The sequence below is a fragment of the Paraburkholderia sp. GAS206C genome (genome assembly GCF_050435645.1).
Classification (GTDB): Bacteria; Pseudomonadota; Gammaproteobacteria; order Burkholderiales; family Burkholderiaceae; genus Paraburkholderia; species Paraburkholderia phenazinium_B.
Window position 1 is genome coordinate 115344 of the sequence record NZ_JBNDKR010000010.1, and the last position, 112494, is coordinate 227837.

Annotated in this window: 113 protein-coding genes (2 of these 113 running past the window's edge); 47 read left to right on the top strand and 66 right to left on the bottom strand. The window is 63.6% G+C overall.

Going from position 1 to position 112494, the window contains the following annotated elements; translation table 11 throughout:
• From otsA to mltG, 8 genes are all read right to left on the bottom strand, one after another.
• A protein-coding gene (gene otsA / locus P3T20_RS27230; RefSeq protein WP_074264654.1) for an alpha,alpha-trehalose-phosphate synthase (UDP-forming) crosses the window boundary here: on the bottom strand, positions 1-149 show its 5' portion. It extends 1264 nt beyond the left edge of the window; 149 of the gene's 1413 nt are visible here — the first part of the coding sequence; its start codon is at positions 147-149; the stop codon falls past the left edge of the window.
• Positions 150-354: 205 nt separating this feature from the next.
• Positions 355-711: a Rap1a/Tai family immunity protein gene (locus tag P3T20_RS27235; RefSeq protein WP_074264655.1), complete on the bottom strand. Its 357-nt coding sequence runs from the start codon at positions 709-711 to the stop codon at positions 355-357.
• A gap of 118 nt (positions 712-829) precedes the next feature.
• A complete protein-coding gene (locus P3T20_RS27240) occupies positions 830-1513 on the bottom strand; it encodes an ankyrin repeat domain-containing protein (protein WP_254368902.1) in 684 nt (227 codons plus the stop codon).
• Between the two features lie 124 nt (positions 1514-1637).
• Entirely contained in the window at positions 1638-2429 is a 792-nt protein-coding gene (locus tag P3T20_RS27245) for a TatD family hydrolase (protein ID WP_429288380.1), read from the bottom strand.
• A 48-nt stretch (positions 2430-2477) separates the two neighbouring features.
• Positions 2478-2984 (bottom strand): GNAT family N-acetyltransferase, encoded by a 507-nt coding sequence (locus tag P3T20_RS27250; RefSeq protein WP_074264658.1) that lies wholly within the window; start codon positions 2982-2984, stop codon positions 2478-2480.
• Positions 2985-3176: 192 nt separating this feature from the next.
• Positions 3177-4214, bottom strand: a complete 1038-nt coding sequence (locus P3T20_RS27255; RefSeq protein ID WP_429288381.1) for a DNA polymerase III subunit delta' — start codon at positions 4212-4214, stop codon at positions 3177-3179.
• Between the two features lie 93 nt (positions 4215-4307).
• Positions 4308-4928: a dTMP kinase gene (gene tmk, locus P3T20_RS27260; protein WP_429288499.1), complete on the bottom strand. Its 621-nt coding sequence runs from the start codon at positions 4926-4928 to the stop codon at positions 4308-4310.
• On the bottom strand, positions 4928-5938 hold the full coding sequence (gene mltG, locus P3T20_RS27265; protein WP_429288500.1) for an endolytic transglycosylase MltG: 1011 nt from the start codon (positions 5936-5938) through the stop codon (positions 4928-4930). The genes tmk and mltG overlap by 1 nt, the downstream gene beginning before the upstream one ends.
• A gap of 78 nt (positions 5939-6016) precedes the next feature.
• On the opposite strand from mltG, the gene P3T20_RS27270 reads away from it, so the two are divergent.
• Positions 6017-7066 (top strand): YgfZ/GcvT domain-containing protein, encoded by a 1050-nt coding sequence (locus P3T20_RS27270; protein ID WP_429288382.1) that lies wholly within the window; start codon positions 6017-6019, stop codon positions 7064-7066.
• A gap of 138 nt (positions 7067-7204) precedes the next feature.
• A complete protein-coding gene (locus P3T20_RS27275; protein ID WP_429288383.1) occupies positions 7205-8053 on the top strand; it encodes an NRDE family protein in 849 nt (282 codons plus the stop codon).
• Positions 8054-8089: 36 nt separating this feature from the next.
• Here P3T20_RS27275 and P3T20_RS27280 read toward each other — a convergent pair whose 3' ends face one another.
• The 20 genes from P3T20_RS27280 to P3T20_RS27375 form a co-directional block, all read right to left on the bottom strand.
• Entirely contained in the window at positions 8090-9058 is a 969-nt protein-coding gene (locus P3T20_RS27280) for an alpha/beta hydrolase (RefSeq protein WP_429288384.1), read from the bottom strand.
• A gap of 4 nt (positions 9059-9062) precedes the next feature.
• A complete protein-coding gene (locus P3T20_RS27285) occupies positions 9063-9929 on the bottom strand; it encodes an SDR family oxidoreductase (RefSeq protein WP_074264664.1) in 867 nt (288 codons plus the stop codon).
• A gap of 70 nt (positions 9930-9999) precedes the next feature.
• A complete protein-coding gene (locus P3T20_RS27290) occupies positions 10000-10998 on the bottom strand; it encodes an NADP-dependent oxidoreductase (RefSeq protein ID WP_429288385.1) in 999 nt (332 codons plus the stop codon).
• 88 nt (positions 10999-11086) lie between these two features.
• Complete coding sequence (locus P3T20_RS27295) at positions 11087-11533, bottom strand: PaaI family thioesterase (protein WP_074266081.1); 447 nt, start codon at positions 11531-11533, stop codon at positions 11087-11089.
• Positions 11534-11665: 132 nt separating this feature from the next.
• Positions 11666-11968, bottom strand: coding sequence for a Dabb family protein (locus P3T20_RS27300; protein ID WP_074264666.1), 303 nt, complete (start codon positions 11966-11968; stop codon positions 11666-11668).
• A gap of 89 nt (positions 11969-12057) precedes the next feature.
• The gene (locus P3T20_RS27305) at positions 12058-12729 is read right to left on the bottom strand and encodes an ankyrin repeat domain-containing protein (RefSeq protein ID WP_074264667.1); all 672 of its coding nucleotides are present in this window, start codon (positions 12727-12729) and stop codon (positions 12058-12060) included.
• A gap of 23 nt (positions 12730-12752) precedes the next feature.
• Positions 12753-13373, bottom strand: a complete 621-nt coding sequence (locus P3T20_RS27310) for a c-type cytochrome (protein WP_074264668.1) — start codon at positions 13371-13373, stop codon at positions 12753-12755.
• Entirely contained in the window at positions 13370-15103 is a 1734-nt protein-coding gene (locus P3T20_RS27315) for a pyrroloquinoline quinone-dependent dehydrogenase (protein ID WP_429288386.1), read from the bottom strand. The genes P3T20_RS27310 and P3T20_RS27315 overlap by 4 nt, the downstream gene beginning before the upstream one ends.
• Positions 15104-15363: 260 nt before the next feature.
• Complete coding sequence (locus P3T20_RS27320) at positions 15364-16284, bottom strand: MxaL protein (protein WP_429288501.1); 921 nt, start codon at positions 16282-16284, stop codon at positions 15364-15366.
• Positions 16285-16328: 44 nt separating this feature from the next.
• Entirely contained in the window at positions 16329-16922 is a 594-nt protein-coding gene (locus P3T20_RS27325; protein WP_429288387.1) for a tetratricopeptide repeat protein, read from the bottom strand.
• Entirely contained in the window at positions 16919-17905 is a 987-nt protein-coding gene (locus P3T20_RS27330) for a vWA domain-containing protein (protein ID WP_429288388.1), read from the bottom strand. The genes P3T20_RS27325 and P3T20_RS27330 overlap by 4 nt, the downstream gene beginning before the upstream one ends.
• Positions 17902-18738 (bottom strand): calcium incorporation protein MxaA, encoded by an 837-nt coding sequence (locus P3T20_RS27335; RefSeq protein WP_429288502.1) that lies wholly within the window; start codon positions 18736-18738, stop codon positions 17902-17904. Before P3T20_RS27335 ends, P3T20_RS27330 begins: the two co-directional genes overlap by 4 nt.
• 131 nt (positions 18739-18869) lie before the next feature.
• Positions 18870-19733, bottom strand: a complete 864-nt coding sequence (locus P3T20_RS27340) for a DUF58 domain-containing protein (RefSeq protein ID WP_429288389.1) — start codon at positions 19731-19733, stop codon at positions 18870-18872.
• A gap of 3 nt (positions 19734-19736) precedes the next feature.
• Positions 19737-20756 (bottom strand): AAA family ATPase, encoded by a 1020-nt coding sequence (locus P3T20_RS27345; protein ID WP_429288390.1) that lies wholly within the window; start codon positions 20754-20756, stop codon positions 19737-19739.
• A gap of 208 nt (positions 20757-20964) precedes the next feature.
• Entirely contained in the window at positions 20965-21540 is a 576-nt protein-coding gene (locus P3T20_RS27350) for a DUF3280 domain-containing protein (RefSeq protein WP_429288391.1), read from the bottom strand.
• Positions 21537-22499, bottom strand: a complete 963-nt coding sequence (locus P3T20_RS27355; RefSeq protein WP_429288392.1) for a LysR family transcriptional regulator — start codon at positions 22497-22499, stop codon at positions 21537-21539. Before P3T20_RS27355 ends, P3T20_RS27350 begins: the two co-directional genes overlap by 4 nt.
• Before the next feature lie 15 nt (positions 22500-22514).
• Positions 22515-23201, bottom strand: coding sequence for a hypothetical protein (locus P3T20_RS27360; RefSeq protein ID WP_429288503.1), 687 nt, complete (start codon positions 23199-23201; stop codon positions 22515-22517).
• Between the two features lie 74 nt (positions 23202-23275).
• Positions 23276-24187: a substrate-binding domain-containing protein gene (locus P3T20_RS27365; RefSeq protein ID WP_429288393.1), complete on the bottom strand. Its 912-nt coding sequence runs from the start codon at positions 24185-24187 to the stop codon at positions 23276-23278.
• Positions 24188-24217: 30 nt separating this feature from the next.
• A complete protein-coding gene (locus P3T20_RS27370) occupies positions 24218-24637 on the bottom strand; it encodes a c-type cytochrome (protein WP_074264679.1) in 420 nt (139 codons plus the stop codon).
• A gap of 218 nt (positions 24638-24855) precedes the next feature.
• Positions 24856-26673 (bottom strand): methanol/ethanol family PQQ-dependent dehydrogenase, encoded by a 1818-nt coding sequence (locus P3T20_RS27375; RefSeq protein ID WP_074264680.1) that lies wholly within the window; start codon positions 26671-26673, stop codon positions 24856-24858.
• Positions 26674-27152: 479 nt separating this feature from the next.
• On the opposite strand from P3T20_RS27375, the gene P3T20_RS27380 reads away from it, so the two are divergent.
• From P3T20_RS27380 to P3T20_RS27420, 9 genes are all read left to right on the top strand, one after another.
• Positions 27153-27551, top strand: a complete 399-nt coding sequence (locus tag P3T20_RS27380) for a 4a-hydroxytetrahydrobiopterin dehydratase (RefSeq protein ID WP_429288394.1) — start codon at positions 27153-27155, stop codon at positions 27549-27551.
• Positions 27552-27698: 147 nt separating this feature from the next.
• Positions 27699-28727 (top strand): beta-ribofuranosylaminobenzene 5'-phosphate synthase family protein, encoded by a 1029-nt coding sequence (locus P3T20_RS27385; protein ID WP_429288395.1) that lies wholly within the window; start codon positions 27699-27701, stop codon positions 28725-28727.
• Between the two features lie 125 nt (positions 28728-28852).
• Positions 28853-29794, top strand: a complete 942-nt coding sequence (locus tag P3T20_RS27390) for an NAD(P)-dependent methylenetetrahydromethanopterin dehydrogenase (RefSeq protein ID WP_074264684.1) — start codon at positions 28853-28855, stop codon at positions 29792-29794.
• Between the two features lie 52 nt (positions 29795-29846).
• Positions 29847-31109, top strand: a complete 1263-nt coding sequence (locus tag P3T20_RS27395) for an ATP-grasp domain-containing protein (RefSeq protein WP_429288396.1) — start codon at positions 29847-29849, stop codon at positions 31107-31109.
• Entirely contained in the window at positions 31084-32115 is a 1032-nt protein-coding gene (gene mch, locus P3T20_RS27400) for a methenyltetrahydromethanopterin cyclohydrolase (RefSeq protein WP_429288397.1), read from the top strand. The genes P3T20_RS27395 and mch overlap by 26 nt, the downstream gene beginning before the upstream one ends.
• On the top strand, positions 32112-33161 hold the full coding sequence (locus P3T20_RS27405; protein ID WP_429288398.1) for an ATP-grasp domain-containing protein: 1050 nt from the start codon (positions 32112-32114) through the stop codon (positions 33159-33161). The genes mch and P3T20_RS27405 overlap by 4 nt, the downstream gene beginning before the upstream one ends.
• Positions 33154-34092, top strand: a complete 939-nt coding sequence (locus P3T20_RS27410; RefSeq protein ID WP_429288504.1) for a triphosphoribosyl-dephospho-CoA synthase — start codon at positions 33154-33156, stop codon at positions 34090-34092. The genes P3T20_RS27405 and P3T20_RS27410 overlap by 8 nt, the downstream gene beginning before the upstream one ends.
• 104 nt (positions 34093-34196) lie before the next feature.
• The gene (gene fae / locus P3T20_RS27415) at positions 34197-34706 is read left to right on the top strand and encodes a formaldehyde-activating enzyme (protein WP_074264689.1); all 510 of its coding nucleotides are present in this window, start codon (positions 34197-34199) and stop codon (positions 34704-34706) included.
• Between the two features lie 85 nt (positions 34707-34791).
• Positions 34792-35196 carry a hypothetical protein gene (locus tag P3T20_RS27420; protein ID WP_074264690.1) on the top strand — a complete coding sequence of 135 codons (405 nt, stop codon included), beginning with the start codon at positions 34792-34794 and terminating at the stop codon, positions 35194-35196.
• Between the two features lie 80 nt (positions 35197-35276).
• Here the strand turns inward: P3T20_RS27420 and P3T20_RS27425 are convergent, their stop codons facing one another.
• Positions 35277-35801 (bottom strand): dihydroneopterin aldolase, encoded by a 525-nt coding sequence (locus P3T20_RS27425; RefSeq protein ID WP_429288399.1) that lies wholly within the window; start codon positions 35799-35801, stop codon positions 35277-35279.
• A gap of 445 nt (positions 35802-36246) precedes the next feature.
• On the opposite strand from P3T20_RS27425, the gene P3T20_RS27430 reads away from it, so the two are divergent.
• The 3 genes from P3T20_RS27430 to P3T20_RS27440 are packed head-to-tail and all read left to right on the top strand — an operon-like array spanning position 36247 to position 40340.
• Positions 36247-38340 carry a sigma-54-dependent Fis family transcriptional regulator gene (locus P3T20_RS27430; protein ID WP_429288400.1) on the top strand — a complete coding sequence of 698 codons (2094 nt, stop codon included), beginning with the start codon at positions 36247-36249 and terminating at the stop codon, positions 38338-38340.
• Positions 38337-38912: a flavoprotein gene (locus P3T20_RS27435; RefSeq protein WP_429288401.1), complete on the top strand. Its 576-nt coding sequence runs from the start codon at positions 38337-38339 to the stop codon at positions 38910-38912. Before P3T20_RS27430 ends, P3T20_RS27435 begins: the two co-directional genes overlap by 4 nt.
• A gap of 45 nt (positions 38913-38957) precedes the next feature.
• Complete coding sequence (locus P3T20_RS27440) at positions 38958-40340, top strand: DUF6513 domain-containing protein (protein ID WP_429288402.1); 1383 nt, start codon at positions 38958-38960, stop codon at positions 40338-40340.
• 30 nt (positions 40341-40370) lie between these two features.
• Here the strand turns inward: P3T20_RS27440 and fba are convergent, their stop codons facing one another.
• The 7 genes from fba to P3T20_RS27475 form a co-directional block, all read right to left on the bottom strand.
• Complete coding sequence (gene fba / locus P3T20_RS27445; protein ID WP_429288403.1) at positions 40371-41441, bottom strand: class II fructose-bisphosphate aldolase; 1071 nt, start codon at positions 41439-41441, stop codon at positions 40371-40373.
• 55 nt (positions 41442-41496) lie between these two features.
• Positions 41497-43590, bottom strand: a complete 2094-nt coding sequence (gene tkt, locus P3T20_RS27450) for a transketolase (RefSeq protein ID WP_429288404.1) — start codon at positions 43588-43590, stop codon at positions 41497-41499.
• Positions 43591-43636: 46 nt separating this feature from the next.
• A complete protein-coding gene (locus P3T20_RS27455; RefSeq protein WP_074264696.1) occupies positions 43637-44509 on the bottom strand; it encodes a phosphoribulokinase in 873 nt (290 codons plus the stop codon).
• A gap of 19 nt (positions 44510-44528) precedes the next feature.
• The gene (locus tag P3T20_RS27460; RefSeq protein WP_429288405.1) at positions 44529-45626 is read right to left on the bottom strand and encodes a class 1 fructose-bisphosphatase; all 1098 of its coding nucleotides are present in this window, start codon (positions 45624-45626) and stop codon (positions 44529-44531) included.
• 27 nt (positions 45627-45653) lie between these two features.
• Complete coding sequence (gene cbbX, locus P3T20_RS27465) at positions 45654-46613, bottom strand: CbbX protein (protein WP_429288406.1); 960 nt, start codon at positions 46611-46613, stop codon at positions 45654-45656.
• Between the two features lie 3 nt (positions 46614-46616).
• Complete coding sequence (locus tag P3T20_RS27470; protein ID WP_429288407.1) at positions 46617-47045, bottom strand: ribulose bisphosphate carboxylase small subunit; 429 nt, start codon at positions 47043-47045, stop codon at positions 46617-46619.
• A 130-nt stretch (positions 47046-47175) separates the two neighbouring features.
• Positions 47176-48675 carry a form I ribulose bisphosphate carboxylase large subunit gene (locus P3T20_RS27475; protein ID WP_429288408.1) on the bottom strand — a complete coding sequence of 500 codons (1500 nt, stop codon included), beginning with the start codon at positions 48673-48675 and terminating at the stop codon, positions 47176-47178.
• 471 nt (positions 48676-49146) lie between these two features.
• Here P3T20_RS27475 and pqqA point away from each other — a divergent pair, with 471 nt between their 5' ends.
• The 3 genes from pqqA to P3T20_RS27490 all read left to right on the top strand — a co-directional run bounded on the left by pqqA (position 49147) and on the right by P3T20_RS27490 (position 50691).
• On the top strand, positions 49147-49221 hold the full coding sequence (gene pqqA, locus P3T20_RS27480; protein ID WP_143787599.1) for a pyrroloquinoline quinone precursor peptide PqqA: 75 nt from the start codon (positions 49147-49149) through the stop codon (positions 49219-49221).
• A gap of 99 nt (positions 49222-49320) precedes the next feature.
• Positions 49321-49920: a DUF447 domain-containing protein gene (locus P3T20_RS27485; protein WP_429288409.1), complete on the top strand. Its 600-nt coding sequence runs from the start codon at positions 49321-49323 to the stop codon at positions 49918-49920.
• Between the two features lie 27 nt (positions 49921-49947).
• Positions 49948-50691 (top strand): (5-formylfuran-3-yl)methyl phosphate synthase, encoded by a 744-nt coding sequence (locus P3T20_RS27490; RefSeq protein ID WP_429288410.1) that lies wholly within the window; start codon positions 49948-49950, stop codon positions 50689-50691.
• 75 nt (positions 50692-50766) lie between these two features.
• Here the strand turns inward: P3T20_RS27490 and P3T20_RS27495 are convergent, their stop codons facing one another.
• The 3 genes from P3T20_RS27495 to P3T20_RS27505 are packed head-to-tail and all read right to left on the bottom strand — an operon-like array spanning position 50767 to position 53612.
• A complete protein-coding gene (locus P3T20_RS27495; protein WP_074264704.1) occupies positions 50767-51357 on the bottom strand; it encodes an aspartate kinase in 591 nt (196 codons plus the stop codon).
• A gap of 39 nt (positions 51358-51396) precedes the next feature.
• The gene (locus P3T20_RS27500) at positions 51397-52551 is read right to left on the bottom strand and encodes a hydantoinase/oxoprolinase family protein (RefSeq protein WP_429288411.1); all 1155 of its coding nucleotides are present in this window, start codon (positions 52549-52551) and stop codon (positions 51397-51399) included.
• Positions 52548-53612: an ATP-grasp domain-containing protein gene (locus P3T20_RS27505; protein ID WP_429288412.1), complete on the bottom strand. Its 1065-nt coding sequence runs from the start codon at positions 53610-53612 to the stop codon at positions 52548-52550. The genes P3T20_RS27500 and P3T20_RS27505 overlap by 4 nt, the downstream gene beginning before the upstream one ends.
• Before the next feature lie 14 nt (positions 53613-53626).
• On the opposite strand from P3T20_RS27505, the gene P3T20_RS27510 reads away from it, so the two are divergent.
• From P3T20_RS27510 to P3T20_RS27560, 11 genes are all read left to right on the top strand, one after another.
• On the top strand, positions 53627-54400 hold the full coding sequence (locus P3T20_RS27510; protein ID WP_429288413.1) for a HisA/HisF-related TIM barrel protein: 774 nt from the start codon (positions 53627-53629) through the stop codon (positions 54398-54400).
• A gap of 287 nt (positions 54401-54687) precedes the next feature.
• Positions 54688-56064 carry a formylmethanofuran dehydrogenase gene (locus P3T20_RS27515; RefSeq protein ID WP_429288505.1) on the top strand — a complete coding sequence of 459 codons (1377 nt, stop codon included), beginning with the start codon at positions 54688-54690 and terminating at the stop codon, positions 56062-56064.
• The gene (locus P3T20_RS27520; protein WP_429288414.1) at positions 56061-57761 is read left to right on the top strand and encodes a formylmethanofuran dehydrogenase subunit A; all 1701 of its coding nucleotides are present in this window, start codon (positions 56061-56063) and stop codon (positions 57759-57761) included. The genes P3T20_RS27515 and P3T20_RS27520 overlap by 4 nt, the downstream gene beginning before the upstream one ends.
• Positions 57762-57779: 18 nt before the next feature.
• Positions 57780-58751, top strand: a complete 972-nt coding sequence (fhcD, locus tag P3T20_RS27525) for a formylmethanofuran--tetrahydromethanopterin N-formyltransferase (RefSeq protein WP_429288415.1) — start codon at positions 57780-57782, stop codon at positions 58749-58751.
• The gene (locus P3T20_RS27530) at positions 58748-59593 is read left to right on the top strand and encodes a formylmethanofuran dehydrogenase subunit C (protein ID WP_429288416.1); all 846 of its coding nucleotides are present in this window, start codon (positions 58748-58750) and stop codon (positions 59591-59593) included. The genes fhcD and P3T20_RS27530 overlap by 4 nt, the downstream gene beginning before the upstream one ends.
• 76 nt (positions 59594-59669) lie before the next feature.
• A complete protein-coding gene (locus tag P3T20_RS27535) occupies positions 59670-60236 on the top strand; it encodes a cytochrome b (protein ID WP_429288417.1) in 567 nt (188 codons plus the stop codon).
• A 13-nt stretch (positions 60237-60249) separates the two neighbouring features.
• Positions 60250-61179: a pyrroloquinoline quinone biosynthesis protein PqqB gene (pqqB, locus tag P3T20_RS27540; protein ID WP_429288418.1), complete on the top strand. Its 930-nt coding sequence runs from the start codon at positions 60250-60252 to the stop codon at positions 61177-61179.
• A gap of 63 nt (positions 61180-61242) precedes the next feature.
• Positions 61243-61995 carry a pyrroloquinoline-quinone synthase PqqC gene (gene pqqC, locus P3T20_RS27545; protein ID WP_429288419.1) on the top strand — a complete coding sequence of 251 codons (753 nt, stop codon included), beginning with the start codon at positions 61243-61245 and terminating at the stop codon, positions 61993-61995.
• Complete coding sequence (gene pqqD, locus P3T20_RS27550; RefSeq protein WP_074264714.1) at positions 61992-62282, top strand: pyrroloquinoline quinone biosynthesis peptide chaperone PqqD; 291 nt, start codon at positions 61992-61994, stop codon at positions 62280-62282. The genes pqqC and pqqD overlap by 4 nt, the downstream gene beginning before the upstream one ends.
• Before the next feature lie 4 nt (positions 62283-62286).
• Complete coding sequence (gene pqqE, locus P3T20_RS27555; RefSeq protein WP_429288420.1) at positions 62287-63519, top strand: pyrroloquinoline quinone biosynthesis protein PqqE; 1233 nt, start codon at positions 62287-62289, stop codon at positions 63517-63519.
• Between the two features lie 2 nt (positions 63520-63521).
• Positions 63522-64184, top strand: a complete 663-nt coding sequence (locus tag P3T20_RS27560) for a response regulator (protein WP_074264716.1) — start codon at positions 63522-63524, stop codon at positions 64182-64184.
• Here P3T20_RS27560 and P3T20_RS27565 read toward each other — a convergent pair.
• On the bottom strand, positions 64154-65173 hold the full coding sequence (locus tag P3T20_RS27565; RefSeq protein WP_429288421.1) for a histidine kinase: 1020 nt from the start codon (positions 65171-65173) through the stop codon (positions 64154-64156). The two genes, P3T20_RS27560 and P3T20_RS27565, sit on opposite strands and share 31 nt — an antisense overlap.
• A 217-nt stretch (positions 65174-65390) precedes the next feature.
• On the opposite strand from P3T20_RS27565, the gene P3T20_RS27570 reads away from it, so the two are divergent.
• On the top strand, positions 65391-67751 hold the full coding sequence (locus P3T20_RS27570) for a TonB-dependent receptor (protein ID WP_429288422.1): 2361 nt from the start codon (positions 65391-65393) through the stop codon (positions 67749-67751).
• Here P3T20_RS27570 and P3T20_RS27575 read toward each other — a convergent pair.
• A complete protein-coding gene (locus tag P3T20_RS27575) occupies positions 67748-68905 on the bottom strand; it encodes a beta-propeller fold lactonase family protein (protein WP_429288423.1) in 1158 nt (385 codons plus the stop codon). The genes P3T20_RS27570 and P3T20_RS27575 overlap by 4 nt on opposite strands.
• 237 nt (positions 68906-69142) lie before the next feature.
• Here P3T20_RS27575 and P3T20_RS27580 point away from each other — a divergent pair, with 237 nt between their 5' ends.
• Both P3T20_RS27580 and gph read left to right on the top strand, forming a co-directional pair.
• On the top strand, positions 69143-69907 hold the full coding sequence (locus tag P3T20_RS27580) for an HAD family hydrolase (protein ID WP_429288424.1): 765 nt from the start codon (positions 69143-69145) through the stop codon (positions 69905-69907).
• Positions 69904-70626 (top strand): phosphoglycolate phosphatase, encoded by a 723-nt coding sequence (gph, locus tag P3T20_RS27585; protein WP_429288425.1) that lies wholly within the window; start codon positions 69904-69906, stop codon positions 70624-70626. The genes P3T20_RS27580 and gph overlap by 4 nt, the downstream gene beginning before the upstream one ends.
• A gap of 42 nt (positions 70627-70668) precedes the next feature.
• Here gph and P3T20_RS27590 read toward each other — a convergent pair whose 3' ends face one another.
• Positions 70669-71397 (bottom strand): FadR/GntR family transcriptional regulator, encoded by a 729-nt coding sequence (locus tag P3T20_RS27590; protein ID WP_429288426.1) that lies wholly within the window; start codon positions 71395-71397, stop codon positions 70669-70671.
• A 405-nt stretch (positions 71398-71802) separates the two neighbouring features.
• Here P3T20_RS27590 and P3T20_RS27595 point away from each other — a divergent pair, with 405 nt between their 5' ends.
• The 4 genes from P3T20_RS27595 to P3T20_RS27610 are packed head-to-tail and all read left to right on the top strand — an operon-like array spanning position 71803 to position 76509.
• Positions 71803-72930, top strand: a complete 1128-nt coding sequence (locus P3T20_RS27595) for a sugar ABC transporter substrate-binding protein (RefSeq protein WP_429288427.1) — start codon at positions 71803-71805, stop codon at positions 72928-72930.
• A 56-nt stretch (positions 72931-72986) separates the two neighbouring features.
• Entirely contained in the window at positions 72987-74549 is a 1563-nt protein-coding gene (locus P3T20_RS27600) for a sugar ABC transporter ATP-binding protein (protein ID WP_429288428.1), read from the top strand.
• Positions 74546-75526, top strand: a complete 981-nt coding sequence (locus tag P3T20_RS27605) for an ABC transporter permease (protein ID WP_429288429.1) — start codon at positions 74546-74548, stop codon at positions 75524-75526. Before P3T20_RS27600 ends, P3T20_RS27605 begins: the two co-directional genes overlap by 4 nt.
• Positions 75523-76509, top strand: a complete 987-nt coding sequence (locus P3T20_RS27610; RefSeq protein WP_429288430.1) for an ABC transporter permease — start codon at positions 75523-75525, stop codon at positions 76507-76509. The genes P3T20_RS27605 and P3T20_RS27610 overlap by 4 nt, the downstream gene beginning before the upstream one ends.
• 67 nt (positions 76510-76576) lie before the next feature.
• Here the strand turns inward: P3T20_RS27610 and P3T20_RS27615 are convergent, their stop codons facing one another.
• A complete protein-coding gene (locus tag P3T20_RS27615; protein WP_429288431.1) occupies positions 76577-77800 on the bottom strand; it encodes an MFS transporter in 1224 nt (407 codons plus the stop codon).
• Between the two features lie 118 nt (positions 77801-77918).
• Here P3T20_RS27615 and P3T20_RS27620 point away from each other — a divergent pair, with 118 nt between their 5' ends.
• The 3 genes from P3T20_RS27620 (at position 77919) to P3T20_RS27630 (ending at position 80663) form a co-directional block, all read left to right on the top strand.
• Positions 77919-78893 (top strand): LysR substrate-binding domain-containing protein, encoded by a 975-nt coding sequence (locus tag P3T20_RS27620; RefSeq protein ID WP_429288432.1) that lies wholly within the window; start codon positions 77919-77921, stop codon positions 78891-78893.
• 606 nt (positions 78894-79499) lie between these two features.
• The gene (locus P3T20_RS27625) at positions 79500-79919 is read left to right on the top strand and encodes an NUDIX hydrolase (RefSeq protein ID WP_429288506.1); all 420 of its coding nucleotides are present in this window, start codon (positions 79500-79502) and stop codon (positions 79917-79919) included.
• 102 nt (positions 79920-80021) lie between these two features.
• A complete protein-coding gene (locus P3T20_RS27630) occupies positions 80022-80663 on the top strand; it encodes an MgtC/SapB family protein (RefSeq protein ID WP_254368905.1) in 642 nt (213 codons plus the stop codon).
• Between the two features lie 352 nt (positions 80664-81015).
• Here P3T20_RS27630 and P3T20_RS27635 read toward each other — a convergent pair whose 3' ends face one another.
• From P3T20_RS27635 to P3T20_RS27695, 13 genes are all read right to left on the bottom strand, one after another.
• A complete protein-coding gene (locus tag P3T20_RS27635; RefSeq protein WP_429288433.1) occupies positions 81016-81321 on the bottom strand; it encodes a hypothetical protein in 306 nt (101 codons plus the stop codon).
• Between the two features lie 94 nt (positions 81322-81415).
• A complete protein-coding gene (locus tag P3T20_RS27640) occupies positions 81416-82198 on the bottom strand; it encodes a nitroreductase family protein (RefSeq protein ID WP_429288434.1) in 783 nt (260 codons plus the stop codon).
• Positions 82191-83489 (bottom strand): 4-aminobutyrate--2-oxoglutarate transaminase, encoded by a 1299-nt coding sequence (gene gabT / locus P3T20_RS27645; protein ID WP_429288435.1) that lies wholly within the window; start codon positions 83487-83489, stop codon positions 82191-82193. The genes P3T20_RS27640 and gabT overlap by 8 nt, the downstream gene beginning before the upstream one ends.
• Entirely contained in the window at positions 83486-85183 is a 1698-nt protein-coding gene (locus tag P3T20_RS27650) for an NAD(P)/FAD-dependent oxidoreductase (protein WP_429288436.1), read from the bottom strand. The genes gabT and P3T20_RS27650 overlap by 4 nt, the downstream gene beginning before the upstream one ends.
• 64 nt (positions 85184-85247) lie before the next feature.
• A complete protein-coding gene (locus P3T20_RS27655) occupies positions 85248-85784 on the bottom strand; it encodes a hypothetical protein (RefSeq protein WP_429288437.1) in 537 nt (178 codons plus the stop codon).
• Positions 85781-86893 (bottom strand): beta-ketoacyl synthase N-terminal-like domain-containing protein, encoded by a 1113-nt coding sequence (locus P3T20_RS27660; protein WP_429288438.1) that lies wholly within the window; start codon positions 86891-86893, stop codon positions 85781-85783. Before P3T20_RS27660 ends, P3T20_RS27655 begins: the two co-directional genes overlap by 4 nt.
• On the bottom strand, positions 86890-87651 hold the full coding sequence (locus tag P3T20_RS27665) for a hypothetical protein (RefSeq protein WP_429288439.1): 762 nt from the start codon (positions 87649-87651) through the stop codon (positions 86890-86892). Before P3T20_RS27665 ends, P3T20_RS27660 begins: the two co-directional genes overlap by 4 nt.
• An 11-nt stretch (positions 87652-87662) precedes the next feature.
• Positions 87663-89069 (bottom strand): class I adenylate-forming enzyme family protein, encoded by a 1407-nt coding sequence (locus tag P3T20_RS27670; RefSeq protein ID WP_429288440.1) that lies wholly within the window; start codon positions 89067-89069, stop codon positions 87663-87665.
• 38 nt (positions 89070-89107) lie between these two features.
• Positions 89108-89374 (bottom strand): acyl carrier protein, encoded by a 267-nt coding sequence (locus tag P3T20_RS27675; RefSeq protein ID WP_074264738.1) that lies wholly within the window; start codon positions 89372-89374, stop codon positions 89108-89110.
• A 46-nt stretch (positions 89375-89420) separates the two neighbouring features.
• Positions 89421-90665 carry a cation:proton antiporter gene (locus P3T20_RS27680; protein WP_429288441.1) on the bottom strand — a complete coding sequence of 415 codons (1245 nt, stop codon included), beginning with the start codon at positions 90663-90665 and terminating at the stop codon, positions 89421-89423.
• Positions 90666-90787: 122 nt separating this feature from the next.
• A complete protein-coding gene (locus P3T20_RS27685; RefSeq protein ID WP_429288442.1) occupies positions 90788-91504 on the bottom strand; it encodes an autoinducer binding domain-containing protein in 717 nt (238 codons plus the stop codon).
• Positions 91505-91987: 483 nt separating this feature from the next.
• Complete coding sequence (locus P3T20_RS27690) at positions 91988-93211, bottom strand: MFS transporter (RefSeq protein WP_429288443.1); 1224 nt, start codon at positions 93209-93211, stop codon at positions 91988-91990.
• A gap of 6 nt (positions 93212-93217) precedes the next feature.
• Positions 93218-93610, bottom strand: coding sequence for a RidA family protein (locus P3T20_RS27695; RefSeq protein ID WP_074264740.1), 393 nt, complete (start codon positions 93608-93610; stop codon positions 93218-93220).
• A 90-nt stretch (positions 93611-93700) separates the two neighbouring features.
• Here P3T20_RS27695 and P3T20_RS27700 point away from each other — a divergent pair, with 90 nt between their 5' ends.
• On the top strand, positions 93701-94615 hold the full coding sequence (locus P3T20_RS27700; RefSeq protein WP_074264741.1) for a TrmB family transcriptional regulator: 915 nt from the start codon (positions 93701-93703) through the stop codon (positions 94613-94615).
• 626 nt (positions 94616-95241) lie between these two features.
• Positions 95242-95709, top strand: a complete 468-nt coding sequence (locus P3T20_RS27705) for a GNAT family N-acetyltransferase (RefSeq protein ID WP_429288444.1) — start codon at positions 95242-95244, stop codon at positions 95707-95709.
• Between the two features lie 31 nt (positions 95710-95740).
• On the opposite strand, the gene P3T20_RS27710 is transcribed toward P3T20_RS27705, so the two are convergent.
• The 5 genes from P3T20_RS27710 to P3T20_RS27730 all read right to left on the bottom strand — a co-directional run bounded on the left by P3T20_RS27710 (position 95741) and on the right by P3T20_RS27730 (position 100258).
• Positions 95741-96721 carry an NAD-dependent epimerase/dehydratase family protein gene (locus tag P3T20_RS27710; protein WP_429288445.1) on the bottom strand — a complete coding sequence of 327 codons (981 nt, stop codon included), beginning with the start codon at positions 96719-96721 and terminating at the stop codon, positions 95741-95743.
• 80 nt (positions 96722-96801) lie between these two features.
• The gene (locus P3T20_RS27715) at positions 96802-97599 is read right to left on the bottom strand and encodes a BPSS1780 family membrane protein (protein WP_074264744.1); all 798 of its coding nucleotides are present in this window, start codon (positions 97597-97599) and stop codon (positions 96802-96804) included.
• 95 nt (positions 97600-97694) lie between these two features.
• Positions 97695-98858 carry a DUF1700 domain-containing protein gene (locus tag P3T20_RS27720; RefSeq protein WP_074264745.1) on the bottom strand — a complete coding sequence of 388 codons (1164 nt, stop codon included), beginning with the start codon at positions 98856-98858 and terminating at the stop codon, positions 97695-97697.
• Positions 98855-99196, bottom strand: a complete 342-nt coding sequence (locus tag P3T20_RS27725) for a PadR family transcriptional regulator (RefSeq protein ID WP_074264746.1) — start codon at positions 99194-99196, stop codon at positions 98855-98857. Before P3T20_RS27725 ends, P3T20_RS27720 begins: the two co-directional genes overlap by 4 nt.
• Before the next feature lie 168 nt (positions 99197-99364).
• Positions 99365-100258 carry a LysR family transcriptional regulator gene (locus P3T20_RS27730; protein WP_429288446.1) on the bottom strand — a complete coding sequence of 298 codons (894 nt, stop codon included), beginning with the start codon at positions 100256-100258 and terminating at the stop codon, positions 99365-99367.
• A gap of 100 nt (positions 100259-100358) precedes the next feature.
• Between P3T20_RS27730 and P3T20_RS27735 the strand changes: the two genes are divergently transcribed.
• Complete coding sequence (locus tag P3T20_RS27735; protein ID WP_429288447.1) at positions 100359-101345, top strand: zinc-dependent alcohol dehydrogenase family protein; 987 nt, start codon at positions 100359-100361, stop codon at positions 101343-101345.
• A 57-nt stretch (positions 101346-101402) separates the two neighbouring features.
• On the opposite strand, the gene P3T20_RS27740 is transcribed toward P3T20_RS27735, so the two are convergent.
• On the bottom strand, positions 101403-101993 hold the full coding sequence (locus P3T20_RS27740) for a BPSL1445 family SYLF domain-containing lipoprotein (protein ID WP_429288448.1): 591 nt from the start codon (positions 101991-101993) through the stop codon (positions 101403-101405).
• A gap of 261 nt (positions 101994-102254) precedes the next feature.
• Between P3T20_RS27740 and P3T20_RS27745 the strand changes: the two genes are divergently transcribed.
• Positions 102255-102773 carry an LEA type 2 family protein gene (locus P3T20_RS27745; protein ID WP_429288449.1) on the top strand — a complete coding sequence of 173 codons (519 nt, stop codon included), beginning with the start codon at positions 102255-102257 and terminating at the stop codon, positions 102771-102773.
• A gap of 98 nt (positions 102774-102871) precedes the next feature.
• Here P3T20_RS27745 and P3T20_RS27750 read toward each other — a convergent pair whose 3' ends face one another.
• The 4 genes from P3T20_RS27750 to P3T20_RS27765 all read right to left on the bottom strand — a co-directional run bounded on the left by P3T20_RS27750 (position 102872) and on the right by P3T20_RS27765 (position 108779).
• On the bottom strand, positions 102872-104050 hold the full coding sequence (locus P3T20_RS27750) for an acetyl-CoA C-acyltransferase (protein ID WP_429288450.1): 1179 nt from the start codon (positions 104048-104050) through the stop codon (positions 102872-102874).
• Positions 104051-104173: 123 nt separating this feature from the next.
• Positions 104174-104803: a bifunctional nicotinamidase/pyrazinamidase gene (pncA, locus tag P3T20_RS27755; protein WP_429288507.1), complete on the bottom strand. Its 630-nt coding sequence runs from the start codon at positions 104801-104803 to the stop codon at positions 104174-104176.
• Between the two features lie 92 nt (positions 104804-104895).
• The gene (locus tag P3T20_RS27760) at positions 104896-106980 is read right to left on the bottom strand and encodes a 3-hydroxyacyl-CoA dehydrogenase NAD-binding domain-containing protein (protein WP_429288451.1); all 2085 of its coding nucleotides are present in this window, start codon (positions 106978-106980) and stop codon (positions 104896-104898) included.
• Between the two features lie 152 nt (positions 106981-107132).
• Complete coding sequence (locus tag P3T20_RS27765) at positions 107133-108779, bottom strand: 3-(methylthio)propionyl-CoA ligase (RefSeq protein WP_429288452.1); 1647 nt, start codon at positions 108777-108779, stop codon at positions 107133-107135.
• A gap of 155 nt (positions 108780-108934) precedes the next feature.
• Here P3T20_RS27765 and P3T20_RS27770 point away from each other — a divergent pair, with 155 nt between their 5' ends.
• The 5 genes from P3T20_RS27770 to P3T20_RS27790 all read left to right on the top strand — a co-directional run.
• Positions 108935-110491 carry a protein adenylyltransferase SelO gene (locus P3T20_RS27770; protein WP_074264754.1) on the top strand — a complete coding sequence of 519 codons (1557 nt, stop codon included), beginning with the start codon at positions 108935-108937 and terminating at the stop codon, positions 110489-110491.
• A gap of 132 nt (positions 110492-110623) precedes the next feature.
• Positions 110624-111043, top strand: a complete 420-nt coding sequence (gene msrB / locus P3T20_RS27775; RefSeq protein ID WP_074264755.1) for a peptide-methionine (R)-S-oxide reductase MsrB — start codon at positions 110624-110626, stop codon at positions 111041-111043.
• Between the two features lie 188 nt (positions 111044-111231).
• Complete coding sequence (locus tag P3T20_RS27780) at positions 111232-111765, top strand: septation protein A (RefSeq protein WP_074264756.1); 534 nt, start codon at positions 111232-111234, stop codon at positions 111763-111765.
• 1 nt (position 111766) lies between these two features.
• Positions 111767-112081, top strand: coding sequence for a BolA family protein (locus P3T20_RS27785; RefSeq protein ID WP_074264757.1), 315 nt, complete (start codon positions 111767-111769; stop codon positions 112079-112081).
• 10 nt (positions 112082-112091) lie between these two features.
• Positions 112092-112494 carry the 5' portion of a peptidylprolyl isomerase gene (locus P3T20_RS27790; RefSeq protein WP_429288453.1) on the top strand. The gene runs 377 nt beyond the window's last position, so 403 of the gene's 780 nt are visible here — the first part of the coding sequence; it begins with the start codon at positions 112092-112094; its stop codon lies off the right edge, out of view.

Below are 112494 nucleotides of genomic sequence, written 5' to 3' on the forward strand. Positions count from 1 at the left end.
GTTTCGCTGACGACGTCGCCGCTCCACCCGAACCACACGCCCCCCGCGTCCTTCAACGCACCGAATACGCCGACCGCGAGTCCCCCTGCCGATCCTTTGGTTTCCGTCGGGGTTGCCACACGATTCGATACGACGATCAGCCTGCCCATGTCTATTGTCCTCCTGGTTCCGAGGGCCTCGCGCGCTGGCGCGGCACCCTGGTTCGCGGCTAAGAAATGACAGTTCGACCGGTCGCGAGGACGATCAGTTGCAAGCCCGGTCGGAGCCGGGCCTCATGCTGTGGCCGCAGACAGGGTTCAGGCACACCTCGGACTGGCTTCACGCAGCCGGTCCCCAGTGGATTCAGCCGGCGCGTTACTCGCCGCTTCGGCAGGGAAACGCCTTGCCGAGCCCCAGCGAAATTGCGGTGCTGGCGTTATAACCGACCGCGTTTGGATTCTCCGCAATGTACTTGCGCACCGCATCGGTCAGCTGTTGCGAGCGCGCGTCCGGCGGCAGGCAGAAATACTGGCCGACCCTTGGACCGGTGGTGCCGCCGATCGCGTCGATCGTGTTGAAGACGCCGTCGGCCGCGCCTTCGATATACGCAGCGCACGCGCTACGCGATGCCACATCCGTTTTCTCGCACAGCTTGTTGAGGTCGCCTCCCGTGAATGCGGCTGCCGTTAGCGGTACGGCAAGCGCACTGGCGCAAATCAAAGCCCGCAGCATGGTGATCCTTCCAGGGTGATTATCGAGCGGTCTGATGCCGCATAGAAACGGCGCGCCCCAAAGCGCGCCGTAGCCGTTATTCTGCACTGTTTTTCTGCATGCGAGGCATGCCGGCACGTTACTTCTGCTGCGTTTGCTGCATTCTCGCTGTCAGGCCCTCGACGACATCCGGTTCCTTGTACTGCTTGGCAAAGTCGAGCGCGTTCATGCCAATCTGGTTTTTCACATTCAGGTCGGCGCCGTTGTCGAGCAGCAGCTTTACCGTCGACACATGGCCACCGCGCGCAGCCATCATGAGCGGCGTGGTGCCGTTCGGCGAGCCGGCATCGACGTAAGCGGAGTGGTCGAGCAGCAGCTTGACGATGTCGTCGTGACCGTTGGCGGCCGCGTAGTGCAACGGCGCCCAGCCCTTCTTGTTGACCTCGGCGTCCTTCGCGATCAGCGTTTGCACGATGTTGATGTCGCCATTGAGCGAGGCCATCATCATGGCGTTTTCGCCGGCCTTGTCCGTGATCTCGATGTTGGTCTTCGGGTTGGCGATCAGTGCCGCGACAACCTTGTCGGACTTCTCGCGGGCAGCCAATACCAGCAGCGGGATGCCCTGGTCGTCGGTCAGATTCGGGTCCATGCCGTGCGAAAGCTGCTTGTTGACCTCGCTGACATCGTCGAATTTGACGGCCTTGATCATCGTATCGGCCGGGGCGGCGTGAGCCGGCAAAGCGGCGAGCGCCGCGCAGGCGAAGCCGCCGGCCAGCGCGACGCGCGACACGCGGGCAGCGCCTCGGCGCAGCGACGCGAGCATGCCGGTGCAGTTGGCGTTTACAACGGAGGACGAAGCGTTCTGGGCGTTGGCCTGGATCAGATATTTATTCATATATAGCTTTAGGAATCGTCCCTATCTTGTTGATAATATTCAATTTCCAGATTCACGCGGCGGCTGCTGCGGGAATCCTGAAGAGCCGGAAGAAGTTTTCGGTCGTTGCGGCGCCCAGCGCCGCATCCGGCATCTCGCGTTGTTGCGCGATGAAGCGTCCGACATAACTTACGTACGCAGGTTCATTCGGCTTGCCGCGATAAGGCACCGGAGCGAGGTACGGCGAGTCGGTTTCAATCAGCAAACGCTCGAGCGGCACGCGGCGAGCGACGTCCTGCACCTCCGTCGCGCTCTTGAACGTGACGATGCCCGACAGCGAGATGTAAAAATTCTGCGCCAGCGCCTGTTCGGCGACAGCCCACGGTTCCGTGAAGCAGTGCATCACGCCGCCCGGCTCGCCCGCGCGTTCTTCGGCCATGATCCGCAGCGTGTCTTCCGACGACGAGCGTGTGTGGATGATCAGCGGCTTGCCCGTGGCATGCGCGGCGCGGATATGAGTGCGAAAGCGCTCGCGCTGCCATTCCATGTCGGCGATCGTGCGGCCTTCGAGGCGGTAGTAGTCGAGGCCCGTCTCGCCGATCGCCACCACCTTGGGATGTCTGGCGAGTTCGACCAGCTCGGCCACGCTCGGCTCCTGGGCATCCTCATGATCGGGGTGTACGCCGACCGAGGCGAACACGTTCTCGTATGCCTCGGCAACCGCCAGCACGGATGGCAGGCTTTCGAGGTCGACGGACACGCACAGCGCATGCGTGACCGAGTGGCTGCGCATGTTCTCGATGACCTGCGGGAGGCGGTCGCCGAGTCCTTCGAAGTTGATGTGACAGTGCGAATCGACAAACATGGTGGTGTCCTGCGGTGAATCGAATGGTTGTGGGTCAGCCAGCCTGCATCAGGCAGCGGAATCGATCCGCCGGCCGAGAATCAACAGGTCGCGCTCGATGCCGTCCAGCACCGCGACGCGCGGCAGCGCACCCCACTCGCCAAAGCCAAAGCCGCGGAACAGGCGCAGGCTCGCTTCATTGTGGCCGAAAATGAAGCCCAGTACGGTATGGATGCCGAGCCCCGGCGCGGCCGACAGCGCCTCGGCCAGCAACTGCTTGCCGAGTCCTTTGCCGCGTGCTGCTTCGTCCAGATAGATGCTGACCTCGGCCGTCCGCAGATAGGCCGGGCGGCCGTAAAAATCCGAAAAGCTCAGCCACGCGATGATCCGGTCGCCGTCTTCCACCACCCACAGCGGCCGCTTTTCCGGACCATGGGCATGAAACCAGGCGAGCCGGCTCTCGACGCTCACCGGCTCCAGATCTGCGGTGACCAGGCGCGACGGCACGGTCGAGTTGTAGATGGCGACGATGGCGGGCAGATCGTCGAGTGTGGCGTCGCGGTACGAAAGGCTCATGATGGCGGGTGTGTCGGGTGGTGGTTCTGAAAAAAGTCAGGTATGGATAGGTGCAATCGGAGCGTAGCCGGCCGCGAACCACGTGTCATTGCGCTACGCCGCGGCCAGGGCCGCGTACGGCCCGCCTCGCCGCTCGCCTGCCGACGTGTCAGCGAGCCAGCGACCAGCGATCAGCGGAGGCGGCCAGCCGCCTCAGGCGAACAGATCGCGGTAGCCGATAAACAGTTCCTCGAAGACCAGCCGCGCGTTCAGCGGATGGTTTTCCACCGCGCGCTGACGCGTCACGGTCTTGATAAAGCGGGCGAACGCCGTGGCATCCGTCTGCGCGGCGCAGCGGTCCAATGCCGCCGCAGCCTGCGGGAAGTAACGCGGTGCCCCAGCGGTCCGCTGAGCCAGCAGGTCATACAGCCAACGCTGCAGCCAGCCGAGCACGAGCGGCACCGGCAGCTTTTGCAGCGCCTCGGCGCACGCGAACGCATCGCACTGCGGGCCGGCAGCGAGCTGTTTGAGGGTCCAGTCGCGCAAGGTCCGGTTCTCGTCGCTCGCCAGCGCCAGCGCGGTGAGCGGCGCGCCGCCCGCCTCGGCGAGCAGCGCCGGCGCGTCGGCCACGCCCTGCGCGGCGAGCCACGGCGTCGCGATCTCCGGCGCGGGCGCTGTCATCGGCCACTGGCGGCAGCGGCTGATGATGGTCGGCAGCAGACGGTCGATGCGCGCCGACACCATCAGAAACACCACGCCCGCCGGCGGCTCTTCGAGCGTTTTCAGGAGCGCGTTGGCGGCGGCCACGTTGAGCGCCTCGGCGGGCGCCAGCACGACGACGCGCGCCCCGCCGCGATGCGAACCCACGCCAGTGAAATCGAGCAGTGCGCGCACCTGCTCGATCTTGATTTCCTTGCTCGGCGCGCGGGTCTTTTTGGTGTCGTCGGCGTCGGCCTTGTCAGCTTTTTCATCAGCGGCCGCGCTGGCGAGACCGGCTTCGGCGGCTAACGCCTCGGGCACGACGATCCGGTAGTCCGGATGGTTGCCCTGCACGAACCAGTTGCACGCGGCGCACGTCCCGCACGGCTCGCCGTTCGGAAGCTGGGCCTCGCACAACAGCCCTTGCGCCAGATGCTGCGCAAAGCGCAGCTTGCCGATCCCGGCTTGCCCATGGAGCAGCAATGCATGTGGCCAATGCCCGCGTAGCTGTTGCAGACGGTTCCAGTCATCGGCTTGCCACGGATAAATCATTGTTTCTCTTTAAATTCAATCGGTTGTCGTTGTTTTGTCAGGTAAAACACGAGCTTTCGGGCCGTTATAACGTTGATTAATATTTGTTAAAAATCAAAGCGTTGTAATCAGTTCTTCAAGTCGTTTCTGAATTTGCGGAATGCTCTGCGTGGAGTCAATGATAGCGAACCGGTACGGCGCTTCTTCGGCCCGGCGCAGATATTCGGCGCGCGTACGGGTGAAAAACGCGTCCGATTCGCTTTCGAAGCGATCCGGCTCGCGCGCCGAGCTGCGGCGTTCGCTGGCAGTGTCCGGCGACACGTCGAACAGCAGCGTCAGGTCCGGCTGAAAGCCGCCCTGCACCCAGCGCTCCAGGGCTTCGAGCTTGTCGCGCGGCAGGCCGCGGCCACCGCCCTGATAGGCGAACGTGGCGTCGCTGAAGCGGTCGGACAGCACCCAGTCGCCGCGCGCGAGCGCCGGCTCGATGACTTGCGCCAGATGTTCGCGGCGCGCCGCGAACATCAGCAGCGCCTCGGTTTCGAGGTCCATCGTCTGGTGCAGCAGAATCTCGCGCAGCGACTCGCCGAGCGCCGTGCCGCCCGGTTCGCGGGTCATGACGACGGTCCGGCCGCTCGCCGCAATGTGCGCTTCGAGGCGCTCGCGAAACCACGCGAGATGGGTGGTCTTGCCCGCCCCGTCAATGCCTTCGAATGTGATGAATTTGCCCCGCGCCATCATTGCCCTCGAATATATTTGTCGACGGCCTTGTTGTGATCGCCGAGTGTGTCAGAAAAAATGCTGCTGCCGTCGCCGCGCGACACGAAGTACAGCGCCGTGCTCTGCGCCGGGTTCAGCGCCGCCTGCAGCGACGCGACGCCCGGCAGCGAAATGGGCGTTGGCGGTAGGCCCATGCGCGTGTACGTGTTGTAGGGCGTGTCGGCCAGCAGGTCGTGCTTGTGCAGATGGCCCGTGTAGCCGTCACCCATCCCGTAGATCACCGTCGGATCGGTCTGCAGCGGCATGCCCACACGCAGCCGGTTCGCGAACACCGCCGCGACCATGGGCCGGTCGGAGGGCTTGCCGGTTTCCTTCTCGATGATGGATGCCATCGTCAATGCATCATACGGCGTCTTGTACGGCAGCCCTGGTGAACGTGCCATCCAGGCTTCGTCGAGGCGCTCGCGCATCAGATGATAGGCGCGCCGGTACACGTCGAGGTCGCTGGTGTTCTTGTCGAACAGGTAGGTGTCGGGGAAAAACAACCCTTCGCCATTGCCAATCGACGCTTCCGGTGCGCCGATCGCGCTCAGCAGATCGGCATCGCTCATGCCGGCGGTGTCGTGCTTGAGGGCCGGATTGGCGTCCAGTTCGGCACGCATGCGCTTGAAGGTCCAGCCTTCGATGATCGTCGCGACGTATTCGTTGACGTCGCCGCGGGCAAGCTTCTGCAGCACTTCGTAGGGCGTCACGCCGCTCTTGAACTCGTAGTTGCCCGATTTGAGCTGGGTCTGCAGCCCGAGCACGCGCGTCATGACGACGAACAGTTCCGGCTCGACCGGCACGCCGCCGCGGTTCAGCTGCAGCGTGACGCTGCGCAGACTGCTATGCGGTTTGACGGTGACGTCGAGTTGCGGCGGTGTCAGGTTGATCGGGCTGTTGGCCCAGTGATATACGCCAGCAACACCGGCGGCAGCCAGCGCAACGACAATCGTGCCGGCAACGAGACATTTCTTCAGGAGGGACATGCGGAACATGGCTTGGTTGAAGTCCATATAATACTTGCTTGCCTTAGCCAAAGTCAGAATTGACTGTTCCCCGAATCCATGAATGCACCGCTCGCTTCTGCCCCCGGCACCGCCGCTGCCGCACCGGCCGCACTGCCTCCGCTGCCGCGCCCCTCGCGTGAGGAATTCGACGCTGTCGGCGCGCACGGCGCTTATATGCTGCTCACGCAGTTCGGCGTGATCGATGCGACCGGCGACGACGCGGCCAGCTTCCTCCACGGTCAGCTGACCAACGATACCCAGCATCTGGACGCGGCCAATGCACGTCTGGCGGGCTACTGTTCGGCCAAGGGGCGTCTGCTGGCGTCGTTTCTGAACTGGCGTAGCGGCGAGACGATCCGCCTGCTGGTGTCGAAGGACATTCAGGCCGCCGTGCAGAAGCGTCTGTCGATGTTCGTGCTGCGCGCGAAAGCGAAGCTTTCGGATGCGAGCGGCGAGCTGGCTGTAGTGGGCCTCGCGGGCGACGTACGCAAGGTGCTGTCGGGCGTATTCGATGCGCTGCCCGATGGCGTGCATGTGAAGGTGGACGGGCCCGCCGGCTCGCTGATCCGCGTGCCGGATGCGCTCGGGAAGCTGCGTTACCTGTGGGTCGGGCCGAAAGCCGAGGTTGAAGCGCGTTTGCCGCTCTTCGACGGCAAGCTCACGCGTGCGTCGGCGGCGGTATGGGACTGGCTCGATATTCGCGCCGGCGAGCCGCGGATCACCCAGCCGGTGGTCGAGCAGTTCGTGCCGCAAATGGTCAATTTCGATGTGCTCGGCGGCGTGAATTTCCGCAAGGGTTGCTATCCGGGGCAGGAAGTCGTGGCACGCAGCCAGTATCGAGGGACGATCAAACGGCGCACGTCGCTGGCCAATGTGGCGGGTGAACTGGCGACGGTTGCGCCGGCTATGGAGCTGTTCCACTCGGCGGATCCGGGCCAACCTTGCGGCATGGTGGTGAATGCCGCTTCGGCGCCGGATGGCGGTGTGGACGTGCTGGTCGAGGTCAAACTCGCCGCGCTCGAGTCGGGGTCGGTTCACCTTGGCGCGGCTGATGGGCCGGCGCTGACTTTCCTGGCACTGCCGTATACGTTGCCGACTGAGGTTTGATACGGTGTTCAGGTTGGAAACGAAGCCTCCCAACGAACAACTCCTCGCCCGTCTGCGCGCCTTCCGCGGCACGCTGCCGTCCGATTTCAGGTTTGACCGCAACGATGCGAATGCCCGTGGCGCGGGAGACTGTCCCCGATGTGCCTGATCGTCTTCGACTGGCGTCCCGATGCGGCAGTGGGTCCGCTTTTCACGCTCGCCGCCAATCGCGACGAATTCTTGCGCCGCACCGCCGATCCGATGCACTGGTGGACCGAAGCGCCGAACCTTCTGGCCGGGCGCGACCTGGTGGGCGGCGGCACATGGCTTGGCATGACGCGCGACGGCCGTTTTGCAGCGCTGACGAATTACCGCGCGCCCCATGAAATGCGCGCCGATGCGCCCACACGCGGCACGCTGGTCAGCCACTGGCTGCTGGGCGAGCCATCCGCCGAACTCACACCGCTCGGTTACCTGCAGCGGGTTGCGCAGGACGGTGAGATCTACAACGGCTTTAACCTGCTGGTCGGCGACTGGTCGCGGCGCGAACTTGGCTGGTACTGCAACCGCTCGGCCATGCCGCCGGCGTTGCTCGAAGCCGGCACGCACGGCGTCTCGAATGCCGTGCTCGATACACCGTGGCCCAAGCTTGTGCGAAAGCGCGCCGAGCTGGGCGCGCTGGTCGCGGCGGACCCGCTCGTGCCGCTCGAAGGGCTAATCGAACTGATGCGCGACACCCGCCTCGCCCGCGACGACCAGTTGCCCTCCACCGGCATCCCGCTCGAACGGGAGCGGGTGCTGTCGGCAGCGTTTATCGAATCGCCGGATTACGGCACGCGCGGTACGACGGCCTTGCGGGTCGTGGCGAACGGCATCCACGGTACGCATGACACGCATGGCAAACATCTGAGTGCGGCGGTCGTCGAACGCAGCGACGACAACGGCTCGCACCGCGTGGTGCGCCCAGGTGACTTCGAGCGTCGCTTCGCGTTCGATATCGAACGCTGAGGCACGCCACCGCCGGGAAGACTTCGCCTGACGCGCTCAGTCCAGCTCGCTACCAAACGCCGAACGCAAGGCAGCGACCGCATTGGCATGCGCCCGCGCGACGTCCGGCACAAAACCGCCCATCTTGAAGAACTCGTGGATCATGCCTGCGTAGCGCATGAGCGTGACCTCGTTGCCTGCTGCGCGCAGCTTTTCCGCGTAGGCGATGCCTTCGTCGCTGAGCGGATCGTACTCGGCCGTCGCAATCCACGCGGGCGCTACACCTTCGAATCGGGGCGCATTGCGTGTGCCGTCGAGCGGCGCGAAGCGCCAGTCGTCGCGATCGCCCGGGTCGCGCACGTATTGCTCGAAAAACCACTGGATCGTCGCACCCGACAATAGAAAACCATCCGCGAGCCGCGCATGCGAATCGGTCTGCTGATACCCCGTCGTGCCTGGATAGATCAGCATCTGCAGCACCGGTTTCGGCAATCCGGCGTCCCGCGCCAGCACCGCGCAGACGGTAGCAAGCGTGCCGCCTGCACTATCGCCGCCAAGCGCAATACGCGCCGGGTCGACGCCATAGAGACTCGCGTTGGCATGAAGCCAGCTCAACGCATCGAACGCGTCGTCCACTGCAGTGGGGAATTTATGTTCCGGCGCAAGCCGATAATCGACCGAGAGCACCACGCATTGCGCGTCGCGCGCGAACATGCGGCACAGGGCGTCGTGCGTATCGACGCTGCCTACGGTAAAGCCACCGCCGTGGTAGTAGACGAGCGCCGGTGACGGCTGCGCCCAGCTCGGTTCGGCCGGCTGGTAGAGCCGCGCGCGGATCGTCGCGCCGTCGCGCATCGGCACCTTCAGATCTTCGACGGCGAACATCCGCGCGGACGGGATCTCCAGAATCGGCGCGCTTTTCTCGTAAGAGGCGCGCGCCTGTTGCGCGGTAACTGCGTGGTACGGCGGGCGCTTCGCCCGCGCAATCAACTCGAGCACCTGCTCGATCTTCGGATTCAGCGGCATCGACTCACTGTCCCTTGACCTCTGGCTTGAGCGATAGCGGGTCAGTCGGATTGCGCAACTGTTCGATGTCCTCATGACGCAGGTGGACAGTCGGCAGGATTGCCGCGTGCGTGATGATGTAGAAACGCCCTGCGTCGATCGCCTCGAACGTCATCTCGGCGACGTCCTTCGCGCTCAGCTTGCCCGACTGCACCGCCCGCTGCAACTGCTTGCCGGCGGCGAGTTGCGAGCGTGTCGGACCCGTGTCGTTGCGCAGGGTCTCAGGACGGGCGCGCTCCGCATCGGCGATACCGGTCGGCACGAAGGCCGGGCACAGCAGCGAGCAGCTCACCTGGCCGCCCGCGTTCTGCAGATCGTTGTAGAGCGTCTCCGTCAGCGAGACGACTGCGTGCTTGGACGCGTTGTAGACGCCCATCGCCGGTGGCGACAGGAGCCCGGCAACGGACGCCGTATTGACGATATGCGCCGGTTCGTTCTGCCGCAGCATGATCGGCGTGAAGACGCGCACGCCGTGCGCGACGCCCATCACGTTGACGCCGAATACCCACTCCCAGTCGCGCGCGGTGCTTTCCCACACGAAACCGCCGACGCCCACGCCTGCATTGTTGAACAGCAGATGCACCTTGCCGAACGCGTCGAGCGCCGCGAGCGCCAGTGCTTCGACCTGGGTGGCGTCCGAAACATCGGTCGGCACGCCAATCGCGTCGGCGCCGGCCGCGCGCAGATCATCCACGGTTCGCGCGAGCGCGGCGCCGTCGACATCGGCTAGCACCAGCTTCATGCCCAGAGCCGCGCCCTTCTCCGCAAAGGCGCGCCCGAAACCGCTCGCCGCGCCGGTGATCACGGCCACTTTGCCGTCGAACTGGAACATCAGGTGTCTCCGCTAGTTGCCTGTCAAAATTCAAACGAGGTCCAATGGGGCCTAGCCCGATCAACTCGACTCAGATCAGCTTGACGAGCTGCTTGCCGAAGTTCTTGCCTTTGAGCAGACCGATAAACGCCTCGGGCGCACTCTCGAGGCCCTGCGCGATGCTCTCGCGGTAATGCAGCTTCTTCTGCGCGACGAGCGTGCCGAGTTGCGCGAGCGCTTCGGGCCACACGTCCAGCTGCTCGGTGACGATGAAGCCTTGCACCAGCAGACGCTGCCTGACGATCAGCGCCGGATGCTTGAGCGGCGCCGGCTCGCCATCGTAGCCGGCGATCATCCCGCAAAACGCGATCCGGCCGAACGCATTCATGCAAGCGAGCGTCGCATCGAGCACCGCGCCACCGACGTTCTCGAAGTAGCCGTGGACACCGTCCGGCGTCGCAGCTTTCAGGTCCTGATAAAGATTGCCGGCCTTGTAGTCGACGCAGGCATCGAAGCCGAGCGTCTCGACTACATAGCGGCACTTGTCCGCCCCACCGGCGATGCCGACCGCGCGTGCCCCCGCCAGCTTCGCCAGTTGCCCGACCACACCGCCGACCGCCCCGCTCGCCGCGCTGACCACCACCGTCTGCCCGGACTGGGGCTGGATGATGCGGTTCAGACCGTACCAGGCCGTGACACCGGGCATGCCCACGGCACCCAGGTAAGCAGCGAGCGGGACATGCGTGTCGTCCACCTTGCGCACGCCGGTGCCATCGGACGTGCCGAATTCCTGCCAGCCAAGGGTCGCGACCACCTTGTCGCCCACCGCGAACTCCGGATGTCTGGACTCAACGACTTCGCCCACGGTCCCGCCCACCATCACCTCGTTGAGCGGCTGCGGCGCCGCGTACGACTTGGCGTCGTTCATACGGCCGCGCATATACGGGTCGAGCGACAGATAGTGATTGCGCACGCGGAACAGGCCTTCCGCGAGCGGGTCCAGCGTCGTTTCGACGAGCCTGAAATTGTCGGCCGTAGCGGCGCCTTGTGGACGCGACGCGAGCACGAATTGACGGTTGATCTGGGGCATGTCGATCGTCTCCTTGATTGTCTGGATGTAGCGTGAATCTGCGGGTACGCAAAGCGGAACGTGCGTAGCGGCACGTCCCGCCACGCGTTCAACCGTCGCTAGGACCGGGTTTGGCAGACGGGTCGCTGCGCAGACGCTGATGCGTTACTTCGCGGCCCACGGCAAGGCGGCGCATGTACTTGAAAGTACCGAGCGCTTTCGCGACGAAATGGCCTTCGCTATCACGGATTTCGCCTTCGCAATAGGCCATTGTGGTCGAACGATGCAGCACGCGTGCGGTGGCGCGCAATTCGCCGCGCCCCGGCTGCATGAAGTTGACTTTCATCTCCACCGTGACGACGCCCACGCCGTCGCCCGCGAGACTGCGGGCGGCCATTGCCAGCGCGACATCCGCTAGCGTCATCGTCACGCCGCCGTGCGCGACGGCCCAGGTGTTCATGTGATCGGGCGCGAGCGGCAGGACGACTTCGCTCGCGCCGTCCGCAGCGCTGACGAGTTGCACGCCGAGATGGTCGACAAAGGGGCTTTCGAGCACGGGCAGCGCGTTGGGGGCGACGGTTGCAGCGGGTGCGGATGCATCGCGACCCTCGCCCGGATCGCCGGCCCCCGGATGGCCGGCCCCCGGTTGGCCGGCCCCCGCTTTCTGCGAATCAGTCATTGCCGCGGCTCAGACTTCGTAGTCGACACATTCGCGCGATTCGCGCACTGCGCCGACGAAGCTCTTGAGCGCTTCGTGAGTCGGGTGAACCTGGTAAGCGTCGAGCGATGCCTTGTCGGCGAAGTCGGAGACCAGCACGACGTCGTAGGTGGAGTCGAGGCCTGCTCCGGCCAGACCCACTTCCAGATGCAGGATGCCAGGCACGATGTTGCGGCAACCTTCCAGCTTTTCCTTCAGCTTGACGGCATTCTCCGCGCGCGAAGCGCCCTCTGCCGATTCCTTCAACTTCCACATCACAATATGTCGAATCATGGTTTCCGTAGCGTTCCACGCTATTCCAGTAAATGGGTCGGGTCATTATACGCAATGGCTTTTCAACTGTTTCTTCGTCCTCGCATGCCCTAGCCCGCGGAAAGCAGACGGGCAACCTGATCCGATCTGGTCTGCACTGCGATATCTTGCGCCGTCATTCCGCGATTGTCCTTTAACGTCCGATCCGCACCGCGAGCAATCAGCAGCCGGGCGGTGTCCGCGCGATCGTATCCCGCGGCCCACATCAGCGCGGTGAGGTCATTCCTGTAGGTGCGATTCACGTCGACCCCGGCATCGAGCAACCGGCTCACCACCTTAGTTTGTCCCTGGCCGGCCGCGTACTCCATGGCGGTCTTGCCAATGCGATCCGTGGCGGAAAGATCCGCACCATGCCCGAGCAGCAGCGCAACGATCTCGTCAAAACCGCCATACGCTGCGGCCATCAATGGTGTGACGCCCGGCGCATCCATGTGCTGGACGTTCGCGCCGTGATCGATCAGCATGCGCGCCATCGCCACATCGCCTTTTTTGCACGCAGTGATCAATGCGGTGTCGCCGATGCGGTTCATGGCATCCACGGCCGCCCCGTTCTGAAGCGCCGCGAGAACCGACGCCTGGTCGCCGTCCTTCGCGGCGGCCAGCAGTTGCCGGTTGGTTTCTCCGACGCCGTCGCCTTGCGCATGCACGGGCAAGTACACGCCGAATGCCCCGGCCAGCAGCAGAACCACAGTCGCGATATATCGGATGACGGTCTTTTTCATGGTATCCCTCCGTGCTACTGGAGCTACTGGAGATTGTTGATGTAAGCAGCCAGATTGCGAATGTCGTCGTCGGTCAGATTGCGCGTCACACTGGTCATGTTGCCCGCATCGTTGGTCCGCGTGTGCGAGCGGAAATCCTGCAGTTGCTTGACGATGTATTGATACTGCTGCCCCGACACGCGCGGAATCTCGTTCTGCCCTGAGAAGCCGCCCAGATGGCACATCGTGCATAGCACCTCGGCGGATTTCTTCCTTCCTGCTTCAATGCTGGCGCCGTCCGATCTGAACGGAACCGGCACCAGCTTTTGCGCGGCGAAGTAGTCGGCGAGATCCTGCATGTCCTCTTTCGACAGGTTGGCCGCCATCGGCGACATGCGCGGGTCGCTGCGCCGTCCTTCCTTGAAGTCTTTCAGCTCCAGATAGATATAGCGCGCGTTTTGACCTGCAAGAATCGGATAGTCCGGATTGGTCGAATTGCCCATCGGCCCATGACAGGCCACGCACGCTTGCGCCTTCGCCTGGCCCGCTTCGGCGTCGGCGTGCGCGCCCGACGGCAGCCACGCGGCGGCGAACCAGCCGCACAGCAGTGCCGTCCATAAGCGGCGAGCCGGACCCACTGCTGCGCGCAGCGTCCGCATCGTCATGGCAACGCGAAAACGAGAACGGTATTGCCGCGCTTGAAATCGAGCTGTGTGTTGCCGCCCGCCGCGACTGCGACGTACTGCTTACCATGCACCATGTACGACACTGCGGGCGCATTGACGCCGGCGCCGCACTGGAACTCCCAGAGCTTCTTGCCGGTGGTGGAATCGAATGCACGGAACAGGCCGTTGCCTTCGCCGTTGAATACAAGGCCGCCCGCGGTTGCCAACACGCCGCCAATCAGCGGCTGTTCGGTCTTGTAGTCCCACACCACCTTACCCGTGTCGACGTTCACGGCAGACAGCTTGCCCCATTGCTGCTCGGTCGGGATCGTCTTGAACGCACCGCCCAGCCATAGCTTGCTGCCACCCGGATAAGCGGCATCCTCGACCTGATACGTCATCGGCTGATGCAGATTCGCCGCATAGACGAGACGCGTATGCGGATCGAACGCCATCGGCGACCACTCGACCCCGCCGTTCGCACCGGGCAGCATCCGCGCGCCCGCGGCGGTCGGCAAAGTCCACATGTTCTCCTGAGGAATCATCGCCTGCGAATAGCGGATCAGCCGTCCGGTGGCGCGATCGTGAACGTACACGTGGCCGGTCTTGCCCGCATGCACCACGCCCGGAATCATCTTGCCGTTCTCGTCGCGCACGTCGATCAGCATCGGCGGGCTCACGGCGTCCAGGTCCCACACATCATGCGGCACATACTGGTAGTGCCATTTGTATTTGCCGGTATCCAGATCGATTGCGACCAGCGAATCCGTATAGAGATTGTCTCCCGGCCGGATTGCGCCATACAGGTCAGGCGACGGATTGCCGACCACGAAGAACACGGTATGCGTTTGCCGATCGACTGCCGGCGCCATCCATACCCCGCCGCCAAGCGTCTTGTAGAAGTCGCCGCCTTTGTCGCTCAACTGCTTCTTCTCCGCATCGATGTCGCGCTTCTCGTCGCGGCCGGTTGCATCCTTCGTGGCCCACACGCCTTCCTGGCCGGTTTCCGGAATCGTATAGAAGGTCCACAGCAATTGACCGGAGTTGGCATCGAACGCTTTCAGGAACCCGCGAATGCCATACTCGCCGCCGTTCGTGCCAATCAGCACCTTGCCGTCGACGACCACCGGCGCCATCGTTTCCGAGTAGCCCTCATCGGGATCGGCGATCTGCGTTTGCCACAGTACGTTGCCGGTTTTGGTGTCGAGCGCGACGAGTTTCGCATCGAGTGTGCCCATGTAGAGCCGCTCGCCCGCGATGGCTACGCCGCGATTGTTGGGTCCGCAACAAAACGTCGTGACCGAACCCATCTTGTGCCTGTAATGCCAGAATTCCTTGCCCGTTACCGCGTCGACCGCATACACGTGGTTAAACGAAGTGGTAATGAACATGACGCCGTTCGAGACGATCGGCGCCGTTTCCATCGACTCGTTGACGGCTGTCTGGAATATGAAAGCTGGCCTGAGTTTCGACACGTTCGTCTTGTTGATTTGTGCACCACGGTAGTAGCGCGTCTGCGCGTACGAGCCGTTCGAATGCAGCCAGTCGTTCGACGTGGTGGCTGCCCTGTCGAGCTGTTCCTGGCTCACGGGCTCCAGCGTCGACGGCACCGGCGAGGTCATCGTGGTCGAACTGTTTTGAACCTCGTCCGCGGCGTAAGCGGCAGACGAGCCGAATGCGATGGCGAACAGGACAAGACCAATAACATGGGGAATGCGAATAAATGGCATGAGTGTCTCCTCGGCTTTTTGTTGTTCAAGAATTTCAGCGCTGGAGTGCGGCATTCATCCACGCTACCGTCGGCGTAGAAAAACAGGATGGCACAACCCTCTCAAACAACAAAAGCGTACGATTTAGAACCGTTAATCTGCTTTGTCAGGATGGGTCGGCTGCGCATAGATGGATGGGGGGAAATGCCCTCACGTCCGAAAAGGCCGGCTCGCTTAAGCGTAGGCGATGCGCACGTGATTTTCCAGACTCTCGACAGGTTTCAGGAAGCGCGACCGCCTGCATATGGCGGGTTCGTGCGTCTGCCGGTTACGCGATGCCAGGCCCAACCGAAGCCCGGCGCAAATCGCCACGTGAGCAGCAGCAAGGCAAGCAGCGCGGGACACCAGCGCAAGTCGGTCGGCACTGGCTCGCGGTGAGCAAATCGCGTATCGATCATGGCTTCGCGCAAGGACTCCGCACTCAAGAGGCGGCGATATCCGAAGCCGATCCCTCCGGCCACTGCAGCGAGGTAATGCCCGCGCAATTCGGACAGTTCCTCGTGACTTTCGGCCTGCGTTGCGGAACCTGGCACGGGCGGCACCTGGATCACATCTTCTGCCTGCCAGTAGCCGTCACGGTTACCCTCGGCGTCGGTGTGCGGAATGGGCGCGGCCTGATCGCCGCCCACGCCGATCAGCCAGCCCTTGACCTGAGCGGGGTTGATGTCCCGCTTCAGCGCATCGGACGGCAGGACGGGCGGCGCCTCCTGACCATCGGTGATGAACACGACGGCCGCGCCCTGGCCGACGTCCTGCGCCACGCGCGTGGCGGAATAGATACCGCCTTCGGCAATCCGGCTCCAGTTGGTCCAGCGCATGCGCCCATCGATCCCCTCCAGCGACGACAACAGCGCGTCAAAGTTGCTGCAAACTTCGACGGGCGGCAGCAACAGCAACGTCCGCTGCCCCGTGAACACACTCCATCCCACCTTCGAGCCGCAAGGCAGTTGCCCCAGCGCGTCGCGCATCGCCGCCCGTGCGAACACGAGGCGGCTCACCGGCACGCCATTCAACGCGACGTCCTCGACATTCATGCTTTGCGTAATATCGAAGGTGACGATGTAGCTGAACGTGTCGCGCGGCAGTATCACGCGGGGCATGGCAACCGCCGCGAGCAGCAACAGAAGCGCCACGGATGTCATCCAGTGGCGCCCGCTATAAAGTCCGCGTGTCAGTGCGCGCAAGCTCACGGCAGATCCTGGCTCTGCGCATCGCGCAGGTGGACGTTGTGCTGCTCCTTGACCTCTGGCGCGTCGGCCGTGGCACGCGCTTCAGGCGCGAGCCACAACGCCCGTTCGAGGTTGTAACGCGCATCCCAATCGTCCGGGGTCGCACGCAGCAAAGTCCGGTAGCGCGCCTTGGCTTCCTCGACCATGGCGACCGACTGGAGCGTGCCGGAAGGACTGTGGCCCATGCCCTCACGCAGGTACATGTTGCCAAGATCGAATAGCGCCGCGCGCCCGACCTCGTCGAGATGCTGCTCGCGGATCAGATCCTCGAAGAGCGGGCCTGCCGTATCGTAGGCACCCGCCTTCGAGAGCGCAATCGCGCGTGCGAGCCTGACCTCGCGGGCGGCGCCGTCGTTGCGCTCGTAGCGCGGGGAGCCTGCCGTGCCGGTTGTGGCCGTGGTGCCCGCTACCGCGCCTGTTTCACCTGCAGCTGCGGCCATCGCCTGAGTGATGTGCTGTGCGTGCCACAGGCGCACCCCGTCATACGCCGCCACCCCGGCGCAGCACAGCGCGACGGCCGCGAAGATGAGGTGAATCGATGCGCGCTTCATGCCCAGGCCCGCACCTGAAACAGCCGCAACGCCAGCAATAGCGCGCAGCCTGCAAGCGCCACGGCGAAGCAATACGGGCTGAAATCCTGCCGCGGCAAACGCTCGACAAATGAAGTCAGCGCATTTTGTTGCCGGTTGATCTCGGCCATCGCGTCCTTCATCGCCTGAGCATCACCGGCCTGGAAAAGCCGATAAGGAGTCTTTAACGACAGGAAGTAGCGATGCAGTTCGGCCTCGGCTGAAGACCCGCTCGCGGGAAGCACGGCGTTCAGATCGGGGCTGTAGACGCCACTGCGCAAGTAAATAAAGTAAAGCGCGATCTGGTTGCGCAGGAGTCCATCCTGGATGAGCCGCTGCACCGGCGCGTCGAGTTTCGCGCCACCGTCCGAGACGAGGACGATCGCCCGGCGCCCGGAGAACCTCGCCCCATTGAACTCGCCGATCGCCGCCAGCAGCCCGCGGTCGAGTTCCGTATCGGGCATACCGCGTCCCACCGCCGTGGCCGCGATTGCCGCGTCGATCGCCCGGTGGTCGTAGGTAAACGGCATGGCCAGCACAGGGCTCGTGCCGAACATCATGAAGGCGAGCCGGTCGTTGGGCCGTTGGGCAATGAAGTTCGTCAACGAAGCACGCGCAACCTTGTTCTTCGACTCGCCTCCCGGCGACTCCACGCCTTTGCTATTCATCGTTTCGTCCATGCTCGCGCTGCGGTCCATCAGGATCAGGATCTGCGCCCCGCTGCCCGTACGCAGCACCTCGCGATGCGAGTGTCCCGGGCCGGCCAGACCCAGCACAATGGCGGCCATCGCCAGCGCCGCACTGCCCCGCCCAATCCAACCGATCCATTGTCCGACCCGATCGTCCGGCAGCCATGCAATCCAGGAGAAGGCGAGCGCGTCGGCGCGCTGGCGCAACAACGGCAGCGCGGCCAGCGGCAGCAGGACGAGCAGCCACGGATAGGTAAAATCGAACGCCATGTTCATCGCTCATGGCGCTGCTCGGCGCGATAAAGTGACCGGCATAGCCCCCGGAGTGGATAAGAGGCCGCCGTCGATGCAGGCGTAAAGAATCGTTCGGTCGATTGCTGATAAAACTGTTCGAGTTGTGTGCGCAGCGGCTGCAAATACGGCGCTCGCACGAACAGGCTCGGCAAAGAACCCGCGTGAACGACATGACCGGCCGTCTCATTCAACGCGTGATGCACGCAGAGCCATGCATCCGCCGACGTATCGGCGCCTGACCCGTCGAGCCGCCGCATTTGCCGCCAGGCGCGTGCGAATGGCAACTGGGCCGACTCGCGCCAGTTGCGCCACAGCCACCAGCCCAGCCACGCGAGCAAAGTCAGCGGCAACAGGCCAAGTGCGACGCTCGCCTCGCGCCGCAGCGGCGCGGTCGGCGCCAAAGGAGCTTGCCGGTCGGGCCGCATCAGTTGCAGGTCGCCGGCATCGAAGGCGTCGGCGGACGTCATTGGACCAATGCTAATCGGCCACTCGGCAACCTGCAGCGTCGCACCGGATGCCGTGGTCAACCTCAGCGCGGGCAAGGAGATCCTCGTGAGCGTGGGTGCGACGTTGACGAGCTGGTAGTCGATCGCCATCCACCGGCGACCGTCAGCATCGGTTTCGTAGCGGGCAGGCCGGCGCTCGAGCCACGCACCGCTGCGGCCGATGGACGGCGGCGCCACCGGCCCCGCATCGTTAGCGCCGGTTGGCAGCAGAATGCGTTGCGTGAGGACATCGCCAAGCAGGTAGCCGTATGCCCGCGGCTCCTGAACCGCCGGCTGGAAGAGCTTGCCCGAGGCCGCGTCGACGCTCATCGCCGGCGCCAGCGTCAGCGCGCACGCCAACGGCAACGGCAACGCGAACGCTCGCGAGATGGTCAACATCGTGGCGACCCATGTCCGGCGATGCAAACGCCCTGCTCTGCCAACCTCGCGCCCACGCTGTCTCATGCGATCGCCTCCAGAAAGTAGCGTGACATGGCCTCGGGATCGAAAGCGCTTTCGACGTAAAACGGCTGCATGCCGCGCACGCCGAATAGCTTCGAGAGTTCCGCACGCCGCCGCGCAACCGCTTCACACCAACGCTCGCGCACGCTGTCTCTCAACCATAGCGTGCGCTGCCCTGCCGACTCGGCATCATTGACCGCGAGCAGCAGACCACCGCTGGGCGGTGCGATCTCAGCGCTGTCCCAGACCACCATCGGGACCACGCAGGCATGCACCAGCAGGTCGAGTACAGTGGGCAATTCCACGAGCGGCCAGTGAAAGTCGGAAACGAGGAAGACCAGCGCCTGCCTTCCAGCCAGCGTCGAAGCGGCGCGCCGCAACCCGGCAAGACTGCCGTTTCCCGCCGCATCGCTCGTCGTCTCGCGCAACTTCGTCGCGAGCAGATTGCCGACGCCCCGGCCATAGCGCGCCGGCATGAAGAGATCGTCGCGCGCGTGTGTATCGAAGGCCAGCATGCCCAACTGATCGCCGACGCGAAATGCGCTGTACCCCAACGCTTCGACAAAGTCCGCGGCTACCTGCAGCTTCGTGTGGCGCGTGCCGAAGTGCATCGACGCAGAGACATCGACGATCACCTGCACCGGCACCGCGGCGCGCTGCAGATGAACCCGCACTAGCCACTCCGAGCGTGCGGCGCGCAGGCTGGCACGCAGATCCAGGCGGCGCGGATCCGGGTAGTCGAACAGACGCCCGTGCATCGCGAATTCCTGGCCGGCGCCGAAACTCGATCCGGGGTGCGAACCGGGGCGAAATCCGCCGGCGCGCATCGGCAAACGGTAGTGAAATTCCGCGGTCCCGTTCATGGCTCAGGGTACGGCGAGCCTGTTCATGATTTGCGTAGTGAGGGCTTCGGCGAGTTCCTGACGGCGCAATTCATAAATCGGCGTGAAGAATACGCGATGCCCAAGCGCGGGCATCAGCACGGCGTGAATATCCTCGGGAACCAGATGCGAACGGTTGGCCAGCCACGCCACGACGCGCGCAGCCCGCAACAGAGCGCTCATGCCTCGGGGGCTTACCCCTGCCAGGATGAGCCGGTCCATATCGACGCCGTCGAGCGCAATATCGAACAGCTGCGGCTTTTCCGTTGCCTGCCAGATGTCCAGGACATAACGCTCGATCGTTGCACTCGACTGCACACTCTCCTGAATCGCCGCGCCGACCTGGTTCAGCTGCTCCCACGGAACGATCCCAGGCGAGAGCCGTGCAAGGAGTCTGTCGACGTCATGGAACGCCGCATCGAATACCAGCGCGCGCCGCACGTCGTGCTCAGCCGGCGTAGGCATGGCAAGCTCGAACAGGAAGCGATCGCGAGCGGCCGAGGCAAGCTCGAAGGTCTCTTCCTTCTCGACCTTGTTGCGGTCGGCGAACACCGTCATATGCGGGAAGCGATATTCGCGATCGAACGCCCACACCGAGCGTTCCGCCATCGCACGCAGCAGCAGTGACTGAACCTGCGGACGGGCCCGGTTGATTTCGTTGAAGAAGAACGTGGTCAACTGCTCGCCGTGTCGAAGCAGCGGACCGGGATCGATGCGCGGCTTCCCCTCGGCGTCCACGTACGTGTGATAGACGAGGTCGCCCGGCATCAGGTCGATGGTGCCCTCGACACGCTCGAATGCGCCACCCACGACCCGCGCAAACGCACGCAACACGGTTGTCTTGCCGACCCCGACGCCGCCTTCGAGAAGCACATGACCGCGGGCAAACAAGGCGACATTGATGAGACGGATGGTTTGCGGCTGGCCGATCACGACTCTCGAGATCTCGTCTTCGATTTGCAGTGCATGCAGACGCCAGTCCTGAAGCAGTTCGCCAGAACCCATCGATGCAATCCCCTATAGCAGTCGTGCTGAAGCAGACTTGTCGGCTGAGCCGCGAGACGAGCGGGCTTCTCACGGAAAACTCCGGACAGCGACGCATACTCTGTGCCAGCGCGCCCGCTCGTGCGGCAGACGCGCTCGCGCGGAAAACAATGTCACCCTGTCACACCTTTCAAGTACAGAGTGTTCCGCTACTGCAAAATCCTGATCGCTATTGCGGAGATGCGCTGCTGCCCGGCGAGCCCGCTGCTGCACTGCCGAGCATGAGTCCGACCAGCGCCGTGGCGCCACGGCGCCAGGACAGATCGGTATTGCCGCGAATGTCCACCGAGCGCTGGAATACGGTCATCCCGCTGGCGACATCTTCGACGTGCAGGTTGATATTGAGGATCAGGTTGCTGACTTTCTGGACCCAGCAGCTGCCGACCTGCTCGACGCCGAGCTTGCGGCCTACCTGCCGCGCGCAGCCGGCGCATGCATTCAGATCCTGCGATGCGCCGAGTTGAGCGATCAGGGCGGCAGCCGGGCCATTGTCGGCCACCTCATAGCGCCCGCCGACGCGCAACTGCTCACGCAAGGCAGTACTGACCATCTGGAGGCGCGCCTGCTGGAGACGGTTGATCTCGGCGTCGTTGTAGGCCGCGTTATCGTCGATCAGCACGCAGTCCATGAGCGCGATCGAGGTCGGCGCAGCGAGCGCCTGCGAGGCGGCGAATGTCACGCAGACCATGCCGGCAACCCTCACGCAGCGCGCGAGCGCAGCACGTACCCGAAAGGCACCGCTCATTTCAGAACCCCCCACTTCGCGGGCAGCGTGACGAATGGCGCATACTCGCGCTCCAGATACGCGGCGGCCTGCTCGAGCAGAAACCGCCTGAATACCACGCAGGTCGGAGACAACTGCTTGGCCCGCAGATGCACGATCTGCCACGTACGTTCGATCGGTGTGCCGTTCACATCCAGCAAGGCGATTTCCTTCGTGCGCAATTCCAGCAGCAACGTATGGAGCGAAATCAGGCTCACCCCCATGTCCGCCATGACCGCCTGCTTGATCGTCTCGTTGCTGCCGAGCGTGACGACCTTCGCGGGTGTGAAAAGATGCTGTCTGAACATTTCCTCCGCAGCCATGCGCGTTCCCGAACCGGGTTCGCGCAACAGAAAGGTGTCGCCGCGCAGTTCCTGCAGATCGAAGCGCTGCGCACCGCACAGCGGATGACTCACCGGAGCGATCACCACTTGCGGATGCCACGCGAGCGGTTCGGTCGTGGTATCGAGTTCCGGCGGCGGCCGCCCCATGATGGCGAGATCGATCGCATTGTCTTGCAGCAGGCGCAGCAGCGCGTCACGGTTGCCAACGGAGAAGTGCACGTCGACCTTGGGATACAGGTGCGAATACATGGCCAGCAGCTTCGGCGCGAAATACGTCGCAGAACTGACGATGCCCACGGCGATCGAGCCGCTATCGGCCTGTTTGAGCGAGGTCATCGCGTCTTCGGCATCCTTGATCTCGCCGAGAATCCGGCTCGCGTGATGGCTTAGCTTTTCACCCGCTTCGGTCATGGTGAGTTTGCGCGCGATGCGCTCGAACAGACGCAGTCCGACCGCCTCCTCCAGTTGATGAATCTGCATCGACACCGCCGGCTGGGTCAGATGCAGTTCCTCCGCGGCTCGTGCGAAGCTCGTATAGCGGCTCGCCACGACGAAGATCTGCAGCTGACGCAAGGTCAGCGAGCGGATGAAATTCACCTTGGCGCGGCCTCGCTAACGGCTCGCCCGCGGCGCGTCCGAAGGCTTCATGGGCACATTAGGCGCATTTGGCGGCGGCGGCAGCTTGCGCAACGCGGCCTGGAAGCTCAACGTCTGCGTCTGCAGCGGGTGCGCGAAATCGTTGTTTGCGCCGGGTACGTCAGTACGGATCAGCGCGACCTGGCCGGGCACGGTATCGGCAATCTGGAACGTGTAGCGCTTGCCGGTGTATTGAGCGAAGCGGTCCGCGTTGGGATCGTTCAGGTACGGCTGCACGACGATCTGCTGGGCCTTCACGGACTTGCCGCCGATCTGGCTCGTCACGGTTTCGATCTTCGGCCCCGCGGCGAGCGCGAGTCGCAGGCGCTGCTGGAAATAACGGCGCTGGCCGCCGGTCAGACGCTCCATCTCCGCGATGTCGCGCTCGAGGAAATAGACAATCACGGGGTTGCACTGCAGGCCGCCATCGGGCAACGGCACAGCTCCGCTGTGATCGGACACCTGGGCGTCGCCCTTGGCGTTGTCCGGACTGACCACCAGCACCCTGACGACATCCGTGCTGTGCGCCGGCTGGTCCGAACTGAGGAAGGCATAGTCGAGTTCGGTTTGCTGTTCGATGCCATGCAGATGATCCGTCGTGAAGATGAGCCTCTCGGCGGCCGAGATTTCGTCCGTGCCGGCAGCAAACGCCACCGCATGCATCTGACAGGCCACGCACGTGATGCACGCCGCAAGCAGGCGCCGCCAGTCGCGGCGCAAGCACCTCGCTGCACCCCTCATGGCGACCCGTCCGCGGGCTTGGCGGCCGGCGTGTCGATGGGCTTTAGAAGCGGCACTTCGTAACTCGTCAGGATGCTGTCGATCTTGTCATGGTTCGCACCGATCCATTGATCGACCTTGTCCTTCCACGCTTTTTCGCCGTAGCGAACGCCCATCGAGATCGTATAGTCGAAGCGGATCCCCGGATCGGGCGGGAACGGCACCAGCTTTACCGTATCGCCGGCACGCTTGGCGAAGTAGCCCGCAATCGGCCCCCACAGGAACACCACGTCGACATTGCCCGCCTGCAGATCGTGTTCGATCATCTGGCCGGGATATTCCTGCGGGTCGCCGCTTTGCACCTGATACGAGACGGCCTGATCGATCAGGTTGTGACTGAGCAGCCAGTCGACCGCAGGCGTCTGCGAGAAAATGCCGAAGCGCAGCTTGTGCAACTGGTCCGGCGGCAGCTTGAGCAGATCGTCCGGCGTATTGATGCCGGCCAGTTCAGGCCGCTTGCTAAATACCATCGCATACGTGGAGCGCAGATACGGCTGCGTCGTCGAGGTCATGTCGTAACCTTTCGGCACGCCGATGATCAGATCGCATTTGTACTGGTCGGAATCGGGCACCTTCTCGCGCAACGTATGGCGCACGAAACCCATGCGTTGCGGAAAATAGGTGTACTCGAGCTTGTAGCCGAAATCGCTCGCCATCTGGCTCGCAATGCGGTTTTCGTAGCCCTCGCCTTTGCTGTTGGACAAAGGCATGTTGTTCGGGTCGGCACAGACCCGCAGCACACCATCGGCGCCATCGTTATTGGGCAATGCCTCGCCCTGGGCCTGCACCGCGGCGCTTGCCATCGCCGCATAGCACAGCGCGGCCGCGACGATCGCGACGTGCGCGGGCATTCGTTTGCCATGACGCATCAATAAGCTCCTGAGGTAGGGACGTCGGCGTTATTTCGCGTCGATGGCCTGCAGATCGCCCGGCTTGATCTGGCCATCGGAACGTCCTTTCAGATACGCGTAAAGGTTCTGCCAGTTCTTCTGCATCATCTGGCTCGAACTGAAGTCGGGCATGCCCTTGTCCACCCGGCCGCCGAATACGGTGCGGTGAAACTCATTCGTATCCAGGGTCTTGAACGCGTCGATCAGCGATGGTCCGACCATACCCTGCTGCTGCGCGCCGTGACAGCGTTCGCAGTCGAGCGCGCGCCAGGTCTTCCATCCTTGCAGCGTGTTGCTGTCGACCTTGTTGCCGTCCTGCACCTTGTACGTTACCTGGGCAATCGCGGGATTGGTCTGGGCAAACGCAGCAGGCAGCACGAGGAAAACGGCGGGCAATGCCGCCCGCAACAAGATAGCTCGGCCTTTCATATGCAGATGTCTCCCTTCAGATTAAGGCCACACCCCGACGCGCTTTGGCGACGCATCCGTGACATGGCGCGGGCCAGATGACCCGTAGACGACTCGTTTGACGACGGCGCGACCGGCCCCAGTCCTCCGCAAGGGCAGCAAACCGGTCGCGCGTTTCAATCTGGGCTGGCCCGTGATGAGCCAGCCCGGCATGGGCCAGCCCGTCACGGATTCGCCCTTCAGCTAGTACCGCCGGGAATGGCAAACACAAACAGCGTGCCGCCCAGCGCCGTGTACTTCGCAAGTTCGCGGTAACCGCCCACTGCGCCGAGACCCTCAGTCGACTTTTCGAGGCCTGCCGCCATGCCGATGCCAGCCCAGCCGCCGATACCCGAGTAGACACCGATGAACTGCTTACCCTGGTACTCGTAGGTAAACACGTTGCCGATGATCCCCGACGGGGTCTTGAAGCGCCAAAGTTCCTTGCCGTCGCTGATGCGAACGGCCTTGATGTAGCCTTCCAGCGTGCCGTAGAACGCCACTCCGCCTGCAGTAGCCAGCACGCCCGACCATACCGAGAACTTCTCCGGCTTGGACCAGACGATCTTGCCCTTCGAAGCATCCCAGGCAATGAAGTTACCCATCGAGTTGTTGTCGTTCGGGCCCGGATACATCGACAACGTGGCGCCCACATACGGCTGGCCCGACACGTAATCGACATCGAACGGCTCGTAGTCCATGCACACGTGGTTGGTCGGCACGAGGAAGAGCTTCGAGTTCGGGTCGTACGCCGCCGGTTGCTGGTCCTTCGAGCCGAGTGCCGCCGGACAGATGCCCTTCACGTTATGATCGGAGCCCGCCGCCTGGGTCGAATATGCTGCGTTGCGAATCGGCTTGCCGCTTTGCAGATCCACACGGTCGGCCCAGTTCACCGCCGGGTCGAACTTCTGGGCAACCAGCAGTTGTCCCGTCTCACGATTCAACGTGTAGCCAAAACCGTTGCGGTCGAAGTGAACGATGGCCGGCACCTTCTTGCCGTCGATCGTCAGGTCGGAGAGGATCATTTCGTTGACACCGTCATAGTCCCATTCGTCGTGGGGTGTCATCTGATAGACCCACTTGGCTTCTCCGGTATTCAGGTCGCGCGCGAAGATCGACATCGACCATTTGTTGTCGCCCGGACGTTGCGTCGGGTTCCATGTACCCGGATTGCCGGTGCCGTAGTAGACAAGATTGAGTTTCGGATCCCACGCATACCAGCCCCAGGTGGTGCCGCCGCCCAGTTTCCACTGGTCCCCCTTCCAGGACTTCAGCGACGAGTCCGCGCCCACCGGCACCATCTTGCCGTCGGCGTAGGTCGTCGTTTTGTCGGGGTCGATCAGCATGTCCTTGTCGGGCCCGGTGCTGTAGGCCGTCCAGGCCGGTTTGCCGGTCTTGATGTCATACGCGATGAGACGCCCGCGCACGCCGAACTCGCCGCCCGAGATGCCGGTCAGCACCTTGTCGCCGAATACGTGCGGCGCGTTGGTGTTGGTTTCACCCGCTTTCGGATTGCCGTTTTGCGCGGTCCAGACCACATCGCCGGTTTTCGCGTTCAACGCAACGAGTTTGGTGTCGGCCTGTTGCAGGAAGATCTTGCCGTCGCCATAGGCGAGCCCGCGGTTGACGGTATCGCAGCACATCACGGACACCACCTGGTCATCCTGCTTCGGCAGGTACTGCCAGATGAACGTCTGGTCTTTCAGATTGATTGCAATAACCTTGTTAGGGAACGGCGAGTGGATATACATGGTGTCGCCGATCACGAGCGGTGAGCCTTCGTGGCCACGCAGCACGCCGGTCGACATGGTCCATGCGACCTGTAGTTTCCCGACGTTGCTTTCGTTGATCTGCTTAAGTGGGCTATAGCGATGGTTCGCATAATCGCCCGCCTGGGCCGCCCAGTTGGACGGACTCTTCAAGGCCTCGTCGAGCTGCGGATCGGCCTGTGCAATGATAGAACTCAAGGCTGCCGACGCGAGGATCGCGAGCCCAAGAACCGTGGTGCGTAAGTTCATGTCTCCTCCAGAATGGTCTTGCTGTTCAACTCACGAATGACCCACGCTACCTCGTCGCATCGGGCGCGCCTCCTCGGATGCGGGTAACGATCAGCGCCCTCACCCGATCGTTGTCGGACTTTGCGGCGCATGACGGCCGACGCATATTCCATGCCGGAATCGAACTGGCGTGCATATCGCGCGCCGCCACAAGCTCGTCGATATACGCCGCGCGGCGCTCGCTACGCGTCTTGCGTCCATTCGCGCCACGCCCTCGCGTTAGCTTCGGATCACTCACCATCCGGCGCAGCGGTGTCACGGCCGTGACCGGCTGCGTCGCGCCACGTGGGACATTCTGTGTCACTGCGCGATACGAAGCGTGTCCGTCGGGAGGCAAGCCGCGACAAAACCCCTCCGCCCGCAGCCGATCACGTGACTGGCCCGCCTATTGCAGCGCATCATGCGGTTACGAGCGGTTCATCACGAGCGGAGCAACGGTCATGGCAAACACTGAACAGGTCTATTCCGACGAGGAGATCCAGCAACGCCTCGTTGGCCCGCTACAGCACTGGTATCTCGAAGACGGCTGGTTGCGACGCAAATATCGCACCGAGGGCTGGAAAGGGACCTTGATGGTGGTGAACGCGGTGGGCCACCTCGCGGAAGCCGCGTGGCATCACCCGGATCTCACGGTCTCCTATGCATTCGTGACGGTGAAACTGAAGACGCATTCCGCGAAGGGCATCACGGACAAGGACTTCGCGCTCGCCAGCAAGATCGAATCATTCATCCAGTGGCAGCCGGGAACCGAAGGGGGCCCACTCGAGGGCACGCCAACGGACGACCAGCGCTTCCGCTACATCAAGTACGACGCGCCGAAAAGCACGTCAGAAAGCTAACGCTGGGCATCGTCCCGCGCACCTGGTACGGCTTTCGCTTGAAGTGCCCCGCCGGGCCGCTGCGCCACGGCACGCGCCGTTACCGCGATGGCCCTTCGGGTCGCCCGCTCATACACGGCAAGTCAGGCACGAATAAGGACACGCACAATGCAGCTTCCCGGTCGCCGCCTCCAACCAGACGCCTGCGTGATGGTCGATGCGCCCGCGCGGCTGCATCTGGGTTTTCTCGATCCGAACGCCTCGCTGGGACGCGCGTTCGGCAGCCTCGGACTCGTGATCGATTCCGCCGGCACCCAGGTCGAAGCGCGGCGCGCCGCACACGACCAGATCGAAGGCACGATGACCGATGCGGAACGCGAGCGCATTGCGATCTGTCTTGACCGGCTGCACGCCGCCTACGACCCGACGCCCGTCGCGATCGAGGTAACCCGGACGCCGCGCGCGCACAGCGGCCTGGGATCGGGCACGCAACTCTCGCTCGCGGTCGGCAGCGCCTTCGTTCGTCTGCTCGGCCATGCCGCGACCAGCGCTGAACTCGCGAGCCTCCTCGGGCGCGGCGCGCGCTCGGGCATTGGCGTGCTCGGCTTCGATTGCGGCGGCCTGCTGGTGGATGGCGGACCCTCGGGCGACCTGCACCCGGGTGTGCCGCCTCTGCTCGCACGTCAGCCGTTTCCGGATAGCTGGCGCGTGCTGCTCGTCAGCGACAACGCCCGCGAAGGCCTGCACGGTGCTGAAGAACGCCGCGGCCTCGCCGCGCTCGCCCCCTTTCCGCAAAAACTCGCCGCGCATCTGTGCCACCTCGTGCTGATGAAGATTCTGCCCGGCGTCGCGGAGCGAAACCTGGTGCCGTTCGCGCAGGGCCTGACGGAAATGCAGCAGACCATCGGCGAATACTTTGCCCCCGTGCAAGGCGGCGTGTTCGCCAGCCCTGATGTCGAGCGCGCGCTACGCGCCGTGGCCGCGGAGCGAACCGCGGGCATCGGCCAGAGTTCGTGGGGGCCGACCGGCTTTGCGATCGTCGCCAACGCACGCGAGGCCGAGGGTGCGCTCGCCACGGCCCGCGACGCCACGCGCGGTGTGCCGCACATCGAATGCACGATTGTCACGGGACGCAATCGCGGCGCGACGGTGCGCGGCGTCGTTGCCCCGCAGCAGCAGCGCATCGACGCAGCATGACGCACCACGGTCCCACACCGCCGCGGACAGTCGAACGCCGCCGCCCGCAGCGTATGCAACACACGCAGCCTTGAGCCCTTCCCTTGCGCCCTGCATGAGATACGCCACTGAACGAGCCTCCTGCCATGTCCGACACCACTGAAAAACCCACTGAAAGGCCTTATATCCTGCACATGTTGACGGCTACGCCGCAGATGAGTCCGTTCGACGTGAACATGGCCGCCGACGCCGGCTATCAGATCATCGTGCCGTATTGCAGCGTCGAAGCCGGCATGGTCGCGAACCTGACCCAGGACGCGATTTTTTCGCGTGGTCCGAAAGGTGTGTCGCGCACCGGCATCTTCATCGGCGGGCGCGATGTCCTGCTCGCGGCCGACATGCTCGAGACCGCGCGCAAAGCCATGGTGCCGCCGTTCGAAGTGTCGGTGTTCGCCGATCCGAGCGGGTCGTACACCACCGCCGCCGCACTCGTCGCGCTGGTGGAGCGGCATCTGGCCAAGGCCTATGGCATGGAACTGGGCGGCAAGCGCGTGCTGATTCTTGGCGGCACCGGCGCGGTCGGTCGCGTGGCCGCGGCCATGGCGGCCTCGCTCGGCGCCGATGTGTCGATTGCGAGCCACTCCGGAGAGGCGCGCGCGGTGCGTGTCAGCGACGATATCAATCAACGCTTTAGTATCGTCACCAAAGGGGTGGGCACAACGACGCAGGCAGAACTGCGCGCGGCGTTAGGCGAGGCCGAGATCGTACTCGCCACCGCCGTCGCAGGCGTTCAGGTGGTCAGCACGGCCGATCTGGCGCATGCCGCCCATCTGCTGATTGCCGCGGATGTGAACGCCGTGCCGCCCGAAGGCATTGCGGGCGTCAACGTGATGAACGACGGCAAGCCGATCGAAGGCGTGCCGACTGCCGGCGGCGCCATCGGCATTGGGGCGCTGGCGATCGGCAACGTCAAATATCAGGTGGAGCATCGCCTCTTCATTCAGATGCGCACGGGCGGCAAGCCGGTCTACCTCGGTTTTCCACAAGCCTTCGACGAAGCCCGCGCCGTCGCGGCCGGCCTCGGTTGAGCGCGCGCCCCGTGACGATCTGCGCGCCATTGCTATCGCGACCGGAGCCGCCATGAACTCGCGTCCATCGCTCTCGCATGCGCCATTCGTCGCGGTAGCGGGACTGTCGGCGCGGATGCTCGCGCAGTCGGCCGCGCGCGCGGGCTTGCGTGTCGCCGCGCTCGATGTGTTCGGCGACCGCGATACCCGCGAGGCCGCCGAACTGTGGTTCGACATCGGCGCCGGCCAGCTGTCGATCGATTACGCGCGGCTGGTGGCGGCGCTCGAACGCACCGCGCGCTTGCCGGGGCTGATCGGCTGGATTGACGGCAGCGGGCTCGAGCCGTTCGTCGCGCAGTTGTCCCGCGCGCGAGGCCTGCCCCGCTTCATCGGCAATCCTGCGGAGGCCAGCGCCGCCGTGCGCGAACCCCGGCGGTTTTTTGCGCTGCTGGATGCCCTCGGTATTCCGCATCCGCCGGTGGCGTTCACGCGGCCCGCTGAAGGTGCCAATGAAGGGGCCAATGATGTGGCCAATGAAGCGCAAGGCTGGCTGATCAAACACGCGGACGGTTGCGGTGGCACGCATATCGAACCCGCCACGGCGGTCGGCGATTCGCACGTGCCTGCGCAAGGATATTTCCAGCGCCGAAGCAGCGGCCGCTCCCTCTCGGCGCTGTTTATCGCCGCTCGCGGCAGCGCGCGCGTGCTCGGCTTCGCTGAGCAACTCACCTGCAAGATGGGCAATCTGCCGTTCGTCCACGCCGGATCGATTGGGCCGCTCGGTCCGGTCGATCTGCCGCCCGCCGTCGAGGCGCGCGTGCGGGCAGCGATTGCCGCGCTGTGCGCGCAAACCGGCCTCGCCGGCATCAATAGCTGCGACTTTCTGCTCGACGGCGACACGTTCGAGCTGCTCGAAATCAACACCCGCCCCTCCTCGACGATGACGCTCTACGAGACCGCCTCGCCCGATGCCTGGCCGAACGGACTGCTCGCGTGTCATATCGAAGCATGCCGCCACGGCCGCCTGCCCGCGCCCGCATCGCCTGAGACGCCGGCGTCCGCAGCGTGGCGCGCAGGTCAACAGGTGCTGTTCGCGCCGCGTCCATTCGTCGTTTCGCAAAGCTTCAGCGACGCCTGTCTGCGTGACCCATGCTGCCGCGACGTGCCCATGCCCGGCACGTGGATCGAAACCGGCCAGCCGGTCTGCACGCTGCTCGTGCGCGCGGCTTCGCTGGACGCGGTGCGGCACGCGCTCGAAGAACAACGCGCGCTCGTTCTGCAACGAATCGAAACCTGCCATGAGCCCGACTATGCCTTCATCCAATGCCACTCCTGAGGCGCCTCAGCTACCGCTCGCCGGCGCTGCCGCGCTGAGCGTCAATGCGCTTGGCGAGCGTCTCGTCAGCCGCCTGGTCGACGACGCCGCGCGCTTCGGCGCAATCGTCAGCCGCACGGAAAACGGCACTGTGCTGGTGGATGCGGGCGTCGTGGCGCCCGGCAGCGTCGCGGCGGGCGTGCTGATTGCGCGCATCTGCATGGGTGGCCTCGGCCACGTCACGGTGCGCGAGAACCTGGATGCGCAGCCGCTCTGGCCCAGCACGATCGAGGTGCGCACCTCGTGGCCCGTGCTCGCCTGCCTCGGCAGCCAGTACGCCGGATGGAGCCTGTCGGCCACCAAGGAACAGACCGGCGGCAAGAAGTTTTTCTCGCTTGGCTCGGGCCCGGCGCGCGCGCTGGCCGTGAAGGAGCCGCTATTCGCCGAACTCGGCTACCGCGACCGCCATGAGCGCGGTGTGCTGGTCCTCGAGGTGGATCGCCTGCCGCCACAGGTCGTGATCGACAAGGTGCTGCACGATTGCGGCCTCGCGCCCGAGCGGCTAACGCTTGTCACCACGCCGACACACTCTGTCGCGGGAACGGTACAGGTGGTGGCGCGCGTCGTTGAAGTTGCATTGCACAAAACCCATGTGCTTGGCGTACCGCTCGACGAAGTCGTGGAAGGCGGCGGCTCGGCGCCCTTGCCGCCGCCCGCGCCGGACGGCATCCAGGCGATGGGCCGCACCAACGACGCGATCCTGTATGGCGGACGCGTGCATCTCACCGTGAAGCACGACGCGGTGGCGAAGCAGCTCGCCGCCGAATTGCCCGCCTCCATCTCGCGCGATTATGGCCGCCCGTTCGCTGACATCTTCACTTCGTTCAACTACGACTTCTACCAGATCGATCCCGCGCTGTTCGCGCCGGCCGAGGTGTGGGTGAGCAGCCTCGAAAGCGGCGCGACCTGGCACGGCGGACGGGTCGACGCGGCGCTGCTGCACGAGCAATGGAACGGCAAGCCATGACCATTCCTGCACCGGGCTCTTTCGCGGGCGTAGACCCCGTCGATGCGCGGGCGGCGCTGCGCATTGCGATCATGACCGACGAAACCGGCTGGCACACCGGGCGCCTGAAAAAGGCCTTCCGCGCGCGCGGCGCAGAGGCACGCTGCATCGATCTGGCGGACTGCCGCATCGACACGACATGGGAACCCCATGGGCTGATGCTGCCGGGCTTTGGCCACGGCCTGCCCGACGCCGTCTTCGTGCGCGGCATTGCCGGCGGCACCTTTGAGCAGGTCACGCTGCGGCTCGGTATCCTGCATGCACTGCGCGAATGCGGTGTCCCCGTCTACAACGACGCGCGCGCGATCGAGCGCAGCGTCGATAAATCGATGACCAGTTTTCTGCTGCACCGCAACGGAGTACCGACGCCCGCGACGTGGGCCGGCGAATCCGCAGCGTTTGCGCAACGCGTATTGATGCGCGAAGCAGCGGCTGGACGCCAGGTCGTGCTCAAGCCGCTGTTCGGCTCGCAAGGCCACGGGCTTAAACGGCTCGGCGCGCGCGGCGGCGCTCAACCTCGCGCGCTGACGCCTCTGCCTTCGCTCAAGCCCTATCAGCAGGTTGCGTATCTGCAGCGCTATATCGATGGCGGCCGTCCGGGCTTCGACTGGCGCGTGCTGGTGGTTGGCGGCCGTGCCGTGGCGGCGATGCGGCGGGTCGGCGGCAAGGGCTGGATCCATAACTTCGCTCAGGGCGCCGCGTGTGAAGCGGCGCAACTCGATGCGCCGCTTGCGCAGACTGCCGTGCGCGCCACCGAGGCGCTCGGACTCGACTACGCAGGCGTCGACCTGATTCCCGATCCCCATGACCCCACCCGGCCGCTCGTGCTGGAAGTCAACGGCGTAGCCGCATGGCGCGGCCTGCAATCGGTCACATCGATCGATCTCGCGGCAGCGCTCGCCGACGACCTGCTCCAGCGCAAGCTGCCCGCGCAGCGCGACGGTGTTACCGGGGTCGCGCAGACCGATGAGGCCGCCGTTGTAGCGTTTCATGGACACCATGGCTGAGTTGCCCTGTTCCGTCGCGTACGGACCCGTTCACGTCGCTTTCCTTGCGGCCTGCCGACTCGATGTGGAAACCCCCAAGCCCGGCAACGTCAGCGTGCAAAGCGCCGGACATGGCATGCGCGCGGCCCAGTTCATCACCAGCGCGGAAGTGGCCGCCGCCGCGCTCCTCGCACGCGGCGCGCCGGTCGGCCTGCGCGTGCTCGATGCGGTCACCCGCACGCGCGACGCGGTCGGCTGCAACACGAACCTCGGCATCCTGCTGCTAGTCGCGCCGCTCGCCGCGGCGCTGGAGGCGGCGCCGCGCCCACTGTCGGCCGACCGCTGGCGCGACGCGACCGAACGCGTGCTGGCGCGGCTCGATATCGACGACACGCGCCTCGCGTACCGCGCGATCGCGCTCGCCAATCCCGGCGGTCTCGGCGAGGCGCCCGAACAGTCGGTCTACACGCCGCCGACGGTCGGCCTGCGCGAAGCGATGACGCTCGCTGCCGGGCGCGACAGCATCGCGCGCCAATATGCGGAAGGATTTCGCGACATCTTCGACAGCGGCCTTGCCGCGTTCCGCGAAATGCCTGCCGATCAGCCGCGGAACGCCACGCTCAACGTCTTTCTCACGTTCCTCGGCACCTGGCCCGACTCTCACATTGTGCGTAAGCAGGGTATTGCCGTGGCGCAGAGTGTCACGCTTGCGGCACGCGAACGGCACGCGACGTGGCGCCACTCGCTCGCGCAAAACCGTTCCGACGAAATGCGTCAGCCGCTCGATGCATGGGACGCAGAACTGAAGGCTGGCGCCATCAACCCCGGCACCAGCGCGGACTTGACCGTGGCGACGCTGTTCGTCGCCGGCTGCCTTGCACCCGTCGACGGCGCCGGCCCCAGCTCATGCCAGCCGGGCAGCCAGCGCATTGGCACGGATCCTGTTAGTTAGTGCCACTGCGCATTCACCCGCCAGTTGGCGATCGGGCAACAGCATCGTCACTGGAGCATGTCAGTCAGTCGTCAAGTCACTATTCCACTCATTGGAGGAACAGAATGGCCAAGATTAATCGCGTCCTGATAGGAGAGTCGCTCGTCGGCGACGGTAACGAGGTCGCACATATCGACTTGCTGATGGGACCGCGAGGTTCAGCGGCGGAAACTGCATTCTGCAATGCACTCACCAATAATAAGGATGGCTTCACATCGCTGCTTGCCGTCGTCGCGCCGAACCTGCTCACCAAGCCGAATACGATTCTGTTCAACAAGGTGACGATCAAGGGCGCCAAGCAGGCCGTGCAGATGTTCGGTCCTGCGCAGCATGCCGTTGCACTCGCCGTGGCGGACAGCGTCGAGGATGGCACGATCCCGCAGGACGAAGCGGACGATCTGTTCCTGTGCGTTGGCGTCTTTATTCACTGGCAGGCCGACGACGACAAGAAGATTCAGGAATTCAACTACCAGGCGACGCGCGAGGCAATCAAGCGCGCTGTCGCCGGTGAACCGAGCGCGGCGGAAGTCGTGGCGAAGAAGGGCAGCGTCGCGCATCCGTTTGCACCGAACTGACGGTGCGCCGGATTGCGTGGGGGCAGCAAGGGTTCGCGCTCGAGCGGACCTTTGCTGTGAAGCGACCCTCTCATAGAGGCAAGAGATGAGCATACGATGTCGTGCGCTGGCAGCCTGTGCCTGCCTCACGCTCGCGGTACCGCTCGCGTGGGCGGATGGCGACGCGCCCACGGCGGCGGCCCCGGCGGGAGGTTACAACTATCCGACGCAGGGCCGGGTCGAATATGTGCTGGGATGCATGGACGACAACGGACACGATTTCGCCAACGTCTATAAATGTTCGTGCGTGATCGACAAGATGGCCACCGCGCTGCCCTACGAGGAGTTCGTCGATCAGTCGACGTTCTCCAAGTACGCAACGTTGGGCGGGGAAGGCGGCTCGGAGTTTCGGGTCGATCAGGCGAAAGCGCAGACGAAGAAATTCCGCGCATTGCAGACCGATGCCTACCGCAGTTGTGGGCTAGGGCACGAAAAGACGGCGGCGAAGTAGTCGAGCCAATGTGTGGGGCCGCCTGAAATAGCGAATCACGCGCACGGTGCTGGCAACAGCACCGCGCCGCGTTTTTTCGCTCAGTCCGGAATCAGCCCTGCCCCGAGCAATGCATAACCTGTGACCCCTGCGGCCGTTTGCGGCATATCGCTACGCTGCCGCTCGATCTGCACGCCAACCGCCGACACATCATCGAACTTGGCGGGTTTGGCTAGCGCGACGCGCACCCAGTGAGCGCCGAACTCGGTGATCAGGAGGCGCGCCACCGCTTCGGCAAGCGCTTCGAGCAAACGCACGCCATGCGACGCAAGGAGCCCATGTAGCGCGCTACGTACCGCCGCATAATTGATCGTGTCCTCGATGCGATCGGTTGTGCAGGCACGAATGGCGGGAACTCCGATTGCAAGATTCATCCGTACCGGCTGCGGGACATGTTGCTCGCTGCTGTCGATACCGATGATCGTCTGACCAACAAAGTTTTCGATGAAGACGATGTCCATCCGCCCGGACGGCATGGCGGTAGAGGGCGCGTCGAACGGCGCAGTGGCGCCCGGCACCCCGGCAGCGGAGAAACTGGCAAGACGAACGGCATCGAGACGATCCATGGTGTACTCCGCCGCGGCGCGGCAAATAATCTGCAAACGAGTTGGCAAAAGGCCCGAAACCGCGCTGCAAGACGCGCCTCGGGTAAACGCATAGCCGCACAGGTGTGACAGCACGCGAAGCACTCTGCGCCGAAGCTGCAACACTCTCCTCGCCTTCGGCCAGCAGAGGAAGTCATTCGGGCACGATGATGAGAAAAGCAAAAATCGCGCACGCTATTCAGGGCTATTGCGACTTTTTTATTGAACGGGAGCGACATCCGGCGTAGAGTTTTAAGCCGATGCTTGGTATAAGGACTAATCACTCGGTGCGCATATGGACCCAGAACCGTAGCGCGAGGGGAAGACGGTATCGATAAAGCGGCACTCGTACGCGCATGGCGAAGCAAGGCAGCAGCAACGCAGTGTGAGCCGGCACGGACGAATTGACGCAACGGAGACAAACCCCATGTCGTTGCTCACTGACAGCACCATGCACGTCCGTGAAGTTTTGAACGTCGTCAATCATCAATTGGCGACCCGCCCGACGAGCGACCCCGTCGCTCAATCATGGGCGCGCTGCATGAACGAATTCCAGCTCGACCCTTCCCGTTTTGTCGTGCCCCCTGTCCTGACCGACTACGAACTCAGTTCGCGCCGAGAGGCAATGGGCGATCTGATCGCCTGCTCGAAGCTCGAAATGACCACGCTTTACCAGCAGCTGGCCGATCCCGAACTTGCGGTGGTGCTGGTCGATGCCGGCGGCATGATCGTCCATCAGGTTTCGTCGGTGCCTTTCGCCGAAGCGGTCGCCGCGGACGGCTTTCGCGTCGGCGCTCTATGGAGCGAACGCGAGGCCGGCACGAACGGCATGGGCACGTGCCTCGCCGAGCGCGACTGCATCGCCGTCTGCCAGCACGAGCATTTCTATCCGCGCTATACGTCGCTCACCTGCTCCGCCGCGCCGATTTTCGACGACAGCGGCGAAATTGCCGGCGTGCTGGATGTGACGAGCCGCTCGAAGCTGCTGCAGCAGCATTCTCTGGTGCTGGTCGGCATGTCGCGGCAGATGATCGAAAACCGTCTGCTGGATGCGCGTTACCGGCACGCGAACATGATCCATTTTCACAGCCGCCCGGAATTCGTCGGTACGCTGCACGGCGGCAAACTGGCGGTGGCGGACGACAGCACGGTGCTCGCCGCAAACCGCAGCGCGCTGTTCCAGCTCGGCTTCCGCTCGCTGCGCGAACTGCGCGGCCGGCGCATCGAGGAAGCGTTCAATGCTTCGCTCGAGGACATGATCGCGCGCAGCATCCGCGGGTCGTTCCATCCGGTCACCGTGTATAGCGCTAACGCGACCAACCGCTTCTTTCTCGTCGCGCAGACGCCGCAAAGCAGCGCCGAACGTGGCGTGCGAGTGGCGGGGACAGCGCCCGTGACGCGTGCCAGCGCGCCCGAGAAGCGGCCGGCGCCGGCCCGGCTCGACCAGATCGCGCACCTGGAATTCGGCGATCCGCGCATGGCCTCGCAAATCCAGCTCGCGGCGCGAGTGGTCCAGCGCAAGATTCCGATCATCCTCAGAGGGCAAACGGGTACCGGCAAGGAAGTCTTCGCGCAAGCGCTGCATAGCATCAGCCCACACGCATCCGGTCCGTTCGTGCCGGTGAATTGCGCGTCGCTGCCCGAAAATCTGATCGAAAGCGAACTGTTCGGCTATCGGGCGGGCGCGTTTACCGGCGCGCAGCGTGAAGGACGGCGTGGCAAAATCGTGCAGGCCAATAGCGGCACGCTCTTCCTCGATGAAATCGGCGACATGCCGCTCGCGTTGCAGGCGCGCCTGCTGCGCGTGATCGAGGAACACGAGGTCACGCCGCTCGGCGCCGAAACGACCATCAAGGTCGATTTCCAGCTCATCAGCGCCAGTCACCGCAATCTGCTCGAACTCGTGCACGGCGGACAGTTTCGCGAGGATCTGTATTACCGGCTCAAGGGTGTTGAACTGAATCTGCCGCCACTCAGCGAACGGGTCGACAAGCTCGCGCTGATCCATCATCTGCTCGAAAAAGAAACGAACAACGATCCGCCCGAGCTGACCCCGGAAGCCGAGCAGGCGTTGCTGACGTATGCATGGCCCGGCAATATCCGCCAGTTGCGTCACGTACTGCAGATGGCCATTGCGCTTTGCGACGGACAACCCATCCGCTGCCAGGACCTGCCTGGCGAAATCACCCAACGCATGCCGGAAAACGGGCCGGTGGCAGCTTTGCGTGCGGCGGTGCCGGACGTCGACCCGCATCCGGACGACGAAGTGGATCTTTCCGCGCTCAACGCCATCCAGTTGAACGAACGCGGGACCGTTCTGACGCTGCTCGACGAGCACCGCTGGAACGTCAGCAACGTCGCCAAGGCGCTTGGCATCAGCCGCAACACGTTGTACCGGAAGATGCGCCGGCTGCATATCCGTCTGTCGCACAACGGCTCGGCAATCGCCGGCGAGCCGGCCGACGAGATGCCGTCCGACGATTCGTTCTCCAAAGAGTCGCCGCCCATCGACGACGCATGACCCAGACGCCCGCTCGTCGTCTCGCCGAGTTCAAGCCCGATGCGCGCTTCGCCTGGTGCGTAACAGGCTCCGGCCATCTGCTCGACGAGTCGATCGCGCTCGCGCTCGAATTGCCGCGCGTCGATCTCTTCCTTTCCGCAGCCGCGGAGGAAGTCTTGCCGCTCTATGGCTGGCCCCTGCCGAAGCTGCGCAAGCACTTCCGCGTGTTTCGCGACAATAGTGTGAGCGGCGTGCCGGTCGGTATGCTCTACCACGGCATGTACCACACGGTGGTGATCGCGCCGGCCACCAGCAACACCGTGGCCAAATGCGCATTCGGCATCTCCGACACGCTACCGACCAACATGTACGCGCAGGCGGGCAAGCAGTGCATTCCGGGCATTGTCTTTGCATGCGACACGGAGCCGACCGTAGTGACGCAAAGCCCGAACGAATGGGTCGAACTGCGTCCGCGGGCGATCGAACTCGACAACGTTGAGCGCCTGTCGCGCTTCGAATACACGACACTCGTGCGCTCGCTGGATGAACTGAAAGCGGCGCTCGGTGAGCGCCTGTCGCGCGTGACTATATGAACAGCCCCCACGCTCCCTGCGATCGCTGCCCGGCCGTGCATTGACATGGACCATATCGTCTTCCTGACTGGCCGGCTCGCCGAAAAGAGCCTGATTCACACGCTCGAAAGCATGGCGCCGACTCCGTTCAGCTGGGAAATCCGCGAAATCGGCCTGCAGGTCGCAGCGCTCATGACGGCCGACCTGATTCGCCGTCGCATCCCCGTCCCGCTCGTGGCGCAGCGGGTCATCGTGCCCGGGCGTTGCCGCGGCGACCTCGCCGCGCTGACCGGGCACTACGGCGTGCGGTTCGAGCGAGGCCCGGAAGAGGTCAAGGATTTGCCGCAATTCTTCGGCCGCGAGGCGCAACCGTTCGATCTGACGCGTTACGAGGCCAGGATCTTTGCCGAGATCGTCGATGCGCCGCGGCTCGATCTGGATGGCATCGCCGCACGTGCGCGCGAGTACGTCGCGCAAGGCGCCGATGTAATCGACATCGGTTGCCTGCCCGAAACGCCGTTTCCGCATCTCGAAGACGCGGTGCGCCTGCTTAAAGCTCAGGGGTATCGCGTGAGCGTCGATTCGATGCGCAGCGACGAACTGCTGCGTGGCGGCCGCGCGGGCGCGGATTATCTGATGAGCCTGAACCTCGACACGCTCTGGATTGCTGACGAGGTGCCGTCCACGCCGATCCTCGTCGCCCGCGAGCCGGCAGACCCGGCCTCGCTCGATGCCGCGATCGAGCGGCTCGCCGCACGCGGCCGCGCGTTTCTCGCCGACCCCATTCTCGATCCGATTCCGTTCGGTCTCGCCGCATCGATTGCGCGTTATGTCCGGTTGCGCGAACGCTACCCGGATATCGGCATCATGATGGGCATCGGCAACGTGACTGAACTGACCGAGGCCGATACGAGCGGCATCAACGCGGTGCTGCTTGGCATGGCAGCGGAGCTACGTGTGAGCGCAGTGCTCACCACGTCAGTCAGCCTGCACGCACGGCGCGCGGTCCGCGAAGCCGATGTCGCGCGCAGGGTGATGTACGCCGCCCGCGAAGCACAGGTGCTGCCTAAGGGCATCAACAGCGATCTCGCGACGGTTCACGCCAAACGCCCTTTTCCGTACAGCACCGCCGAAATCGCCGAGGTTGCGCGCGAGGTGCGGGACCCCAACTTTCGCGTCCAGGTCAGCGCGGACGGCATTCACGTTTACAACCGCGACGGACATCGCCAGGCGGGCGACCCGTTCGCGCTCTACCCCAACCTGAATCTCGAAACCGACGGCGGCCACGCCTTCTATATGGGCGTCCAGCTCGCCCGCGCCGAGATCGCCTGGCGGCTCGGCAAGCGCTTCGATCAGGACCAGCCGCTCGACTGGGGCTGCGCGGTCGACCGGCCTGAACAGGATCTCATGGCGTGGCAAGCGTCAGGCGAGACGATGAAAAAGCGCTGAGGGCTAACCCAGCCGCGCCGATTCATCGCATCACTGCCCATGCGCCGGTGGCCTGCTGCACACCTGGTGGTAGCGGCGCGCCATCGCATCGAGCGGCAGCGGCTTGATGCGCGAGGCCTGGCCCGCACATCCGAACGCCTCGAAACGTTCGATGCAAAGCGCGCTCGCGGCCGCCGTCGCCGCCTTCAACGCGGCGCGCGGATCGAACTCCGAGCGGGCATTGGCCAGCGACTTGCGCATTGCGCCGCTCATCGCGAGCCGGATGTCGGTGTCGATATTGACCTTGCGCACACCATGCGCAATGCCGCGCTGGATTTCTTCGACGGGCACCCCGTACGTCATGGGAATCTCGCCGCCGTATTCGCGGATCACCGCGAGCCACTCCTGCGGCACCGACGACGAGCCGTGCATCACGAGGTGGGTGTTCGGAATCCGTTCGTGAATCTCGACGATCCGGTCGATGGCAAGAATGTCGCCTGTCGGCTCACGGCTGAATTTATAGGCGCCATGCGAGGTGCCGATCGCAATCGCCAACGCGTCGACGCCGGTCGCCTCCACGAAAAACTGTGCCTCGCGCGGATCGGTGAGCAACTCGTCGCGCGAGAGTTGCCCTTCGGCGCCGACGCCGTCCTCCTCGCCCGCCGCGCCGGTTTCGAGCGAACCGAGACAACCCAGCTCACCTTCGACAGATACACCCACTGCATGCGCCGCCTCGACAACCCGGCGGCTCACGTCGACGTTGTACTCGTAGGCAGCGGGCGTCTTCTGGTCCGGCAACAGGGAGCCGTCCATCATCACCGACGTAAAGCCCGAGCGGATCGCCTGCTGACACACAGCCGGGCTCGCGCCATGATCCTGGTGCAGCACGAGCGGGATATCCGGATGCGCCTCGAGCGCGGCGAGCACCAGATGACGCAGGTACGGTTCACCCGCATACTTGCGGGCGCCCGCCGACGCCTGCAGGATCACCGGGCTCGCGGTCGCCTCGGCGGCCCGCATGATCGCCTGGATCTGCTCCATATTGTTGACGTTGAACGCGGGCACGCCGTAGCCGTGCTCGGCCGCGTGGTCCAATAGTTGCCGCAGTGCGATGAAGGCCATTGCAAACTCCTCGAAGTCGAATCGAATCGGATCAGCTCGCCGCGTGGGCACTTGTTCATGTCGATGGCGCCAGTTGCGCGCATTGCACGACGCGGATGGCTTCATCCACCACCGCCTGCACGGTCAGATTGAAATGCTTGAACAGCGCGGCAGCGGGTGCGGACTCGCCGAACGTATCGATGCCCACAACTCCGCCTTCGAGGCCCACGTATTGCCGCCAGAACGCGCGAACCCCCGCTTCGACCGCAATGCGCGGCACGCCTGGCGGCAGGACCGCGTCGCGCCACGCGCCGGACTGCCGGTCGAACACGCTGGTGGACGGCATCGACACGACGCGCGCGGCAATACCGGCTTCGGCTAGCGGCGCGATGGCGTCGAGCGCAAGGGACACTTCCGAGCCGGTGGCGAGCAGGACAACGCGGCTTTGCGCCGACGCATCCGCCCAGTCGCGCAAGACATACCCACCCCGCGCGACCGCCTCGATCTGCGCGCCGCTGCGCGCGGCGAACGGCAGATTCTGGCGGCTCAGCAGCAGGCATGACGGTCCGCCGCGCTCCGCTGCACAGGCCCACGCCTGCGCAGTTTCGACGGTGTCGCACGGACGCCAGACGTCGAGCCCCGGAATCAGCCTCAGACTCGCCGCATGTTCCACCGACTGATGCGTCGGCCCATCTTCGCCGAGGCCGATCGAGTCGTGCGTGAACACAAAGATCGAACGGAGCTTCATCAACGCAGCCATACGCAACGCGTTGCGCGAATAATCGGAAAACGTGAGGAAGGTGCCGCCGAACGGGATATAGCCACGATGCAGCGCGATGCCGTTCATGACCGCGCTCATGCCGAACTCGCGCACGCCGTAGTGCAGATAGTTGCCGCCTTGCAGGCCGCTATCGTCCGCATGGACGTCGACCGCTCCTTTCCAGTTGGTCAGATTCGAGCCGGTCAGGTCCGCCGAGCCGCCCAGCAACTCCGGCAACGTCCGGGCGAGCGCGGCGATCGCCTGCTGCGAGGCCTTGCGTGTCGCAATCGACTCCGCCGCGCCGTCCGCGTCGCGCAACATCGCGCGGACCGCATCGCGCCACTGCGCGGGCAGCGTGCCTTGCGCCCTACGCTCGAACTCAGCGGCTTCATGCGGATAGTGCTTACGATAGGCTTCGAATCGCTTCGTCCAGTCGCTTTCAGCAGTGGCGCCCCGCTCGCCGGCGTCCCAGAGCGCATGGACCTCGGCCGGCATCGCAAACGGCGGATGCTCCCAGCCGAGCGCGCGTCGCGTGTTCGCGGCTTCATCGGCACCGAGCGGCGCGCCGTGCACATCGTGCGTCCCTGCTTTCGATGGCGACCCTTTGCCGATCACCGTCTTGCAGCAGATCAGCGTCGGCCGGCCCGCTGTGCGCGCAGCACACAATGCCCGATCGACCGCGTCGACGTCGTGTCCATCCACGTCACGCTCGACGTGCCAGCCGTAGGCCGCAAAACGCGCCGGCGTGTCGTCGCTGAACCACTGCGCGACGTGGCCGTCGATCGAGATGCCGTTGTCGTCGTACAGCACCGTGAGCTTGTCGAGCTTCAACGTACCGGCGAGCGAGGCCGCCTCGTGCGAGATGCCTTCCATCAGGCAGCCGTCTCCGGCAAACACGTAAGTGCGGTGATCCACGACCGCATGGCCGGCCCGGTTGAATTCACGCGCGAGCAGCGCCTCGGCGAGCGCCATGCCGACCGCATTGGCCAGTCCCTGCCCGAGCGGCCCCGTGGTCGTTTCGACGCCGGGCGTGACGCCCACTTCGGGATGCCCCGGCGTCTTGCTGTGCAATTGCCTGAAGCGCCTGAGTTCGTCGATCGGCAGGTCGTAGCCGGTGAGATGCAGCAGGGCGTACAACAGCATCGAGCCATGCCCGTTCGACAGCACAAAGCGGTCGCGGTCGGGCCACGCAGGATTGCGCGGACTGTGTTTCAGATGGCGATCCCACAGCGCGACGGCGATCTCGGCCATGCCGAGCGGCATGCCCGGATGACCCGATCTAGCCGCTTCGACCGCATCGATCGCGAGCATGCGCAGCGCGTCGGCCATCAGGCGCGTCGCCTCGGCTGCAGGTGTTACGGGTGCTGCGGGTGCTGCGGATGTGGCGATGGATTTTGCGACGGTACTCATCGAAGCTCTCCTTGCACGAAATCAACCCACCATGCAGCGCGGCGCCTCAGGCGCGCGAGCGCCGGTCGATCAGTTGCAGAATCATCGGTGTGAAAATCAGCTGCATCGCGAGGCCCATCTTGCCGCCTGGCACCACGATCACATTCGGCCGCGACATGAACGAATCGTGCAGCATCGTCAGCAGATACTGGAAGTCGATCCCTTTCGGCCGCGCGAAACGGATCACGACGAAGCTCTCGTCCGGCTGCGGAATCTCGCGGGCGGTAAACGGATTCGACGTGTCCACGGTGGGCACGCGCTGGAAGTTCACATGCGTGCGTGAGAACTGAGGGCAGATATAGTTGACGTAGTCAGGCATGCGCCGCAGGATCGTATCGACCACGGCCTCATGCGAGTAGCCGCGCATGGTCTGGTCACGATGCAGTTTCTGGATCCATTCGAGATTGATGATCGGCACGACGCCGATCAGCAGATCCGCATGCCGCGCGATGTCGATGCTGTCCGTCACCGCCGCCCCGTGCAGGCCTTCATAGAACATCAGATCGGTGTCCGGCGTCACCTCCTCCCATGGCGTGAAGGTTCCGGCGTCCTGCTTGTAGAGCCGCGTTTCGGGCTCGTCGTGCACATAGTGGCGCAACTTCCCGGTGCCGCTTTCTCCATAACGGGCGAAGAGCGCCTCGAGTTCTTCGAGCAGATTCGCTTGCGGCCCGAAATGGCTGAAGTTCGGTGCGCCATCCCGTTCGTGCTGTTTCATGGCTTCGCGCATGCCGTTGCGGTCATAACGATGAAAAGCGTCGCCTTCGACGATCTGCGCGTTGATCTTTTCGCGCCGGAAAATATGGGTAAAGCTCTTCATCACAGTCGTGGTGCCGGCGCCGCTCGAACCGGTCACCGCGACGATCGGGTGTTTGCTTGACATGCGTTTGTCTCCGGATGATTTAAGCCGTGAAGCCGGGCAGAAACAGCGAGCGCCGGCTAAAGAGCGGTGACGTGAAGGGTCGATCCTCGCCGCGGTCGTATTCACCGTGATAGCGTTCGATGCGCTCCACCTCGTTCTTCGAACCGAGGATCACCGGCACGCGTCCATGCAGCGTGCGCGGCACGACGTCGAGAATACGTTCGCGCCCGGTGATCGAAAGGCCGCCGGCCTGTTCGATCAGAAAGCTCATTGGGTTGGCCTCGTACAGCAGCCGCAAGCGCCCTTCCATGGCCGGTATTTTCGAGTCGCGCGGGTACATGAACACGCCGCCGCGCATCAGGATGCGATGCACCTCGGCGACCATCGATGCGATCCAGCGCATATTGAAGTCGCTTGCACGGCAACCGCTGCGTCCGTCCTTGCACTCCTGTACATAGCGGCGCACCGGCGGTTCCCAGAAGCGTTCGTTCGACGCGTTGATGGCGAATTCAACCGTGTCTTCTGGAATGCGAATGTTCGAATGCGTGAGCACGAAGTTGCCGATGTCGCGCTCCAGCGTGAAGCCATGCGTGCCGTTGCCGACCGAGAGCACGAGCATCGTCGAAGGCCCGTAGACGGCGTAGCCTGCTGCGACCTGCTCGCGGCCCGGCTGCAGAAACGCGGACTCGCCCACCGGCGCCTGCGAATCCGCCGGGTTTTCATTGCGCAGCACCGAAAAGATCGATCCCACCACGCCGTTGATGTCGATATTCGACGAACCGTCGAGAGGATCGAAGGCAAGCAGATAGTCGCCGCGCGGATAGCCCGGCGGAATCGGGTAGACCGCCTCCATTTCCTCGGACGCCATCGCCGCGAGCAGTCCGTCCCATTCGCATTGCTGCACGAAGATCTCGTTGGTCGCGACATCGAGCTTCTTCTGCTCCTCGCCGTGCGTGTTGACGCTATGCGCGGAGCCGTAGTGGCCGCCAAGCGCGCCTTTGGTGAGCATCGCGGAGATCGACTTGATCGCCGCGGCCACGTCGATCAGGAGCGCCGAAAGGCCCGCGTTCTGCGCTCCAGGCTGGCGGTCGAGCGTGTCGATCAGGAACTTCGAGAGGGTCGTACGTCCGTCTTGCATGGCGATCTCCTGAGGGATGGTTTTCGTTTAGCCTGGCGGCGCCAGCACGGCGTGCGTCGCATGGGAGGACGCAGGCACCCCGTCGCTTGCCGCGGGCGTTTCGGCGAACACACGGCTCCCGCGAATGTCGGCGGCCGCAATCAGCGTGAGCGCGGCGGCGTCGATGGCCGCGCCGTCCCGCATCGCCGTGGCGAACAGGCGATTGGCCTGACGCAGCCGCGAGCGGTCGAGCGCATTGCGCACCGAACGGGCGTTAGCAAAATTCGGCTGGCGGGTGCGCAGCGCGAGATAGTCCGCGAAAGCGCGGCGCGCGTCGGCATCGAAGCGGTAATGCATCGTCGCGAGCATCCGCTCGGCGATGTCGAGCAGTTCCGCGTCGTCGTAGTCGGGAAACGTGATGTGATGCGCAATCCGCGAACGAAAGCCCGGATTGCTCTCGAAGAACACTTCCATGCGCGCCGCGTAGCCAGCGAGAATCACGACGAGATCGTCACGCTGGTTTTCCATGGTTTGCAGCAGGATCTCGATCGCCTCCTGACCATAGTCGCGTTCGTTTTCCGGGCGATACAGGTAATACGCTTCGTCGATGAACAGCACGCCGCCCATCGCGCGCTTCAACACCTCGCGCGTTTTCGGCGCGGTATGGCCGATGTACTGACCGACCAGGTCGTCACGCGTCACCGAAACCAGATGATTGCGGCGAATGTAACCCAGCCGGTGCAGCACTTCGGCCATGCGTAGCGCGACCGTGGTCTTGCCGGTGCCGGGATTGCCGGAGAAGCACATATGCAGGGTCGGCGCGCCGCCTGCGAGGCCGAGCGAAGCGCGGGCCCGCTCGACGAGCAGATGGGCCGCAACCTCGCGAATGCGGGTCTTCACAGGGGCGAGCCCGACCAGATCGCGATCGAGTTCGGCCAGCACGTCGCCGATGCCGGAGTCGCGATAGAGCGCGGCGAGATCGACATTGGGCACCTCTGCGCAGTTCATCTTCTAGCGCCCCGGTACATATCGCTCGCCCGAGGGCCGGTCGCCCGCGTAGCCGGACAGCCCGTAACGCTGCACACGTCCCACCCCGTCCTGGCGCGTGAGGCGAAAGCCCGGCTCCTCGTCCGGGCGATTGACGATGAACGACAGACGCATCGTCTCAAAGCCGCGCACCGAATCGAAGGCGTTGATCTTGATGTAGTGCTGCGGCCGCGCCGCGCGGCACGCCTTCACTTCCTGCAACACGCCGGCCGCATCGTGCAGGTCGAACATCGGCAGGCCCCACATTTCCCAATAGGTGTTGCGCGGATGCGGATCGTCGGTGTACTCGACCGAACAGGCCCAGCCCTGGCCCAGCGCGTAGTCGATCTGCAAGCCGATCTCCGCGTCGGTCAGTTCCGGCAAGAAGGAAAACGTACCCTGTGTAATACGCATGACGTACCTCGCTGATGAATGCATCGTTCCGAAACGGCGCCAACGGTTTTCCGCGCAGTGCGGCTGCACTGCTACCGGACCCGCATTGAGAAAACCTGAATACCCGCTACCCGCTCTGGATACCCGCCGCTCAGGCCGCAGTCGGCGTGGCGGCGAAATCCGGCGTGTCGGTTGACGCATAGTTGAACGTCACATCCCGCCACGTATCGAGCGCCTGCTTGAGCGGCGTGCACCAGCACGCCGCCCCTTCGAGAATCTCCGGCCCTTCGTGCACGATGTCGCGACCCTCGTTGCGCGCCTTCACCATCGTTTCGAGCGCAACGCGATTCGCTACCGCGCCCGCCTGGATACCGGCCGGATGACCGATCGTGCCGCCGCCGAACTGCAGGATCGCGTCGTCGCCGAACAGGTCCAGCAGTTGATGCATCTGCCCTGCATGAATGCCGCCCGAGGCCACCGGCATCACCTTGCGCAAACCCGCCCACGGCTGGTCGAAGAAAATCCCGCGTGACAGATCGACCTCGTTGTGTGCCTCGCGGCACACGTTGTAATAGCCCTGCACCGAAAGCGGATCGCCTTCGAGCTTGCCGACCGCGGTGCCCGCGTGCGCATGATCGACGCCCGCCATGCGCAGCCACTTCGCGATCACGCGAAACGAGATGCCGTGATTGCGCTGCCGCGTATAGGTACTGTGACCCGCGCGATGCAGATGCAGAATCATGTCGTTGCGGCGCGCCCAGCGCCCCATCGATTGAATCGCCGTCCAGCCGACCACGAGATCGATCATGACGATGCAGGAACCCAGTTGCTTAGCGAATTCGGCGCGCTCATACATGTCCTCCATCGTGCCGGCCGTCACGTTCAGGTAGTGGCCTTTGACTTCACCCGTTTCCGCTTGCGCGCGATTCACCGCCTCCATTGAAAACAGAAAACGGTCGCGCCAGTGCATGAAGGCCTGCGAGTTGATGTTTTCGTCGTCCTTCAGAAAATCGAGGCCGCCGCGCAATCCTTCATATACGACCCGGCCATAATTCTTGCCCGACAAACCGAGCTTCGGCTTGACGGTCGCGCCAAGCAACGGCCGGCCGTACTTGTCGAGCCGCTCGCGCTCGACGACGATGCCCGTCGGCGGCCCCTGGAAGGTCTTCAGATAAGCAACAGGTATGCGCATGTCTTCGAGACGCAGCGCCTTGAGCGGTTTGAAGCCGAACACATTGCCGATGATCGAGGCGGTCAGGTTGGCGACCGAACCCTCTTCGAACAGATCCAGTTCATAGGCGATGTACGCGAAATACTGCGGCTCGCCGGCGCTTGCGCCAGGCACGGGATCGACGCGGTAGGCTTTCGCACGGTACATGTCGCATGCAGTCAGGCGGTCGGTCCACACCACGGTCCAGGTTGCCGTCGACGATTCACCGGCCACGGCCGCCGCCGCCTCCTCCGGATCGACACCGGGCTGCGGCGTGATGCGAAAGAGCGCGATGATGTCGGTGTCTTTCGGCGTGTAATCCGGCTGCCAGTAACCCATCTCGCGATACTTCATGACGCCCGCGGCGTACCGTTCGCGAGGTTTCTGCGCGTCGCGCGGCTTGTGTATGGAATCAATGACCGGTTGACTGAAATCGTTCATGACATATCCTCGAAGGTGAACAGGTGCGCTGCCGGAAGAACGGAGCGCTTGTTTGCACTGTATGCAGGAACGCAGTCACTGAGAATTCACGATTTCATTTGGCAGACTTAACCGATCCGTTATCGATTGCACAACGCGAAGCGATTTTTCAACACATGCGCGAACGATCGATGGAGAATGATCTGCATGGGATTGCGAGCGCCGGGTGACAGGAGAACAGAACCGTGCTGCCCGGCATGGAACACTTTGCTGCATTCCCGGAACAGTGCGCGGCACGAGCGCATCGTGCTGCGCACACCGTGGTCGCACCGGCGCAATTCGGCAAACGCTGCATTGCGGCGCGCCCACAAGTCGCTTGTGCCAGGTCATCGAAAACCCGGCATGGAGCTTGCGTAGTAACCAACGCCAATGAAGTCCGGCATCACGCCGGACCGACGGCGCAACGCTGTACAACACATGGAGGAAACACGTATGCAATGGACGACTCCGAGCTACACCGATATACGTCTTGGTTACGAAATCACGATGTACGTCGCTACGCGTTAAGCCCGCCCGGGCCGCGACACGCGGCCCTTCGGCGGATTTGCGGTAATCCCTGACTAACCGGCCGGCTTTTCGGCGCTGCCAGGACACGCGTTCCCATCCATGATCCACGAAACGATCGTCACCACAGCAGCGTGCGATGGCCGTCCTCATATCGCGCCCATGGGGGCCCGTTACGAGGACGACTTCGTCATCCTCTCGCCGTTTCGCCCGTCGGTCACGCTCGACAATATCGTCGCGTCGCGGGCTGCAGTGCTGAACTTCACCACCGACGTCCGTATCTTCGCCGGCTGCGTCACGCATTGCGCGAGCGACTGGCCCACCGTCGCCGCCAGCCGTGTGGCGAGCATCAGGCTCGCCGGGTCGCTGGCGCACGCTGAACTCGAACTCGACGAACTGCGCGACGACAAGGAGCGCCCGGTGCTGCGCATGAAATGCGTGCACCGCGAAAACCATGCGCCGTTCACCGGTTTTAACCGCGCCCAGGCCGCGGTGGTGGAAGGCGCGATTCTCGTGAGCCGGCTTTTCATGCTGCCGGCCGACAAGGTGGACCGCGAAATGGCCTACCTGCAGATCGCCATCGACAAAACCGCCGGCGATGCCGAACTCACCGCCTGGGGGTGGCTCACCGCCGCGATCGCGCGGCATCGCGAGAGCCTCGAATCTTCCGGCGGTTCAGCCGCCGAACTCATAGCGCACTAGTCTGTCCCGCCATTTCGGAGAATATCGATGACCGCATTGCTCGCGAGCGTCCGCTCGGACGACGAAGCATTGGACGCCGCTCGTGCCGGCGCCGAACTGATCGACCTGAAGGAGCCGAACGCGGGCGCGCTCGGCGGCCTGTCGATCGGCGACATCACGCATATCGTCCGCCAGCTTCGCGCCTGCTATCCAGTCAAGCCGATTAGCGCAACGATTGGCGACGTGCCGGCGGACGCGCTCGATGAAATCGCCACCCGTGTCATCGAAGTCAGCGACGCTGGCATCGACTACGTGAAAGTGGGGGTGGCGCCCGGTCCGTCTGCACGACGCTGTCTCGAACAACTGGCCAATCTGCCGGCTGCGGTCGTGCCGGTGCTGCTGTGCGACAGCGGCATGGAAGGCGAACTGGTTGCCTATACGGCCACGCTCGGTTTTGTCGGGGTGATGTTCGACACCGCCGGCAAGGACGGCCGCACACTGTTCGATTACGTGGATGGCGATTCGCTCGCGCAATGGCTGCGGCTCACGCGCGAGCGCGGCGCGATGAGCGGCATCGCCGGCTCGCTCGGCTGGGCGCAGTTCGAGCAGATCCGGGCGCTCGCGCCGGACGTGGCGGGTTTTCGCACGGCATTATGTGTCGATGGAAGGCGCTCGCGACTCGATCCGCAACGCGTGGCGCAATGGGCCACCGCACTGCACCGTCCTGCTGGAGAGACAAGCGGCGCGCTCGCCGCAGCAAACGCCCAGGCCTCCGGCGCTGCACGTCTTTAATGCACCTGATTGCGCGCAAGCCGTTGCCTCGCACCCAGGATGCCGCAAAAGACCGCGCAGCAATAGGCACGAATACTAGATCACCGGGATGTTCAGCAGCCGGTCGCGCATCAGCGCAACATTGTCCTTGTTGAACATCTCGACCACGTAATTGGCCTCGATCACATGGTCGACGAAACGGCGGTCGACCACGCCCGTGGCCGCCAGCGTCTCGAGCCGCTCGTTCTCAGAGATGGCGCATGACTTCACCACGATCAACCGCTCGGCGTTGAGCATGGTCGAGAGCCATGCGGCGAGGCTGTCGGAGGTGGTGTCCCAATTGCTCATCGCGTCCGGCGTGTCGCGCATCAGCGAGGTCGGCACCCACACGGCCACGCGGCCGTCGCGCAGCGCGCGGCGGATCTTCGCCTCGCTCGAGGCGAGCACGAGTTCAGGCAAGATTCCTTGCATGAGAATCGCGTATTGCGTCATGGCAAGCAGACACATGTTGTGCGCGGCGAGATCGTCGAAGCGCCACTCGCTCTGGTATTGCCGCACCTTGTCCGCGAAATCGCCTCCACCGGGCACGATGACGACGCGCCCGCCCCCCACCTCACATAGCTCGACGAGCCACTTGCGAAGCATCGGATCGTGACTCAGGCTGCCCCCGATCTTGACCACCCACATGATCGTTGTCCTCTTCCGCGCGTTTCCGCTCGTTTCCCTTCAACCGCTCAAGGCCGCCCGCGCTGCTCCGCCGCGGCTGGCATCGCCGGCTTCCCAGTGGCGAGCCGCCGCAAGCAGCGCAATCGCCACACTCGGCGCGCACGTTGCGGCCCAGTCCGACCGGTTCGCTGGCACACCCGCCAGCGTGCCGAAATCGATGTAGGCGCGTGGCGCTTCCCCGGCTTCCAAACCGGCCAGCGCCGCCGCGAGAAAGCGTCCACACCCAGCGCCGACCAGCGGTGCGGCGGCGAGCTCAGGGTGAGCCGCCGTCACGCGCGCCAGATTGGCGCCGATCTCGCGCAACTGCAGTTCGCGCCAGCGCAGCGCGAACCCGCGCCATTCGTCGGAACCCGCTTCGTGGGCGTCCCGGCCAATCATCCGCGCGAGCCGCGTGCGGCTGGCTGCTTCCGTCTTCGGTCCCTGGTCGGCGCTCGGATACAGGTCGTAGTGCGGCGCCAGTTCGCCCGTGAGGCGGTAGACGTCCGCCGTGGTCGCAAACCATTCGTTCATCACGTTGACGGTCTCCCCAGCGAACTCGATGCGCTGGGCGATACCGCACAAAGGCGTGCGCACCACGCCCTGGTACACGAGCTCGCCGGTGGCGAGCCGCCCGGCATCCGTCGCAGCACGCGCGACGACGCCACCGCCTGCGATCGGAATGATGTCGGTGGTGGTACTGCCAATGTCGATCAGCAGCGCATCGGGTACGCGCGACGCGATCCAGCGCGCGGTGGCCAGCCAGTTCGCCGAGGCGACACTGCGCCAACCGTCCGCGCAGGACTGCGGCGTGAGCCAGCCGGCGTCGCCCGCGTAGAAACGCAAGCGCGGCCCGAGCCGCTGCGCGAGCGCAGCAGCGATGGCCTGCACACCATGCGCGCGGTCCTCGAAGAGGTCGACCATTTCCCCGGTCATCGTCACCGCGTGCAGCGCGGCGTCAGTCCGGGCGTCCGGCCAGCGCTCGAAGACAAGGTCGATGGTTCGCTCGAGATGGCCGAGGCCCTGCCATAGCGGACAAGCCCACTGCGCGACATCGAGCACCGCGCCCGCGGCATCGGCCATCGACACCTTCACGTGCGCGCCGCCGACATCCCAGCCGAATACCGCCGCGCCATCCGCCGTAGCGACGCTTGCATCGGCGCCGAACCCGGCGCTCATCGCTGCGCTCCGCAGGCGGGCGGTGCGCCACAGTTGCGCGCCGCCGGACCGGACCCCACGATACGCACGCCGTGGGCAGCAAGCAGGGCGTGCGCGAGGTTGCCGCCGAGCGCCTCGGACAGCCCGGCATACGCCACCGTCAGACGCGGGTTGACCTCGATCACAATCGGGCCGCGCGACGCATGCCACACCACGTCGATGCCGACGAAGCCGCGCAGCCCCGGCAGCGCCTGAGCCACGCGCTGCGCGAGCGCGCCGAGCATGCGGCCCTGGTCGCCGGCCAGGTCGATCTGGTTGACCATCACGCCATCGAATTCCACGATGTGCGGTTGCTGCTGCGCCGCATCGCCTTCGCTCAGGCTGATTTGCTGCCGGTTGATGCTGACGAGTTCAACGCCGTCGCCGTGGCAGATCAGCGAGAGGCTGAGCGGCTCGCCGTCGACCCATGCCTGCAGCACCGGATTGCGCGCGGCGGCGGCACGTGCGTCGTATTCGGCGCAGGCGTCGGCAAAATTGTCGAATACGAAGGTATCGAGACCGCCCGCGCCGTCATCCGGTTTCACGACCCAACGGCTGCCCGGTTGTCCGGCGGCCTGTCCTGCGAGCTGTCCAGGTTCGACAGCCGGCGTCGTGGCGATGCCGTGCGCCGTCAGGCACGCCGCAGTCGCGCTCTTGCTCGACGCCACGCGGATCGATTCTTTCGAACAGCCAAGCCAGCGCGCGGCGCCCACCGCGTCGTACAGATGCAGCAGCAAACCGTCGCACTCCGGCGCGATGATCCACGCGTAGTCGTGCTCGCGAGCTACCCTCGCGACAAAGGCGGTCATCGACTCGCCTTGTGCGGCCCTACAATGAACGCGCGACGATGCGACGGTTTCAAAACGGGAACTCGCGAAGCTCACGTCCACTCCGTCGAGTTCCTGCAGGTCGCTCACCAGTGCGTCACGCATCACCCGGCCTTCGACGATCAGCGCGCTCAGGTCGGCCAGACTTCCCGCGCCGGCATGTGCCGGATCGATGCCGCCACCGGTGAGATACTCGAAGACAAAGATCTTGGTCAAAGGAGCGCGCCCCCATGCAGGTGATACCGGTTCTCGATCTGCTCGACGGCCACGTGGTACGTGCGGTGCGCGGCGAACGGACAGCCTATCGGCCGATCCACTCGCCGCTTGCCGCTACCAGCGAGCCGCTTCACATCGCCCGCGCCCTGCTTGCTGCAAGCGGTGCACGGACGCTCTATATCGCCGACCTCGGCGCGATCCTTCAGCAAGGCGCTCACGTCGAGACGCTCGCTGCACTACGTGCCGCCCTGCCCGGCACTGACATCTGGCTCGACGCGGGCTATGCCGACTATGCGTCGATGCATGCGCTGTTCGCGCGTATCGAAGAAACGATCCGGCGCAACAGCCTCGACGGCACTCGCCAGTCTGCTCCGCACGGTCTCGCGACGCTCGTGCCGGTGTTCGGCAGCGAGTCGTTGCTCGACATCGACGCACTACGCGCCGCCGAAGCCACCGGGCTTTCTCCAATCCTTTCGCTCGACCACCGCGCCGGTCAACTGATCACGGCTACGTCATCGCTCAACCCAGCCGGGCACACCTCGGCATGGTGGCCCCGCAGGGTGATCGCGATGACGCTCGATCAGGTAGGCAGCTACGACGGTCCCGACCTCGCCACGTTCGAACGTATCCGTGCCCATGCTCCCACGCATACCGCCGTGATCGGCGCGGGCGGCATTCGCCATCGCGAGGACATGGCAGCGGCGGCCCGCACCGGCGCTTCGGCATGGCTTGTGGCGTCTGCGCTGCACGATCGCCGTATAGGCCTGCCATTCGTCGAATCAACATAGGCGTGCTATACAACTTTCATGCCAATCGCCGGAGAAGCCGTGGCTGTAAACAAACGGCAAGCTAAAGGTGCCGTTTGTGACACTCTGCTCCAGATTGACACACAACCTGTGCGGAGCAATGCGGCGCGCCCGTTGCACAGCCGACACATTGCGTGCAGGGCAGCGCGCATATCGCGACGGTATCGATCCTTTTAAGCGCAAGGCCACATAAGCGGCGCGCGATGCGTCGCGCACCTCGCTATGGCATCTGGACTCAAATCGGCATGGAGCTTGCTAAAAGTGCGGCCATGCACCTCTCGCCCATCGATCCATCGTCCACGACCCCATCGGCCACGGCCCACGTTCCTGCCTCGTCGCTAACGCGCGACTGGACTTGCCCGTTCTGCCCGCTGCTGTGCGACGACCTCGTAGTCGAGTCGCATGACGACGCCACGCTCACCGTGCCGGATATCGAATGCCGGCGCCTCACCCAGGCGCTCGCCTGCTACAGCAGCGCGGATGCACAGTGCCGCAGCAGCGTCGACGGACACGATACGGATCTCGATACCGCGCTGGCTGGCGCGGCGCGCATCCTGTCGTCGGCACGCCGCCCTTTATTCGGCTCGCTGACCACCGATGTAGCCGGGACCCGTGCGCTGTACACGCTGGCCGCGGGCTGTGGCGCCATCCTCGATCATTGGCACGGCGATGCGATGAGCGCGGCCACGCTTGCGTTGCAGGATCGCGGATCGTTCTTCACCACGCTGTCCGAGGTGCGCTCGCGTGCAGACCTGCTGGTGTTTTTCAATTGCCAGCCGTCGCAGCGCTATCCGCGCTTCTTCACACGCGCGCTGGCAGGCACAGAACAGAAACGCGAGCTGGTATTCGTCGGCTGCCCTCCCGATCCCGCCGCGGCCGGCCTGGCGAATGCGCGAGTCGAAGCGATTCTTCCGGACAACGATCCTTTTGACACGCTCGCGCTCTGGTCCGCCCTTTGCGAAGGACGCGCGGCTCGTGCACTGCACGATAGCGCCGCAGACACGGCAGCGGAACTCGCCCGCCTGCAAGCACGCATCGCCGCCGCGCACTACACCGTGCTGGTCTACGAGCCGGCCACATTGCCCGGTCCGCACGCGGCCCTGCTCATCGAGGCCTTGAACCGGATCGTCAAGGCAGCCAACCGCACCGTGCGCGCGGGCTGTCTCGCGCTCGGCGGCGACGACGGCGCGTTGACCGTCAACCAGACCGTGGCGTGGCTCTCGGGTCTGCCATTGCGGACGCGGGTCTCGACGCCCTCGCGGCCCGCCGGCACGGCGCCGCTCGACTACGATCCGTACCGGTATCGCACCGGGCGGCTGCTCGCCAACGGCGAGATCGACGCGCTGCTGTGGGTCGCCAGCTTCGCGCCGCCGGTCTGGCCGCAAGCGCTAGATCAGACGGTGCCTGTAATCGTGCTTGGCCATCCTGCTCTGGCCGAAGCCGCGAAAGCGCGCGGCGCCGCTACCGTCTTTATTCCGGTCGCCACACCTGGGATCGATAGCGCCGGTCATCTGTTTCGCGTCGACGGCCCGGTCGTGATGCCGCTTGCCTGCGCACGCAGCGTTGGACTGCCCTCGGTGGCAACGATCGCGGAGCGCCTGGCGGCGCAGCTCGATGCCCAGCCCGCCCCGCAGGTGCAGCCATGAGTCTCATCCGGCTCAAGGGCGGCAGGATCTTCGACCCGGCCAACGGCGTCGACGGCGAGCGCCGCGATCTGGCGATCCGCGACGGCCGCATCGTCGACGTGCCCGCCACGACGCCAGCCGATCGCGAATATGACGCCACCGGCATGATCGTGATGGCAGGCGGCATCGACATGCACTCGCATATCGGCGGCGGCAAGACCAATCTCGCGCGCCTGCTGCTCCCCGAGGATCACCGTAACGATCCTGTGCGCGAACCCGCGTACGACGCGGTGCAGGACGCAAACGGCCGCTACCTGAGGCTGCCGTCATGTGGAGTCTGCACGCCCGGCACGCTCGCGACCGGCTACCGCTACGCCGAGATGGGCTATACGGCCGCCTTCGAGCCGGCCATGATGCCCTCCAACGCGCGTCATACGCACCTTGAGATGGGCGACACCCCGATCATCGATCACGGCGCGTACGTCATGCTCGGCAACGACGAGCTGTTCCTGCAGATGCTCGCCGCCCGCGACGATTTCGAGCGTCTGCGCGACTACATCGGCTGGACGATCCACGCGAGCAAGGCGCTCGGCGTGAAGGTCGTCAATCCTGGCGGCATCTCCGCGTTCAAGTTCAACCAGCGCTCGCTGAACGTCGACGAGCCGCACGTGCATTACGGCATCACGCCGCGCGATGTGCTGCACACACTGTCGCGCGCGTTGACCGAGCTGCGCGTACCGCACCCGCTCCACGTACACGCCAGCAATCTGGGCGTGCCCGGCAACATCGATTCGACCATCGCCACCATGGATGCCGCCGACGGTCTGCCGATCCATCTCACGCATATCCAGTTTCATAGCTATGGCACTGAGGGTCCGCAAAAATTCTCGTCGGGCGCCCGGCAGATCGCAGAGGCGGTGAACGCACGGCCGAACGTGTCGATCGACGTCGGCCAGATCATCTTCGGACAGACCGTTACGGCCTCGGGTGACACGATGATGCAGTTCCGCAACACACCGCTCGGGCGGCCGCACAAGTGGGTGGTCGGCGACATCGAATGCGACGCGGGCTGCGGCGTGGTGCCGTTCCGCTATCGTGAGCAGAGCTATGTGAATGCATTGCAGTGGATTATCGGCCTCGAGATCTTCCTGCTGGTCGACGATCCGTGGCGCGTCGCGATGACGACGGATCATCCGAACGGCGGCCCATTTACGAGCTATCCGCACCTGATCCGTCTCCTGATGGATAAGTCGTTTCGCGATGAGCAGCTCGCAAAGCTTAATGCCGACGCCCAGGTGGCGAGCGCGTTGGCACAACTGACGCGCGAGTTCTCGCTGTACGAAATTGCCATCATCACGCGAGCAGGACCGGCGCGCCTGCTCGGCCTGCGCGACCGCGGCCATCTCGCCGCAGGCGCTGCGGCGGACATCGCCGTCTATCGCGACGACCCGGATCGCGAGCGCATGTTCACATCGCCGGCCTATGTATTCAAGGACGGCGAACTCGTCGCTTGCGACGGCACGCTGGTCGCCACGCCGACGGGCGGCATCCATTTCGTCTCGCCTGACTTCGACCGCGGCATCGAGAAGACACTGCGCGCCTATAGCGGCGCCAACCTCGCGAGCAACTTCGCGCACGCCGCGATCAGCGACGACGAGGTTTGCAACTGCTGCCGCGGCGGCAGGCTGCTGCCCGTCGAATGTCTCGCCAACGGCTGACCCAATGGCCCACATACCATGAGCGCCCCGGCGACCCTGCAGATCAACGGCACCACGATCGACGCCACTTTCGCGGAAGCGTTTCCGATGAAGGCGACCCGGCTCGTCATCACCGCCCACACGCCGGCGTGGGCGATGAACGCCGCCATCTCGCTGACAGGGTTCGCGACCTCGGTGATCGGCTGCGGCTGCGAGGCCGGCGTCGAACGAACGCTGAGCGCCGGAGAAACGCCGGATGGCCGCCCTGGCGTGACGGTGCTGCTGTTCGCGGTGTCGTCGAAGGAATTGGCCAAACAGATCGAACGGCGCGTCGGACAATGCGCGCTCACGTGTCCGACCACCGCCGTGTATGGCGGCATCGATCCCGAGACGAGCCGCGCACCGCTTTCCGATCGGGCGTCGCTCGGCAGCGGGCTGCGTTTTTTCGGCGACGGCTGGCAGATCTCGAAGATGCTCGGCGACACGCGTTACTGGCGTGTGCCGGTGATGGACGGCGAGTTCGTCTGCGAGGAGACGGCGCTTACCGTCAAAGCCGTGGGCGGTGGCAACCTGATCCTGCTGGCGCGCGATATCGACGCCGCACTCGCCGCCGCCGAAGCCGCGGTCGCGGCGATGCGCAGGCTGCCGAACGTGGTCATGCCGTTCCCCGGCGGCGTGGTCCGGTCGGGATCGAAGGTCGGCTCGAAATACCAGGGCGCGAGCGCGTCCACCAACGACGCGTTCTGCCCGACCCTCACGGGTCTCTCCGCGCGCAGCGAACTGGGCGCGGAAGTCGGGTGCGTGCTCGAAATCGTGATCGACGGGCTCACCGACGCCGATGTCGGGGCGGCGATGAGCGCGGGTATCGCCGCGGCCGTCAGGCTCGGAAGCGCGGCGGGCCTGCTGCGCATTTCGGCGGGCAACTACGGCGGCAAGCTGGGACCTTACCACTTCCATCTGCACAGCCTCGCGACGAGCGCCGCAGCGGACTTCGACGGGAGCCGCGCATGAGTCTTCGCATCACCCTGCGCGTGACAACGCCACCCGGCTTCCGCGTCGACGCGTCCGCCTTGCTGCCGGCGACGCTGGCGGCGATGAGCACGGCGGAAATCGAGCGCGTTGTCCTGCCTGCGGGCAATGACAGGTGTAACGTGGGCGATGTGTTCGAGGTGTCGCGCAGTGAAGCCACCGCTGAATCTGCTGCGCCGCACAGCGGCGCTACCCTGGTGATCGAAAACGCAGCACCATGGCTCGACCGCGTCGGCGCGCGCATGGCGGACGGCCACCTGCTGGTGCACGGCTCGACCGGGGATTACAGCGGTTTCCAGATGGCGGGCGGCGTATTACACATCGAGGGCGACGCGGGTCACTTTACCGGCTGCGAAATGCGCGGCGGCCGTCTGACGGTGACCGGGCATAGCGGCGACTTCGCCGCTGGCGCCCTCGCCGGCGACATGGAAGGCATGACGGGCGGCACGCTGACGATTCACGGCAACGTGGGCGCGCGGCTCGCCGATCGCATGCGCCGCGGACTCGTGCTGGTCGGCGGCAACGCGGGAGATTTTGCCGCATCGCGGCTTGTGGCGGGCACCATTGGCATTGCCGGTCAAGCGGGCGCGCATTATGCATACGGTATGAGGCGCGGCACCCTCCTGCTCACCCAGCGGCCCACGCACTTGCCGCCGACGTTTACCGAGGGCGGTCGCGGCTTCGATGTGTTCTGGGCACTCCTCGTGGGCAGTCTCGCCGATGAGATCGCACCCTTTTCGCAGTGGCGCACAGCGAGTTTGCCGACGCGCTATACGGGCGATCTCGCGGTCGACGGACGAGGCGAAATCCTGGTCGTGAGCTAGCCGCCGCAAGCACGCCCCGCATGACACGCAGTCAGACAGTGTTCGACAGAAACACCCGATAACGAAGGAGACAGGCATGACGATGGCGCATTCTCCCCCCGCACAGCCGGGCGCCGACGCATCCGCGCCGCGCTATGCCGGCTCGATGATCGCACTGCATTGGCTGATTGCACTTGGCATCATCGGCCTGCTCGCGCTTGGACTCTATATGGTCGGACTGCCAAAGGGTTGGCCTCTCAAAGCGACGCTCCTCAACCTTCACAAGTCGGTCGGACTGACGGTTTTCCTGCTGGTGCTTCTTCGCATCATGGCGCGTGTGGCCCTCCACCGGCCGCCCTTGCCGCCGATGCGACCGTGGCAACGCGCCGCCGCGCGCACTACGCAGGGCCTTTTATACGTCGCAATGGTCGCGATGCCGCTGTGCGGGTATCTCGGTTCGTCGTTCAACCGCTTCGGGACGCGCTTCTGGGGCCTCGCGCTGCCGCAGTGGGGCTGGGACGATGCGGGCTTGCGCGAACTGTTCTTCGGTCTTCATAAGGCAATCGGCTATGCGCTGATCGTACTGATCGCGCTGCACGTCGCGGGCGCGCTCAAGCATCAATGGATCGATCGCGACAACCTGCTCGCGAGGATGCTGCCATGATGCGGCGCGCACCATGAAGATCAAGGTACTCGGCTCATCGGCGGGCGGCGGTTTCCCGCAATGGAACTGCAATTGCCGCAATTGCGACGGCGTGCGGCGCGGCACGCTGAAGGCGACCCGCCGCACGCAATCGTCGATCGCGGTGAGTGCGAACGGCGAGGACTGGCTGCTGGTCAACGCGTCACCCGATCTGCTCGCGCAGATCGCCGCCAACCCCGAGCTGCAGCCGGCACGCCGCGCGCGCGATAGCGGGATTGCCGCGGTGCTGGTGATCGACGCGCAGATCGACCACGTCACCGGCTTGCTGATGCTGCGCGAACGCGACACGCCACTGCCGCTCTACGCAACCGATGCGGTATGGCAGGACCTGTGCAGCGGCTTTCCGGTCGCACCGATCCTCTCGCACTATTGCGGCGTCGAGCATCGCCGCATCGCGCTCGATGGCGCGCCGCTAGCCGTTGCCGCCCTTAGCGGCGTGCAGATCGACGCATTGCCGCTGTCGAGCAAGGCGCCGCCCTACTCGCCGCATCGGCATGCGCCCGAGCGCGGCGACAACATCGGACTGGTCTTCACAAACCGGCACACCGGTAAGCGCGTGTTCTACGCGCCCGGACTCGGAGCGATCGAAGCGCACGTGCTCGCCGCGATGCGTGAAGCGGATCTGCTGCTCGTCGACGGCACGCTGTGGACCGGCGATGAAATGATCCGCCTCGGTCTCTCGAAGAAAACCGCTGCGGATATGGGTCATCTGGAGCAGTCCGGCCCGGGCGGCATGATCGAAGTACTGGACTCACTCGATGCACCCGAAGCACGCCACGTCCGCAAGGTGCTGATTCACATCAACAACACCAATCCGATTCTCGTCGAGGACGGCCCCGAGCGCCGCATCCTCACTGAACACGGAATCGAAGTGGCATACGACGGAATGACGTTCGAGATATGACGTGAGGCTGCGAAGCCAGGCTGGAGTCTGAAAACGCAGCGATAAAGTACAAACGGAGAGGGCATGAACGCAAAAGACATCTTGGGTACGGCGCCGCAGCAGGGTGAAGGGACGAGCGCAGATGGCAGCCAGCCCGCCTGGACCCGCGAGGAATTCGAGGCACAGTTGCGCGCGAAAGGCACGGCGTATCACATCCATCATCCATTCAACGTCAAGATGAATAGCGGTGGCTGCTCGCGCGAACAGATTCGCGGCTGGGTCGCCAATCGCTTCTATTACCAGATCAATATTCCTTTAAAGGATGCGGCCGTGCTGTCGAATTGCCCGGATCGCGAAACGCGCCGCCGCTGGGTGCTGCGTATTCTCGATCACGACGGCTATGGCGACGAGGAAGGCGGTATCGAAACATGGGCGCGTCTTGGCGACGCAGTCGGCCTGTCGCGCGACGACCTGTGGTCGTTGAAGCAGGTGACGCCCGGCGTGCGCTTCGCCGTCGACGCCTATGTGAATTTCGCGCGCCGCGCACCGTGGCAGGAATCGGTCTGCTCGTCGCTTACCGAAATGTTCGCGCCTCAGGTGCATCGCGACCGGCTCGCTAGCTGGCCGGAACACTATCCATGGATCGAGCCTTCGGGTCTTGCGTATTTCCGCTCGCGCATTTCGCTTGCCCAGCGCGACGTGCAGCACGGGCTCGAAGTCACGCTCGATCATTTCACGCGGCGCGAGCAGCAGGAACGCGCGCTAGAAATCCTGCAATTCAAGCTCGACATCCTGTGGACCATGCTCGACTCGATCGAAAAGGCTTTCCCGCAATGAACGACCAGCCACGCGCCGGCGGCGCCACGCCAACCGCCGATTGTCTGACGATCAGCAAGCTCTTTCGCCTGCAATGGGAACCGGCTCAGAACGCTCACGTGCTGCTCTATCCCGAGGGCATGGTGAAGCTCAATCAGAGCGCGGGAGAGATTCTCAAGCGTTGCGACGGCACGCGTGATATGAATGCGCTGATTGCCGACCTGGAGCAGGCGTTCAACACGACCGGGCTCGGTCCCGAAGTGCGCGCGTTCGTCGCCGACGCGCAGTCGCGCGGCTGGCTGGAGTAGCGCCATGACGGACCTGTCACAGCCTGCCGCCGCTGCCCAGTCGCAAGCAGTCCCAAACGGGATCCCGCTGCCGCTCTGGCTGCTCGCGGAGTTGACGTATCGCTGCCCGCTGCACTGCGCGTTCTGCTACAACCCGATCGACTACACGGATCACAGCCGCGAACTCAGCACGCAGCAGTGGCTCGGCGTGTTACGTGAGGCGCGCGCGCTCGGCGCCGCGCAACTCGGGTTTTCAGGCGGCGAACCGCTCGTGCGCGACGATCTCGAAGTGCTGGTGGGCGAGGCACGCAAGCTCGGTTTTTATACGAATCTGATCACCTCAGGTGTCGGTCTCACCGATAAGCGTCTCGACGATCTGCAGGCAGCCGGCCTCGACCATATCCAGCTGTCGTTCCAGGATTCGACCCAGCAGTTGAACGACTTCCTCAGCAGCACCCGCACCTTCGAACTGAAACAACGCGTGGCCGCATCGATCAAACGGCACGGCTTTCCGATGGTGCTCAATTGCGTGCTGCATCGCTACAACCTGCCGCACGTCGACAAGATCATCGACATGGCGCTGGCGATGGGGGCCGAGTATCTGGAACTCGCCAACACGCAGTACTACGGCTGGGCGCATCAAAACGAAGCGCAACTGATGCCGACGCGCGAACAGCTTGACGAAGCCGAAGCGGTGGTCGAGCGGTACCGCCGCACGCATGGTGAGCGCTGCAAGATCTTTTTTGTCGTGCCGGACTATTTCGAACGGCGCCCGAAGCGCTGCATGAACGGCTGGGGCTCAGTGTTTCTTGGCGTCGCCCCGGACGGCGCGGCGCTGCCCTGTCACGCCGCACGCAGTCTGCCCGGTCTCGTGCTGCCGAACGTGAAAGACACCACGCTGCGCGAGATCTGGTACGAGAGCGACGCGTTCAACCGCTTTCGCGGCCTCGCCTGGATGAAGGAGCCCTGCCGCAGTTGCGACGAAAAGGAACACGACCTCGGCGGCTGCCGTTGCCAGGCGTATATGCTGACGGGCGACCCGGCCAATGCCGATCCGGTCTGCGACAAATCGCCATCGCACGACACCGTGGTGAAGGTTGTGAGCATGGCACGGCACGCGGCCGCCGCCGCCCCGCCGCACGAGCAGCCGATCCTGTTTCGCAACGACGCCAATTCGCGGCGGCTCGCGTCTGCTGCGGCGAGCGGCGAAACAGGCGGCAAGATGAGCGGCCGCGACCACGGCCCCACAGGAGGCTGACCATGACAGCGGGAGACATCTCCGTCCTGCTCGTCGACGACCATGCGGTGGTACGGGAAGGCTACCGGCGCCTGCTCGAACTGAATGCCGACGTGCACGTCTGCGGCGAGGCAGCCGATGCTGCGCAGGCCTATCAGCGTTTTTGCACGCTGCGGCCCGACGTGGTGGTGATGGACGTTTCTTTGCCGGGCGCAAGCGGCATCGAAGCGATGCGGCGCATGCTCGCGCGTGAACCCGACGCGCGCGTGCTGATCTTCAGCGTGCATGAGGAGGCGATCTTCGTGCGCCGCGCGCTCGACGCGGGCGCCCTCGGCTACGTCACCAAGGCCAGTGCGCCCGACGTGCTGGTGGAAGCCGTGCGCAACATCGCCCGGCGCGCGAGCTATCTGAGCCCCGATATCTCGCAGGCGCTCGCGCTGCGCAACGCGTTCAGCGATGGGCCGCCCGGACGGCAGTTATCGGCGCGCGAGTTCGAGGTACTGCGTCTGCTGGTGCAGGGTTATACGCTGCCGAGCATCGCCGAGAAACTGGGACTCAGCCAGAAGACGGTCGCCAATCACCAGTCCGTGATCCGGCAGAAATTCGGCGCCGACAACGGCGTGCAACTCGCACAGATGGCGAATCGTCTGGGGCTTCAGTTCACGGGTTCGGCAAGCCCTGCATGAGCGGGCACCCGCGCGCAAAACAGGAATCCGCCTTGTGGCTTGCTCGCCACGTGAAATTCGCCACCTAGCGCCTCGACGCGCTCGCGCATGCCGATCAGGCCAAGTCCGCTGCGAGGCTTCTCGAGATCGGTCCCGGGACCGTCGTCGGCCATCGTGACGACGATCTCGTCGATGCGCCCGGCGTCGTGCCGGTCCTGAGGCTCCCGGGCTTCGCGCGGCGCACGCACCATGAACACTTCCACACGTGAGGTGCGGGCAAACTTCGAGACATTGGTCAGCCCTTCCTGGACGAGCCGGTAAAGCGTGATGGTCAGCGCATCGCTCAGGTCCGCGAAATTCCCTTCGATCGTCAGCGAGAACGACGCATCCGGCAACCGCTCGCGCCAGCCGTCGACGCAATGCTCGAGCGCGCTCGGCAGGCCGAACTCGTCGAGCCCGATGGGCCGCAAACGCCGGATCATGCCGCCGATCTGCCGATAGACATGGCTCGCACTCTGCATCAGACCAAGCGACACGCGATGCACTTCCGGCTCGCGTCCGCTGGACAGATCGCGGATGCGCGCGGCGTCGAGCGAGATCGCATTCAGGTACTGGCCCAGTTCATCGTGCAGTTCGCGCGCCAGATGCTGGCGCTCGTGTTCCTGCGCCTGCAAGGCCTGATTGGCGAGACGCCGGTTGTCGGCGAGCAGGCGTTCGGCCTGCTCCTCCAGCGCGCAACGGCGGCTCAGCTCGCGGCGCGTCTCGCGATAGCGGCGCCATGCGAACCAGGCAAGACAGACGGAGAGCACGCACAGCGTGCCCGGCAATTCGTCGAGCTGGAAGCGCTCGAGGCCCCGCGTCCAGCGATAGGCGCGTTCGCTCAAATCGAATGTCACGCTCAATGCGGCGGCGAGCACCGTCAGCGCGAGCACCCACGCAAGGTCGCGCCGCACCGTCGAATGCGGCGAAACGGGTCGCGCTGAAGAAGGGTTCGAGGGGTCGCTTGCCATCACCTTTGCATCCGTCACGTTTGCATTCTACTCAGGCCGCTCGCACACGGCAGCTTGTTGCGGCGCGTTTGGGAACGTTTCCCCCCGAGATCGGGAAAAGCTCCCGTGCTTCGCGCGGCGGCGTATGCGAAGCTTTACACACAGAAAGAAAGCGCTACGCATGCCGCAACGCGGCTGCGTTATCGAAGATAGCGTCAATCCGGCCGGAGACAAAACCATGAACGTGCCATCCCGCACCCGCCGCCCGCCCCGCTTATCGGACTTACCCCGTTTCCGGCGGCGTGCCGGCTTCACCCTCTGCTTCAGCGGCGCCCTGGCGGGCCTTCCCGCCACGGCGTGGGCTCAGGCCGAAACGACGGCGCCGCCAGTGGCGGCATCGTCTCCTGCGGCCGCCGGCGCAAGTCCGGGCGCCCCCACGGTGCAGCTCGCGCCCATCGTGGTGGTCGGCACCACACCGCTGCTCGGTATCGGCACGCCCTTGTCGCAAGTGCCTGCCAACGTGCAGACGGTGCGTGCGCAGGACATCGAACGCCAGCACCGTAGCACGCTGGTCGATTACTTCGCGAAGAACCTGCCGAGCGTCGATATCTCCGATGCCCAGGGCAACCCCAATCAGATCAACATCAACTATCGCGGTTTCACCGCATCGCCGCTGCTCGGCACGCCGCAGGGGCTCTCGGTGTTCATGGACGGCGTGCGCATCAACGAGCCTTTCGGCGACGTCGTGAACTGGGATCTGTTTCCGCAGCAGGCGGTCAACACGATCCAGCTGATTCCCGGTTCGAATCCGACCTATGGGCTCAACACGCTCGGCGGGGCGATTTCGATCACGACGAAAAACGGCAAGACCAGCCCCGGCGGCGATGCCGAGGTGACGGCCGGCTCGTGGGGCCGCAAGACTGCCCAGATCGAACAGGGCGGCACGATTGGCGATAATCTGGATTACTACGTGACGGCCGACGCCCAGAACGACGACGGCTGGGCCGAGCGAAATCCAAGCCGGCTGCGCCAGGCCTTCGGCAAGCTACGCTACACCGACGCCGACACCACGCTGTCGTTCTCGGCAGGCGGCGCGGACAACGACCTGCAGGGCACGCAAACCATTCCGCGCTCGTTCCTTGGCAATCCGAAGCAACCCTACACCTACCCGGATCAGAATGAGAACAGCGTCGGCTATGCCACGCTTTCCGGGGATCACTTCTTCAACGACCATGTCGAACTGAGCGGTAACGTCTATTACCGGCAGTTCCTCAACACCAACATTAGCAGCAACAACAACACGGATTTCGGCTCGTTGAATCCGGATGGAACGGTCGATACGCTCCAGGCCACCAACGCGAAATCGACGGTTTCCACCCAGAGCTACGGCGCAAGCCTGCAACTGACCTTGCTCGGGCAGCTCGGCGGCATGCAAAACCAGTTCGTCGCAGGCGTGGCCGCCGACCTCGCCAATTCCCACTACACGGAATCGGAGCAGGATGCGTTTTTCACGCCTACGCGTGCCACGATCGGCGTGGGCAGCTTCTCCCAGCAGACCGATGCCCGAACCCATGACGGCAACTATGGTGTCTATTTCACCGACACCTTGTCCATCACCAGGCAGTGGTCGTTGACGGTGGCGGGCCGCTACAACTGGGCGGAGGCCAACATCGGCGACGAGAGCGGCCAGCAACCGCAACTCGATGGCCACGATACGTTCTCGCGCTTCAATCCGGCCGTCGGCGTCAACTGGAATCCGACCAGCAACTTCACGGCCTACGCGACATACAACGAAGGGATGCGCACGCCGACCGCCATCGAGTTGACCTGTGCGGATCCGGCCGCCCCCTGCTCGCTGCCGAACGATTTCGTCGCGGACCCGGCGCTGCAGCCTGTGATCTCAAAGACCTTCGAGATCGGCGCACGCGGGCGCATCGGCAGCGCCACGAGCTGGAGCGCCGCGGCGTACAGCACGACGCTCGACAACGATATCGAGTTCATCAGCAGCGCGACGAGCACGCAGGGCTTTTTCCAGAACGTCGGGCGGACCCGCCGCCAGGGTGTCGAACTGGCCGGGCGCAGCCAGATGGGGCCGGTCGGCGTGAGCGCCAGTTACAGCTACGTCGACGCCACCTACCGCTCGACCTGGACCGAGAGCAGCCCGAGCAACTCGAGCGCCGACGCCAACGGCAACATCACCGTCAAGCCGGGCGACCATATCCCCGGCATTCCGGCGAACACGGTCAAACTGCGGCTCGACTACACGCCGTTTTCGAAGTGGAACATCGGCACCAACCTGACCTGGCGCGGCGGCATCTACGCGCAGGGCGACGAGAACAATCAGGATGTGAACGGCAAGATTTCCGGCTACTTCCTGATTGATCTGGACAGCTCATACCAGGTGACGAAACAGTTGCAGATCTTCGCGACCATATCGAATCTGCTCAACAAGCAGTACGAAAGCTTCGGCGTACTCGGCGAGAACTTCTTCAACGGACCGAATCATACGTTCGACGGCGCGAACCCGATCAACGAACAGTTCGTCGGACCGGGCGCGCCGCGTGGTTTCTACGTCGGCCTGCATTACGCGTGGGACTAGCGCGATTCAATCGATCCGTCGCTGGCAGGATAGGTAACGATGCCCCAGGCCAGCGGCAGTTCGCCGATCTGCTTGATCGGCTGATAGTTCTGCGCATCGAGCACATAGACTGCATCGGAGCGCCCGCACGCCACCAGCAGCTTCGTGCCGTCCGGCGTGAAGCTGAAGTGCCAGCAACGCTGTCCGACCGGGACGTCGGCGATATGCTCGTAGCTGTGTCCGTCGAAAACCTGGACCGTCTTGTCGCGCGCCGCAGCGACGAAGAGCCGCTTGCCATTCGGTCCGAACGCGACCCCGTACGGCCCGAGCTTCGTATCGACGGTCTTGAGGACCTCGAACGTGTGCGCATCGACCGCGACGAACTTGCTGAGCGACTCGAGCGTGACGATATAAACCTTGCCATCCGGCGACAGGCGGATGCCGCGTGGACGGCCGCCCGCCGCGAGCTTCACGGTTCTGACCGGTGCGCCCGTGCGAGCCTGATAGACCGAGATCGTGTCGTCGCCCTCGTTGGTGACGAGCATCCACTTGCCGTCGCGTGAAAATTCGATGCCTTCGGTTTCATGGCCGCTCGTCACCGAACGAATCACGTGCCACGTCTTCATATCGACAATCGCGATTTCCGCAGGCGGCTTGCTGGCATCGTCGTCGGCACCCGGTTTGCCATTGCCCGCATTGGCCCCACTCGCCGCGGGCGGACCGCCCTCTTCGCCGGGCTCGTAGGTGACATAGGCGTAGCCGTTGTGCACGCGCACGTATTCGGGGTTTTTGCCGATCTTCACACGCTGCACGACCTGGCCCGAAGCCGTGTCGATCACCGCCATGTCGCCGGTATTCTTGTTGGCGACCAGAAGCCGGCTGCCGTCCTTGTTCAGACTCAAGCCGCGCGGGCCGTCTGCGCCGACCGGAAACGTCTTTGTCAGCGACATCTGGTCCAGATCGATCACGCCGACACCGGCCTTCTCGCTCGTCACGTAGGCCGTGGGAGCGGCGGCCCAGGCGGTGCTCGCGGCGAACGCGACCGCCGTGACGGCGGTGGCTAACGTCGTGACTGCGGTGGTAACCGAGGTGGTAACCGAAGTGGCAACAGCCGGGATGACCGCGAAAGGGAGGAAACGCCTGGGGGTTGTGATACGAAACCGTGTCTCCAGCATTGTTGTACTCCGTAGTAAAAGCGCTGCGCCGCGAAAACTCGCGTCATTCAAGCAAAGTAGTCCATCGGGTGACCGTTTGACAACGGGCATCGGACGGGAGATTTTCCCGAATTGATGCGGTGGGCGCTCGCCGTGGCAAATTAAAGGATGTCTTATCGGAGTCGAAAGAATTTCTGAATTCAAACTGGCACCTGTCTCCGCTATCGTGACTGCGTGAACCAGCGAGAGGACCGGACCATGCACGCCTTGATCTTCGACGTCGACGGCACGCTTGCCGATACCGAGACCGTCCATCTGCAGGCCTTCAATGCCGCATTTGCCGAAGCCGGTCTCGACTGGTTCTGGGACGAGGCGCTCTATACGCGTCTTCTCAAGGTGGCGGGCGGCAAGGAGCGCCTGCTGCGTTACTGGCACGTCGCCGATCCGGAAGAAGCGGACGGCATGCGCGTGAGCGAGGTGATCGACGCCGTGCATGCAATCAAGACCCGTCATTACGCAGCGCGCGTGCGGGATGGCGGGTTGCCCTTGCGGCCTGGCATTGCGCGTCTGATTGGCGAGGCGCAGGCCGCCGCCCTTCCCGTGGCAATCGCAACCACCACCACGCCAGCAAACCTCGACGCCCTGCTGCAAGCGCCGTTCGGCCCTGCATGGCGCACCCGCTTTGCCGCCATCTGCGATGCAGGCACGACCCGCACGAAGAAACCCTCGCCCGACGTCTACTTCGACGTGCTTCGGCAACTCGGGCTGAAAGGCGCGGACTGCGTTGCCTTCGAGGACTCCGCGAATGGGCTGCGCGCGGCACGCGCAGCCGGTGTCCCGACGGTCGTGACGCCGACCGCGTACACGTCGCAGGATGACTTCGACGGCGCGTTGGCCGTGCTGCCTCACCTGGGCGAGCCCCATGCGCCGGTTCCTTCGTCTGTGCCGGATGAACCGGCCGGCTGGGTCGATCTGGCCACCTTGCGTCAGTGGCATCGCCACGCGCTGGCCGAGCTGGCATGAGTGCGCAGCGGAAGTCTTTCGTGACCGGCATGCGCCCCAGCGCCGTGCTGGTCGATCTGGACGGCACGATGGTCGACACCGCGCCGGACATCGTCGAGGCGGTCAACCGCATGCTCCACGAACTCGCTACGGCGCCGTTGCCTTTCGCGACGGTCAGCGGCTTTATCGGCAAGGGCGTGCCCAACCTGGTTCGACGCTCGCTGGAAGCGGCTGGGCTGGATCGGCGAGTCGACGCGGACCATGCCCTGAACGTGTTCCATCGCCACTATGTGCGGACCAATGCACGCCTCGGCCATGTTTTTCCCCACGTGGCCGCCGGTCTTGGCGAACTGCAGCGGCTTGGATACCGGCTTGCTTGCGTCACCAACAAGCCGCAGGAACTGGCCGCGCGGCTCCTGCTCACGACCGGGCTCGCCCGCTATCTCGACGTGCTGGTTGCCGGGGACTCAATCGCCAGAATGAAGCCCGATCCCGAACCGTTGTGGCACGCGTGCCGGTTGCTCGACGTGGCGCCTGAAAACAGCGTGTTGGTCGGCGATTCTCCGGTCGACGTAATTGCCGCGCGGGCGGCCGGCCTGCCGGTGTTCATTGTGACCTATGGTTATGCCGGACCGGACGGCCCGGCGGCCCTGGAATGCGATGGTTTGATCGATTCGCTCGCGGCCATGCCGGCGATTCTTGCACTCCGCAAGTGCTCGCCTGACGCTGTGAGGCTGTAACACGAGCCACTCCGTCGCGCCGGCCGGAATGGGAAAATCCGGCTAACGCCAGGCCTTCGTGAATTCTCCGATCACGCGCGCGAGATGCGCCTGCATTGCCGTGCGCGCAGCGGTCGCATCGCGCGCCATGATGGCCGAAAAGATGCGCTGATGGTCTTCCTGTGAAGCTACCCGCAACGCGGGCGTATGGAAGTGCTCCTCGATCTTTTTCCACAGTGGGTCGGCCCGGGAGTTGTCCCACATCGCGGTGACCACGAGGCGGAGCACTTCGTTTCCCGTCGCCCGCGCTATCGAGAGATGGAACTCGCGATCGGCCGCTTCGTTCGCGGCCTTGTCGTCCATGTTTTCGCGCATCGCGCGTAAGGCGGCGAAGATCCGGTCGAGGTCCGAGTCCTTGCGTTCGGTCGCGGCGAGCGCCGCGATCTCGCTTTCGATCACCACCCGCGCGCGCAGCGTCTCGATCGGGCCTGGTCCACGCGGTAGTTCGAATGAGACTGAGCGCGCCTCGGGTGCTTCGGCCACATAGATGCCCGAGCCTACACGCACCTCGACCACGCCTTGCACTTCCAGCGCGATGATCGCTTCCCTCACCTGCGTGCGGCTCACGCCGAAACGCTCGGCAAGCGTGCGCTCGGAAGGCAGGCGGGCACGCGGCCCGACGTCGCCGCCCTCGATCAGATCGTAGATCTGTTTTGCCAGCCCGACATAGGAACGGTCGGCCGCGTCCGCGTCGGCGGCGCGGCCGGGTGGCGTATGCGGAAGATCGGCCATCCAGGATTCCCGAAATCGTCGAAGCCGTCTGGTGGCGGCTAAAGTTCGCCAAAATGGTACACCAATTTCATGTCACGCCGTGTCTTCGTGCCGCAGGCTTCGGCCGTCAAGCGCATGACCGGCGCGGGTTTCAGCTCGATCGGGTGGTGCGTCGGGCGCACTGGTAAACCACTATCGCGCGCGGATTGGTATGCCAGTACTGTCGAATAGGGAGCGTAGGCGCACCCTTCGTTTTGCCTGGAGGAGACGTCTTTGAAGAGGTCATTCCGTTGATCAGCGAGTCCGATTCAGTCCCGCTGCAGCACGTCCGCAAGATTCCCTGCGATACGCACACCGTGCCGGTCATTCCCGACAAGCCATGTGCGCTGGCAATCGGTAAGTTCAATCCAACAGACAGGAGACAACATGCTTTCAGGAATCCAGGTGCTTCGAGCGGCGGCGACCGCGACATTGGCGCTGTGCGCAAGCACGGCTTTCGCGCAGGCATCGATCGTTCCCGGGCCGCCCAGCGATCCCACATGCATGGTCCCATGGAAGAGCGACACGAAGTTCGTCAAATATCCGAAGAAGAGCGGGCCCTACCGGATCGCGCTGGTGAACGGCTATATCGCGAACACCTGGCGCATCCAGATGATCAAGACGGCCAAGGCCTACACGGCGCAACCGGCCGTCGCCGCCAGGCTCAAGGAATTCAAGGTCGTCTCGACCGGCGAAGACGTGCCGGCGCAAATCTCGGCCGTCAACAACTTCATCGATGCCGGCTATGACGCGATCATCGTCGACGCGCAGAATCCCGCCTCGTTCGGACCCGCGATCCGTCGCGCGAAGAAGGCCGGCGTCGTGCTGATCGCGTTCGACAATACGCTCGACAGCGAGGACGCGATCAACGTCGACGTCGACCAGTATGGGCTCGGCGTGCTGTGGGCCAACTGGCTGGCCTCCCATGTGTCGAACGGAGGCAAGGTACTCGAGATTCGCGGGGTGGCGGGCACATCGGTCGATACCGACCGGCACAATGGCTTCCAGAACACGTTGAACGCAACCGGCAAGAAGTGGAACGTTGTCCAGGTCTACGGCAAGTGGGACGACGGCGTCGCGCAGAAGGCCGTGGCCGACGCGATTGCCGTGCAGGGCCATTTCGATGGCATCTCCGCGCAAGGCGGCGACACCGGTGTCGTGCGCGCGATGCTCGACGCGAAGCATCCTTTCGTGCCGTTCGGCGGCGAAACGGAGAACGGCTTTCGCAAGCTCTGTGCGCAGTACGGGAGCCAGGGCCTGAAGTGCACGTCGGCGGGTAGCGGTCCCGCGCAGGTGGCCGTGGCGATCAAGACGGCGCTCGCTGCGCTGGACGGCCAGACGATTCCGGTCGCGATCAAACTGCCGCTCGACGTTACCGACGATTCGAAACTGAAGGCAGGTGTCAACTATTTCCCGGATGAGTCCGATAACTTCTTCGTCGGCAACTCGTTTCCGACTTGCGGCATCAATTTCTCGGCGCAGGAAATCATGAAGCAGAGCCAGGGCAACCAGTGATCGGGTTGGTGCTGTGACGTGACGGCAACCATCTTGTATGGGATCGGAGACCAAGCATGCGGCAGGACGAGGAGCAGCCGTTCTTTCAGATGTCCGGCGTGTCGAAAAGCTACGGCGGCGCCGTCGCGCTGGATAGCGCGGATCTCGCGGTCAGGAGCGGCCGCATCCATGCGGTCCTCGGCGAGAACGGCGCGGGCAAGTCCACGCTGCTGAAGGTGATGTCCGGCGTCGTGCAACCTGACGAGGGAACCATGCACCTCGACGGTCGTCAGGTCTCCTTCGCGTCGCCCTCCGAGGCGAATGCAGCAGGCATCGTCTGCGTGTATCAGGAGCTCTCGCTGATCCCTGATCTGAGCGTGGCGGACAATATCTTCGCTTCGAATCCGCCGCGACGCTTCGGCATGATCGACCGCCGGACCCAGCGCCGCCAGGCCGAGGAAGCGCTCGCCCGCGCAGGCGCGGCCGACATCAATCCGCTCGCCAAAGTCCGCGACCTGCCGCTGTCGCGCCAGCAGATGGTCGAGCTCGCGAAGGGGCTGGCGCACGAGCCGCGCATCCTGATCCTCGACGAGGCCACGTCGGCCCTGACCGCGGCCGACGTGGCGCGTGTCATTGAAGTGCTCAAACGTCTGCGCGACGAGGGACTCGCGATACTCTTCATCTCGCACCGGATGCACGAGGTGAAGGCCCTCGCGGACGAATGCACGGTGTATCGCAACGGCCGTCATGTGATGAGCTTCGAGGCCGGCACGCGTACCGACAATGACGTTGTCGAAATGATGATTGGCCGGAAATATCAGCACGCCTTCCCGGATAAACCCGCGGACGAGCCCGGGCGGCGCCTCGCCGCCGAACCGGTTCTCGCCTGTCGTGATCTCGCGTGGAACGACACGCTGCAAGGCATCAGCTTTTCGCTGAAGCCCGGTGAAATTTTCGGGCTCGGCGGCCTCGACGGACAAGGTCAGCGCGAACTGCTGCTCGCCCTATTCGGCGTGTTGCGCGGCTGCACGGGCAAGATCGAGATCGACGGCGACGCCGTGTCGATCACGAGCCCCGTGGTCGCGCGCGCCAACCAGATCGGTATGGCGCTGATTCCGGAGGACCGCAAAACCGAAGGCCTGATGCTGCCGATGTCGGTGCGCGAGAACCTGTCGTTTGCCGCGCTCGATCGCATGTCCACCGCAGGCGTGATCGATCGCGATCGCCAGCAGTCGTTCGTCGACCGGATGATGGAGCTCCTCGCGATCAAGTCGTTCAGCGTCGATGCGGCTGTGGGTTCGCTGTCCGGCGGCAATCAGCAGAAGGTAGTCATCGCGAAGTGGCTGATCCGGCAGCCGAGAATCCTGCTGCTCAGCGATCCGACGCGCGGCATCGACGTCGGCACCAAGCAGGAGATCTATCAATTGCTCAGGCGTCTCGCCGACGAAGGCGCCGCCATCGTTTTCTATTCGACCGACTATGACGAGCTGATCGGCTGCTGCGATCGCGTGCTCGTTCTCTACGAAGGCAGGATCAAGAAGGAACTTGCCGGGCCGGAGATCACGGAGCAGAACCTGATTGCAAGTGCACTGGACCTGCCCGTCGGCCAGGTTTCGCCTTCCACGGGAGTCGCGCTATGAGCGGGCTGCGTTACTGGTATGCGGAAAATCGCGGGACGACGTTCGCGTTCGGCCTGTTCGTGCTGATGTTCGCGATCTATCTCTTCAACTATCCATCGACGTTGTCGTCCAATGTCTTTCAGACGGCAGCGAACAAGGCGGTATTGCTGGCGCTGGTGTCGATGGGCCAGGCGCTGGTCGTGCTGACCGCCGGCATCGACCTGTCGATCGGCATGACGCTCGTGCTGACGAATTGCGTCGGATCGTGGATCATCACGGGTGATGCGCTGCACAGCGCGCTCGGCATCGTCGGCGTGCTTGCGGTCGGCGCGCTGTGCGGCGCGCTCAACGGCATCATCATCATTTTCGGCCGTCTGCAGCCGATCGTGACGACGATCGCGACGGGCGCCGTCTATTATGGGCTGGCGCTACTGCTGCGCCCGGTTCCCGGCGGATCGATCAACGAGGACCTCGCCGACGCACTGACCGGCAAGGTCACCGGCGGCGTGCCGGCGAGTCTGCTGATTCTGCTCGCGACTGTGGTGATCGTCTGGATTCCTTTCAAACGCTCGGTAATCGGGCGCGCAGCGTACGCGACCGGCTCGTCCGAGTCCGCGGCTTTTCTGTCCGGCATGCCGATCCAGCGCGCGAAGTTCGCGAGCTATACGCTGGCTGGCCTCCTCGCCGCGATCGGCGGCCTCTTTCTGACGTTCTTCACGGACACGGGAGAAGCGAGCCTCGGCAGTGCCAACTCCTATGCGTTGTTCTCGATCGCCGCCGTGGTCATCGGCGGCGTGTCGCTGCTCGGCGGCAAAGGCAGCGCCATCGGCGCGATCTTCGGCGCATTTGCATTCCGCTCCATCGGCGACCTGCTGTTCGTGTTCAACGTCGATGCGCTCTGGCAGCCGCTCTTTCAGGGTGTGATTCTGCTGCTCGCTGTCGCGATCGGAGCATGCGGGCTATTCAGGGTGCGCAACCGTCTGGAGTGGTTTCAATGAGCGACGTTTCCGCAAGCAGCCGGACCACGTTCCTGTCGAGGCTCACGCGCAAAGTCGATCGTCCGATCGTCATCGCGTTCGCGTGCATCGTCGCGCTGCTGCTTGTCGGCGGGATGTATTCGCGCAGCTTCATGTCGCCGGAATACATTCTGCTGCAGCTGAAGGTGGGCGCGTTCCTCGGCATCATCGCGACCGGCCTGATGATGGTGATACTTCTCGGCCACATCGACCTGTCGCTGCCGTGGACGATCACGGTCGGCGCGATGATGGCGTGCGCCGTCGCGGGACATGGCGAACTCGGGGGCATCCTCGCGATTCCGGTTGGGATCGGTTGCGGCGTGCTGATCGGCATCGTCAACGGCATCCTTGTCGCGCTGCTGCGCATTCCGTCCATGATCGCGACGCTCGCAACCAATGCGGTCGCGCAAGGCATCATGATCGTCTACACGGGGGGATCGTCGCCGCAGGATTCCGCGCCGCACGCGATGCGATGGCTCGCGGCGGGCTGGCTCGTGCCGGGCGTGCCGAATGCCGTCGCGCTGTGGGTGCTGATCGGCGCCGCCACGATATTCCTGCTGTCGCGCACCACCTTTGGCCGCACGCTGTACGCGATCGGCAATACGGAACGCGCGGCGTATCTTTCAGGCATCAATACGCGGCTCGTGACAGTGGCCGCTTTCGCCGTGTGCAGCGGATTCGCGGCGTTCGGCGGCGTGCTGCTCGCGGGTTATGCATCGAAAGCGGCGCAGTCGATGGGCGATGCTTACCTGTTGCCGGCGATCGCAGCGGTCGTGCTTGGAGGCACGTCGATTCTGGGCGGCCGCGGTTCGTACCTCGGCACGGTCGCCGGCGCGATCCTCATCACGCTGCTGCAGTCGATCCTCTCGGTCGCGCAGATGCCAGAGGCGGGACGGCAGATTATCTACGGCGTGGTGATCGCGGCGATGCTGCTCCTGTATGGGCGCAGCAAGCGGGAGGCGTAGGAGCAAGCGGTGGCCGATTGCTGTTCGCGGCGCGGGCTTTACGCGTCGCCAGCTTCATGAACTGGACTCACCGTCTTTCCTCGACGGCCAGATGCGGGCGCAGTGCGAGCGCCAGCGGAAAGATCGCCAACGCGGTCAGGGCCGTGGCAAAAGTGGCGCCGTGTACGCCGATCCGGTCGCCAAGAAAACCGTAGATAACCGGCGAAATGGCACCCGACGCTATCGTGCCCGTGTAAAACAACGCGAATGCACGCTCAGTACGTTCGGGGGCCGCCATTTCCGGAACTGTTCCATAGAGCACCGAGGAAGTACCGTTGAGCATCACGCCCAGAAGCGGCAGCAGCACCATGGTGAGCACCAGTGGGAGAAACATCACGGCGACGATGCAGGCTGCTGTACCGCCCTCGGTGACCAGCACCGTGCCTATCACTCCCATGCGTGCTCCAAGCCAGCCACAAGCGAACTTGCCGGCCGCACCGCCGATAAACACCAGCGCTAGCGCAGTCCCCACCATCGGCAGCGAGACGCCTTTTGCCTTGAGCAAGAACGGCAAAAAGGTGAGCAGCCCCATGCGCACGGCCGTATCGAGCACACCAATCGCGAACAGCAGGGAAAAACCGCTTCCCGCGGTGCTGCGACGGTGATCGGGCGCCTCTACGTCCACCGGCGCAGCGCGCGGGATAGACGGGAAAAATAGCGCGATGACCGCGGCAATTACGCAGCCCAATGCGGACACAATCCACAACGCGTGACGCCACGGCATCATGGTCACGAGCAGCGAGATGGCGGCCGGCAGTGCGGATTTACCAACGTCTCCGGAAAAATTGTAGATGCTCAGAGGTCCTCGGGCGTTGCGCCCGTAGGTACGGGAGACGGCGCCCGAAGCGATCGGGTGTTGCGTGCTCGAACCGCTGCCCGAAATCGCCAAAGCCACGCACAGACCAAGCAGGCCGCCTGACATCCCGGCGACTGCATAGCCGAGCGCAGCCAGCAAAGTACCGAGGGCCAGCGTGGCACGGCTGCCCAGCCACTGCGCGAGGCGCCCGGCAGGCAGTTGGAGGGTAGCCATGGTGCCGGCATAAATACCGCGCAGGATCGCCAGGGCGGCAAAATCAAGACCAAAGTCCGCCTGCCACACGGGCAGCAACGCATAGATCATGTCTGTGTAGCCATCGTGCATCGCATGCGCGACGCACGAGAGCCACAGCACGCGCGAGCGTGACGGGGCGACCTGTCGACCCGCTGAGTCGGTCTGCTGTGTAAGCGACGGGGAAAAATCGGGCAAGCGCATATCAATCCTCTTGTCACAAGGCGAACCGGAAAGGCCCGTCGCCGTTGGGTGTTCAGGCTCCATGTGGCAATTTTATGACGGGGCGACGATGTACTTCAATTGAGCTAATATCGCGTCAATGGAGAGAAAAAGTCACGTCATGGGCAGAGACAGCGCCACTGCGAAGGGCCGGGACAACCTGCCGCCACTTAACGCGTTGCGCAATTTCGAAGCGGTAGCCCGGCACGGCAGCTTCGCTGGCGCCGCAGCCGATTTGCATGTCACGCACTGGGCCGTCGGAAAGCAGATCAGGCTGCTGGAAGACTGGTTCGGCTTGCCGTTGTTCGAGCGCCGTCCACGCGGCGTTGTGCTTACCGATGAAGGCGCCGCGCTGCTGAGCGAAGTGAGCACCGCGTTCGAGCGCCTGGGCACCGTGGCGGCGCGGTTGCGCCACGAAGAATTTGCGCGCCGGGTATCGGGCATCGTGCGTGTGAACGTGCCGGCGAGTTTCGCGCTGTGCTGGCTGCTGCCGCGTCTGGCCGGCTTCCAGGCGCGTTACCCCGACATTGACGTGCGCGTGTCCACCACATCGCGCAAGTTGCGCTATATCGGCGACGCCTTCGACATCGGCGTTCGCTCCGGACCCGAACAAGGCGCTGGCGTCGTGTCGCGCACGCTGATGTCCGACTTGCGTCTGCCCGCCTGCAGCCCTGCACTGCTGCGCCAGCACCCCATAGTGGACGTGACCGATCTGCGCCATCACACCCTGCTGCATTCCGCCAGTACGCGCACAGCCTGGTCGCACTGGCTTCGGGAGGCAGGCGCGCCCGACCTGCGGACGGCCCGTCATGTCGAATTCGAGCACGTACACCTCCAGCTTGCCGCAGCCGTGGAGGGTCTGGGTGTCACACTGGCATCGCTGCCGCTGATCGGACGCGAGATTGCCGCAGGGCGCCTCGTGTGCCCGATTGCAGCGCCAACATGGCGCGCCGCCGACTACGCGCTTGTGATCAACGCCGATCGCGCCACGGACGGCGCAGTCGTAGCCTTTGAAGAATGGATCACATCGATGGCTGGGCAGAGTTCCGGACAATCCGGGCAGGCCGGTCTGTGAGAGTGACTCATGGGCTTTGGCGAGAGCGCCCTACGGGTGGTGCCGCGGGCCGTTATCCTTCTTCGTCGTGAGTCCGTCGTTTTGAGGACGTGTCCGTCGTGCCGTTACGCCCATGGTGTCGCATCTTGCTGAGTGCATTCGCAATGGAACCGCCGAGTTGTTGCAATTCCGATCGCATGTACCACGGCCACCATGCCAGGTGGTAGAGCCAGAGGATTACGCTGCGGGGTCCGCGAAGCCAATGTCGTGGGATTCGGTCAGCAGGAAATTCTTCCAGCGAGCAGTGGCCGACCGAGCAGGCGCCAAGTGTTAGCCAGAGCAGCGAAAGAATCAGCGTCGGGAGGGACGCAAGGCATGCCACTCCAAACACAACCAGCGGCAGGCAGATCTCGAATGACGAGCGGGTTTTCATTGAATTTTCTCCCCGTCACAATAACGTCGGGAACAGAAGGCAGGCTGGCTCCTGAAGGATGAACTCCACTTCAGCCTTCTGGTCCCGGCAACTTCACTTTCATATCGAGTTAACGTGGCAGCCGTCGAACCCCATCGAGCGGAATGCCGCGCCATACGCTTCAAAGATAGCACCGGAACAAAGATCAGGTGACGATGAAAGAAAGGGCGACCGTGGTGTGCAGACAACACGACAAAATCCTCCTCGTGACTCGCGGCCGGTCGCGCTGGTCGCTGCCGGGTGGCACGATCCGGCGCTCCGAGTCGCCAGTCGAGGCGGCGCGACGAGAGCTATTGGAAGAGACCGCCCTCGGGATCGATGGCTTCTCGTTTCTGTTCCAGTTTGGCGGTCTAACCAAAAGACATCACGTGTTCCTCGTGGAGCTGCCGACGAACCTCGCGCCCGCAGCCAGCAATGAGATCTCCCGGTGCCGCTGGATTCGGCCAAAACAGGTGTCCAACGTCATCACTAGCGTGCCGACCAGAGAAATTGTCCGGCTGCTCGTCAGTCACAAAAATGTCACAATAGCGGTCCCCGCCGTCGACCTCGATAGCAAAACTGCTGCTAGCGCGTAGCTGCGAGGCTGTCCAGCCGCTCCGAGGCAACCATACGGCGCGACTTAACGTTTTGCGGACTTCATTGTGATAGGCAATTTCGAAATCCTGTCTCGCCTGCTTATGGCGGCCCTGCTGGGCAGTGTCATTGGTTTTGAGCGAGAGAGGCTGAACTGGGCCGCGGGTTTGCGTACACACATGCTGGTATGCGTCGGCGCGTCGTTGATGATGCTCGTGTCCGCGTTCGGCTTCGCAGACGCGCTGACTCAAAAGAACGTCGTACTGGACCCTTCGCGGGTCGCAGCCCAGGTGGTATCAGGCATCGGTTTTCTCGGCGCCGGATCGATCCTGCTGCGCGGCGAGGTTGTGCGCGGTCTCACAACCGCGGCCAGTCTCTGGTCGGTTGCAGGAATCGGACTCGCCGTGGGCGGAGGCATGTACACCGCAGCTATCGGCGCGACCGTCATTATCCTGATCATCCTTGCCGGGATGAAGCCGCTGGAGCGTCGCTTTATCTCCGTGCGGCAACAGCGCAACATCCAGCTACTGGCCGAGCGCGGAAGCGTTTCTCTGGACAGTCTGCATCGCGCACTTGGAACTGGAAGCGTCCGGGTCAAGCAGTTCATTGTTCAGCAGTCCGAAGACGACCCGGAGCTCGACGATGTGCAGATTGCCCTGTCTCGCGCGTCATCACCCGAGTTCACTGCGATCTGTACGCGGCTGGGAGCCATGCCAGGCGTGCGCGAGTGTCGTCACGAAAAGTAATGGCGGAACGGTTCATGATGCGAACGTATGAATATCAAGGGTTCACTCTTCAGGTATCTGTCGAGTCGCAATTCAGCTTACCGCCGATCACACGACTGGCAGGGCGTTCTGGGTACGTCGCGGTAGTCAGGGTCTTTCAGGCAGGAACGGCAGTTGCGATTTTTTCGCCTCTCAGATTCGGTGAGGCTGGCGGACGCCCGTTTGATACCGAAGTCAGCGCCCTTATGGGAGGGTATAGCGCTGCGCGGAAAATCGTGGATGACCTGTTTGGACGTGAAGTTCACTGATCTCGTGACAATGTGTTTTTCCCTCACGTTCCCGTTCCGACCATCCGCTCCTGGTCCGGCAAATCCTACTTCTTGCCCTGCAGGGATGCCAGATAGGGCTGGACGATTTCGGAGCATCTGAATTCGCCAACGGCGCCGTCGTGGGATTCGGTGCATTGGACGAGGCTGTCGTCCTTCTGCAGCACGTAGGTGCGCACGGTCCTCGATGACTGTTGTGCGGGCGTGTCGAACGCCGAGACGAGCTTATAGCCGTTCATGATGACGTCATGGAGCGACGCCGGGATCGCGCGCCATTGCTGGTTAGGTGCGGGCTCGGCGGCGTGCGCCGTTAGCGCCACAGTGGCGAGCAGCGCAGTGCATAGAACTTTCATCGGTCTTGCTCCCATCTTGCAGTCTTGAGGGCATTGACTTTATCACTCGCCCGCATTGCGTACCCCGCGCCTGCAACGCAAAACGCAACGGCTTTCAGGAGATGAAATGCTTCGACTCCAGAAATTCCCGCAACCGTCGCGAATCGGAGTGGAAGACCTCCGGGTCGTATTTCAGTGGACTTGAGTACAACTGCGCCATCGACGTGATCCCATGCAGTTCGAGCTTCGACCGCGAGACCGCATTGGACATGTGCCGCGGCCAGGCGCGCTGCTCGCGTTCGGCATAGCTCGCATCGATTTCTTCGTCGCTCGGGTCGCGGTAAAACTCTTCGTGAACCAGCGCGGACATCGGCAACCGGTCACGTTTGTCGGGATTTTCGTCCGGATACCCGGCGACAATCGTCGCCGCCGGCACGCAGGTATCCGGGAGATTCAGGGCCGCCGCGATGCCGCTCATCGCGGATAGCGTCGAGCCCATGTAGCAGACACCCAGGCCGCGAGCCTCGAATCCCAGACAGACGTTCTGCGCCACGATCATCGCGTCGCATAGTGCAATGTGATAGCCCATCAGGTTGTTGAAATTGTCGCGTGCCGCACCTCGCGCGAGCCAGCGCCGCGTCCTGTAGCAGTCCGCAACAAAGGTCACCAGCAACGGAGCCTGCAGGATCATCGGCTGTCGTGCATGCAGCTCGTATAACTGCTGTCTGCGCTGTGCATCCTGTGTCAAAACCAGCGAGACGTTGTTCAGATTCCCGGACGACGAAGCCCCGGCCATTGCGTCGGCACATACCTCGTCGATCAGTTCACGCGCAATCGGGTCCTGCTTGTAACGCCGGATCGAGCGATGTCCATTGAGGAGTCTGGAGAGGTCAGTCATGGCGTCCAGGCTCCGGTCGCCACAGCGTCGAAAAGCACCGATCGAGGATGCGCAGCCCCGCTTCCAGCGTCCGCAGCTCGACCGTCAGCGGTGCCAGCATACGCAGGACGTTGCCGTCTGCCCCGCCCGCGAGCAACAGCAGTCCCTCATCGCGCGCCGACGTCACAAGCTTGCTGGTGAGATCTTTTGCCGGCTGCCCGTCGGGCGTGCGCAACTCGACGCCGATCAGCGCCCCGAGTCCTCGCACGTCTGCAATCAACGGATAGCGTTGCTGCATCGCTAGCAGCGCCGTGCGCGTGATCTCGCCAACCTGACGGGCCCGCGCCAGGATCTGCTCCCGCTCCATGACGTCGAGTACGGCCAACGCGGCCGCACAGGCCAGCGGGTTGCCGGCGTAGGTCCCGCCCAGGCCACCGGGCCCCACGGCGTCCATCACACTGGCGTGGCCCGTCACGCCCGCGAGCGGTAATCCGCCGGCCACCGATTTACCGAAAACCAGAAGGTCCGGCGTCGCTCCCATCTGCTCGACCGCGAAGAAGGTACCCGTGCGGCCGGCACCGCTTTGCACCTCGTCGGCAATGAGCACAATCCCTTCACGGTCGCACAACGCACGCAACTTCGCGACGAATCCAGGCGGGGCCACCTGTATTCCGCCCTCGCCTTGCACCGGTTCGAAGATGATCGCGGCAATGTCTTCGGGGGCAGCGTCGTTTCTGAAGATGCGTTCAACGCTGCCAAGCGCCGCGTCGACGTCGATGTTGTTCAGCGCGTCCGGATACAGCGCGCGGTAGACATGGCCCGGCATGAGGCCCATTCCTGACGCGTAGGGTGCCACCTTGCCGGTCATTGCCAGGGCCATTAGCGTGCGGCCATGATAGGCGCCGGTAAAGGCAATCACGCCGCTGCGCTTCGTATGCGCGCGGGCGATCTTGATCGCGCTTTCAACGGCTTCGGAACCCGTGCTGAACAAGGCAGTCTTTTTAGGGCCATCGCCCGGAGCCAGCGCATTGATCCGCTCACATACCGCAACATAGGACTCGTACGGCAGCACAGCGAAACAGGTGTGAACGAAATGGCCCAATTGCCGCTGGACCGCTTCGACGACATCCGGGTGAAGATGCCCCGTATTGAGCACGGCAATGCCACTCGTAAAATCGATGTACTCGTTACCGTCGATATCCCAGATGCGGTCGTTTAACGCCCGCGCCGCGAAAATCGGATGTGCCTGGTTGACCCCGCGCGCAACCGCGGCCTGCCGGCGGCCGAGCAGCGTTTCGTTGGTGACGCTCATAGGCTCGCCCGGATTTCTGCGAGACGTTCGTCGGCACGCGCGGCAAGCGCTAACCGGTCGCCGTAGCGATAGCGGTCGAGGAACTCGAACGGCCGCGCGTTCGGACCACGCGCGAGCTTCGCCGCGAGGCCGTCGGGTGCGTGGTTCGCCCAGTCCAACAGCGACTTCGCAAATTCAGCCGTCGGTCGCGAGACGTAACGGTTGGCAAAGTCCGAGAAGTCGAGCGGCAGATGCTCGCGGTTCTCCACATACAAACGGTGTAACGTGGCTATGGTTTGCGCTTCACCGGTCTCGCCGCGCTTGAAGCGTTCCATCGCCGAGCACGCGGCGTCGAACATCCGCTCGTAGCGGTGGCTTTCAATCGACAGGTGACCCGGATAGGTCGCGTTATCAAACGCCGCGTCCAATGCTTCGTTATCCCGATCAGCCAGATAGTCGGCAAGAATCCGGCGCAAACGCAGCACGCCGATATAGCTGCCGCTCAGCCAGAGGCGGAACCACGCATTCCATAGCGGAAACGTCCGGAACGCGGTGTACGAGTTGGCAACGAGGCGATCGTTGATGCGTACGACTTCGAGGCTGTAGCGCTCGAGCGGCAACAGGTCTTCACGCTGCCAGCGGTCCGCCTGGAGCGATTTCAGCAGAGTCGGTGCCAGTCTTGCGATCGATTCGAATGTGTTGACCAGTCCTCGCGAGAACAGTGGATCGACGAATCCCACGGCATGTCCGAGCAGGCAATACCGGTCGCCCACCGTCTCGCGACTCGTGTAGTTCAGGCGCGGTGCAACGGTCCATTCCCGAACGCGTGCGGCGTTTTTGAAGTGTTTTGCCACCGATGGATGATCGGCCAGAAACTGCTGGAATTCGCGTTCCGGATCGCGGCTCGCGGGGCCGTGCCTGTCGATATCGAACTGCAGTCCGACACTGCACAGCGGATTGGTGCTGAACGGCTGATTGTTGAACGGGATGATCCACAGCCAGCCGCAGTCGAACATGTGATGCAGCGTAGTCTGTGACAACGCAGTCGGCGAACCGTGCGTCTCGACCGGTGCGATCACATCCTCGTAAAGGTCGACGTTGACCATATGCGTGAACAGCGAGCGCGTGTTTGCCTGCATCGGCCGGGCGCCTTCGCGCAGTTGCAACGCGTCGGCGAGCGGCGCGCGGAAACCCGCGGCGTCGACTACGAAGCGTGTGTGCAGGCGCTGACCGTCGGCAAGTGTCAGCGTGACGCCCTCCCCTGCGACGTCAATGGACTGGATACGTGCCTGCTGCCTGATAACCGCGCCGAGACGGGCCGCAAGCGCGACATAGTACGCATCGATATCCTGACGAAACAGGTGGGCTTCCGGCGCGAGCACCGGGGTCGACACCACATCGGCGATATCGTGTTCCTTGCGAAAGCCGTTCCATGCGAAGCTGAAGGCCAGTTTGACACCCGCCGCCGAGGAGCCGATATGCCGGTTGATCTCGGCAATGTTGCCCGGATAGGCCAGCTCGGGGATGCCAAAACGCTCCGCCATCAGTTCAAGCAGCACGGCGCTTTCCGGCACCATCGACTCGCCGACCGCGAAGCGCGGGTGCGTACCCGCGTCCAGCACGACGACGTTCACACTGTTTTTGGCGAGAATCGCGGCAAGCATCGAACCCGAAATGCCAGAGCCGATGATGGCAACGTCATGATCGTAATTCATAGTTTGCATTCCTATATATAGGCTTTAAATCTGGTAATGTGGAAAGTGTGTTCGACCTCTCGCTTCAGCCGAGGTCAAGCCTTCTGATCAACGTGCCGGTCACCTGGATGTCCGCTGCCGCCTCGAAATCGGCTGCGACGAGGATCAGATAGCGTGCGTTGCCCTGCCCCAGCCATCGCGCGGCGAGCACGTCGACTAGCGGCCGTGCGCTGGCGGCCGGCATCGTAAGGTTCATGGTGGGTCCGCGAAAGCCGAAGCGGGTGCAACAGATCGAAAGCGCGGCGCCAGCGTTCGCGTTGATGAACGCCGCGGGCGACACCCGGCCGTTGCGGCTCATATCGGCTATCACGCGCTGCGCAATGGCTTTCGGATAGGCGCTGCCGTAGTGGATGATGCCGACGTGGTCCCTATGCGGCTCAAGCCGGGCACGGTTCGCGCGGTAGAGCGCTGCGACCGAGTCGAGCACGGGCCATACCGTCGGATCAGCGTTCCTGAGACCGTTCCCGATTTCTGGATCGAGTTGCTCGTAAGCCATGCTCCTACGTTCGCAGCTGTCGACGATGGTGTAACCGCGCGCCCATGCCAGGGTCTCGCCTGTCATGCCGCTGCCCCCTGAAAAACCAGACTGGTGTTGAAGCCGCCAAAGCCGATCGTAAGACTGAGTCCATAGGCCGTGCTGATCGATCCAGGACGGCCCATCGGCATGGGCAGCGAGAAACCCGCGATGGGTTCTTCCAGTCCGTGTATGGGAGGTATCACCTGTTGCTGCAGGGCGAGAATCAACGCGATCGCCTCGAGCGCGCCAGTTGCCCCGAGCGAATGGCCAAACGCTCCCTTCGTCGCAAAGATCGCGGGCCGCGAGTTGCCAAACAGCTCGAGATATGCGGCGCTCTCGATCCGGTCGTTGGTCAGGGTTCCTGAGCCATGCGCATTCAACACGCCAATATCCTCGTAGCGCAGCCCGGCGTTTTTCAGCGACCGCTCGATGGCGAGCCTGATGCCGTTGCCGTCTTTGTCGGGCGCGGTCAAACCCGCTGCATCGTTGGATGAGCCTGCGCCGCGCAGGATCGCGAGCGGCCGCACCGGACGATCGCCGCGCCGTTCGAGGACCAGAAAGCCAACGCCCTCGCCGAGAATCGTGCCGTCGTGACGGTGATCGAAGCTGCGCAACGTGGTCGACGACATGGTGCCCAGCGCAGAATGCGCGAGGCGCTTGGAGTCTCCCAGCACGTCTGCGCCACCGCAAATGCAGCGGTCGGCAAGTCCAGCGCGGATCAGCTCGGCGCCAAGCAGAAGAGCATCCGATCCGGAGGAGCAGGCAGTGGACAACGCAACCGCTTCGAGTCCGGATCCGTCGGCGATCTCCTGCATCCAGCGCTCGAGCGGTTCAGCGGCGGCAAGCGGGTCGTCAAGCCGCGCGCCGAAGCTCGTCCCTACAATCAACCATGTGCGCGCCGCCTGACGCGGTAGATCCAGTTGCGCATGCGCCGCCGCGGCAGCAACGGTTTGCCGGGTGAGGTGCTCGAGGGTGTCGCGTGCGTCGGCGCGGTCTGCCAGCGCAATCTTCGCCACCCGGTCGTTCTTCAGTTCATGCGGCGAGGGGGACGGCGCAATCCCAGTCTCACCGTCGAGCAGCCGCTGCCACACGCCTGATAGCGTGCGGCCCAACGCGGTGTGCCAGGCCATACCTGTGATCGCGAGTTCGCTCATGGCGCATCTCCTTGCGCCGGCATGCAGGCAAGGCTCGCATCATTACGCGGCACGTGTTCTGTGCGCCTCGCCTGACCGTAGATGCGTAGATACTCGTCAGGCTTGTCGCTGTCGATGGGGTTCGGGTAGAAACTGTCGTTTATCGCCTCCCCCATCAGCGAAATCGTCCGCGCGAAAGGTTCGCTTTGAAGCCAGTTATCGCTAACCAGAAAGCGCGATTCCACATCCGCTTTATCGAAGCCAGGAAGTTGATCAGGGCGCACGAATTTGCGGCGCGACTTGTCAAAGACCTGCCGGTACGCGGAGGAATCGAAGTAGCGAATCCGTCCGCCAGTCACCAGCGCATTCAAGGAGTGCCAGGGTTGCGGCAGATACAGGTAATTGACGTAGATCTTGCGGATCGCATAGACCGGTTGCGCGAGCAATGCGCTGACGAGCGTGCCCGCCACATCGCTCATCTCGGTGCAGAAACACGGCAGGCGCGGACGGTCCGGTTCGATAAATGCGCTCAGATAGTCGCCGAGGGAGAGCGACGGAATCACCTCGTCCCGATAGCGCGCGTAGACCGCTTCATGCGCGGGCCATTCCACGCGAGGATAGGTCAGGCGTACAAGATTGGCCGGCCAGGTTTTGAAAACCTCCGGCTCCTGGGTGATATGGCACATGTGCAGGGGAATAATCTGCAGCACGTCCTCGATGGTTTTCAACTCGTACTTCGCGATGATTGCGCGAGTCAGCTCGTCAATGTCCCGGTTCACGGTACACATCCTCATTTGTAAAATTCGTACTGCTGCCGGTTCACCGGTGTCAGCGTCAGGCTGCTCGGGCGTTCGATATGCTTTAACCCCTTCATGATCTCCGCCTTCATCGCATCGGCCTCGGCCGGCCCGACCAGCAGATCGTCCACCGTGATCTCAAGGAAATATCCGTCGACGGTATCGGCACGCCGGATCGATCGCGTCCTACAGGTCAGCACGCCTGGCAGCGCACGGCAGAACTGCTTGATCGCAGCCAGGTTCACCTTCTCGTCGTTCAGCACGATGAAGTCCGATTTCCGGTGCTTGAAGAAGAGATGACCGTCCTCGTCGATTTCGAAAATGTCGCCGGTTTTCAGCCACGTCTGCCCATCCATTTCGATCAGCGGACTCTGGGCGTTGCGACCAATCTTCCGCTTCAGAAGCGTGTCCGAATGGACGAGAAGTTCGCCCTCCTGCGCCGGTCCGTCCACGTCGAGCAGGCGCACGAGGGTGCCGGGCATCGGACGGCCGACGGAAGCAAACCGCTTTGCGTTCGCCTCATGAGCCCGCCCGGTCGAGACGCGCGGCCCCGCTTCGGTGACGCCGTAGGTCAGGTAAAGTTCTTTGCCCGGATAACGCTGGACGAAGGCCGCCGCCTGATCGGGTGCAAGGAAGTCGCCCCCCACTGTGAGCGCGCGGACGGTCTCCGGCAGCGCGGCAGCGGAATGCGCGAGCAAGGTCCGCATCAGGACCGGCGTTACGGAACTCACCGTAACCCGATGGCGCGCCAGATCCGCGACGTACTGCGAACCGATGAACGGCGGCCCGCTGATAACCAGCCTCGCACCAAACTCGATGCTCGCGATTGCCTGGGCAACCAGCGCGAACGAGTAATAGAGCGGCAGATTGATCAGCATCGTGTCCGTCGCACCCAGGTTGATCTCGCCCGCATGTTTGCGTGCATTGGCCCTGAGCGAGTCGATGGAGTGCACGCAACCGCTGCTGAAGTGCGAGGAGGTGCCCGAAGTGGTCAGGATCACTTCGCCCGGCTCGGTGACCGGTTTCGCAAGCGTGCGGAAGAAACCGACTTCCCAACCCGCCCGCCGGTTGACCGCTTCAATATGCAGTTCCTTGCACAACTCCTCACCCAGCCGCGGCCTGACGACAGCAACGGCGCCAAAGTCTTCCGCCATCTGACGCAGACGCAGAACGGGTGTGGCCGGCGGCAACATCGCGGGCACATAGCCCGCTGCCACCAGCGCAAAGAAGAGCTTCAGCAGGTTCCGGCCGTTAGGCATGCAAATCAGCACCACGGCCCCTTCCGGCAGAGCACGTGCCCGCAATCCGGCAACCAGTTGGCCGGGGGCTGCCGCATCGCTTGCCGGCAACGCGACGCTCGACGTTTCGGTAATCAGATGATCGAAGTCCGTTATATGCATAGGTATCCAAATTGTTAAGCCTGGAGTCTGGTTTGAGACTAGAGCGCGCTCAGCTTCGTCAGAAGAAATCCGGACAGCACGTCACAGTTCAGGAAGTTGTCCGGCACGAAATCGTTCTCGTCGATCCTGATTCCGAACTCCTCCTCACACTGGTAGCGAAGTTCGATAAAGCCAACGGAGTCGATCCCGACTACGGACAGAAAGCCATCGGTCAGGCCGATCCGATCCGGTGAAATATCCACGTCAAGGCGGGTTGCGACGATGTTGCGAAGACGCTCGACAATCTCTTGCCTGCTTACGTTCATGGTTACCTTCAGGAAAGGAAGACTGGATTGAAGATCGCGCAACCGTCTAGAGTTGCGGATCCGCCAACGGTTGATTTCCCGCCCGCATGCGTCGGCGTACGAGGGGCGTCGTCATTGCAGTAGTGACGAGAGCAAACAGAACCAGCATCGTGTAGACCCTGGGCGGAAGAATTCCCAGTTGCAGTCCAATCGAGAGCACGATGAGTTCCATCAAGCCTCTCGCATTCATGAGCGAACCGATGAATGCCGCGTCGCCCGGCGCGAGGCCGCAGATCCGCGCGGCAAGATAGGAGCCGCCGAACTTCCCGGCAAATCCTGCCCCCAGGAACACGCAGAGCCAGGACCAGGCGTTGCCCCCTTCGATCAGGGAGATCGATGTGTGCAGTCCCGCGTACGAGAAAAAGACCGGCATCAGAATGGTGCGAAGGAAGCCGCCGAACCATCTGTCCCATTGTTCCCGCACGGCTGGGACGTCGCGCAGGAGCATCCCGGGAAGCAGCGCGCCGAAGGCGCTGTGAAAGCCCAGACTGGCAGTGATGCCGGCCGATACCATGACAAAGCACGTGACGATGGTGAACACGGCCTGCATATCGTTGCGTTGCGCCGCCCGTATCAACATGGGTCGAACCGCGTAACGCGTGATGACCACGCACCCGATCGAGTACAGCGCAATGCCACCGAGGGCAAGCGTCAGCTCGCTCACGCCGTTGTGCACATGTGCTATGGACGCAACCACGGCCAGCAGCATCCAGCCCGCCACATCGGTCAGCATGGCGGCCGAGAGCGCAGCCTTCGCCAGCGGATTCGTATTGAGCCCGAGATCGACAACGATACGCACCATCACCGGCACCGCGGACACCCCCAGCGCAACGCCGCAAAACAGCACATACGGAACGGTCGGAAAGCCTGGCGCCAGGACGTCCTTCGACCAGAGCGCTACTGCCACGCCGAGAACAAACGGCATCACGAGTCCCAAGGCCGCGATCAGTCCGGGCAGGCGCAATCCAGCACCCAACCGGGCCGCGCCGCGCCGCTCCGGAGCGTGAAGGTGCATGCCGATCTCGAACATGAGCAGGACAATGCCCACTTCGCCTAGCTGAGACATGCTCGATGCCGAACTCACCGGGAAGATGAGGTCGTAGATACCCGGGTCGAGCGCCCCGAGGACAGAAGGTCCCAGTAGAAGCCCCGCCGTGATTTCGCCAACCACCCGGCATTGGCCGACGCGCTCAGCCAGATAGCCGCACGCATGACACGCCAGGATAATGATTGCGAGCTGGAGAAAGTACATTGCGATCTGGTGTCGGAGACGAGTGAAGCCCGAGGCAGAAAGTAGCGCGAACGTACGTAGCCCGGCAGCTCCAGGAAATGGGAGGGGTGCAGCGCAATGCCGCGCGATCCGGCGCTCCGCGCCTAGCCGATGAGCCCGAGAACAGCAGCTCTTACGGCCGCGTGCGTCTTGCTGACCGCACCCAGCTTGCGCGTGGCATTGGTGATATGAAAAATGCAGGTGGACTCCGCGATGCCCAGAATCGCTCCGATTTCCGACGCGGTTTTTCCTTCGGCAGTCCAACCCATGACCTCGCGCTCGCGGGACGAAAGGTGTGGCATGCCGTCCGTGAACATGGCCGGCAACAACCTTGCGCCGAGGCTTGCGTGGACGAAGTGCGCGAGCCAGATCATCGGACACTCCGTGACGGCCAGTTCATCCGGGTAAATCGGATGGGTGTCCCGCGCCAGCGTGAACCACGTGATGGCGCCGAACTGACTGCGCAGCGACATCGACCATCCGTAGCGGATACCGTGCGCCTTGGCCTCGTCCCAGTATTGCCGCTCGGACGAAGGCGCTTCAGCCGTCCATATCAGCGGAACCGACGACACCTTGCAATGGCGCAGTATCGGATCTATCTCGACGTAGCCAGGCGTGCGGTATCGCGATTGCCACGACGGCGGATAGTTACCGCGGACCTCGATGGCCGGGCGCGACACGGGGACCGGCAAGCGAACCCCGAACATCCAGAAGTCGAAACTGAGCGCCTTGGCGCTATCGGTAATTTCTCTGTCCAGCTCTTCGTCGGAAATATCGTGGCCGGCGGCCCGTTGTAGCTGTTCCTCGTACCACTTACGCATGGGAATCCTCTCCGAAAACATGAAATCCGGAGAGAGCGCGGCAACCGGGGCGGGTCGGGCTTACAGAGGGAGAAGGCGCAGTAAAACGATGAAACGCTTTTGCGCAAGAAATGCCTGGTCAGCGCGCATGCAAATAGTTAGTCAGGTCAGCATCGATAGCCGAACCCGTTCCTATGCCTTGAATTGAGCGTGATTAGCCATGCGCAGATCAGGAGGATGCCGACTTCAGCCCTGGAGATTCCCTTTCCTCACTTACGCAAGGCTGGAAATCCGGCATGGCTTCGCCCCATTGCCGGGCCTCCACACAAACTCAAACCCGGCGAGCGGAGCAACGCAAGTCGTGACACACCCTTCCCCGTCATTGGCCTGATTTACCTGCTTATAAAATCATTGGAGGGCGGCTTTGACGCCCAGCGAGTCAGAGCGTAGCGCGGCCACGTCATATGTGCTTCGGATTCGCCCCTGCCACGCCGCTGCAGCGTGCTATTCGAGCACCGGTTCACCGCGTCGCCGTCCACCAAGATGATGAGCACAGGTGATCACGAAACCCAGCGCTGACATTGCGATGCCTACCGTGCACACCAGGTCCCATCCGTAACGGGCGAAGAGTAATGGCCCGAGCACGGAGCCCAGCGCGCCAGCGGCGTAATAGAAAAACATGTACACGCTATAGATGCGACTGCGTGCATTGACATCGATCGCCAGCAAGCGGGTCTGATTGGCCACCTGTGCAGAAAAGCAGCCGACATCGAAGAGCACCAGGCCGATTGCCGTTCCCGCTATGGATGAACGGGCGACGAGCAATATCGCCACGCCCGCGAGCACCGACGCGAAGCCGCACGCTATGACCGGCCGGTACCCGAACCGGTCCGCCGCACGCCCTGCCGCGCGGGTGGCAAACAATCCCAGCACGCCGGCAAAGCTGAACATACCCGCCTGACCGGCATTCAGATTGAGCGGCGCGCCGGCTACGGCCAATACGAGGGTGACCCACAGCATGCTGAAAACGAAAAACCAGCACGCTCCAACGATCACGCCTTCCTGCAATAGCCGATAGCGGAATAGCACCGAGGGTAGCGACCTGAGCAAACCGAGGTAACCGTGTTCACTGCGCTGCACGTCTCTGGACAGCAGGCGATGCGTGAGGCAAGCGAGCAGAAACGATGCAACCCCGAACAGCATCAGCATCGTGCGCCAGCTTGTGGCCTGCGATAGCAGGCCACCCACAAACCGGCTCAGCAGGATGCCCGCGGATATCCCCATCCCCACCGTTCCCACCGCGCGGCCACGCGACTCCGGCTTCGAGGCGCGAAACGCGACTGTGGCCAGGTGAACCGCGTTGGTTGCCATCGCACCGATCACGCAGCCCGCGATGGTCAGCGCAGGCAGTGTCGGCGCGTACCCCGCCGCGATCAACGCCATGGCCAGCACCGCGAATTGCCAGGAGACGATTCGCGCGGGAGAAACCTTGTCGCCAAGCGGAACCAGCAGGACGATACCCGCCATGTAGCCGGCCTGCATGCTGCCGGCGACGATGCCCATGGCCGTGAGCGGGAGGTGGAAACTCTCTGCGACAGCGGGAAGAGCCGGCTGGAGCGCGTAGTTATTCGCGATGGCCACGCCCGCGGCCATCGCGATGAAGGCGGTCAGCCACCGATGCGGCGTTTCCCGTCCGCCCCTGGCGCTCCCGCGCGGGACGCGATTCATGGCCGCTTACCAGGCCGAATCGCTTTTGACCGCCGTGATTTCGATCTCGACCAGAATCTTCGGATCGACGAAAGGCAGCACGTGCAGCAGCGTCAATGCTGGACGAACATCGCCGAACACTTCTCCATGAGCGCGGCCCGCGTCCTGCCAATGAGCAATGTCAGTGACGTATACGCGGCTTTGCACGACGTCCTGGTACCCAAAGCCGGCATCGGTCAACACGGTGCCGAGCTTGTCGAGAATGGTTTTGGTCTGCGTATACAGATCGTCGCCGACGATTGAACCATCCGGTCCGCTCGCCGCCGTTGCCGACACGTACAGCGTGTTGTCTGACTGGATGGCGCGGGAATATCCGATGGACGCTTCCCAGCTCGAACCCGACGAATACCGTTTTTTCATGCTGCGCTCCTTGTATTGCACCTCGAGTAAATGGCTACACTACCTCGGTAGTGTACAAGGCCCATATGACATGTGCTAGTCTCACGCGATATGACTACACAGATTCCCGCCGAGCTGATATCCGCGCTGATTCGCCTCGGCTTCTCACAATACGAAGCGCAAGCTTATTGCGCCCTTCTGCAACGTTCGCCGATGAATGGCCACGAGGTCGGCAAGCTCTCCAGCGTGCCGCCGTCGAAAATCTATGAGACGCTTCAACGTCTGGACACCAAGGGTGCGGTTCTCATGCATCGGTCGGAACCGGTCCGGTATGCGGCGGTTCCGTATGCCGAGGTGCTGGCGCGACTGCGGGAGCGCTTCGAGGGCGATATCGAACTTGTCAACGAGGGGCTGTCGTCGCTACCTGCGGCGCGTGAGCTTGGACTTGTCTGGTCGCTGCGCGACAGAAACGCAATCATCAGAGCATTTCAGACCACGATAGATAGCGCGCGGCAAACCCTGTTCGCGGCGATCTGGGACGAGGAAATGGAACCGCTGCGCGATGCGATCGAGGCGGCTTCGGCGCGTGGCGTCGATGTTCATGTGGCGATCTACGGGACTGCAACGCTCAATGGCCCCCGGTTTTACGACCTGCGCGAATGCGGCGCAAGCGCCCGGGCCAGGCTCGAAGGCCGCCGGTTGGCCGTTGCCGTGGCGGATGAGCAGGACGCCATCACCGCGGAGTTCGGGCCGTCCGCCAATGAAGAAGCGGTACTCACTACTAATCAGGTCATCAGCCTCCTCGCCATCGAGTACGTCAAGGCCGACGTCATGGGCCGCATCCTGATTAACTCGATGGGCCCACGGGCCTTCGAGAAAGCCCTCAACAGCGATTTGATGCAGGCGCTCCTCGCAGCCAGGACCGTTCAGTTACCCAAACAGAAAAACAAAACCGCCGCGCCTGCATCCACAGTCAGACGGAAAAGTCCGGCGCGAGCGTCGGGAAACCGGACCGACAAGACGTAGGCGGTCGTGGTGTTCTCAACGTCTTTGCCATGAGGGTGCGTTTCATCAGACCTCCCTGCGCCACCACTGATTGCCGGCAGCAAACCTGGCTCGTCTGATCGCCCGCGACTCTGGGCCCGCTGACGGCACTCTCCCTTCTGCCGGCCCAGGTAAGGTCCTCTGAAAAACGAGATAACCACCTAGTAAAAGGCGCCGAAGACCATTACACTACGCTGGTAGGGCATATACCCTACTTCAGTAGTGTAGTTAAAAGTAAGTCACAAAAAAAAACCGACCCATAAAGGGTCGGTGGAAAGATTCTGGCCTATTTCGAGGGCCGGGCCAGAACCTGAGAGACTGGTAGTATCGCATTACACGGTGCCATTTGCGGGTAAATCTTTTATTTACCCGCCGCGAAGCGGCCGGGTTGTGACTGGACACAATGAGTGTCTTGTCACAACCCGGCCGCTTCTCGTTTGCCTCCCTAATCCGGGCGTGCCCGGCAGATTATCATAGTGCCGGAACCCGATAAGGATAATCCCCGCGCGGTATTGGCTCAGGCTGCATTTCGGAATCTTACGCAGCAAGACTTCGCAGACCGCTATCATTGCGACGATCGAATCCGTAGACGAAAGACTTTCTCCTCAATGAACATCGCCATCGAAGATCCCGCCCAAGCCGACATCATTGCCCTGCTCGAACACGGCGACGCCGAAGCCGCGAGCCTGTACCCGGCAGAGAGTAACCATCTGTTGCCGATCGACGCGTTGCGCGAACCCAGCGTGCTCTTTCACGTGGCGCGCGACGCAGCCGGCACAGCGCTGGCGACCGGCGCGGTGGTCCTGAAAGGCGACTGGGCGGAAGTAAAACGCATGTGGGTCGAGCCGCAGGCACGTGGCCAGGGACTCTCAAAGACCATGCTCGCGACACTCGAGCTCAAAGCCCGTGCGCACGGGGTGCGCTGGCTGCGCCTTGAAACCGGCGTCGACAGTCATTCGGCCCTAGGCCTCTATCGACGTGCGGGCTTTGTCACTCGCGAGCCGTTTGCGGATTACCGTCCCGATCCGTTGAGTGTGTTTATGGAAAAGGATTTGTCCCTGAAGACGCTGGTGTAACAGCACGCACGGCCGAACTGCCGCGCAGACTTTAGCGCACCAGCAGACGAGCGAGCGTTGCGCGCTCTTTCTCCGTGCTCAAGGTCTGAACACCCAGCGGCGAATCCGCTGCGGCGCCGGATTCCCAGCACCATTGAAGCGTGTCCCCAATAGTTTGCGCCACCGGGCGGAACGTAAGCCCCTGCCCGAGCGCGCGCCGATTGTCCGCCTCGAAGATCCCGCCGGCTTCGGCATCGTCTTCAGCGATCCATAGCGGCAGTTCGGTCCAGCCTTCGATCTCCGCGGCGCGAACCTCGTCGTCCGGAGTCCATACGAGTTCGGCGTCGTTTCCGGCTATCCGCACGCACTCGTCGAGGAACTGTCCCATCGTCAGCGCGGCCTGTGGACCCACCGCGTGATAGACGCCGGCAACGCGATCCTCCGCGAGGCGGACCGACCACTCGGCAAGATCCCGCGCATCGATAAACTGAACCGGCCGCTCGCGACGCCCAGGCGCCAGGACCTGTCCACCCGCCGCGACCCGGCACGGCCAATAGGTAAACCGCCCGGTGGGGTCGTATGGACCGACAATCAGCCCCGGCCGCACCACCGCGGCCCGGCCCGGCATGGCCGCCAGAAGCGCTTCCTCGGCGCGCGCCTTCAGTGCGCCGTAGCCTTCATGACCCGCAACCACGGCCGTGCTTTCATCGTAGCGGCGCTTCGGCGGATACGTGCCGTACACGGAAATGGTCGACACGAACGTGTAGTGTGCGGGCGGCTCACCAAGCGTCGAGAGCAGCAGATCGATCTGCTCGGGACCGTAAGCCGACGGGTCGATGACCGCGTCGAACCGGCGGCCCGCCAACGCCGCCAGATTCGTGTTCCGGTCGCCGGTCAGCTTTTCGGCTGCCGGGAACAACGTGGGATTCCGAAGACCGCGATTGAACAGCGTCACCTCGTGCCCCCGCTCCAGGGCCGCCTCGGCAATATGGCGGCCAAGAAACAAGGTTCCCCCCATGATCAGCACTCTCATGCTCGCTCCATCGCCACATCAGGATCACTACGCTCATGCAACATCATCGCAGATGCGTGCTGCGCACATCCACCTCCGGCTTACCGGCCGATAAACACGTCGCGATAAGCGCCGTAGATCGACAGCAGCGGCACGGCGGTCAACACCGGTGTGAGCACCAGGGCGCGCAGGGCCAGCGGGACCATCGGTGCGAACAGTACGGCCACGGTCATCGCAGCAAAGTACATCAGCGTCACGGGCCAGTTACGTGCGGCACCGCTGAGGCTTGCGATCATGGCGTCATGCGGGGTCATGTCGTGCAGCATCACCAGAGCCGGTGCGAAGCAGGCCGAGGCGATCGCGACAGCGAAGATCGACGCGCCGAGCAGCGATTCGAGCGCACCGCGCACGCCATGGTCGCCACCGTAGCTCATTGAAAAGTTGTGCACGCCGGCTGCCGTGACCGACATGTTCAGCGAGACATGGAACGTTGCCAGCAGGATCAGATAGCCCACCGCGACAATTGCTGCGCCGTACAACCCAATCACGCACAGCGAGTTGCTGCGCCGCGCCAGCGCCGCGAACATCTCACGCACCGATACGGGTTCGCCCTTGCTGGCGCCGTCCTGCACGAACATCAGGCCGCCAACCGCGAGCGGCGCCAGCAGCACCGCCAGCGGGCGCAGCAGCGGCAGAAAGCCCAGCAGCGTCGCGAAATCGGCGCAGATCAACAGAACGCTCAGCCACAGCACCGGCTGCATGCTCAGGGCGCGTACGCCGCTCACCAGCCAGTCGGCGATATGCAGGGGATTGACTTCTCTTCCACCGGAAAAAGGCAGTGCCGGCGCACGATGGAGACGGGTTTGCTTAGAAACGTCGCTCGGATAATCGATGTTCATGACAGTTTCCTCAGTTATAGCGAAAGGTTTATACGTACTACTAAGGGTTCGGCAATTCGGTACTTCAGCGTTCGGGTATTTCAGCTACTTTTTATTCAGGACGGCTGCTGGCGATCGAGACTCGCCGAGACGACGTCGAGTTGTCGCTTTACATAGCGCGATACGGCGCGCCAGGTAATTCGTGTCAACCAGATGCACAACGCAAGACCGATGAGACCGATAGGCAGCATCACGATCGCATAGGTGTATTCGCTTCCCGATGTCGCCACGCGGATCTTGTGGTGGCCGTCGTCGATCGCCACCTTGCCGTCGCCGATATCCACGGAATCCGGGCCGCTTTGTGCCGTCACGTGACTCGGCTTGCCTTGCTGGTCTTCCTGCAGCGTGACGTGGTCGCCGTCGTCGGTGGAGATGTCCCAGACCATCGACTTGGCATCCTTGCCGGTGCGGGCGAGCGATACATGCTCGTCGTCATCTTTCAGATCGAGGTCGACTACGTCGTCGCGCGCAATGCTCCACGTGCCGTCTTTCTCTTTCGTCAGCAATTGCCGGGCGGCGTCGGAGGTCGCTTCGAACTTGAAATTGTCGTCATCCTTCTTGATTTCGATAGCGCCGGCGCGAGTCACGAGCGAAAGCTTGCTGTCGTCCTGCAGATCGATCACAAAGCGATCGCCGACGATTTTCAGGCCCTTCAGGTTGCCCGGGGTGTCGCTATCGCTATCGTCCTTGTCCGCTTCCTGCGTGCCCGACGCGTCGGACGCACCCGCTGCACGGGCAACGCTCGCGCCGAGATCGTGCGCCCCCTTCGCGTGCTCGCTGTTGCTAAAACCGAATGGCAGCGTCTCGTGAGACATCTTGCCGAAGAAGTGATGGCCGCTCAACGCAATCACGCCGACCAGCCCAGCAATCGTGAGTCCCACCGACACCGCGTAGCCCGCCGTCAGCAAAGCCAGGTACACCATGAACGGGATCAGCAGCAGGACATTCAGCAGGCCCAGCGCGGAGATCGACATGATCACGCGAATCAGGTTGCCGAACGAACGGCGGTCCTGCCACTGCCGGTAGCTTGCCTGTGCCTTCAGTTCGCGGGCGAGCTTGACCGGGTCGCCCAGTGCTGCGATCACTTCTTCCTCGCGGCGCCCAGCGGCCAGCGCGTCGCCAATGTACTCGCGATAATCCGCAATGATTTCATCGACCGCAGGCTTCGGCAGACTGCTCAATTCCTGCCGTAGTGCTTCAATGAATACTTCCTGCTTCATGGGGTATCCCCTGTGTTCGTTTTTGTAGCGGGTTGCAACAATACGCCGTTGACTTCATCCACGAAACTGCGCCATTCCTCTTCCATCTCCAGCAGACTGCGGCGACCTGTGCCCGTCAGCGAGTAGTATTTGCGTGGCGGCCCCGAGCTCGACTCGACGAGGTAGGTCGACACCCAGGCTTCGGCTTGCAGGCGGCGCATCAACGGATAAATCGTACCTTCGCTGATTTCCATTGTTTCCGCGAGCGTCGACACCAGTTCGTACGCGTAGCTGTCCCCACGGGCCAGGACGGCTAATACGCACATATCGAGCGTTCCCTTTTTTAACTGCGTTTTCATCAAATTCCACGGGTGTAGTGTGTGGTGCAAGGTACCGTGCTATGCACTGTCACCGGACGGACTGCTGGCCTCGGTGACCATGGCTGAAATGTAGCAGGGTCTACTGTTTTATGCAAGGTACCGTTTTATACATATCTCTGAGGTGAGGATTTGGGGTGGTGAGCGCCTCTACCCGAGCGCCTCTTTGCCGAGCGCCTCTATGCCGAGCGCCTCTATCGTCACATCCAGCAGGGCCCGCAGGCGCGCCACCCGCCGCAAGTCACGATGGTACCCGAGCCAGACGTCCCGGCCGGGCGGCGCTTCGCCCAGATCGATCCGCCGCAATCCAGGAGTCGTATCGCCCAGCGGACACGGCAGCACCGCAAAACCGCCCCCTTCCGCACACATCCGCGCCTGCGCGCCCCGGTTGTTGCTGCCGAAGGCGATCCGCGCCTTCGGCAGCATGCGCCTGACCCACGCCACATCGGGCAGCGTGCCAAACGCGCTATCCATGCTGACAAGCGTGTGCCCTTCCCCGTCGCCGGCCCGCGGCGCGACGAGGTCGATGCGCCCGTACAAGGCGTATTCCATATGCATCAGCTTGCGCTGGATGACATCGGCCTCCTCGAACGGCGTGATGCGAAACGCCAGATCGGTCTCGCGGCGGGCCAGGTTGTAACGGCGCGAATCCGTCACCAGTTCGAGCGACACGCCCCGGTGTTTGGCGAGAAACCGCGCAAACACGGGCGTCAGCACATGGACGCCAAACCAGTCCGATGACGATACGCGCAGCAAGCCGGTCAGATGCGCGTCCTTGCCGGCCAGCGCTCGTGTGAAACCAAGCGCCTCTTCTTCCATGCGCTCGGCATGGGCGAGAACCGCGGCGCCTTCGTCGGTCAGCACGAAACCGTCGCGGGTGCGCTGGAACAGCGCGTGCCCCACGGTCTCCTCCAACGCACGCAGACGCCGCCCCATAGTGGGCTGGGTCTGGCCCGTTTGTCTCGCCGCTGCGCCGAGCGTGCCGTTGCGGGCAATCGCCAGGAACACGCGGACGTCACTCCATTCCAACTCCCGGTCAGTCATTTTTGTTTGTCATTCTGTCAAAAATGTTGATTTACATACCATTTCGCATGACACAGTATGAAGGTATCGAAGCACTGACTCAACCGGAAAGGAAATCATCATGTCGATGCACGCCCTCGTTCTCAACCGCTATCACGGCCCCCTCGAACTCACCGAACTGGCACGGCCGAATCCGGCGCACGGTCAGGTGCTGGTGCGTATCGCAGCGAGCGGCCTGAATCCGCTCGATACAAAAATCCGCGCCGGCAGCGGCGAGCATGCAAAGCATCCATTGCCGCTGGTTCTGGGCATCGATATGGCCGGCGTAGTCGAAGCGGTCGGCCCCGGCGTCGACGCCTTCAAGGTGGGCGACGAGGTGTACGGCATGACCGGCGGAGTTGGCGGCATTCAGGGCTCGCTCGCCCAGTACGCAGCCGTGGACGCTAACCTGCTCGCGCTCAAACCGGCGAATCTGTCGATGCGCGAAGCCGCCGCCCTGCCGCTCGCCTTTATCACGGCCTACGCGGGTATCGTCGACCGGGCGCGGCTGCAGGCCGGGCAAACGGTACTGGTCCAGGGTGGCGCGGGCGGCGTCGGGCACGTCGCGGTTCAGCTCGCAGTCGCGCTTGGCGCCCAGGTGTTTGCCACGGCCAGCGCTCGCGATCACCACTTCGTCGCGAGTCTCGGGGCGACACCAATCGACCATCGCACGCAAAGCGTCGAGCAGTATGTAGCAGCCTTAACCGAGGGACGCGGCTTCGACGTGGTAGTCGACACCGTAGGCGGCCCGACACTGGATGCCTCGTTCGCGGCCGTCAAACATTTCGGGCACGTGGTGAGCGCCTTGGGCTGGGGAACGCATGCGCTCGCGCCGCTCTCGTTTCGCGAAGCCACCTACTCGGGCGTGTTCACCCTGTATCCGCTTCTGAGCGGCGAGCATCGCGCGCATCATGGCGCCATGCTTCGCGAAGCCACGCGTCTCGCGGAAGCCGGCAAACTCCAGCCGAGACTCGATGCGCGCCGCTTCGATCTGGCTTCAGCAGAACTGGCTTACGAAGCCATCACAAGCGGCACAGCGCGCGGAAAAATTGTGGTGGAGGTGGCATGAGCGGGCGGTGCCCAGCCTGCTTCCATGAAGCAGGAAAATGCCCGGCGGCTCACGAACCTAGATAACCAGCCGCGAAACCTTGGTCCCTTCCAGCGAAATGCCGGCCATCAACCCTGCGTTGGTCAGCACGAAGGCCACCACCGGGCTCATCGCCGTCGACGTATCCAGATTGCCGTTAGCCCCGATCTTCGCCAGCGCGACGGTTGCATCGGCACCAGCTGCCCAGCCTTGGCTTTGCGTGAAGCGGTCGAGCGCTTCCTGCGTCAGGAAGGCGAAGATGATCGCCTTGGATTGCGCGCCAATCTGCAACCCAAACGAACCGGCGACGGTGCTGTAGTAGCCGGTGGTCTGGCCATCGACGCGCAAGCCGCCCTGCCCGTACTGCCCACCGAACCAGAAGCCCGCCGCAAACACAGACGGAAACACCAGCACCCCACGCGCTTTGCCGATGATCTCCCGCGAACCATTCACGGTGCTCTGCAAGCGCGCGAGTGTCGAATCAATACCGGCGTTGATAGTGTTGCGCTTTTGCGTGTAGTCCTCGGCGGTCTCACCCGAGCCGAGCGGTGTGGTGGTGCAACCTGCCAGTGTCAGGCCGCTCGACGCGAGGAGCACACCGGTGCCGGTAATGAATTGACGTCTGTGCATCGTGGCTTTCCTATGAAGAGAGAGTTGATCGACCGCCAGCGCAAACCACGTTAGTACGGCATTGAAGTCGCTTTTGCGTCCCTCTGCAAGCGTTTCATTGGAATGACATACGGGTGTGCCCGATGACGAATGTCAGGAGCGAAGTCACGCGGTTGGAGATGGGACCGTTGTCGATGCGCCAAGTTCGAATCCACACTGCGATACGCACTACGTTTGCCCGCTACAATAGCGCCCAATCCAGTTCGACTCGAGGTTCCGGCTATGCGCTTTCTTCGTTTGCTGTTGTCTGGCCGCTCTGTCCGTCTGCTGACGGCGGGGCTGTTTGCAGCGTTCGCACTCGGCGGCTGCGCCGGGTGGTTTGGCAACAACGATCCGCTGCACGTCAGTATCGCCGGGCTCGAGCCGATCGCCAGCCAGGGGGCCGAGATGCGCTACAACGTAAAGCTGCGTATCCAGAACCCAAACAGCGGCTCGCTTAGCTTCAGCGGCGTCTCCATCGATCTGCAGCTGAACGGTGCCGACTTTGCCAGCGGCGTCAGCAATCAGCCCGGCGAGGCGCCGGGCTATGGCGAGACGGTTGTCAACGTGCCGGTGACCGCGCCGGCCTTTGCGGTGGTGAACAAGGCCTATTCGGTCGCGGGCAGCGATACGCCGCCCGGCGAGTACCCATACATCTTGCACGGCAGGCTCGCAGGCGGCCTGACGGGCGGTGGGACGCGCTTTCTCGATCAGGGCGTGCTGTCGCTGCCAAGATCCGGGCCGGGCCTGGCCGGCCAGTGAAACAGAGTCAGGCGAGTGAGGAGCATCGCCTGACCGTGCAGCGCATCCAAGCGGCGCCTCCTCTTCCAGCCTTAGCGGCTAGCCTGAGGCGCCGCCGCTTACACCACTTCGAACAGACCCGCTGCGCCCTGCCCGCCGCCGATACACATCGTCACGACCACCAGTTTCGCGCCGCGCCGCTTGCCTTCGATCAGTGCGTGTCCGGTCAGACGCGCACCCGATACGCCGTACGGATGGCCAACCGCAATCGCGCCACCGTTCACGTTGAGCCTGTCCTGCGGGATGCCGAGCTTGTCGGCGCAATACAGCACCTGCACGGCGAACGCTTCGTTCAATTCCCACAGGTCGATATCCTCGACCTTCAGCCCAGCCTGCTTGAGCAGCTTCGGCACGGCGAACACCGGACCAATGCCCATCTCGTCCGGCTCGCAGCCGGCCACCGCAAAGCCGCGGAAAATGCCTAGCGGCTGCAGGCCTTCGCGCTCGGCGACCTTCGCGTTCATCACCACAGCGGCCGACGCACCGTCGGAAAACTGGCTTGCATTGCCGGCCGTGATCACGCCGCCCGGCATCGCCGTACGAATCTTCGACACGCCCTCGAGCGTGGTATCTGCGCGAATGCCTTCGTCGGCCGCGATCGTCACTTCCCTGGTGAACAGACGCCCGCTCGCCTTGTCGGCGACGCCTGCCAGCACTGTTAGCGGCACGATCTCGTCGTTGAACTTGCCGGCCTCCTGAGCGGCCGCCGCGCGCTGCTGCGAACGCACGCCGTATTCGTCCTGGCGCTCTTTCGAAATCGAATAGCGCTTGGCGACGTTTTCGGCGGTCTGCAACATCGACCAATAGATCTCAGGCTTGTTCTGGTTCAGCCAGCCCTCGAACATCATGTGGCGGTTCATCTCGTTCTGCACGCACGAGATCGACTCGACCCCGCCCGCTACGAACACGTCGCCTTCGCCGGCGATCACGCGCTGTGCGGCGAGCGCAATCGTCTGCAGGCCCGACGAGCAGAAACGGTTGACCGTCATCCCCGGCACGCTGACCGGCAGACCGGCGCGCAAGGCAATCTGCCGCGCGATATTGCCGCCCGTTGCGCCTTCCGGATTCGCGCAGCCCATGATCACGTCTTCGACGCGGGCCGGGTCGAGTTTGGCGCGTTCGACCGCGGCTTGCGTCACATGGCCGCCCAGCGTCGCGCCGTGCGTCATGTTGAAAGCGCCGCGCCACGATTTGGCAAGACCCGTGCGGGCGGTCGATACGATTACGGCGTCAGTCATGCAAGTCTCCTGCTTCAAATGTTGAGTGTGGTTCGCTCGCAGCGGTGAACCGCTGAACCGGCTGACCGGTAAACCGGCGCACCGCGCCTTATCCTATGTTTCAGCCTGCCAACCCGCGGGCCTTCATTGACCCAGCAGCTCCGCGGACTGCACGCGCCTGACACCTGCGGCATGCAGATCGCGCCAGGCGGCGTCGAGCGAACCGTTGAGATCGATGGCGCGCGAAGCGTCCTCGATCAGCGCAACTTCAAATCCTGCTGTCCGGGCATCGAGCGCGGACCAGCCAACGCAGTAATCCGTCGCAAGGCCGCAGCACCAGACGCGTTTCACGCCCACTTCGCGCAGATAACCGGCGAGACCGGTGGGCGTCGTGCGGTCGGCCTCGAGAAAGGCCGAGTAGCTGTCGACGCTGGCATGGTGCCCCTTGCGGATCACCGCGCGCGCATGGGCAATGTCGAGGTCGCGATGCAAAGCGGCCCCGGGCGTGTCCTGCACGCAGTGGACGGGCCAAAGCACCTGCTCGCCATACGGCAGCGCGAGCATCTCGAACGGCGAGCGGCCCGCGTGGTTAGCGGCAAACGAGACGTGCGAAGCCGGGTGCCAGTCCTGCGTCAGCACCACGTGACTGAAGCCGCGCGCGAGCCGGTTGATGACCGGCACGACTTCATCGCCATGCGCAACGGCTAGCGCACCGCCCGGCATGAAATCGTTCTGCACGTCGATGACCAGCAGTACGTCCTCGGCATCTTTCATCGCGGCACCTCGCGCCATCTCGCTCACCTTGCTCACTTCACTCAGTCCGCTTACCGTTGGACAGCTGGGCAGCCTCTGCCGAACAGATGCGTCTAGCCGTTGAACCCGCGCCCCTGCCCGGCGAGTTCCGCAATGCTCGGCGCCAGTTGCCACGCATCGCCGTTCGCACGCGCCGCATAACCGCGAATTGCCCGCTCGACGTTGTAGAGGCCCACGGTGTCCGCATACAGCATCGGGCCGCCGCGATAGAGCGGGAAACCGTAGCCGGTGAGGTACACCATGTCGATATCCGACGCCTTCGAGGCGATGCCTTCTTCGAGAATCTTCGCGCCTTCGTTGGTCAATGCGAACACCAGACGTTCGACGATTTCCGCGTCGCTGATCTTGCGGCGCTGCGCGCCCGTCTCCTGGGAGTACGACACAATCATCTCGTCGACCAGCTTCGACGGATACGCCGTGCGGTCGCCCGCCTTGTAGTCGTACCAGCCGCTGCCGGTCTTCTGCCCGAAGCGGCCTGTCTCGCACAGACGGTCGGCGATCTTCGAGTAATGCATGTCCGGATGTTCCTGATAACGGCGCTTGCGGATCGCCCAGCCGATATCGTTGCCGGCGAGATCGCTCATACGGAACGGGCCCATAGCAAAGCCAAACTTTTCGATGGCCTTGTCGACCTGCGCCGGCAGCGCGCCTTCTTCGAGCATAAAGAGCGCCTGGCGGATGTACTGCTCGATCATGCGGTTGCCGATGAAGCCGTCGCACACGCCCGACACCACTGCCGTCTTCTTGATCTTCTTGGCCAGTTGCATGACGGTGGCGAGCACGTCTTTCGCCGTTTCCTTGCCGCGCACGACTTCGAGCAGCTTCATCACGTTGGCCGGGCTGAAGAAGTGCATGCCGACCACGTCCTGCGGACGCTTCGTGAAAGCAGCGATCTTGTCGACATCGAGCGTGGAGGTGTTCGAGGCGAGGATCGCGCCGGGCTTCGCCACTTCATCGAGGCGCTTGAACACCTGTTCCTTGACGCCCAGTTCTTCGAAGACCGCTTCCACGATCAGGTCGGCGTGCTTGAGATCGTCGTAGGAGAGCGTGGGCGTGATCAGCCCCATGCGCTGTTCCACTGCCTCGGGCTTCAGCTTGCCCTTCTTGACGGTGGCTTCGTAGTTCTTGCGGATCGTCGCGAGGCCGCGGTCCAGTGCTTCCTGCTTCGTTTCGAGCAGCGTGACCGGCAGACCCGCGTTGATGAAGTTCATCGCGATGCCGCCACCCATCGTGCCGGCACCGATCACAGCCACCTGTTTGATCTCGCGAACCGGCGTATCCGAAGGCACATCGGGAATCTTGCTCGCCGCACGCTCACCGAAGAACGCATGACGCAGCGCACGGCTTTCCGGCGTTTGCACCAACGCAACAAAGCACTCACGTTCGAACGCGAGGCCCTTGTCGAAGCCGTTCTTCACACCCGCTTCGACCGCGTCGATACACTTGAGCGGCGCGGGAAAATTTTTCGCCATCGCGGCGACGGTGTTGCGCGTGAACTGAATGAAACCTTCCGCGTTGGCGTGCTCGATCTTGCGATCGCGCACCTTCGGATGCGCTCCGGCCTGCGCACCGACCTTGCGTGCGAAAGCCAGCGCGGCTTCAGCCAGATTGCCTTCCACCACCTCGTCGAACAGTCCCGAGCCGGCGAGCTTCTCCGACATCACCGGCGCGCCCGAAACGATCATGTTGAGCGCGGCTTCCAGGCCGACTGCACGCGGCAGACGCTGCGTGCCGCCAGCGCCCGGCAGGATGCCGAGTTTCACTTCCGGCAGCGCGATCTGCGCGCCATGCGCCGCGATCCGGTAATGCGCTCCAAGCGCGAGTTCCAGGCCACCGCCCATCGCGACGCTGTGAATCGCGGCGACCACCGGCTTCGTGCTGCCTTCGACGGCCTTGATGACCGTGTGCAGCGTCGGTTCCTGGGTCGCTTTGGGAGTATTGAATTCGGTGATGTCGGCGCCGCCCGAAAAGGCCTTGCCGGCGCCCGTCAGCACGATGGCCTTGATGGCCGGATCGTTCTGCGCGCGCTCGAGCCCTTCGACGATGCCGGCTCGCGTCGACAGACCGAGCCCATTGACCGGGGGATTGTTTAGCGTAATGACGGCAACGCCGTCATGAGTCGTATAGTCCACTGCCATCTGCCTGCCTCCATGCGGTAAGGCCGCGCATTACGCACTGCCTGTGCCGGTTCATTGTCCGACATTCCGGGTCAGCAAGCAGAATACACAAAAAAGCACGCTCGTTCAATTTATTGCGGAAAGGGTTTCCCCTGGGTCATTGACGCAATGCGTCAGGTCGCACCTTCGAGCGCCGACGGCAGCACGTGATCGCGGAAGATCTCGCGCAACTTCAGCTTCTGCAACTTGCCCGTGGCCGTATGCGGCAACTCGCCGACGAACACCACGTCGTCGGGGATCCACCATTTCGCGACCTTACCCTGATAGAACGCAATCAGCTCGTCGCGCGTCACCTCGACGCCCTTACGCTTGACCACCACCAGCAAAGGCCGCTCGGTCCACTTCGGATGCGCGCACGCGATGCACGCGGCCTCCGCCACTGCGGGGTGAGCGATCGCGACGTTCTCAACGTCGATCGAGCTGATCCATTCGCCGCCTGACTTGATCACGTCCTTGCTGCGATCGGTGATATGCAGAAAGCTGTCCGGATCGATGGTGGCCACATCGCCGGTCGGAAACCAGCCGTCGACGAGCGGCGAATCGTCATTGCGGAAATACCGGTCGATCACCCAGTGTCCGCGCACATGCAGATTGCCGAACGCAACGCCGTCCCACGGCAACTCATTGCCGTCCGGGTCGACGATCTTCATATCGACGCCGTAGATCACGTGGCCCTGCTTCTCGAGCAGTTCGCGCTGCTCGTCAGGCGAGCGCTGCGACTGTTCCCACGTGAGCTTCGCCAGGGTGCCAAGCGGCGACATCTCGGTCATGCCCCACGCGTGAATCACTTCGACGCCGTACTCGTCCTGGAAGGTGCGCAGCATCGCCGGCGGACAGGCCGAGCCGCCGATCACCGTGCGGTTGAGCGACGAAAAACGCACGCCGGCCTGCTTCATATACGTGAGCAAGCCGAGCCAGACGGTCGGCACGCCGGCGGAATACGTAACGCGTTCCGCTTCCATCAATTCGTAGAGCGACTTGCCGTCGAGGTCCTTGCCGGGGAACACGAGTTTCGCGCCCGTCAGCGGCGCCGCGTGCGGAATGCCCCATGCGTTCACATGGAACATCGGCACAACAGGCAGCACCGAGTCTCGCGCGGACAGGCTCATCGCATCCGGCAGCGAAGCACCGTACGCATGCAAGACCGTCGTGCGATGCGAGTACAGCGCACCCTTCGGATTGCCGGTCGTACCCGAGGTGTAGCAAAGATACGAGGCCGCGCGCTCGTCGATCAGCGGCCATTCGTAGACGCCATCCTGCGCGGCGAGCAGGGTCTCGTAACTCAACACAGAGGTCTGCATATCGGGCAGGTGCGCGTCGTCTGTCAGCGCGATCCAGCCGCGCACCTTGGGACACTGTGGCGCCAACGTATCGATCAGATCGGCGAAGCTGATATCGAACAGCACATAGCTGTCGTCGGCATGATTGACGATGTAGGCGATCTGCTCGGGAAAAAGACGCGGATTGATCGTATGGCACACCGAGCCGAAGCCGGTCGTGCCGTAGTACGCCTCCAGATGCCGGTAGCCGCACCAGGCCAAGGTGCCGATCCGCTCGCCCGGCTGCACGCCGAGCGCGATCAGCGCCTGGGCCAGTTGTTTGGCGCGCTTTTCGCAGTCGCGGTAGGTGTAGCGATGCATATCGCCTTCGAGCCTGCGCGAGACGATCTCCGTGTTGCCGAAATGCCGCGCGGCATGCGCCAGCAGCGACGACACGTTGAGCGGCGTGTCCATCATCTGGCCCAGCAACGGCGTCGTCATAAGCAGCGGTCTCCTCGCGGTATTTGTGTCATCTCTCTCAGGTCGGCTGGCTCGCGGCGACTGGCTGGTTCGACCACTGGCGGAGCGAACAACCGGCCGGCCAGCAGCGCCGCGGGCGCCGACTTACAATATCGGTTAATCCAGAGGCGCTCAACATGTCGTTTTCCCCAAGCATTGCCGGCCTGTCCGGGCCGATGGCGGCGTTCGCCGAAGCCCTCGGCACCTCGCGCGAAGGCGCATTTGCCCAACTCGGCGGCGTCTTTATGACCCGCTTGCCGGCTGCGCCGCTCAGCGCCCCCTATGTGGTCGGGTTTGCCGCCGATACGGCCGCGTTGCTCGGCCTCGACCCTGAAGCGGTGCGCGATCCCGCCTTCGCCGAGTTCTTCTCCGGCAACACCACCCGTGACTGGCCCGCGGAGGCGATGCCTTATGCGTCGGTGTACTCGGGACATCAGTTTGGCGTGTGGGCCGGGCAACTCGGCGACGGCCGCGCACTTGGCCTCGGCGAAGTCGAGCACGACGGTGCCCGCTATGAGCTGCAACTCAAGGGCGCTGGACGCACGCCTTATTCGCGCATGGGCGACGGCCGCGCGGTGTTGCGCTCGTCGATCCGCGAATATCTGTGCTCGGAAGCGATGCACCACCTTGGTATTCCGACCACGCGCGCGCTGTGTGTGATCGGCTCCGACCAGCCGGTGCGCCGCGAGGAAATGGAAACGGCCGCGGTCGTCACGCGGGTCGCGCCGAGCTTCGTGCGCTTTGGCCACTTCGAGCATTTCTATGCGAACGATCGGGTCGACGCCTTGCAGTCGCTCGCCGATCACGTCATCGAACGCTTTTATCCGCACTGCAAGGAAGCGGACGATCCGTATCTGGCGCTGCTGAACGAAGCTGTGTTGTCCACGGCTGATCTGCTCGCGCAATGGCAGGCAGTTGGCTTCTGTCACGGCGTGATGAACACGGACAACATGTCGATCCTCGGTCTCACGATCGACTACGGTCCGTTCGGCTTTCTGGATGGTTTCGATGCCGGCTATATCTGCAATCACTCCGATTCGCAGGGACGCTACGCGTACCGGATGCAGCCGCAGATCGCCTACTGGAATCTCTTCTGTCTGGCGCAAGGGCTGCTACCGCTGCTGGGTCAGCAGCACGACGAAAGCGTGCGCAGCGAGGAAGCGGTCAAAGACGCGCAGCGGGTACTCGAAGGCTTCAAGGACCGCTTCGCGCCCGCACTGGAGCGCCGTATGCGCGCCAAGCTCGGCCTGCAAACCGAACGTCCTGGCGATGACGCCCTGGCCAACCGTCTCTTTGAAGTCATGCAGGCGAACCGCGCGGACTTCACCCTCACGTTCCGCAATCTGGCCCGCGTTTCGAAGCACGACGCGAGCGGCGACGCACCGGTTCGCGACCTGTTTCTCGACCGCCCGGCCTTCGATGTCTGGGTGAACGACTACCGCGCGCGGCTGTCCGAAGAAACACTCGACGATGCTGAGCGCGCCATTGCAATGAACCGCGTGAACCCCAAATTCATTCTCCGCAATCATCTGGCTGAAACGGCGATTCGCCGCGCGAGGGAGAAGGACTTTTCGGAAGTCGAGCGGCTGGCGCAAGTGCTGCGCCGTCCTTTCGACGACCAACCGGAACACGAAGCTTACGCCGCGCTGCCACCCGACTGGGCCAGTTCGCTGGAAGTCAGTTGCTCGTCGTAAAACTCGCGTTGGCGTGCTGCTGCGTGGTGCCGTTTCTTCGCAGCAGCACGCGTAGCGTGGATGAGCCAGCTCCCTGGCAGACCCGACCCAGAATCAGACCCAGATAGAGACAACCCGAGACAGGAACCGACCATGAACTCCGACGACACCAAGACCTCCCCCGCTGCGGTGCAGAAAGACGATGCCGAATGGCGCAACCAGCTCTCCGACATCGAGTATCAGGTCACCCGCCACGCCGCTACCGAGCGCCCCTTTACCGGCCGTTACCACGATCACTGGGATCGGGGCATCTACGACTGCGTCTGCTGCGGCACACCGCTATTCGAATCGGACACCAAGTTCGACGCCGGCTGCGGCTGGCCGAGCTACTTCAAGCCGATCAACGGCGAAGTGATCGCCGAGAAAACCGACCGCTCGCATGGCATGCTGCGCATCGAAGTGCAGTGCAAGAATTGCGGCGCCCATCTGGGCCATGTGTTCGAGGACGGTCCGGCGCCGACCGGGCTTCGCTACTGCATTAACTCGGCTGCGCTACAATTCGAGCCCAAGTAACGCAACGCAGGCAACGCCAGCCCCGGGACAGACGCGATAAACCCTTCAGCCAGCTTGCGAACCGGCCACCTGGCGCCGGCCGCCAGCCGGCTGCCGCGACGGGTACACACTGCACGCATAATATGGGCGCAAGGCGCCCTTCACTCCGCGCCTATTTTTCCTCATTCCTCCTCGTCCCCGCCCAGATAATGAAATTCCTGTTCGATCTGTTCCCGATCATCCTGTTTTTCGTCGCATTCAAGCTGTGGGGCATTTTCACGGCAACGGCGGTGGCGATCGTCGCGACGCTGGTGCAGATTGCCTGGGTGGCATTCCGTCACCGCAAGGTCGACCCGATGCTGTGGGTCAGCCTCGGCGTCGTCACGGTGTTCGGCGGCGCAACGCTTGTATTGCACAACGATACGTTCATCAAGTGGAAGCCGACCGTGCTCTACTGGGCCTTCTCGGTGGCGCTGATTGTGTCGCAACTGGCGTTCAACAAGAACCTGATCGAAGCGATGATGGGCAAGCAGATCACGCTGCCGCACCGCACGTGGAGCCAGTTGAGCGTGATCTGGGCGGTGTTCTTCGTGCTGCTCGGCATCCTGAACCTGTTCGTGGCCTACCACTTCTCAACCAACGCCTGGGTCAATTTCAAGCTGTTCGGCGCGACCGGGTGCCTCGTGGTGTTCATTGTCGGCCAGAGCCTATGGCTGTCGAAGTACATGAAAGAAGAAGAGTGATATGAGCGACGACATCTTCCTGCATGCCACGACCACCGAACGCGTCGCGCTGATCGAAACACGCCTCGCCGCGGCGCTCGCGCCGGTTACCTCGATCACCGTGCGCGATGACAGTGCCCAACATGCGGGGCATGCGGGCGCCTCCGCAGGCGGTCATTTCAGTGTCACGATTGTTGCGGTTGCATTCGCCGGAAAGCCCCGCGTGGCACGGCACCGCTTGGTGTATGATGCGCTGGCCGATGCCATGCAGCGAGGCATTCACGCCCTCGCAATCACGGCCTACACGCCCGAAGAATTCGATTTGCTGTCCCGTTAGGAAACTTCCGATGACCTTGAAGAAAACCCGCCTCTGGGTATTGCTGGCCGCTTTTGCGGCTGCGCCTGTGTTTGCACAGAACATCGCCGTCGTGAACGGCACGCCGATTCCCAAAGCACGCGTCGATGCGCTCGTCGCTCAACTCGTTCAACAGGGTCAGCAGGACTCGCCGCAATTGCAGACAGCCGTGCGCGAAGAACTGATCAACCGCGAAATCCTGATGCAGGAAGCGGCTCGCCGCGGCATCCCGAACCGCCCAGACGTCAAGGCGCAAGTCGCGGTCGCCCAGCAGACCGTCGTGCTCCGCGCGTTGATCGAAGACTTCGTGAAGAACAACCAGCCGAGCGACGCGGAAGTCAAAGCACGTTACGACGCGCTCGTGAAGGATGCTGGCGGCAAGGAATATCACCTGC

What these genes read in the sequence shown, in the direction of transcription:
- msrB (WP_074264755.1), top strand. Translation starts at nt 110,624, where the DNA reads ATGAACTCCGACGACACCAAGACCTCCCCCGCTGCGGTGCAGAAAGAC.
- P3T20_RS27290 (WP_429288385.1), bottom strand. Translation starts at nt 10,998, where the DNA reads ATGCCCCAGATCAACCGTCAATTCGTGCTCGCGTCGCGTCCACAAGGC.
- P3T20_RS27240 (WP_254368902.1), bottom strand. Translation starts at nt 1,513, where the DNA reads ATGCTCGCGTCGCTGCGCCGAGGCGCTGCCCGCGTGTCGCGCGTCGCG.
- P3T20_RS27285 (WP_074264664.1), bottom strand. Translation starts at nt 9,929, where the DNA reads ATGTTCCAGTTCGACGGCAAAGTGGCCGTGATCACCGGCGCGGCGAGC.
- P3T20_RS27320 (WP_429288501.1), bottom strand. Translation starts at nt 16,284, where the DNA reads ATGACATCCGTGGCGCTTCTGTTGCTGCTCGCGGCGGTTGCCATGCCC.
- P3T20_RS27315 (WP_429288386.1), bottom strand. Translation starts at nt 15,103, where the DNA reads ATGCCATTTATTCGCATTCCCCATGTTATTGGTCTTGTCCTGTTCGCC.
- P3T20_RS27495 (WP_074264704.1), bottom strand. Translation starts at nt 51,357, where the DNA reads ATGTGGGTGGTCAAGATCGGGGGCAGCCTGAGTCACGATCCGATGCTT.
- P3T20_RS27370 (WP_074264679.1), bottom strand. Translation starts at nt 24,637, where the DNA reads ATGAAAGGCCGAGCTATCTTGTTGCGGGCGGCATTGCCCGCCGTTTTC.
- P3T20_RS27720 (WP_074264745.1), bottom strand. Translation starts at nt 98,858, where the DNA reads ATGAAGCAGGAAGTATTCATTGAAGCACTACGGCAGGAATTGAGCAGT.
- P3T20_RS27430 (WP_429288400.1), top strand. Translation starts at nt 36,247, where the DNA reads ATGTCGTTGCTCACTGACAGCACCATGCACGTCCGTGAAGTTTTGAAC.
- P3T20_RS27500 (WP_429288411.1), bottom strand. Translation starts at nt 52,551, where the DNA reads ATGAGCGCCGGGTTCGGCGCCGATGCAAGCGTCGCTACGGCGGATGGC.
- P3T20_RS27380 (WP_429288394.1), top strand. Translation starts at nt 27,153, where the DNA reads ATGGCAAACACTGAACAGGTCTATTCCGACGAGGAGATCCAGCAACGC.
- P3T20_RS27610 (WP_429288430.1), top strand. Translation starts at nt 75,523, where the DNA reads ATGAGCGACGTTTCCGCAAGCAGCCGGACCACGTTCCTGTCGAGGCTC.
- P3T20_RS27750 (WP_429288450.1), bottom strand. Translation starts at nt 104,050, where the DNA reads ATGACTGACGCCGTAATCGTATCGACCGCCCGCACGGGTCTTGCCAAA.
- P3T20_RS27310 (WP_074264668.1), bottom strand. Translation starts at nt 13,373, where the DNA reads ATGACGATGCGGACGCTGCGCGCAGCAGTGGGTCCGGCTCGCCGCTTA.
- fae (WP_074264689.1), top strand. Translation starts at nt 34,197, where the DNA reads ATGGCCAAGATTAATCGCGTCCTGATAGGAGAGTCGCTCGTCGGCGAC.
- P3T20_RS27455 (WP_074264696.1), bottom strand. Translation starts at nt 44,509, where the DNA reads ATGTCAAGCAAACACCCGATCGTCGCGGTGACCGGTTCGAGCGGCGCC.
- pncA (WP_429288507.1), bottom strand. Translation starts at nt 104,803, where the DNA reads ATGAAAGATGCCGAGGACGTACTGCTGGTCATCGACGTGCAGAACGAT.
- mltG (WP_429288500.1), bottom strand. Translation starts at nt 5,938, where the DNA reads ATGTCCCTCCTGAAGAAATGTCTCGTTGCCGGCACGATTGTCGTTGCG.
- gph (WP_429288425.1), top strand. Translation starts at nt 69,904, where the DNA reads ATGAGTGCGCAGCGGAAGTCTTTCGTGACCGGCATGCGCCCCAGCGCC.
- P3T20_RS27395 (WP_429288396.1), top strand. Translation starts at nt 29,847, where the DNA reads ATGAACTCGCGTCCATCGCTCTCGCATGCGCCATTCGTCGCGGTAGCG.
- P3T20_RS27655 (WP_429288437.1), bottom strand. Translation starts at nt 85,784, where the DNA reads ATGACAGGCGAGACCCTGGCATGGGCGCGCGGTTACACCATCGTCGAC.
- P3T20_RS27765 (WP_429288452.1), bottom strand. Translation starts at nt 108,779, where the DNA reads ATGACGACGCCGTTGCTGGGCCAGATGATGGACACGCCGCTCAACGTG.
- P3T20_RS27385 (WP_429288395.1), top strand. Translation starts at nt 27,699, where the DNA reads ATGCAGCTTCCCGGTCGCCGCCTCCAACCAGACGCCTGCGTGATGGTC.
- P3T20_RS27675 (WP_074264738.1), bottom strand. Translation starts at nt 89,374, where the DNA reads ATGAACGTAAGCAGGCAAGAGATTGTCGAGCGTCTTCGCAACATCGTC.
- tmk (WP_429288499.1), bottom strand. Translation starts at nt 4,928, where the DNA reads ATGGCGCGGGGCAAATTCATCACATTCGAAGGCATTGACGGGGCGGGC.
- P3T20_RS27745 (WP_429288449.1), top strand. Translation starts at nt 102,255, where the DNA reads ATGCGCTTTCTTCGTTTGCTGTTGTCTGGCCGCTCTGTCCGTCTGCTG.
- P3T20_RS27475 (WP_429288408.1), bottom strand. Translation starts at nt 48,675, where the DNA reads ATGAACGATTTCAGTCAACCGGTCATTGATTCCATACACAAGCCGCGC.
- P3T20_RS27640 (WP_429288434.1), bottom strand. Translation starts at nt 82,198, where the DNA reads ATGACTGACCTCTCCAGACTCCTCAATGGACATCGCTCGATCCGGCGT.
- P3T20_RS27625 (WP_429288506.1), top strand. Translation starts at nt 79,500, where the DNA reads ATGAAAGAAAGGGCGACCGTGGTGTGCAGACAACACGACAAAATCCTC.
- P3T20_RS27390 (WP_074264684.1), top strand. Translation starts at nt 28,853, where the DNA reads ATGTCCGACACCACTGAAAAACCCACTGAAAGGCCTTATATCCTGCAC.
- P3T20_RS27365 (WP_429288393.1), bottom strand. Translation starts at nt 24,187, where the DNA reads ATGCGTCATGGCAAACGAATGCCCGCGCACGTCGCGATCGTCGCGGCC.
- P3T20_RS27410 (WP_429288504.1), top strand. Translation starts at nt 33,154, where the DNA reads ATGGCTGAGTTGCCCTGTTCCGTCGCGTACGGACCCGTTCACGTCGCT.
- P3T20_RS27635 (WP_429288433.1), bottom strand. Translation starts at nt 81,321, where the DNA reads ATGAAAGTTCTATGCACTGCGCTGCTCGCCACTGTGGCGCTAACGGCG.
- P3T20_RS27670 (WP_429288440.1), bottom strand. Translation starts at nt 89,069, where the DNA reads ATGCATATAACGGACTTCGATCATCTGATTACCGAAACGTCGAGCGTC.
- P3T20_RS27570 (WP_429288422.1), top strand. Translation starts at nt 65,391, where the DNA reads ATGAACGTGCCATCCCGCACCCGCCGCCCGCCCCGCTTATCGGACTTA.
- fba (WP_429288403.1), bottom strand. Translation starts at nt 41,441, where the DNA reads ATGGCCTTCATCGCACTGCGGCAACTATTGGACCACGCGGCCGAGCAC.
- P3T20_RS27520 (WP_429288414.1), top strand. Translation starts at nt 56,061, where the DNA reads ATGAGTCTCATCCGGCTCAAGGGCGGCAGGATCTTCGACCCGGCCAAC.
- P3T20_RS27460 (WP_429288405.1), bottom strand. Translation starts at nt 45,626, where the DNA reads ATGCAAGACGGACGTACGACCCTCTCGAAGTTCCTGATCGACACGCTC.
- P3T20_RS27725 (WP_074264746.1), bottom strand. Translation starts at nt 99,196, where the DNA reads ATGAAAACGCAGTTAAAAAAGGGAACGCTCGATATGTGCGTATTAGCC.
- P3T20_RS27440 (WP_429288402.1), top strand. Translation starts at nt 38,958, where the DNA reads ATGGACCATATCGTCTTCCTGACTGGCCGGCTCGCCGAAAAGAGCCTG.
- P3T20_RS27560 (WP_074264716.1), top strand. Translation starts at nt 63,522, where the DNA reads ATGACAGCGGGAGACATCTCCGTCCTGCTCGTCGACGACCATGCGGTG.
- P3T20_RS27565 (WP_429288421.1), bottom strand. Translation starts at nt 65,173, where the DNA reads ATGGCAAGCGACCCCTCGAACCCTTCTTCAGCGCGACCCGTTTCGCCG.
- P3T20_RS27600 (WP_429288428.1), top strand. Translation starts at nt 72,987, where the DNA reads ATGCGGCAGGACGAGGAGCAGCCGTTCTTTCAGATGTCCGGCGTGTCG.
- P3T20_RS27470 (WP_429288407.1), bottom strand. Translation starts at nt 47,045, where the DNA reads ATGCGTATTACACAGGGTACGTTTTCCTTCTTGCCGGAACTGACCGAC.
- P3T20_RS27695 (WP_074264740.1), bottom strand. Translation starts at nt 93,610, where the DNA reads ATGAAAAAACGGTATTCGTCGGGTTCGAGCTGGGAAGCGTCCATCGGA.
- P3T20_RS27660 (WP_429288438.1), bottom strand. Translation starts at nt 86,893, where the DNA reads ATGAGCGAACTCGCGATCACAGGTATGGCCTGGCACACCGCGTTGGGC.
- P3T20_RS27325 (WP_429288387.1), bottom strand. Translation starts at nt 16,922, where the DNA reads ATGAAGCGCGCATCGATTCACCTCATCTTCGCGGCCGTCGCGCTGTGC.
- mch (WP_429288397.1), top strand. Translation starts at nt 31,084, where the DNA reads ATGCCTTCATCCAATGCCACTCCTGAGGCGCCTCAGCTACCGCTCGCC.
- fhcD (WP_429288415.1), top strand. Translation starts at nt 57,780, where the DNA reads ATGAGCGCCCCGGCGACCCTGCAGATCAACGGCACCACGATCGACGCC.
- P3T20_RS27770 (WP_074264754.1), top strand. Translation starts at nt 108,935, where the DNA reads ATGTCGTTTTCCCCAAGCATTGCCGGCCTGTCCGGGCCGATGGCGGCG.
- P3T20_RS27580 (WP_429288424.1), top strand. Translation starts at nt 69,143, where the DNA reads ATGCACGCCTTGATCTTCGACGTCGACGGCACGCTTGCCGATACCGAG.
- P3T20_RS27280 (WP_429288384.1), bottom strand. Translation starts at nt 9,058, where the DNA reads ATGCCGCTGAATCCGAAGATCGAGCAGGTGCTCGAGTTGATTGCGCGG.
- P3T20_RS27710 (WP_429288445.1), bottom strand. Translation starts at nt 96,721, where the DNA reads ATGAGAGTGCTGATCATGGGGGGAACCTTGTTTCTTGGCCGCCATATT.
- P3T20_RS27605 (WP_429288429.1), top strand. Translation starts at nt 74,546, where the DNA reads ATGAGCGGGCTGCGTTACTGGTATGCGGAAAATCGCGGGACGACGTTC.
- P3T20_RS27255 (WP_429288381.1), bottom strand. Translation starts at nt 4,214, where the DNA reads ATGATTTATCCGTGGCAAGCCGATGACTGGAACCGTCTGCAACAGCTA.
- P3T20_RS27300 (WP_074264666.1), bottom strand. Translation starts at nt 11,968, where the DNA reads ATGATTCGACATATTGTGATGTGGAAGTTGAAGGAATCGGCAGAGGGC.
- P3T20_RS27235 (WP_074264655.1), bottom strand. Translation starts at nt 711, where the DNA reads ATGCTGCGGGCTTTGATTTGCGCCAGTGCGCTTGCCGTACCGCTAACG.
- P3T20_RS27350 (WP_429288391.1), bottom strand. Translation starts at nt 21,540, where the DNA reads ATGAGCGGTGCCTTTCGGGTACGTGCTGCGCTCGCGCGCTGCGTGAGG.
- P3T20_RS27335 (WP_429288502.1), bottom strand. Translation starts at nt 18,738, where the DNA reads ATGAGCGTCGACGCGGCCTCGGGCAAGCTCTTCCAGCCGGCGGTTCAG.
- P3T20_RS27785 (WP_074264757.1), top strand. Translation starts at nt 111,767, where the DNA reads ATGAGCGACGACATCTTCCTGCATGCCACGACCACCGAACGCGTCGCG.
- P3T20_RS27715 (WP_074264744.1), bottom strand. Translation starts at nt 97,599, where the DNA reads ATGAACATCGATTATCCGAGCGACGTTTCTAAGCAAACCCGTCTCCAT.
- cbbX (WP_429288406.1), bottom strand. Translation starts at nt 46,613, where the DNA reads ATGAACTGCGCAGAGGTGCCCAATGTCGATCTCGCCGCGCTCTATCGC.
- P3T20_RS27485 (WP_429288409.1), top strand. Translation starts at nt 49,321, where the DNA reads ATGATCCACGAAACGATCGTCACCACAGCAGCGTGCGATGGCCGTCCT.
- P3T20_RS27615 (WP_429288431.1), bottom strand. Translation starts at nt 77,800, where the DNA reads ATGCGCTTGCCCGATTTTTCCCCGTCGCTTACACAGCAGACCGACTCA.
- P3T20_RS27735 (WP_429288447.1), top strand. Translation starts at nt 100,359, where the DNA reads ATGTCGATGCACGCCCTCGTTCTCAACCGCTATCACGGCCCCCTCGAA.
- P3T20_RS27425 (WP_429288399.1), bottom strand. Translation starts at nt 35,801, where the DNA reads ATGGATCGTCTCGATGCCGTTCGTCTTGCCAGTTTCTCCGCTGCCGGG.
- P3T20_RS27270 (WP_429288382.1), top strand. Translation starts at nt 6,017, where the DNA reads ATGAATGCACCGCTCGCTTCTGCCCCCGGCACCGCCGCTGCCGCACCG.
- P3T20_RS27360 (WP_429288503.1), bottom strand. Translation starts at nt 23,201, where the DNA reads ATGCATGCGGTGGCGTTTGCTGCCGGCACGGACGAAATCTCGGCCGCC.
- pqqC (WP_429288419.1), top strand. Translation starts at nt 61,243, where the DNA reads ATGAACGCAAAAGACATCTTGGGTACGGCGCCGCAGCAGGGTGAAGGG.
- P3T20_RS27245 (WP_429288380.1), bottom strand. Translation starts at nt 2,429, where the DNA reads ATGTTTGTCGATTCGCACTGTCACATCAACTTCGAAGGACTCGGCGAC.
- gabT (WP_429288435.1), bottom strand. Translation starts at nt 83,489, where the DNA reads ATGAGCGTCACCAACGAAACGCTGCTCGGCCGCCGGCAGGCCGCGGTT.
- P3T20_RS27275 (WP_429288383.1), top strand. Translation starts at nt 7,205, where the DNA reads ATGTGCCTGATCGTCTTCGACTGGCGTCCCGATGCGGCAGTGGGTCCG.
- P3T20_RS27305 (WP_074264667.1), bottom strand. Translation starts at nt 12,729, where the DNA reads ATGAAAAAGACCGTCATCCGATATATCGCGACTGTGGTTCTGCTGCTG.
- P3T20_RS27250 (WP_074264658.1), bottom strand. Translation starts at nt 2,984, where the DNA reads ATGAGCCTTTCGTACCGCGACGCCACACTCGACGATCTGCCCGCCATC.
- P3T20_RS27510 (WP_429288413.1), top strand. Translation starts at nt 53,627, where the DNA reads ATGCAGGTGATACCGGTTCTCGATCTGCTCGACGGCCACGTGGTACGT.
- P3T20_RS27685 (WP_429288442.1), bottom strand. Translation starts at nt 91,504, where the DNA reads ATGCGTAAGTGGTACGAGGAACAGCTACAACGGGCCGCCGGCCACGAT.
- tkt (WP_429288404.1), bottom strand. Translation starts at nt 43,590, where the DNA reads ATGAGTACCGTCGCAAAATCCATCGCCACATCCGCAGCACCCGCAGCA.
- P3T20_RS27595 (WP_429288427.1), top strand. Translation starts at nt 71,803, where the DNA reads ATGCTTTCAGGAATCCAGGTGCTTCGAGCGGCGGCGACCGCGACATTG.
- P3T20_RS27575 (WP_429288423.1), bottom strand. Translation starts at nt 68,905, where the DNA reads ATGCTGGAGACACGGTTTCGTATCACAACCCCCAGGCGTTTCCTCCCT.
- P3T20_RS27375 (WP_074264680.1), bottom strand. Translation starts at nt 26,673, where the DNA reads ATGAACTTACGCACCACGGTTCTTGGGCTCGCGATCCTCGCGTCGGCA.
- P3T20_RS27760 (WP_429288451.1), bottom strand. Translation starts at nt 106,980, where the DNA reads ATGGCAGTGGACTATACGACTCATGACGGCGTTGCCGTCATTACGCTA.
- P3T20_RS27705 (WP_429288444.1), top strand. Translation starts at nt 95,242, where the DNA reads ATGAACATCGCCATCGAAGATCCCGCCCAAGCCGACATCATTGCCCTG.
- pqqD (WP_074264714.1), top strand. Translation starts at nt 61,992, where the DNA reads ATGAACGACCAGCCACGCGCCGGCGGCGCCACGCCAACCGCCGATTGT.
- pqqE (WP_429288420.1), top strand. Translation starts at nt 62,287, where the DNA reads ATGACGGACCTGTCACAGCCTGCCGCCGCTGCCCAGTCGCAAGCAGTC.
- pqqB (WP_429288418.1), top strand. Translation starts at nt 60,250, where the DNA reads ATGAAGATCAAGGTACTCGGCTCATCGGCGGGCGGCGGTTTCCCGCAA.
- P3T20_RS27780 (WP_074264756.1), top strand. Translation starts at nt 111,232, where the DNA reads ATGAAATTCCTGTTCGATCTGTTCCCGATCATCCTGTTTTTCGTCGCA.
- P3T20_RS27530 (WP_429288416.1), top strand. Translation starts at nt 58,748, where the DNA reads ATGAGTCTTCGCATCACCCTGCGCGTGACAACGCCACCCGGCTTCCGC.
- P3T20_RS27630 (WP_254368905.1), top strand. Translation starts at nt 80,022, where the DNA reads ATGGCGGCCCTGCTGGGCAGTGTCATTGGTTTTGAGCGAGAGAGGCTG.
- P3T20_RS27730 (WP_429288446.1), bottom strand. Translation starts at nt 100,258, where the DNA reads ATGACTGACCGGGAGTTGGAATGGAGTGACGTCCGCGTGTTCCTGGCG.
- P3T20_RS27435 (WP_429288401.1), top strand. Translation starts at nt 38,337, where the DNA reads ATGACCCAGACGCCCGCTCGTCGTCTCGCCGAGTTCAAGCCCGATGCG.
- P3T20_RS27515 (WP_429288505.1), top strand. Translation starts at nt 54,688, where the DNA reads ATGCACCTCTCGCCCATCGATCCATCGTCCACGACCCCATCGGCCACG.
- P3T20_RS27405 (WP_429288398.1), top strand. Translation starts at nt 32,112, where the DNA reads ATGACCATTCCTGCACCGGGCTCTTTCGCGGGCGTAGACCCCGTCGAT.
- P3T20_RS27535 (WP_429288417.1), top strand. Translation starts at nt 59,670, where the DNA reads ATGACGATGGCGCATTCTCCCCCCGCACAGCCGGGCGCCGACGCATCC.
- P3T20_RS27690 (WP_429288443.1), bottom strand. Translation starts at nt 93,211, where the DNA reads ATGAATCGCGTCCCGCGCGGGAGCGCCAGGGGCGGACGGGAAACGCCG.
- P3T20_RS27340 (WP_429288389.1), bottom strand. Translation starts at nt 19,733, where the DNA reads ATGAACGGGACCGCGGAATTTCACTACCGTTTGCCGATGCGCGCCGGC.
- P3T20_RS27740 (WP_429288448.1), bottom strand. Translation starts at nt 101,993, where the DNA reads ATGCACAGACGTCAATTCATTACCGGCACCGGTGTGCTCCTCGCGTCG.
- P3T20_RS27620 (WP_429288432.1), top strand. Translation starts at nt 77,919, where the DNA reads ATGGAGAGAAAAAGTCACGTCATGGGCAGAGACAGCGCCACTGCGAAG.
- P3T20_RS27650 (WP_429288436.1), bottom strand. Translation starts at nt 85,183, where the DNA reads ATGAATTACGATCATGACGTTGCCATCATCGGCTCTGGCATTTCGGGT.
- P3T20_RS27680 (WP_429288441.1), bottom strand. Translation starts at nt 90,665, where the DNA reads ATGTACTTTCTCCAGCTCGCAATCATTATCCTGGCGTGTCATGCGTGC.
- P3T20_RS27700 (WP_074264741.1), top strand. Translation starts at nt 93,701, where the DNA reads ATGACTACACAGATTCCCGCCGAGCTGATATCCGCGCTGATTCGCCTC.
- P3T20_RS27490 (WP_429288410.1), top strand. Translation starts at nt 49,948, where the DNA reads ATGACCGCATTGCTCGCGAGCGTCCGCTCGGACGACGAAGCATTGGAC.
- P3T20_RS27420 (WP_074264690.1), top strand. Translation starts at nt 34,792, where the DNA reads ATGAGCATACGATGTCGTGCGCTGGCAGCCTGTGCCTGCCTCACGCTC.
- P3T20_RS27590 (WP_429288426.1), bottom strand. Translation starts at nt 71,397, where the DNA reads ATGGCCGATCTTCCGCATACGCCACCCGGCCGCGCCGCCGACGCGGAC.
- P3T20_RS27330 (WP_429288388.1), bottom strand. Translation starts at nt 17,905, where the DNA reads ATGAACATGGCGTTCGATTTTACCTATCCGTGGCTGCTCGTCCTGCTG.
- P3T20_RS27345 (WP_429288390.1), bottom strand. Translation starts at nt 20,756, where the DNA reads ATGGGTTCTGGCGAACTGCTTCAGGACTGGCGTCTGCATGCACTGCAA.